The organism is Blautia sp. MCC269 (genome assembly GCF_018785655.1).
GTDB lineage: Bacteria > Bacillota > Clostridia > Lachnospirales > Lachnospiraceae > Blautia_A.
Genome location: NZ_WQQE01000008.1, coordinates 115,344 through 206,300, shown reverse-complemented (window position 1 = coordinate 206,300; position 90,957 = coordinate 115,344). Strand labels below are relative to the sequence as shown.

Annotated in this window: 86 protein-coding genes, 1 pseudogene and 1 other annotated feature (1 of these 88 cut by a window edge); of the genes and pseudogenes, 66 read left to right on the top strand and 21 right to left on the bottom strand. The window is 45.0% G+C overall.

The window, feature by feature from the left end; all coding sequences use genetic code 11:
* From GPK88_RS03045 to GPK88_RS03025, 5 genes are all read left to right on the top strand, one after another.
* A partial coding sequence (locus tag GPK88_RS03045) for an HNH endonuclease family protein (RefSeq protein ID WP_215707511.1) occupies positions 1-1,797 on the top strand: 1,797 nt, incomplete at its 5' end.
* A 145-nt stretch (positions 1,798-1,942) separates the two neighbouring features.
* On the top strand, positions 1,943-2,200 hold the full coding sequence (locus GPK88_RS03040; protein WP_055054195.1) for a type II toxin-antitoxin system HicA family toxin: 258 nt from the start codon (positions 1,943-1,945) through the stop codon (positions 2,198-2,200).
* The gene (locus GPK88_RS03035) at positions 2,184-2,546 is read left to right on the top strand and encodes a type II toxin-antitoxin system HicB family antitoxin (RefSeq protein WP_118595533.1); all 363 of its coding nucleotides are present in this window, start codon (positions 2,184-2,186) and stop codon (positions 2,544-2,546) included. The genes GPK88_RS03040 and GPK88_RS03035 overlap by 17 nt, the downstream gene beginning before the upstream one ends.
* Before the next feature lie 211 nt (positions 2,547-2,757).
* Positions 2,758-3,528: a DUF4393 domain-containing protein gene (locus tag GPK88_RS03030; RefSeq protein WP_158578868.1), complete on the top strand. Its 771-nt coding sequence runs from the start codon at positions 2,758-2,760 to the stop codon at positions 3,526-3,528.
* 546 nt (positions 3,529-4,074) lie between these two features.
* A complete protein-coding gene (locus tag GPK88_RS03025; RefSeq protein ID WP_118263272.1) occupies positions 4,075-4,302 on the top strand; it encodes a DNA-binding protein in 228 nt (75 codons plus the stop codon).
* Between the two features lie 113 nt (positions 4,303-4,415).
* On the opposite strand, the gene GPK88_RS03020 is transcribed toward GPK88_RS03025, so the two are convergent.
* From GPK88_RS03020 to GPK88_RS02990, 7 genes are all read right to left on the bottom strand, one after another.
* The gene (locus tag GPK88_RS03020; RefSeq protein ID WP_118510262.1) at positions 4,416-4,841 is read right to left on the bottom strand and encodes a sigma-70 family RNA polymerase sigma factor; all 426 of its coding nucleotides are present in this window, start codon (positions 4,839-4,841) and stop codon (positions 4,416-4,418) included.
* Between the two features lie 560 nt (positions 4,842-5,401).
* On the bottom strand, positions 5,402-6,766 hold the full coding sequence (locus GPK88_RS03015) for a sensor histidine kinase (protein WP_118071896.1): 1,365 nt from the start codon (positions 6,764-6,766) through the stop codon (positions 5,402-5,404).
* Positions 6,757-7,419, bottom strand: a complete 663-nt coding sequence (locus tag GPK88_RS03010) for a response regulator transcription factor (RefSeq protein WP_055056575.1) — start codon at positions 7,417-7,419, stop codon at positions 6,757-6,759. The genes GPK88_RS03015 and GPK88_RS03010 overlap by 10 nt, the downstream gene beginning before the upstream one ends.
* A gap of 38 nt (positions 7,420-7,457) precedes the next feature.
* Complete coding sequence (locus tag GPK88_RS03005) at positions 7,458-7,835, bottom strand: NisI/SpaI family lantibiotic immunity lipoprotein (RefSeq protein WP_025580194.1); 378 nt, start codon at positions 7,833-7,835, stop codon at positions 7,458-7,460.
* Complete coding sequence (locus GPK88_RS03000) at positions 7,828-8,571, bottom strand: lantibiotic immunity ABC transporter MutG family permease subunit (protein WP_025580193.1); 744 nt, start codon at positions 8,569-8,571, stop codon at positions 7,828-7,830. The genes GPK88_RS03005 and GPK88_RS03000 overlap by 8 nt, the downstream gene beginning before the upstream one ends.
* A 2-nt stretch (positions 8,572-8,573) precedes the next feature.
* A complete protein-coding gene (locus GPK88_RS02995; RefSeq protein WP_008705323.1) occupies positions 8,574-9,320 on the bottom strand; it encodes a lantibiotic immunity ABC transporter MutE/EpiE family permease subunit in 747 nt (248 codons plus the stop codon).
* Complete coding sequence (locus GPK88_RS02990) at positions 9,321-10,025, bottom strand: lantibiotic protection ABC transporter ATP-binding protein (protein WP_173762739.1); 705 nt, start codon at positions 10,023-10,025, stop codon at positions 9,321-9,323.
* Between the two features lie 331 nt (positions 10,026-10,356).
* Here GPK88_RS02990 and GPK88_RS02985 point away from each other — a divergent pair, with 331 nt between their 5' ends.
* The 5 genes from GPK88_RS02985 (at position 10,357) to GPK88_RS19895 (ending at position 14,747) form a co-directional block, all read left to right on the top strand.
* Complete coding sequence (locus tag GPK88_RS02985; protein WP_118064609.1) at positions 10,357-10,593, top strand: helix-turn-helix domain-containing protein; 237 nt, start codon at positions 10,357-10,359, stop codon at positions 10,591-10,593.
* A 263-nt stretch (positions 10,594-10,856) separates the two neighbouring features.
* Positions 10,857-11,078, top strand: a complete 222-nt coding sequence (locus GPK88_RS02980; protein WP_173762716.1) for a helix-turn-helix transcriptional regulator — start codon at positions 10,857-10,859, stop codon at positions 11,076-11,078.
* Positions 11,062-11,856, top strand: a complete 795-nt coding sequence (locus GPK88_RS02975; RefSeq protein WP_173762717.1) for a DUF3169 family protein — start codon at positions 11,062-11,064, stop codon at positions 11,854-11,856. Before GPK88_RS02980 ends, GPK88_RS02975 begins: the two co-directional genes overlap by 17 nt.
* 232 nt (positions 11,857-12,088) lie before the next feature.
* Entirely contained in the window at positions 12,089-13,135 is a 1,047-nt protein-coding gene (locus GPK88_RS02970; RefSeq protein ID WP_021977431.1) for a macro domain-containing protein, read from the top strand.
* Between the two features lie 151 nt (positions 13,136-13,286).
* The gene (locus GPK88_RS19895; protein ID WP_021977432.1) at positions 13,287-14,747 is read left to right on the top strand and encodes an ADP-ribosylglycohydrolase family protein; all 1,461 of its coding nucleotides are present in this window, start codon (positions 13,287-13,289) and stop codon (positions 14,745-14,747) included.
* Positions 14,748-14,829: 82 nt separating this feature from the next.
* Here GPK88_RS19895 and GPK88_RS02960 read toward each other — a convergent pair whose 3' ends face one another.
* The gene (locus GPK88_RS02960) at positions 14,830-15,189 is read right to left on the bottom strand and encodes a helix-turn-helix domain-containing protein (RefSeq protein ID WP_021977433.1); all 360 of its coding nucleotides are present in this window, start codon (positions 15,187-15,189) and stop codon (positions 14,830-14,832) included.
* Between the two features lie 244 nt (positions 15,190-15,433).
* Between GPK88_RS02960 and GPK88_RS02955 the strand changes: the two are divergent.
* The 21 genes and pseudogenes from GPK88_RS02955 to GPK88_RS02855 all read left to right on the top strand — a co-directional run.
* A pseudogene (locus GPK88_RS02955) lies at positions 15,434-15,622 on the top strand (type II toxin-antitoxin system HicB family antitoxin); the annotation flags it as partial.
* 117 nt (positions 15,623-15,739) lie between these two features.
* The gene (locus GPK88_RS02950) at positions 15,740-16,474 is read left to right on the top strand and encodes a class I SAM-dependent methyltransferase (RefSeq protein WP_173762719.1); all 735 of its coding nucleotides are present in this window, start codon (positions 15,740-15,742) and stop codon (positions 16,472-16,474) included.
* Positions 16,455-17,546 (top strand): hypothetical protein, encoded by a 1,092-nt coding sequence (locus GPK88_RS18790; RefSeq protein ID WP_243278931.1) that lies wholly within the window; start codon positions 16,455-16,457, stop codon positions 17,544-17,546. The genes GPK88_RS02950 and GPK88_RS18790 overlap by 20 nt, the downstream gene beginning before the upstream one ends.
* A 4-nt stretch (positions 17,547-17,550) precedes the next feature.
* Positions 17,551-18,492 (top strand): DMT family transporter, encoded by a 942-nt coding sequence (locus GPK88_RS02940; protein WP_173762720.1) that lies wholly within the window; start codon positions 17,551-17,553, stop codon positions 18,490-18,492.
* 131 nt (positions 18,493-18,623) lie between these two features.
* Positions 18,624-19,175 carry an ECF-type riboflavin transporter substrate-binding protein gene (locus GPK88_RS02935; RefSeq protein ID WP_173762721.1) on the top strand — a complete coding sequence of 184 codons (552 nt, stop codon included), beginning with the start codon at positions 18,624-18,626 and terminating at the stop codon, positions 19,173-19,175.
* Positions 19,176-19,277: 102 nt separating this feature from the next.
* The gene (locus GPK88_RS02930) at positions 19,278-21,002 is read left to right on the top strand and encodes an ABC transporter ATP-binding protein (protein WP_173762722.1); all 1,725 of its coding nucleotides are present in this window, start codon (positions 19,278-19,280) and stop codon (positions 21,000-21,002) included.
* On the top strand, positions 20,992-21,822 hold the full coding sequence (locus tag GPK88_RS02925) for an energy-coupling factor transporter transmembrane component T family protein (RefSeq protein ID WP_173762723.1): 831 nt from the start codon (positions 20,992-20,994) through the stop codon (positions 21,820-21,822). The genes GPK88_RS02930 and GPK88_RS02925 overlap by 11 nt, the downstream gene beginning before the upstream one ends.
* Before the next feature lie 22 nt (positions 21,823-21,844).
* Complete coding sequence (locus GPK88_RS02920; protein WP_330384916.1) at positions 21,845-22,528, top strand: pyridoxamine 5'-phosphate oxidase family protein; 684 nt, start codon at positions 21,845-21,847, stop codon at positions 22,526-22,528.
* Between the two features lie 199 nt (positions 22,529-22,727).
* Positions 22,728-23,264 carry a nitroreductase family protein gene (locus GPK88_RS02915; RefSeq protein ID WP_021977439.1) on the top strand — a complete coding sequence of 179 codons (537 nt, stop codon included), beginning with the start codon at positions 22,728-22,730 and terminating at the stop codon, positions 23,262-23,264.
* A 271-nt stretch (positions 23,265-23,535) separates the two neighbouring features.
* Positions 23,536-24,558 (top strand): alpha/beta fold hydrolase, encoded by a 1,023-nt coding sequence (locus tag GPK88_RS02910; RefSeq protein WP_173762724.1) that lies wholly within the window; start codon positions 23,536-23,538, stop codon positions 24,556-24,558.
* A 202-nt stretch (positions 24,559-24,760) separates the two neighbouring features.
* Entirely contained in the window at positions 24,761-26,158 is a 1,398-nt protein-coding gene (locus tag GPK88_RS02905; RefSeq protein WP_148446141.1) for an alanine/glycine:cation symporter family protein, read from the top strand.
* A gap of 86 nt (positions 26,159-26,244) precedes the next feature.
* Positions 26,245-26,491 (top strand) — a binding site (T-box leader).
* An 85-nt stretch (positions 26,492-26,576) separates the two neighbouring features.
* Positions 26,577-27,080, top strand: a complete 504-nt coding sequence (locus tag GPK88_RS02900; RefSeq protein ID WP_015525504.1) for a TRAP transporter small permease — start codon at positions 26,577-26,579, stop codon at positions 27,078-27,080.
* Positions 27,081-30,413 carry a TRAP transporter large permease subunit gene (locus GPK88_RS02895; protein WP_173762726.1) on the top strand — a complete coding sequence of 1,111 codons (3,333 nt, stop codon included), beginning with the start codon at positions 27,081-27,083 and terminating at the stop codon, positions 30,411-30,413. It abuts the gene before it with no gap.
* Between the two features lie 162 nt (positions 30,414-30,575).
* Positions 30,576-31,508 carry a GTP-binding protein gene (locus GPK88_RS02890; RefSeq protein WP_173762727.1) on the top strand — a complete coding sequence of 311 codons (933 nt, stop codon included), beginning with the start codon at positions 30,576-30,578 and terminating at the stop codon, positions 31,506-31,508.
* The gene (locus tag GPK88_RS02885) at positions 31,492-32,526 is read left to right on the top strand and encodes a DUF3878 family protein (RefSeq protein WP_173762728.1); all 1,035 of its coding nucleotides are present in this window, start codon (positions 31,492-31,494) and stop codon (positions 32,524-32,526) included. The genes GPK88_RS02890 and GPK88_RS02885 overlap by 17 nt, the downstream gene beginning before the upstream one ends.
* A 137-nt stretch (positions 32,527-32,663) precedes the next feature.
* On the top strand, positions 32,664-32,897 hold the full coding sequence (locus GPK88_RS02880) for a polya polymerase (protein WP_118169595.1): 234 nt from the start codon (positions 32,664-32,666) through the stop codon (positions 32,895-32,897).
* Between the two features lie 211 nt (positions 32,898-33,108).
* Positions 33,109-34,302, top strand: coding sequence for a CobW family GTP-binding protein (locus GPK88_RS02875; protein WP_174095581.1), 1,194 nt, complete (start codon positions 33,109-33,111; stop codon positions 34,300-34,302).
* Positions 34,303-34,396: 94 nt separating this feature from the next.
* Positions 34,397-35,347, top strand: coding sequence for a TIGR03943 family putative permease subunit (locus GPK88_RS02870; RefSeq protein WP_021977126.1), 951 nt, complete (start codon positions 34,397-34,399; stop codon positions 35,345-35,347).
* A 13-nt stretch (positions 35,348-35,360) separates the two neighbouring features.
* A complete protein-coding gene (gene pth / locus GPK88_RS02865) occupies positions 35,361-35,939 on the top strand; it encodes an aminoacyl-tRNA hydrolase (RefSeq protein WP_021977127.1) in 579 nt (192 codons plus the stop codon).
* A 7-nt stretch (positions 35,940-35,946) separates the two neighbouring features.
* Entirely contained in the window at positions 35,947-39,273 is a 3,327-nt protein-coding gene (gene mfd, locus GPK88_RS02860; RefSeq protein WP_173762730.1) for a transcription-repair coupling factor, read from the top strand.
* A 213-nt stretch (positions 39,274-39,486) separates the two neighbouring features.
* A complete protein-coding gene (locus GPK88_RS02855) occupies positions 39,487-40,653 on the top strand; it encodes an FKBP-type peptidylprolyl isomerase (RefSeq protein ID WP_173762731.1) in 1,167 nt (388 codons plus the stop codon).
* A 76-nt stretch (positions 40,654-40,729) separates the two neighbouring features.
* On the opposite strand, the gene GPK88_RS02850 is transcribed toward GPK88_RS02855, so the two are convergent.
* Both GPK88_RS02850 and GPK88_RS02845 read right to left on the bottom strand, forming a co-directional pair.
* Positions 40,730-41,527, bottom strand: a complete 798-nt coding sequence (locus GPK88_RS02850; protein ID WP_244092622.1) for an HAD family hydrolase — start codon at positions 41,525-41,527, stop codon at positions 40,730-40,732.
* Positions 41,528-41,537: 10 nt separating this feature from the next.
* Positions 41,538-42,752 carry a DUF4317 domain-containing protein gene (locus GPK88_RS02845; protein ID WP_173762733.1) on the bottom strand — a complete coding sequence of 405 codons (1,215 nt, stop codon included), beginning with the start codon at positions 42,750-42,752 and terminating at the stop codon, positions 41,538-41,540.
* A 641-nt stretch (positions 42,753-43,393) separates the two neighbouring features.
* Here GPK88_RS02845 and GPK88_RS02840 point away from each other — a divergent pair.
* The gene (locus GPK88_RS02840) at positions 43,394-44,395 is read left to right on the top strand and encodes a FliH/SctL family protein (RefSeq protein WP_173762734.1); all 1,002 of its coding nucleotides are present in this window, start codon (positions 43,394-43,396) and stop codon (positions 44,393-44,395) included.
* Positions 44,396-44,561: 166 nt separating this feature from the next.
* Here GPK88_RS02840 and GPK88_RS02835 read toward each other — a convergent pair whose 3' ends face one another.
* Positions 44,562-45,206, bottom strand: a complete 645-nt coding sequence (locus tag GPK88_RS02835) for a phosphoribosyltransferase (RefSeq protein WP_148446119.1) — start codon at positions 45,204-45,206, stop codon at positions 44,562-44,564.
* A 307-nt stretch (positions 45,207-45,513) separates the two neighbouring features.
* A complete protein-coding gene (locus GPK88_RS02830) occupies positions 45,514-45,966 on the bottom strand; it encodes an Hsp20/alpha crystallin family protein (protein ID WP_148446117.1) in 453 nt (150 codons plus the stop codon).
* Positions 45,967-46,642: 676 nt separating this feature from the next.
* On the opposite strand from GPK88_RS02830, the gene GPK88_RS02825 reads away from it, so the two are divergent.
* Positions 46,643-48,274: a glycoside hydrolase family 36 protein gene (locus GPK88_RS02825; RefSeq protein WP_173762946.1), complete on the top strand. Its 1,632-nt coding sequence runs from the start codon at positions 46,643-46,645 to the stop codon at positions 48,272-48,274.
* A 15-nt stretch (positions 48,275-48,289) separates the two neighbouring features.
* Here GPK88_RS02825 and GPK88_RS02820 read toward each other — a convergent pair whose 3' ends face one another.
* A complete protein-coding gene (locus tag GPK88_RS02820) occupies positions 48,290-49,135 on the bottom strand; it encodes an AraC family transcriptional regulator (protein ID WP_148446113.1) in 846 nt (281 codons plus the stop codon).
* Between the two features lie 78 nt (positions 49,136-49,213).
* On the opposite strand from GPK88_RS02820, the gene GPK88_RS02815 reads away from it, so the two are divergent.
* From GPK88_RS02815 to GPK88_RS02805, 3 genes are all read left to right on the top strand, one after another.
* A complete protein-coding gene (locus GPK88_RS02815) occupies positions 49,214-49,849 on the top strand; it encodes a YczE/YyaS/YitT family protein (RefSeq protein ID WP_173762945.1) in 636 nt (211 codons plus the stop codon).
* A 270-nt stretch (positions 49,850-50,119) separates the two neighbouring features.
* The gene (locus tag GPK88_RS02810; RefSeq protein ID WP_173762944.1) at positions 50,120-51,244 is read left to right on the top strand and encodes an aldo/keto reductase; all 1,125 of its coding nucleotides are present in this window, start codon (positions 50,120-50,122) and stop codon (positions 51,242-51,244) included.
* 47 nt (positions 51,245-51,291) lie between these two features.
* Positions 51,292-52,383, top strand: a complete 1,092-nt coding sequence (locus tag GPK88_RS02805; protein ID WP_173762943.1) for a PTS sugar transporter subunit IIC — start codon at positions 51,292-51,294, stop codon at positions 52,381-52,383.
* A gap of 152 nt (positions 52,384-52,535) precedes the next feature.
* On the opposite strand, the gene GPK88_RS02800 is transcribed toward GPK88_RS02805, so the two are convergent.
* Complete coding sequence (locus tag GPK88_RS02800; RefSeq protein ID WP_173762942.1) at positions 52,536-53,573, bottom strand: DnaJ C-terminal domain-containing protein; 1,038 nt, start codon at positions 53,571-53,573, stop codon at positions 52,536-52,538.
* A 303-nt stretch (positions 53,574-53,876) separates the two neighbouring features.
* Between GPK88_RS02800 and GPK88_RS02795 the strand changes: the two genes are divergently transcribed.
* Together GPK88_RS02795 and GPK88_RS02790 are read left to right on the top strand one after the other, a co-directional pair.
* On the top strand, positions 53,877-54,827 hold the full coding sequence (locus GPK88_RS02795; protein ID WP_252197664.1) for an SH3 domain-containing protein: 951 nt from the start codon (positions 53,877-53,879) through the stop codon (positions 54,825-54,827).
* Positions 54,828-54,893: 66 nt separating this feature from the next.
* On the top strand, positions 54,894-55,805 hold the full coding sequence (locus GPK88_RS02790; protein WP_173762941.1) for a LysR family transcriptional regulator: 912 nt from the start codon (positions 54,894-54,896) through the stop codon (positions 55,803-55,805).
* Between the two features lie 88 nt (positions 55,806-55,893).
* Here the strand turns inward: GPK88_RS02790 and GPK88_RS02785 are convergent, their stop codons facing one another.
* Positions 55,894-56,412, bottom strand: a complete 519-nt coding sequence (locus GPK88_RS02785; protein ID WP_148446103.1) for a nitroreductase family protein — start codon at positions 56,410-56,412, stop codon at positions 55,894-55,896.
* A 183-nt stretch (positions 56,413-56,595) separates the two neighbouring features.
* On the opposite strand from GPK88_RS02785, the gene GPK88_RS02780 reads away from it, so the two are divergent.
* Positions 56,596-56,934 carry an acylphosphatase gene (locus tag GPK88_RS02780; protein ID WP_334300481.1) on the top strand — a complete coding sequence of 113 codons (339 nt, stop codon included), beginning with the start codon at positions 56,596-56,598 and terminating at the stop codon, positions 56,932-56,934.
* Positions 56,935-56,938: 4 nt separating this feature from the next.
* Positions 56,939-57,634 carry a YjjG family noncanonical pyrimidine nucleotidase gene (locus GPK88_RS02775; protein WP_173762940.1) on the top strand — a complete coding sequence of 232 codons (696 nt, stop codon included), beginning with the start codon at positions 56,939-56,941 and terminating at the stop codon, positions 57,632-57,634.
* A 12-nt stretch (positions 57,635-57,646) separates the two neighbouring features.
* On the opposite strand, the gene GPK88_RS02770 is transcribed toward GPK88_RS02775, so the two are convergent.
* Positions 57,647-58,774 (bottom strand): CdaR family transcriptional regulator, encoded by a 1,128-nt coding sequence (locus GPK88_RS02770; RefSeq protein ID WP_148446097.1) that lies wholly within the window; start codon positions 58,772-58,774, stop codon positions 57,647-57,649.
* 242 nt (positions 58,775-59,016) lie between these two features.
* Here GPK88_RS02770 and GPK88_RS02765 point away from each other — a divergent pair, with 242 nt between their 5' ends.
* On the top strand, positions 59,017-60,147 hold the full coding sequence (locus GPK88_RS02765; RefSeq protein ID WP_148446095.1) for a glycerate kinase family protein: 1,131 nt from the start codon (positions 59,017-59,019) through the stop codon (positions 60,145-60,147).
* Between the two features lie 119 nt (positions 60,148-60,266).
* Here the strand turns inward: GPK88_RS02765 and GPK88_RS02760 are convergent, their stop codons facing one another.
* Entirely contained in the window at positions 60,267-62,060 is a 1,794-nt protein-coding gene (locus GPK88_RS02760; RefSeq protein WP_148446093.1) for a flavin reductase, read from the bottom strand.
* A gap of 213 nt (positions 62,061-62,273) precedes the next feature.
* On the opposite strand from GPK88_RS02760, the gene GPK88_RS02755 reads away from it, so the two are divergent.
* From GPK88_RS02755 to GPK88_RS02740, 4 genes are read left to right on the top strand one after another with little or no spacing between them, the layout of a single operon-like run.
* Entirely contained in the window at positions 62,274-62,912 is a 639-nt protein-coding gene (locus GPK88_RS02755; RefSeq protein ID WP_148446091.1) for a Crp/Fnr family transcriptional regulator, read from the top strand.
* Between the two features lie 14 nt (positions 62,913-62,926).
* Positions 62,927-63,418 (top strand): GNAT family N-acetyltransferase, encoded by a 492-nt coding sequence (locus GPK88_RS02750; protein WP_173762938.1) that lies wholly within the window; start codon positions 62,927-62,929, stop codon positions 63,416-63,418.
* Positions 63,415-63,978 (top strand): tRNA 5-(aminomethyl)-2-thiouridylate-methyltransferase MnmM, encoded by a 564-nt coding sequence (gene mnmM, locus GPK88_RS02745; RefSeq protein ID WP_173762937.1) that lies wholly within the window; start codon positions 63,415-63,417, stop codon positions 63,976-63,978. Before GPK88_RS02750 ends, mnmM begins: the two co-directional genes overlap by 4 nt.
* A gap of 37 nt (positions 63,979-64,015) precedes the next feature.
* The gene (locus GPK88_RS02740) at positions 64,016-64,288 is read left to right on the top strand and encodes a DUF1294 domain-containing protein (protein WP_173762936.1); all 273 of its coding nucleotides are present in this window, start codon (positions 64,016-64,018) and stop codon (positions 64,286-64,288) included.
* Here GPK88_RS02740 and GPK88_RS02735 read toward each other — a convergent pair.
* Entirely contained in the window at positions 64,172-64,969 is a 798-nt protein-coding gene (locus GPK88_RS02735) for a YczE/YyaS/YitT family protein (protein ID WP_243278936.1), read from the bottom strand. The genes GPK88_RS02740 and GPK88_RS02735 overlap by 117 nt on opposite strands.
* A 213-nt stretch (positions 64,970-65,182) precedes the next feature.
* Between GPK88_RS02735 and GPK88_RS02730 the strand changes: the two genes are divergently transcribed.
* The 10 genes from GPK88_RS02730 (at position 65,183) to GPK88_RS02685 (ending at position 74,763) form a co-directional block, all read left to right on the top strand.
* A complete protein-coding gene (locus tag GPK88_RS02730) occupies positions 65,183-66,148 on the top strand; it encodes a beta-ketoacyl-ACP synthase III (RefSeq protein WP_173762935.1) in 966 nt (321 codons plus the stop codon).
* A gap of 103 nt (positions 66,149-66,251) precedes the next feature.
* The gene (gene fabK, locus GPK88_RS02725) at positions 66,252-67,196 is read left to right on the top strand and encodes an enoyl-[acyl-carrier-protein] reductase FabK (protein WP_148446080.1); all 945 of its coding nucleotides are present in this window, start codon (positions 66,252-66,254) and stop codon (positions 67,194-67,196) included.
* Between the two features lie 3 nt (positions 67,197-67,199).
* Complete coding sequence (fabD, locus tag GPK88_RS02720; RefSeq protein WP_148446078.1) at positions 67,200-68,120, top strand: ACP S-malonyltransferase; 921 nt, start codon at positions 67,200-67,202, stop codon at positions 68,118-68,120.
* Positions 68,121-68,136: 16 nt separating this feature from the next.
* Positions 68,137-68,877 (top strand): 3-oxoacyl-[acyl-carrier-protein] reductase, encoded by a 741-nt coding sequence (gene fabG, locus GPK88_RS02715; RefSeq protein WP_148446076.1) that lies wholly within the window; start codon positions 68,137-68,139, stop codon positions 68,875-68,877.
* 25 nt (positions 68,878-68,902) lie between these two features.
* On the top strand, positions 68,903-70,144 hold the full coding sequence (gene fabF / locus GPK88_RS02710; protein WP_173762934.1) for a beta-ketoacyl-ACP synthase II: 1,242 nt from the start codon (positions 68,903-68,905) through the stop codon (positions 70,142-70,144).
* A 4-nt stretch (positions 70,145-70,148) separates the two neighbouring features.
* Positions 70,149-70,652 (top strand): acetyl-CoA carboxylase biotin carboxyl carrier protein, encoded by a 504-nt coding sequence (gene accB, locus GPK88_RS02705; RefSeq protein ID WP_148446073.1) that lies wholly within the window; start codon positions 70,149-70,151, stop codon positions 70,650-70,652.
* 32 nt (positions 70,653-70,684) lie between these two features.
* The gene (gene fabZ, locus GPK88_RS02700) at positions 70,685-71,113 is read left to right on the top strand and encodes a 3-hydroxyacyl-ACP dehydratase FabZ (protein ID WP_021977160.1); all 429 of its coding nucleotides are present in this window, start codon (positions 70,685-70,687) and stop codon (positions 71,111-71,113) included.
* A 9-nt stretch (positions 71,114-71,122) separates the two neighbouring features.
* Positions 71,123-72,487: an acetyl-CoA carboxylase biotin carboxylase subunit gene (gene accC / locus GPK88_RS02695; protein WP_148446071.1), complete on the top strand. Its 1,365-nt coding sequence runs from the start codon at positions 71,123-71,125 to the stop codon at positions 72,485-72,487.
* Entirely contained in the window at positions 72,477-74,186 is a 1,710-nt protein-coding gene (locus tag GPK88_RS02690) for an acetyl-CoA carboxylase carboxyltransferase subunit alpha (RefSeq protein ID WP_173762933.1), read from the top strand. The genes accC and GPK88_RS02690 overlap by 11 nt, the downstream gene beginning before the upstream one ends.
* A 136-nt stretch (positions 74,187-74,322) precedes the next feature.
* Complete coding sequence (locus tag GPK88_RS02685; protein WP_148446068.1) at positions 74,323-74,763, top strand: MarR family winged helix-turn-helix transcriptional regulator; 441 nt, start codon at positions 74,323-74,325, stop codon at positions 74,761-74,763.
* 100 nt (positions 74,764-74,863) lie between these two features.
* Here GPK88_RS02685 and GPK88_RS02680 read toward each other — a convergent pair whose 3' ends face one another.
* Positions 74,864-75,142 carry a type II toxin-antitoxin system HicB family antitoxin gene (locus GPK88_RS02680; protein ID WP_148446066.1) on the bottom strand — a complete coding sequence of 93 codons (279 nt, stop codon included), beginning with the start codon at positions 75,140-75,142 and terminating at the stop codon, positions 74,864-74,866.
* A 238-nt stretch (positions 75,143-75,380) separates the two neighbouring features.
* On the opposite strand from GPK88_RS02680, the gene GPK88_RS02675 reads away from it, so the two are divergent.
* From GPK88_RS02675 to GPK88_RS02655, 5 genes are all read left to right on the top strand, one after another.
* Positions 75,381-75,824, top strand: a complete 444-nt coding sequence (locus tag GPK88_RS02675; protein ID WP_148446064.1) for an HD domain-containing protein — start codon at positions 75,381-75,383, stop codon at positions 75,822-75,824.
* Between the two features lie 298 nt (positions 75,825-76,122).
* Complete coding sequence (locus GPK88_RS02670; RefSeq protein ID WP_173762932.1) at positions 76,123-76,944, top strand: AraC family transcriptional regulator; 822 nt, start codon at positions 76,123-76,125, stop codon at positions 76,942-76,944.
* The gene (locus GPK88_RS02665; protein WP_173762931.1) at positions 76,941-77,747 is read left to right on the top strand and encodes a DNA-3-methyladenine glycosylase family protein; all 807 of its coding nucleotides are present in this window, start codon (positions 76,941-76,943) and stop codon (positions 77,745-77,747) included. Before GPK88_RS02670 ends, GPK88_RS02665 begins: the two co-directional genes overlap by 4 nt.
* Positions 77,748-78,071: 324 nt before the next feature.
* Positions 78,072-79,007, top strand: coding sequence for an alpha/beta hydrolase (locus GPK88_RS02660; RefSeq protein ID WP_173762930.1), 936 nt, complete (start codon positions 78,072-78,074; stop codon positions 79,005-79,007).
* Between the two features lie 17 nt (positions 79,008-79,024).
* On the top strand, positions 79,025-80,836 hold the full coding sequence (locus GPK88_RS02655; protein WP_173762929.1) for a DUF6320 domain-containing protein: 1,812 nt from the start codon (positions 79,025-79,027) through the stop codon (positions 80,834-80,836).
* 85 nt (positions 80,837-80,921) lie between these two features.
* Here GPK88_RS02655 and GPK88_RS02650 read toward each other — a convergent pair whose 3' ends face one another.
* Both GPK88_RS02650 and GPK88_RS02645 read right to left on the bottom strand, forming a co-directional pair.
* Positions 80,922-81,455 (bottom strand): DUF3877 family protein, encoded by a 534-nt coding sequence (locus GPK88_RS02650; RefSeq protein WP_173762928.1) that lies wholly within the window; start codon positions 81,453-81,455, stop codon positions 80,922-80,924.
* Between the two features lie 57 nt (positions 81,456-81,512).
* Complete coding sequence (locus GPK88_RS02645) at positions 81,513-82,148, bottom strand: endonuclease III domain-containing protein (RefSeq protein WP_148446056.1); 636 nt, start codon at positions 82,146-82,148, stop codon at positions 81,513-81,515.
* A 290-nt stretch (positions 82,149-82,438) separates the two neighbouring features.
* Here GPK88_RS02645 and GPK88_RS02640 point away from each other — a divergent pair, with 290 nt between their 5' ends.
* From GPK88_RS02640 to GPK88_RS19240, 6 genes are all read left to right on the top strand, one after another.
* The gene (locus GPK88_RS02640) at positions 82,439-84,880 is read left to right on the top strand and encodes a methyltransferase domain-containing protein (RefSeq protein WP_173762927.1); all 2,442 of its coding nucleotides are present in this window, start codon (positions 82,439-82,441) and stop codon (positions 84,878-84,880) included.
* 4 nt (positions 84,881-84,884) lie between these two features.
* Positions 84,885-85,802, top strand: coding sequence for a LysR family transcriptional regulator (locus tag GPK88_RS02635; protein WP_129975116.1), 918 nt, complete (start codon positions 84,885-84,887; stop codon positions 85,800-85,802).
* A 428-nt stretch (positions 85,803-86,230) separates the two neighbouring features.
* Positions 86,231-87,223 (top strand): ABC transporter permease, encoded by a 993-nt coding sequence (locus GPK88_RS02630; RefSeq protein ID WP_173762926.1) that lies wholly within the window; start codon positions 86,231-86,233, stop codon positions 87,221-87,223.
* Positions 87,217-88,134: an ABC transporter permease gene (locus GPK88_RS02625; RefSeq protein ID WP_173762925.1), complete on the top strand. Its 918-nt coding sequence runs from the start codon at positions 87,217-87,219 to the stop codon at positions 88,132-88,134. The genes GPK88_RS02630 and GPK88_RS02625 overlap by 7 nt, the downstream gene beginning before the upstream one ends.
* Positions 88,135-88,230: 96 nt before the next feature.
* A complete protein-coding gene (locus GPK88_RS02620; protein WP_173762924.1) occupies positions 88,231-89,817 on the top strand; it encodes an ABC transporter substrate-binding protein in 1,587 nt (528 codons plus the stop codon).
* 25 nt (positions 89,818-89,842) lie between these two features.
* Positions 89,843-90,957: the 5' portion of a dipeptide ABC transporter ATP-binding protein gene (locus GPK88_RS19240; protein ID WP_274602769.1), read on the top strand. It continues 835 nt past the right edge of the window; only the first 1,115 of its 1,950 coding nucleotides appear in the window; its start codon is at positions 89,843-89,845; its stop codon lies beyond the right edge, outside the window.

Genomic DNA, 90,957 nt, shown 5'->3' with positions numbered 1-90,957 from the left:
TTTGTTGGTACTTCAATTATACATCCTTCTACAGAGGGTGTCTTTCTTTTGTGCAATATTTTGGATTTGCTCATTTATAGATTATATTTAATTTTAATGGCAATGGGTGATTTGTATAAAGAAAGTGGACAAATAGAAAAATATGAAGAAATTAAGAATATATATTTGGTAAATCCATATAAAAAGGGAAATGATTATTATAAAATTTTACCAACGCAAATTGACCGAGACGTTTTTAAAAGCATTAGTTCAAATCCGGAAGTGAAAATTGAACATGAAATGTGGAATGCATATAATTTTTTTAGAAAAAAATTGGCATTAAATATTGATTTGGATCGTATGAAAAATATAATTACAACAAAGCTATCTATAGTAAGTATTGTATTAGACTCATCAGACAATCCATATCTTGTTTTTGAGAGTTTGAATCATAAAGGAAAACCTTTATCGGTTGCGGATTTAATTCGAAATTATGTTTTTATGAGCATACATATAGAAAAGCAAGAGGAAGTATACAGAGAAAAATGGAAACCTATGCAAGATCGATTAGGTGAGTCAATTCCTGAATTTGTACGGCATTATTTAATGATGGGAGGTGAGTATATTAATACGGGTGACGTCTATAATGTTTTAAAAGAACAGATTGATAATGAAGGTGCAGAAGAATATCTGGAAAGGCTATGCATATATTCAGAAATGTATGATATTTTTTTACATCCAGAAAAAGAAGATAATATAGAAATAAGAAATGAATTGATAGTTTTAAAGGAATTAGATATTTCAACATCGTATCCATTATTGCTGAATTTATATAGTCTGTATAAACAAAAGATAATTGAAGCGAAAGAACTGGTACAGATGTTATTTGTTATTGAAAATTACATTATAAGAAGATTTGTATGTGGCGTTCCATCTAATCAATTGAATAAAATATTCCCACCGATTTTTTCCCAAATGCAAAAAATTGAAGAGGATTCATATTTATTAAAATTAAAAAAAGCATTACAGGCGAAAAATTATCCTAAGGACTATGATTTTAGGGAATGTTTAAAGACTGCAAAACTTTATGGGAATGGTGATCGAGTAAAGAAAACTAAAATTATATTAGAACGGATAGAACAATCTTTTAAACATAAAGAAATAAGCAGCTTAGATAATATGACAATAGAGCATGTTATGCCACAAACACTTTCTGACGAATGGAAAATACATTTAGGTGATGATTGTGAACAAACCCATGAATTATACTTAAACACGCTGGGAAATTTAACGCTTACGGCGTATAATTCAGAATTGTCAAATGATAGTTTTAAAAGAAAGCGTGAAATATACAATGAATCTCATTTAGAGATGAATAAGTATTTTTCAACGGTTGAAAAATGGAGCGATATAGAAATAAAACAAAGAGCAGGTATTCTTGCAAGTAAATTGATGAAAATATATCCATATTTTGGTGAAACAATCAATAGTAGCGATCTGTCAAGTGTAACTGGAACAAAACCTTATTCGTTAGTAGTTCTTGGACAAGAATTTAATGTAAAGACATGGGCAGATGTTTTAATGTATACATTGAAAGTTGTATCTGATTTAGCCCCGGATAAGCTTGAAAACATAGAAACGGATTATCCATCGCTCGTTGGAAAAAATGCAAAAATTTTTAGAAGACCTAAAGAGTTGTGCAATGAATATTATTATGAATCAAATTTAAGTGCAAGTCATATATATAATTTCTGCAAACAGTTGGTCAATGTAATGGAGTTGTCAGAAGATGAGTGGAAAACAGAAGTAACAAATTAGAACAGAATGTTGATAGCTCAAAGAAACATTGACATAGGTATGTTTTATATTATTTTATGCGAGCAAATGAAATATTTTGGAATAGACAATAAAATATTGACACCATATACGACACCACATATAATATAGATAGGAGGTATAACAAATGTCAAAATGGGATAAACTGATAACACGTATATGCAATTTATCGAAAGACCTCCGGTTTGATGAGTTACGGAAGGTATTGGAAAGCTACGGATATGAAATGAATGCACCAAGAAGTGGAAGCAGTCATTACACTTTCAGAAAGCAAGGGTGTATGCCAATTACAATACCAAAGCATGAACCAATCAAGAAAGTATATGTAGAAATGGTAAGGCAGATTGTAGAAAGTGAGGCGAAGAATGATGAAGACGCTGAATGATTATATGGCAATGTCCTATCGTATGGAAATCGTGGAAGATAAAGATGAAGGCGGATTTGTAGTTTCTTATCCGGATTTGCCTGGTTGTATTACTTGTGGTGAGACAGTGGAGAGTGCGGTAGCAAATGCATTGGATGCAAAAAAAGCATGGATTGAAGCTGCATTGGAAGACGGTGTAGAGATTCATAAACCAGACAGTTTGGAAGATTATTCCGGACAGTTTAAATTGAGAATTCCACGAAGCTTGCACAGATCACTGGCAGAACATTCTCAGAGAGAAGGAATCAGCATGAATCAATACTGTGTGTATCTTCTTTCCAGAAATGATGCAGTGTATTCAAAATAATGATTGTGAAAGTTTTTAATGCAGTTATAATGGAGTGTCAATGTATGAAAATAAAAATCGGTATGTCAGGACAACATATATGAAAAGTGAATAGCATAAATTGATTTTATGTGATAGATATTCATAGGTGACTGAATGATTTTTTATAGTACAATTTTATAGATGTATTGTTACCATGACTGTAATTGATAAAGAAGGAGAAATCTGCGATATGGATAAAAAAGAAACATTTGGTGGAGAAATAGCAAAGCAATTACCAGTTAAGGATATATATAATGATTTGGCACATCCTGCGTTAAGTACAGTAGGACAGGGATTGCAAGGGGTAACTAAATTAGCGTTAGCACCAATATCTGCATTAGTATGGGGGTATGATAAAATCGCAGATTACTTAGATGTTGCGATACCTGAATATTTTGAAAAAAGAAAAATAGAAAAAGAAAAGATTATTTCTCCAGATCCTATGATTGCAGTTCCAGTAGTTGAGGCAATGAGATATACTTCGCATAAAGAAGAATTAAGAGAGATGTTTACTAACTTATTAGGGGCAGCTATGAATGCGGATTCTATTGATGCCCATCCAGCGTTTGTAGACATAATAAAACAATTATCCCCAGATGAAGGGAAAATGATTAAGTACTTATACCAGGACGATAAACAACCGATGATAAAGATTAGAGTCAAATTGGATAATGGTGCTGGTGAGAGTGATATATTGCCATATTTTAGTGATATATGTTATAAAGCTGATTGCCAATATCCACAAAAGTTTCCGGAATATTTAGATAATTTACATAGGTTGGGAATTGTTGAGGTATATTACGAGCGATTTTTGGTAGATGAAAAGTATTATGAAGAATTGAAACATCAGCCATATTTTCCGCATATAGAAGAAAATGAGAAAATCAATATTGTGGAAAAGAAAAGTATGTATGAACTAAGTGAATTTGGAAAAGAATTTTGTAAAGTGTGTTTGTATTAAAGGATGTGATTTATTAACATATAGCTGGCAACAAATTGGCAACAGAAAATCAGTGAGCCAAAATAATATATGCAACAGAAATAAAATACCGGCGAAAAAGATACAAAACTTAAACAAATATATTTAAGAACATCTTTGGATTTGCCGAGTTTGAGTAGCGGACTAAATTGCGAAAAAGCCCATAAATAAAGGTTTTGCGGGCTGTCTGGATGTTCCGGTGGAGTGCAAATGGAGTTAAAAAATCTTTTTTTTCTTTGTTTTCTTTCCGGAGTTATCTGAGATTTTCGCAAAAGTAACTATGCTCAGAAAATATAATTAGTGTGAATATGAAGAACAGTTTGTTTTGATGGAAATATTTTCCGTCAGGGCAGACTGTTTTTTTATACCCTTTTTCAATGATATTAACTCCATGGTTCAGCGATAACACATATGGAAACTGTAAAATTAAAATAATTTGCTAAATTTCGGAAAATGATGTCCGATTTTGCATCGGCCAGTACAGAGTATATGAAGAGATAAATATTCAAAATACAGGAGGTACTGATTATGCAGAACAAATTATTTTTAAAGGCAGCTGATATATGTGAACTTCTGGAGGTGAAACAGACATCGGCTTATGAGATCATTGGCAATCTGAATAAGGAGCTGGAAGAACAGGGATATTTGACGCTTAGAGGAAAAGTTCCGACAAAGTATTTTGTGAGGCGTTTCTACGGGGTAGAAGATACCTGTGAGATTCCACAGGAAGAGGGAAAGGAATGGTTTCATGCGTAAGAGAAAAATGTATTTATCAGTAGAAGACATTGCAGAACTCTTTGGATTATCAGTTTCGTTTGCTTACCGGGTGTTGGAAAGAATGAATGCCGATCTGGAAAGCAAGAACTGCTTCATTCTGCAATACCTCCCGTCAGTCTTGTTCTCATGGTTTCCAGCGTCTTAGTCCTGTGCCGCTGGACGGCGCTGCGGGACATTCCCACCACCGCGCCGATCTCGCCGTCCGTCAGTTCCAGGACACAATGCAGTATCAAGATGCTTTGTCCCGGCTGGGGCAAGCTGGCAAAGGCAGCGGCCACCAGCCCGTCGCTGATCTGAAGCTCACAGCCATAGGCCGGAAATATAAAACTGTCGCTGGGGTACTGATCTATCGTGCATAGCGTGTCCAGTTCCGAAAGCGGCAGCGTTTCAAAGGATGTTTCCCAGCCACGCTGACGCTTCCTTTCCCGGAAGTAGTCAACGGCTTCATGGTACAGTACCAGCTTGCAAAAATGGTCAAACTGGCAGCGCCTCCCGTAATCATCAGGGGTAACTTTCATCTTCTCACCCCCTTTCCGTGGGGAGTGAGCAGGATGATCCTGTCCGTTGTCAGGGGCCTATGCTGGCCCTGGTCTGCTGACCGCCTCCTTTTCCATCTGATTTTTTGCCGGAAATGAGAATCCGCGAAAATCGACAAAAATCGCCCGGCAGGTCGTAAACCTACCGGGCGACGATTTGAAGCGTTTTGTTGTTTTCTTACATGGTATAGTTCATACTCATAGCCGGAATATTCCCGTGGCGGGGCAAGGCTTTTTTTAAGCGGTAGAAGTGGATTAGATTATAATGATAGTAAAACAGCATGGCGGCGTCCTCCCGTGGGCCGCCATGCCTTTAACTGCTGGGAATGACAGAAAGAAAGCAGCGGCCTTGATTTCTCAAAACCGCCACCAGTGAATATAAATTAAGCGTGAAAATGGGTCTGCCCAGCAGCGGTTTTTTTCTTTTCTGCCGCTGGGCAGATGTTTTTTCTTTAGATACATGATAAGAGGAATTTTTGAAGATTCCATAAAGATTTGAAAAATGGACGGACATAAAAGACGTCCATTACACTATCGGAAAATCAGCAAGGAAGTTTCATAGTAACCTTTGCGCCGCCGGTTTCTTTTGAATTTTCTAAAATAAGCTGACCATTATGTTGTTCCATAATCGAATTTGTAATATATAGACCCATACCAAAGTGTAACTTTGAATTGCGGCTTTGATCGCCCATATAGAACCGTTCCTGTGCGTGGCATAATGCCTCTTTAGAAAATCCCGTTCCCTCGTCTGTGACTGAAATTTCCACGAAACCGTTGTTACTCTGAACATCCACATAAAGCGTTCCGCCTTGCGGGGAGTAGTCCAGCCCATTACTGATAACATTCATAATAGCACGTTCTATCAGCACCCTATCAAATTTCAGCATTTGAGGGAGTGAAACAGTATTCATTTGCAGCCGGATTTCTTTTGTCCGGCATAGTGATTCCATATAACCGAACAAGTGCTGCATGAACGCTGGCAAGTCTATACTTTCAATATGGAGCTGATAACCAACCGCCGCCCGTGATATATCAATCAGGGTTTGAATATATGACTGCATCTGGCCGGAGCTTTCCACGACGTAACCAGCGTATAATCGTTGCTCATCATCAAGATTTGTTTCTGTGAGTAAATCAGCATTTCCTTGAATAACCGTCAGAGGCGTTTTCAAATCATGGGCAAGCGCGGCGATTTGCTCTTTCTGTGTCTGTTCGGTTTTCCATTGCCGTTCTAACGAAATTTTCAGATTATCTTTCATATCTGAAAAAGATGCAAGGACATCTTCAAACTCTTTGATTTTGGCGTGTCCTACTTCAAAATCAAGGTTTTGCTTTGAAACCTCCGCAGTTGCTTCAAAAAGCGGGGTCAGTTGTGTACGCAGGTTCTTAGCAAATCTGGCGGTCAGTATGATAATGACCAGCAGCGAATTTACAGCCATCAGGATAAACACAAGCGTGTCAGGAGATGGAAAATATTCCGGTAGCCATGACACTGTAAATTGAGAACCAATATAATACCTTAAAACGCAAAATTCGTTTTCCCGGACAACAAGTGCAAACTGCCTCCCCGTAGCATATTCAATATATTCTCCCTTTGCGTACAGCAGGGCAATTTCTTTTTCATCATCGTCCATATTGCTGTAAAGCTCATTAAAGTTCTTGTCCAGAATTAAGTAGCCGCATCCCTGTGGAATCACAACCTTTGTAATATCCGGGGCAATCGTCAGCGTTGGAATGATCTCTTTTACCTGCAATTCACTTAGATTTGCTCTTGTAGCTAATCCAGCATTTACAGCAAGTCCCTCCAAACCAGAAGGGACAATAATTGCCGCTACCAGCATGACAATGAGGGAGATAGCAAACTGGCGAAACAATATTTTCAATGTAGGTTTCTTTTTCACTCCCATTTATATCCTATCCCCCATACGGTGCTGATCGGACTTATTTTGAAATGCTCCAATTTCGCACGAATATTTTTTATATGCGTTGAGATCGTAGAGTTATCGCCTATTCCATCAAACCCGAAAACGGCTTCATAGATTTGTTCTTTTGTAAAAACCTGTCCCCGGTTTTTCGCAAGGTATTCACAGATTGAATACTCGCTTTTGGTAAGGGGAACCGGCTGTTCTGAAACATACAGTACCTTTGCGGAAAGGTCAAATCTTATATCAGGCTCAAATGAAAGTGTGCTGTGATGCTCCCTTTTTTCTCTGCGTAAATGTGCCGCGACACGGGCGCGAAGCTCCTGAATACGAAAAGGTTTCGTAATATAATCATCCGCACCGATGCCCAATCCAAACAATATATCTTCCTCTAATGTCTTTGCGGTCAGAAAGAGAATCGGGCAGTCTACCATATTCCTGATCTGTTTGCAAAACTCAAACCCGTCTGTGCCAGGCATCATCACATCCAAAAGAATGAGGTCATAGAAATGCAGCTTTTTGATGTCTACATCATCCGCATTTTGACAGACTGTTATCAAATATCCATCTTTCCCCAAACTGTTCTTAATCAATTCCAAGATAGAAACTTCATCGTCAACTACAAGTAAGTGGGTCAAAAAATCGCCTCCCGCCCCATTATACCACATTGTCGAGGTTACTCATCATTATTTTTAATGTCAGCTTTCCGATATTCATTGTTGATATTTACAGCTACGGCATTGCTTATATCCACATCCACAATACTGTAAACGTAGCCGAAACTGAAATCTTCCCCCGCCACATTTTTGAAGCGTTTCGATACCTGCCCGATTTCTTCTTGCAGTTCTGACATTTCAAGACATTCATCCGTTATGGTATATGTCAGGCCGTTATATGAAATTTCATCATAGTTTGCGGCGTTCAGCTCATAATACGGCAGAGATTCATTTAACGCCTTATTTTTATCGGCGGTATCGCGGAGCGCACCGCAGGCCGATAAGCATATAAGACTTACAAGCACAATTACCACGGCAAACAGGCACTTTTTATTCACTGTTTTTACCTCCCTCCCAACCATGAAACCAAACCAAACTGGCAATCAGCAGACAAACAGTGCAGCATACAGAAATAATCATACCGCTGAAAAAATCGGTTTTTACCTGTGCATACAGTTGGGGGCTATCCCATGCAAGCACAGTGTAATCCATAGCACGAACGCCCCAGGCCCAGGGAATATATTTCCATGTAGCGTCACCAAGCCCTGTTATCATAAGGGCAGCTATTAAACTCCCTGCAATTCCCAATCCCATAGATGCACCTTTTCCGAAGCTCATTCCCACAAACAAATGAATCAGATAAATGGGAAGCATGGTAATCAACAATAGAATCCCTGCTTTCAGGTAAAGGCTTGCCGGAGCATCCCTATATAGTGCAGCGAATGTTCCTAACGCTAAAAATGTTGCGCCAAAAGCACAGATCATCAGAAAACCAAGTTTACCAATATACGTTGCCATGCGAGATGGGATTGTTCCCAACAAAAGCTGATAATGCCCGGCCTGATTTTCGATCTGAACAACCAGGCCCACAATAATGCCGATCAGAAACGGGAACGCAACGGCCAGCACTTCCAGATAGGCACTGATTTTGGTTGCCAGTTCCCATCTGGATATATGATAGTAACCCGCAAAAATCGCCGCACATATAATCGGAATCATGCTGTGCATATAGAGCAAAATGCTATGTTTACACTTCTGATATTCTGCTTTCCAGCAGCGAACCACAGATACCATAGTTACCCCACCTCCTTTTTCTCAAACCATCTTGCAGTTAAAAATGACAGCGCCGCAAACCAGGCCAGCGAAATGACCAATACAAGTATAATCATCCAAAATGCCATTGCCGTACTCTGATCTGCAACCGGCTCACCATTAGGCAAAATACCTAACACGGAAATCATAAGATGCGGCACCCAGCTATACGGGCAGATCATCCACAAAGAGGTTGTAGCCGTGAAAATCCCTAAAACGCTTCCAAGTCCGGCATTAAGAATAACCGTGACAAAGATACCAACTTTTTTTGATAACCATAAGCACAGCGGAACTTCCCATAGGCTTGCAATGACAATACAAGCTGTTCCGGCCGCAGCCTGCCAAATTCCGATTGTCAGGGGAATTTCGTTGATAACTAATATTGCAAAACCGCCCAACAGATTTAGCGCCAGGAAAATGAAATTCCCCACACAGGAGTAAATACCGGCCACTCCAATTTTTGCTTTCCAGACTTTGTTCTGCGAAACAGGCAATGAAGCAACGGCACGATATTTTAGTTTGCCATTATCCCGCTGTTCAATCAAGGCACAGGTGAGCGTAAGGAATCCAGGATAAAGCAGGATATACCACCAATTATAAGAATTGAGCTGGAACCAAAGAGGGGCAAAAAAGTTCATAAGCGCAGTTACAAACGGGGCCAGAACGATCAGCGTTTTTGTGAAAGTTCTCTTATGCTTTAGGTTCTCTGCCTGAATATATGCCATCTCCATTTAATATCCCTCCTTACCATTTCTGCGAATAACATTCATAAAGAGTTGTTCCAAATCTTCACCGGCGCGAAGCTCTCCCTCATATCCAAGGACGCCGCCAGCAATGATACCCACATGATCTGCAATCTGCTGGACTTCTGACAGAATATGGCTGGACAAAATAACTGTAATCCCTTTGCAGGGAAAAGAGCGAATTAACTCTCGAAGTTCCTCAATCCCTAAAGGGTCAAGGCCGTTAGTCGGTTCATCCAGAATCAAAAGCTGGGGACTGTTCAGCAATGCAATAGCAATACCAAGCCGCTGCTTCATACCAAGAGAAAACTGCCCGGCCCGTTTCTTGCCGGTATTCGTGAGCTGGACAATTTGCAATACCTCGTTAATTCGTGCATCGTCCAGGCCGAGCAATGTAGTTCTGACTTTGAGATTTTCGTATGCAGTCAGATTTTCGTAAAGCGGGGGCATCTCAATCAAAGCACCGATATGCTCCAGATCATTCCGCTTCCACGGGTGGCCGTCAAACTCGATGCTTCCCGATGTGGGGCGCAAAATGCCGGTGAGCATTTTTAAGATCGTGGATTTGCCAGCCCCATTCGGCCCCAGCAGACCATAAACCGAGTTGCGCCGGATGTTCAGTGACACATTGTTTACCGCCATTTGCCCCTTGAAATTTTTGCAGAGGTCAGTCGTTTTCAAAATCATATCCATATAATCAAGTCCTTTCTTTGATTTTACGGATAGCATACCGGGCAATTTTGAAGATTTCATAAAGATTCCCGAAAACAGAATATGAACAATACACCGTAACCGTGGAGCATATCGCAACAAAGCACCAACCTACGCATTTAGGGCCTTAAAAAGCCCTATATTTCAAGGTTTTTCCCGCATAGTCGGCGGGGTATGTGAGTGTTTTATCCTATCCCCGCCATAGTGCCGCTCTAAATGCGTAGAATTTACCAGCAGAAAATCGCCGGTTTCTTTGGCTCCATACTCCCAGATATGGTATCATGGAAAAAATCAATCTGACGGGGGTATCAGGATGGACGGACAAGAAAAGCTGCTGGACTATGAAACAATCAAAGCCGCCGTTGCCGGTGAGAAGTGGGCCACAGAAAAGGTGCTGGCCCACTATGCGGACTACATCGACGAGCTTTCCACGGTGGAGATCAGGCAGCCGGGCGGCAAAGTGAAAAAAGTCATTGACGAGGATATGCGGCAGCACATTTCCTTAAAGCTGCTGGAAGCGTTGCCGAGCTTCCCGCTGGAACAAGAATAACGATCAAGAGATCCTCATAATAATTGTCACCATAGCCACTACATGTCAGCCTCCTTGTGAGGCTGTGAGTTGAAATAGCCTGTATTTCAGCCGGCTACCTTCTCGTGAAATTGTGAATTAAATGTATAAAACTATTTTCGTTCTCAAAAAATGACAACAATATTTGTCAAAAACATATTGACAAGTAAAGTTGTCAATGCTAAGATAAAACCATGAAATGACAAGAAAACTTGTCAAAATAAACAGCAAAAGGAGGGCCTGAATTGCCACTGTTAAATCGTCTAAAAGAATATCGTTCCAGCAAGGGGATTAATCAGACTGAGCTGGGGAAGTTGGCCGGGGTGTCCAGGCAGACGATCAGCCTGATTGAGAGAGGCGATTATTCACCGTCTGTAACACTGGCGCTTAAGATCGCCAGGATCTTTCAGGTAAGTGTAGAGGACATTTTCATGTATGAGGAGGATGAAGATGAAACAGGAGAATAAGACAAAAAGTGTTAAAAAATTCAGTGTGAAAATGCTTCTGGCAATGGTGTTTGGAGGTGTGCTTGGAGGCTTTTTCGGTGTTTTTATGTATTATTTTCATGGAGATCTGGAAGCATTTCTGACAACGTGGACTAAGATGGTTCAGAGTATATTGGTTCCGGGTTTGCTGATAGTAAATATTGTTTCCATTCTGGCTGGAGAATTTTGCCTGTGGAAACTGAAAACGGTTTGTGACAGAATAGCTACAGCGGAAGATGAGGAAGCAGATCTTGTCAGCTATCAGGAGGAAAAATATGGAGCCATTCTGCAGTGTGTCAATGCTGTTTCACAGGTACTCTGCATTTTTCTTCTTGCAAATGGATACCAGATAGGATATATCGAATCCAGTAATAAAAATGCGATTAATATTCTCATTGCCTGTGGGCTGTTTGTAGCTTGTTTCTTTTATAATGGAATCATGCAGGCCAGATATATCAAGCTGCTTCAGACAGTGCATCCGGAAAAAAGAGGAGATGTTTCCTCCAGAAAATTCCATCAGCAGTGGGTGGAGAGCTGCGATGAGGCGGAGAAGGAAGTTATCTATCAGAGTTCTTACAAGACTTATATTTTTATGAGCAAAGCCATCGGGCTGTTGCTGATCGTTACAATGTTATCCCATCTGTTTTTCAAAACAGGTATCATGGCAATCCTGGTGGTTGGCGTGATGTACCTGATTCTGGTTGGGAAGTACAGTTGTTCCTGTGTGAGTCTGCGTAAGGACCGGATTTTGAGATCGTGAAATATATAGAATTATTATGGCTGGATCAGATGTAAAATCTGGTTCAGCTTTTTGGTTATGGGAAATTTCTTCATAATATTCCAGTGACATAAAAAAGCTCTTGGGGCAGGAGCACACTACGGAAGAAAAATAGATATCGCTGAAATATCGGTTTATGGTATGATAAGAAAAGAGATAATTAGTCCAGGAAATATTATATTCATAAACGTGAATAACAGAAAGAAGGTATGCTATGCCATTTAAGATCATACAGAATGACATCACAAAAATTACAGCGGATATCATTGTAAATACGGCGAATCCCAATCCAGTTTACGGCAGTGGCACGGATTATGCGATTTATAAGGCGGCAGGAAAATCACAGTTACTTCGGGCAAGGTGGAAGATTGGAAAAATCCGTCGGGGAGAGATTGCGGTAACGGATGCGTATAATCTTTCCGCAAAGTATATCATCCATACCGTTGGGCCTGTATGGAAGGGGGGGAAATCTCATGAATTTGAAATACTGGAAAGTTGTTACTGGAAATCTCTGAAAAAAGCAGCAGAGCTGAATTGTGAAAGTATCGCGTTTCCGCTGATCGCAACGGGTGTGTATGGATTTCCGAAAGATATGGCTCTTGAGATCGCAGTTTCTACATTCAGTAAATTTCTTGCTGAGCATGAGATGAATATCATTCTTGCGGTATTTGACAAAGAATCATTTCAGCTTTCCAGTCAGATTGTAGATGTTGTAGATTCTTACATTGATGAAAATTATGTGAATCAAAATTATGCGGCAGAATATTCTCAACCATTTCGCCGGGACAGAAGATCAGAGTATGAGAATCGAAACGGTTATCCTGCGGATCGATTTCCAGAAGAAAATTTTTATGAGGCATCTTTTTCCAATGAAGCATTGGGATGGGGAGCGATGTCCCTGGAGGAGCAGTTGAATCAGATCGGACCGAGTTTTCATGAAAAACTGTTCGAGCTGATAGAAAGATCGGGAATGGATAATAAGGATGTGTGGAAAGCGGCCAATCTTGACAGGAAGCATTTTTCAAAAATCCAGTGTGACAGCCATTATCATCCGAAGAAAAAAACAGTTATGGCATTGTGTATTGCGCTGAAATTAAATCTGGAACAGGCAAAAGATCTTCTGGCGAGAGCAGACTGGGCATTCAGCCCAAGCAGTAAGGTGGATCTGATCGTGCAGAAAGCGCTTATAGACAGACAGTATGATATCATGCAGTTGAATACGGTTTTGTTTAAATACACAAATGAAATACTGGGAGTCTGAATGCAGCAAAGTGGAGTGCAAATGGATATTTTATTCCTATCTTATAAAAATGTCGCCGGTTCAGCGACCATACTGGTATAAAACCCGTGTATTATAAAATCACAATAAAAAAACAAGATTACCGGATTGGTTCCGGGGACAGGAGGCATATATGTACGGTGCGATTTTAGGAGATATTATTGGAAGTCCATTTGAATTTGACAGAGGCGATAAGACAAAAGATTTTGAACTGTTTTCATGGGGATGTCGTTTTACAGATGATTCTGTAATGACAATCGCGGTGGCAGAAGCTTTAATGGAAACCGGAATAAATGCGGATGAAGAAACAATTGAAAATGCTGTTCAGAATCAGATGCGTAAATGGGGAAGACGATATCCAAGAGCAGGGTATGGCGGAAGATTTCGTCAGTGGCTTATGGCGGATCATCCGGAACCTTATGGAAGCTATGGAAATGGTTCTGCGATGCGTGTGTCGGCAGCAGGATGGTTATATCCGGATCTGGAACAGACCCGGGCAGCAGCAAGGGCAACAGCAAAGGTGACACATAATCATCCGGAAGGAATTAAAGGTGCTGAGGCAACGGCCAGCTGTATTTTTCTTGCCCGAAATGGAAAGTCAAAGGAAGAGATCCGGGAATATGTAACAGGAGAATTTCATTACAATCTGAACAGAACGTTGGATGAGATCAGGCCATTTTATCATCATGTGGAAAGTTGTCAGGAAACAGTACCGGAAGCGATCATTGCTTTTCTGGAAGCAGGGGATTTCGAAGATACTGTGAGAAATGCAGTTTCTATTGGTGGTGATACAGATACTCTGGCGGCTATTGCGGGTAGTATTGCAGAAGCTTTTTATGGAGTGCCGGAGGAGCTGCGGGAAGAATGCAGGAAGAGAATTCCGGGCAATATGAGAAAAGTCCTTAACCAGTTTGATAGGGAACTTGGCAGGGAGTGCGAGAGGGAAGAGACGACAGAAATTGTATTTATCCTTGACAGAAGCGGTTCTATGGCAGGACTTGAGAGAGATACGGTTGGGGGATTTAATTCCATGATCGAAAAGCAGAAAAAAGAAAAAGGTTCTGTGTTGGTTTCTACGGTGCTTTTTGATAATACGGCAGAAGTTCTTCATGACAGGGTAGATTTAGAGAAGATCAGGCCCTTAACAGAAAAAGAGTATTTTGTGGGAGGATGTACTGCACTTCTGGATGCTGTCGGAGGGGCAATCCATCATATTGGAAATGTACATAAATATGCCAGAATGGAGGATGTGCCGGAGCGTACATTATTTGTTATCATAACAGACGGGGAAGAAAATGCCAGTCGTTATTACAGTGCCAAAAAGGTGAAAGGAATGATCGAGCGTCAGAAATCCAGATATGGCTGGGAGTTCCTTTTTCTGGGAGCAAACATAGATGCGGTACAAACGGCAGGAAGATTTGGCATCAGTGAAGACAGAGCGGTAAATTATAATTGTGACAGCAGAGGAACTATGCTGAATTACCAGGTGATCGGAGAAGCGATTTCTGTATTCAGAAATGATGCGCGTATTGATGAAAGCTGGAAAAGGCAGATTGATGAGGACTACAAAAAACGGAGAAGTGACTGGGAATAAATCAGGCAGAAGAAGGGAGTTATTTTCTATATTTATAATGGATATTTTCCCTATATAAGAAAAATATATCAGAGGAACCGTTCTATTTACAGGACAGTTCCTCAGTTTTTTTGTATGAAAGTTCCCTGACATAAGTAAAAATCCTGCTTCTCAGTTCCTGGTCTGTCTGCATCGTCTGTACCAGTTCATACAGTTCCGGTGATTCGGAACGGGAGATGATGATCTGATCGGCTTCCATCTGGTCAGATATTCCATATAAAAAATCTACATTACAATGAAAAGTCTGTGCGATAAAACATGCAGATTGGTAGGAGGGCTCACGCTCTCCACGTTCGTAACGGCCGTATGCCATAGCCGAAATATTCAGCTGGCGTGCGGCTTCTGCTTTATTGATATTCAGGGACGTTCGAAGCTGGATCAGCCTTTCCGGACAAAAATTCATAAAATTCACCTCTTGATATTAACCAACGGTTATGATAATATATAGAACAATACTAACCAATGGTTATTATAAACGAAAAGATCAGATATTACAAGAGTGAAAAAAGAAAACGTTGTATATAGGATTTTTACTTTCTTTTTATGTCAGCTTCCTTGAGAGGCTGTGAGTTGAAATGGCCGAAAAGACGGAATAGCGATCTACCAGCTGGTAAGACAAATAGTCGAAAGTGAGACCGAGAATAAAAATGAAAACGATGAATGATTATATGGAAATGCCCTATCGTATGGAAATTATAGAAGATAAGGAAGAGGGAGGATTTGTGGCTTTTTATCCTGATTTGCCAGGGTGCATTACCTGCGGTGAAACTGTTGAAATTGCGGTAGCAAATGCATTGGATGCAAAAAAGGCATGGATTGAAGCAATGATGGAAGAGGAACATTAAGAAATGATGTGACATTCTCAAAAAAATGATACGATGTTTTGGTAATACTATGTTATACTTATATCTTCAGGATTACCACAAACAACCATGGAAGTGAGAACAACAAAAATGAACAATAAAATCGTAGTCTGCCTTGGAAAGGGTGGACAAAGGGATCAGGCAGAGTCTTTTGCCAGGAGGACGGATGCGCCGATTCAGGATAAGCCGGGGGATTATCTTACTGTCCGGTTTGATTCTAAAGGGGTATCTCTGTCGGGATTTGGTTTGACCTATCAGGGTAATTTCGTAGAGTCTATGCTGCACAGAGTGACCAATGGACGGCTGCAGCATGAGATGCTGGTGAAAGCTGCCAAGTCTGATAAAGAGGGCAGGAAGGCCATTGATGCCACAGCCGGAATGGGAGAAGATGCTTTTCTTCTGGCAGCTCAGGGATATGAGGTGACTTTGTATGAGCAGAATCCGGTGATTGCAGCTCTTCTGAAAGATGCCATTCGCCGTGCGAAGAAAAATATAGATCTGAAAGACATTGCCAGTCGTATGAAAGTGATCGAAGGAAACAGTGTGGAATGTATGTCAAAACTTCTTGATCCGGTGGACGTGATCTATCTGGACCCTATGTTCCCGGCAAGGCAGAAATCCAGCCTGATCAATAAGAAACTTCAGCTGATCCAGAAACTGGAACCACCTTGCTCTGAGGAAACGGATCTTTTTGATGCAGCGATCAAGGCGAATCCAGATAAGATCATCGTCAAACGTCCGCTGAAAAGTGAATGCCTTGCCGGCCGGGAACCATCTTATACATTGAAGGGGAAAGCAATACGATATGACTGCTATGTGTTATAAAGTTACACATTATCAATACAAAGACCGCATCGGAAACCTTAAAGCGGAAGCCGTAGGTGTGGTAAGCGGGGAAAAGCATTTCCCCATATTTCCAGGGAATATGATCTTTAAACCACTGACGAAATCCAAGCCATTTTCCACACCACTATATGCTTATGCAGAGGTATTCTGGTCAACGGTCATTAATGAATATTTCATGCCTGCGCCACAGTATGAGCTGGCGATCTGTGAGGGTTATGAGGCGGTAAATGAGAAATATCTCGATTATGGAACCGCAGTTCCTGTGGCATATAAGGAGGGAGAGTCCCTTCTGAATCTTCTGGAGTTTTTCCGGAAATATCCGGATAAAAAAGTTGACATAGATAATTATGTAAACTACTGCCAGATGTTTTACGATTATCGGGACATCTTTGAATCGGAATTTTTCCAGAAACACGAAGATCTGGCAGAACAGCTTGCTATGCAGGTACTGATCTCTGTTCTGAAGGGAGACCAGAATTATCATTATGAGAATGTAGCTTTTCTCTGTGATAAAGAGGGAGAGATTATCAGCCTTGCGCCGATGATCGATCATGAATTTTCTACCTATTTCATGTTCCCGGAAGATGTTTCACGACATGTGTACTGGCTGATGGAACTGAGTAAGTCTATCCGTGGCTGGGAAGTGAAGCCAGGGGAATATGATAATTTTAAGAATCCGGAAGAACGGAAACTGATGGAAAAAAGTGCCACCTGTATTCACAAAAATCTCTTCTATATAAAAGAACATTATCCACAGGTAACCGAAGAATTTCTGAATAAAGCAGAAAAACTGAAAACAGCACTGACAGAAACTTCGAAGGATTTTCTGATCCAGGGAAATACGGAATATCCGGACCATGCGGATTCCAGTGCCTGGCTGATCGGAAAAGCCAGATATAAGGATAAAGATGAAGAGAAAGCCAGAACTTATGAAGCGAAATTTCGTGGAAAAGAGAAAAAGATTGATTTCCGTGACGTCAGTATCAGTGCAATAAATGAAATAAAATCCATCTTAAGTCAGATGGAAGAAGTTTTGGGAAAGAGAGAATAAACAAATGAAACAAACAAAAACAACGTTGACAAAAACCTGGGTGGTGGCGGCACTTGCCTGTGTCTGCTGTCTTCTCTGGGGAAGTGCGATCCCGCTGATCAAGACAGGATATCGTCTGATGCAGGTGGATTCTGCAGATACCGCAAGCCAGATCGTTTTTGCGGGAGTGCGTTTTGCACTGGCAGGGATTCTGGTACTGATCTTTGCGTCCATCAGTGAACGGAAAGTGATGATCCCGGACCGGACGATCCTGAAATATGCAGTACCGGTTTGCCTGGCGCAGACGGTGTGTCAGTATTTCTTCTTTTATATCGGAGTGGCGCATACTTCCGGAGTAAAAGGTGCGATCATCACAGGCCTTGGAAACTTTATCGCGATTCTGTTATCCTGTTTTATTTTCCGTAAGGAGCGTATGACAGGAAGAAAGATGATCGGATGTATCCTGGGTTTTGCAGGCGTTGTTGTGATCAACCTGATGGGAAATTCCCTGGATGCAGGATTTAAACTCACGGGAGAAGGATTTATCCTGATCGCGCAGTTTTCTTATGGAATGTCTACAGTACTGATCAATATTTTTTCCAGAAAAGTGTCACCGGTAATACTCAGCGGAACACAGTTTACTATGGGTGGAATTGTTCTGTTTCTTATCGGAAAAATAATGGGCGGACATCTGGGAGTGGTAAATGCTGCCGGGATTGGAATTATTTTTTATCTTGCAATGGTTTCTGCCGTGGCTTATACACTGTGGTCAGTGCTGCTTGCATGGAATGATGTATCCAGGGTTGCAATCTTTGGCTTTGTAAATCCTCTGTTCAGCGTAATTTTGTCTGCACTGGTCCTGGGAGAAGTACGCCAGGCATTTAATCTGGGAAGCCTGATCGCACTGTTCCTTGTCTGTGTGGGAATTTATGTGGTAAATCGTAAAGACAAAGCGTCTGTCCATTGACAACTTCTTCAGAAAAGTCGTATACTATGCGTGTTTCATAAATGAAGCAGAAATTCTCATGTGTCTGCACGGCGAGTCCGCACTGTGGCTTGTGATGAAGACAGTGTGAGAAACTGAGGGAGGAAGAGACTATGAACAACAATAACGGCATTAAAAATGTTGTAGCCATCGGTATTGGTGCGGCTCTGTTTTTCGTGCTCGGACGTTTTGTGGCAATCCCAAGTCCGGTACCGAATACGAACATCAGCCTTCAGTATGCAGTACTGGCTCTGCTGGCAGCAATGTACGGACCGGTTGCAGGTGGACTGATCGGATTCATCGGTCACACACTGGTAGATCTGTCCTGGGGCGGAAGCCCGTGGTGGAGCTGGGTTATCACTTCTGCGTTTGTAGGTGTGGTAATCGGTGTTTTTGCGAAGAAGCTGAATGTTCAGGAAGGTGAGTTCGGTAAAGGAAAAGTAACGATTTTTGTAATCGCAAATGTGGTTGCACATGTGATCGGATGGGTCGTTGTGGCTCCTGTACTTGACATTCTGATCTATGCAGAACCTGCAAATAAAGTATTTGCACAGGGTGCGTTTGCAGCAGTTTCCAACACAATTACCGGAGCTGTAGTAGGTGGACTTCTGATCCTGGCTTATACGAAGACCATTGCAAAGAAAGGTTCTCTGGACCAGGAGTAAAACTTTGACAAAAAGCCTTTTCATTGTGCTTATAAGGCATATGAAAAGGCTTTTCTTCTCTTAATATATGAAAGTTTTATTGATTTATTGAGGTAATAATACATGACTGAGAAAAAATCTCCTGTTATTTCTTTTAAAAATTTTACGTTTCAGTACCGTGCCCAGAAACGTCCTACACTGATGGGGATCAATCTGGACATTTATCCAGGTGAGAGAGTTCTCATTGCCGGACCTTCCGGTTGTGGAAAAAGCACTCTTGCCGGCTGCATCAACGGACTGAATCCATTTTCCAATCCGGGTGAATGTACCGGAGAGCTGACTGTAGACGGCGTCGATGCGCCAAAAAGCAGCATTTTCGAGCTGTCTGCCCATGTTGGTACTGTATTACAGGACCCGGACGGACAGTTTATCGGCCTGACAGTGGGGGAAGACATTGCTTTTGCCCTGGAAAACAGCTGCACGCCCCAGAATGAGATGCATGAGATCACCCGCCATGCGGCAGAACTGGTAGGGATTGAGAACCACATGGACTATGCACCTCATGAGCTTTCCGGTGGTCAGAAGCAGAGAGTAAGTCTTGCAGGCGTTATGGTGGATCAGGTAAAGATCCTTCTCTTTGATGAGCCGCTGGCGAACCTTGATCCTGCCACTGGCAAGCAGACCATTGAGCTGATCGATGAGATCCAGGAAAAAACGGATACTACTGTAGTGATCATCGAGCATCGTCTCGAGGATGTTCTGTGGCGAAATGTAGACCGCATCATTCTTATGAAAGACGGAGGAATCCTTGCAGATCTTCATCCGGATGAACTGCTTTCCACAGGGCTTCTGGGAGAAAACGGAATCCGCGAGCCATTGTATCTGACAGCTATGCGCTACGCAGGAGTGGATATCCTTCCAGAGAAAAAACCTTCCCATGTGGATTCCGTGATCATAAATGAATCAGACAGAACAAAGATCCACAACTGGTTCCATGCTCAGCCGACAGCAGAAAAAGAAGCAGAAAAAACACCTCTTCTGGAAGTAAAGAATTTAAGTTTTGGTTACACAAAAGATCATCAGACACTTCGCAATGTAAGTCTTTCTATCGGGAAAGGCGAGATGGTCAGCATCGTCGGAAAAAACGGTGCCGGAAAATCCACATTTTCCAAGCTTGTGTGCGGCTTTGAAACGCCGGATTCCGGTGAGATTCTTTTTGACGGCAGAGATCTTCTTCAGGAAAATATTCGTCACAGAGCAAAGTATATCGGGTATGTTATGCAGAACCCCAACCAGATGATCTCCAAGACCATGATCTTCGATGAGGTTGCATTAAGCCTTAAAAATATGGGAAAAAGTGATGCAGAGATTCGGGAAAAAGTGGAGGAAACCTTAAAGATCTGCGGCCTTTACCCCTTCCGTAACTGGCCGGTATCTGCTTTAAGTTTCGGGCAGAAAAAACGTGTGACAATTGCAAGTGTTCTTGTGCAGAATCCGGAACTGATCATTTTGGATGAGCCCACCGCGGGCCAGGATTTCCACCATTATACAGAGATCATGGAATTTCTCCGTGGTTTAAATGAGCAGGGAGTTACGGTTGTAATGATCACTCATGACATGCACCTGATGCTGGAATATACACCACGTGCACTGGTATTTGCAGACGGACAGCTGATTGCAGATAGAAGTGCGGCAGCCGTTCTCTGTGATCCGGAGCTGATACAGAAGGCGGCCTTGAAGGAGACCAGTCTGTTCACACTGGCCAACCATATGGATATCACACCGGCGGAAGCGTTTGTGGAACGTTTCATAAAGGAAGACAGGGAGGTGCGTAGCCATGGCTGCTAAAACAGTACTGAATTATCTGCCGCGGGAGAGTGTGGTGCATAAGCTGACCGGTACAACCAAGCTTGCTTTTTTCCTGCTGTTTACCTTTGCCAGCATGATCACCTACAATACCTGGGTACTTTTGGGGCTGTTTGCGGTGAGTATTGCCGCATTTAAACTCAGCAGGATCAAATTTAAAGAAGTCCGCTTTATGATGATTTTTATGCTGGTATTTCTGCTTCTGAACAATCTGTTTATTTTTCTGTTTGACCCGAATCAGGGTACGACTTTGTATGGGACAAAACATATCATCTGTCATCTGTTCTGGAGATATGATGTGACACAGGAGCAGCTGTTTTATATGCTGAATATTTCCCTGAAATATTTTGTGGCGCTGCCGGTAGCGATCCTTTTCATTTCTGCTACCAATCCAAGTGAATTTGCGGCCAGTCTGAACAGCATTGGCATTTCCTATAAAGTTGGATATTCTGTTGCGATCGCATTGCGCTACATTCCGGATATCCAGAGGGATTATCACAGCATCAGTCAGGCGCAGCAGGCCAGAGGAGTGGAGCTTGGAAAAAATGAGCACTTTTTTGCCCGGCTGAAAAATTCTGTAAATATTCTTCTGCCGCTGATTCTTACCAGCCTGAACCGGATCGATGTGATCTCCAACGCCATGGAGCTTCGCGGATTCGGAAAGAATAAGAAGCGAAGCTGGTATATGAAGAGACCTTTTGTAAAAAGAGATTTCATTACTTTGGGGCTGGGTGTTGTGCTGCTTATTATCAGCCTTACAGTGACCATCCGTTTTGGAAGATTTTATAATCCGTTTGTATAGAAAGATCAGGAGGCGCAAAAAAATGGCAAAGATCAAAGTAATCAAAAAAAATGACGAGTATTCTTCTGACTATAAAGTAGGAGATATCCTGGAGGTAACAGGAACCTGGTACGGCGGGTTTAACGTAAACAGTGTAACTGGAATTCCGTTGTGCCTGGATAAAGATGAATGTGAGGAGATTCTGGAAAAAACAGATCTTTCCCATGAAGAATATGAAGAGGCTGCATCCTACTGGAAGAAAAAAGACGCAGAAAGTGTAAAGCTGGATGAAGCGAAGCTGAAGAAAGCAGTGGAAGAGTATATTCTGGCAAATAAAACCTGTGCACTGGCAACGGGTGCGGGAGAGTTTGTGCGCTGCACACCTATCGAGTATACGTATCATCATGGTGCATTCTGGATGTTTTCCGAAGGCGGCGAGAAGTTTGCCGCACTGGAAAAGAATAAGAATGTGTGTCTGGCCATTTTTGATAAATATGAGGGCTTTGGCAAACTGAAGGGAATGCAGGTGACAGGAGAGGCAGAGCTTGTGGCACCGTTTTCTGATGAGTATAATGCAGCGGCAGAGTTTCGGAAGATCCCGCTGGATGCGCTGAAAAAAATGCCGCATACCATGAACCTGATCAAGGTGCAGCCGAAGAAGATTGAGTTTCTGAATTCTGATTTTAAGAAAGATGGTGCAGATTCCAGACAGATGCTGGAATTCTGAGAAGAAAGCTTGTGATTTTGCGAACAGCAGTGTTCAATGTTTACAGTACATATGTTGTTCGCAGTACAAATTGATTTCAACACAGTATTGTGCTAAAATTATTTCATGAAAAATATGAACATATAAATCAGCATACCAATAACCGCAGAACTTAATAATGATTACACAAATTCTGCATCACCAGACGAGGAGGATCAATATGGAATTTCAGAAACTGATCGAAGAGAGAAGAACCATCCGTAAATACAGCCCGGAGGGAAAGATCACAAAAGATGAGCTGCTTACCATAATCAGGGCGGCACAGGAAGCACCAAGCTGGAAGAACTCCCAGACAGGAAGATATTACTGTGTGACATCTGAAGATATGGTAGAGAAGATCAGCAAAGAATGCCTTCCGGAAATGAACCAGCCCAAGGCAGAGAATGCGGCTCTGATCATTACTACTTTTGTACAGAACCGTTCCGGTTTCCAGAAAGACGGTACACCGGATAATGAACTTGGAAATGGCTGGGGCTGCTATGATCTGGGACTTCAGAATGAGAACCTGGTTCTTAAAGCATGGGAGCTTGGTTATGGAACTGTGATCATGGGACTCCGTACAGGAGATAAGCTCCGTGAGATCCTTTCCATTCCGGAAACAGAGACCGTAGTTGCAGTGATTGCAATCGGAAAAGCAGCAGAGGAGCCTGCACGCCCGAAACGTAAAGATGTGGAAGACATTGTGAAATTCTTTTAACCGAATCAGGGAAGTCCTTTTCGGGATTGCGAATATCCGCTTGACACAACAGAAATCATAACAGAAATGCCCGGTACATGCGAAAATGTCCGGGTATTTTTTAACAGAAATTAAAGAGCAAAATGGACTAAAAAACATTGCCGGAAGAAGTGAATTCTGTTATCCTGTAAGAAGACAGAAATCAACGATCATTCAAAAATCTTACAAAGGATAAACATAAATCGCAGAGAAAAAAGCAATACACCAAAAGTAAGGGAGGTTTTTAATCAATATGCAGATCATACATGAGAACGAATACGAAGAAACCATGAAAAATACCGTAGAGCCATATCTGTCAGCCCGGAAAAGGGAACTATATGTACCGGGAGCAGACTATCCATTTCGCAATGAAAACAAACGGATCACAGGTAAGATCCACATGCTGCAGTATCTGTCTGATGCGCCAAAAGGTGTGGTGGTCATCAGTCACGGTTTTACAGAATCCGCAGCGAAATACGATGAAGTGGCTTACTATTTTCTGAAAGAAGGCTACCACGTGTATATTCCGGAACACTGTGGTCACGGCCGGAGTTACCGCCTTACTGCAGATCCGTTCCTGGTACACATCGATACCTGGAGACGTTATGTCCGTGATTTCCTGAAAGCATGCCGCTACATAAAAAAAGCTCACCCGGATCTGCCAATGGATCTTTTTGCCCATTCCATGGGAGGCGCTATTGGCGGTATTGCGGCAGTCTGGGAGCCGGACTGGTTTCACAAAGTAATTCTTTCCTCCCCGATGATCCGGCCTCTTACCGGAAATGTTCCGTGGCCTGCAGCCACCGGAATCGCTCTGGAGAAGTGCATTCTGGGAAAAGATGAAGAATACGTAGCAGGCAAAAAACCATACGATGGCGGCGGTTCTTTTGAGACAAGTTCCGCAACATCAAAACCAAGATATGAGCGTTACAAAAATCTCCGCGCAGAGCACAAAGAACTCCAGACCTGGTCTCCGTCCTACGGCTGGCTCTGGGCTTCCGCAGAGATGAGCTGGTATCTGCGTCTTTACGGCTGGAAAAAGTATACGGCACCAATGCTGCTCATCCAGGCCCAGACCGAAGATCTAGTGTCTGTCCGTGCCCTGAAGAATTTTGCCGGAAAGATCAACCGTCAGGGAAAAACCACCTGCGATTATATCCATATGATCGGAACAAAGCATGAGATCTATGGAAGCAGAGGCAAGATCCTGGAGAAATACTGGGGATATATATTTACATTCCTGGACGATACGGAAAATGATACTGACCACAGATAAGTATTTTTACTACAGGTGTATCACATATTTGACAACAGGATTGGCAGCTTTTATTCACTTCCTTTCTTTATCATAGTAAAATTATAAAGCTTTTCTCTTATACATTCGACAGAAAATGTGCTATAATTTGGAGAATCGTCTTTTTTGTACAAACAAACGTACTGACCGAAAAGACAAAATTAAATAAGGGAAGGGTTATAGAATGTTATCTGTTATTGAATCAGTGAATGCTGCCATAAACAATTTCATCTGGGGCGTTCCTGCAATGATTTGTATTATTGGTGTGGGTCTTTATTTAAGTATCCGCACGAATTTTCTCCAGATCCGGAAATTTCCTTATGCCATCAAGGTAACCATCGGACGTATGCTTCGTAAACGTGAGGCTTCTGATGGAAGTCTGACACCGTTTCAGGCTGTCTGTACCGCCTTGGCTGCTACCGTGGGAACCGGAAATATTGCAGGTGTCGCAGGTGCCATCGCTATCGGAGGACCGGGAGCTGTGTTCTGGATGTGGGTTTCCGCACTTCTTGGAATGTGTACGAAGTTTTCCGAAGTAACACTTGCGGTACATTTCCGTGAAACAAATGCCAACGGAGATCTGGTTGGCGGACCAATGTATTACATCAAGAACGGCCTTAAGAAACACTGGCACTGGCTGGCGTATCTGTTTTCCGCTTTCGGTGTGCTGACTGTTTTCGGAACCGGAAATGCAACCCAGGTTAATACCATTACAACAGCTATTGATTCTGCACTGATCAATTACAATGTGATCGCTGCAGACAATACTTCTACGGTAAACCTTGTTATGGGGATCATCCTTGCGATTCTTGTGGCAATGATCCTGCTTGGCGGAATCAAAAGGATCGGCCAGGTTACAGAAAAGCTGGTACCGTTTATGGCATTGTTTTATATTATTCTTGCCGTCGGTGTAGTTATCATCAACTGGAAAAATGTTCCGGGGGTTTTCAGCGCTATCATCAGAGGGGCATTTAATCCGGCATCTGTGACAGGCGGCGTAGTAGGAAGCTTTTTCATGAGTATGAAAAAAGGTGTTTCCAGAGGTATTTTTTCCAATGAGGCAGGTCTTGGTACCGGTTCCATTGCACATGCCTGTGCAGACACCAGAAAACCTGTAAAACAGGGATTTTTCGGGATCTTTGAGGTATTCACGGACACGATCGTGATCTGTACGCTGACAGCGCTTGTCATCCTCTGCAGCGGGGTGCCGGTTGGTTATGGCGCAGCAGCAGGAGCGGAGCTTACCATCAGCGGTTTTACCAGTACATACGGAAACTGGGTTTCCATCTTTACAGCAGTTGCCATGTGCTGCTTCGCATTTTCCACTATCATTGGATGGGGACTTTACGGAGCCAGATGTGCGGAGTTCCTTTTTAAGGAAAAAGCTATCAGACCTTTTATGGTACTGTACTCTCTGGTAGCAATCATCGGTGCAACTGTTGACCTTGGACTTCTCTGGAGTATCGCAGAGACCTTCAACGGTCTGATGGCGATCCCTAACCTTATCGCAGTATTCCTGCTTTCCGGTGTGGTTGTAAAGCTTGTGAAGGAGTACTTCGCCGGAGAAGGAAAGAACGCCTGAAGGAGTTTTTGAAAAAAAAACTTGACTATCAAAACAAACAGAGTTAGAATTGATTTAACTCATTAAAGAGTTAACACATAACAGAAGTAAATTCCATGAAGGGAATCAGTAAAGACAGAGGAACCGTCTTCAGAGAGCTGTGACTGGTGTGATGCAGCGTCGGAACTGCCTTGAATATCATCCCTGAGAAGGAAAGCCGAAAGTTTCAGACAAGTAAGTAGGTTTTCACGGGTACTTCCCGTTACAGAAGTCGCGTATGCCGGTACGTTGCAGAATCGTGCTTGTTTCAATGGAGAAACAGGGTGGTTGCGGAAGTTTATATCCGTCCCTGAGAGGGGACGGATTTTTTTTATCCAAAACATTTTAAACCACGCGGTAAGGATCTGAAACCGGAAAAATATACAAAAGGGGAAAGAGTATGAAAGTGTACAAAAAACTCATGAACGCACTTGCAGCAGTAGAAAAAATCGTACTGGTCATTTCCACACTGCTGATCCTTGTGCTGACTGTGGGAAATGTATTTTCCCGTAAGGTCATCCACCGCTCATGGTCTTTTACAGAAGAGCTTGTTGTAGCGGTGTTTGTTCTCATCACACTTCTGGCAGCAGCACTTGCCTGCCGTGAAAAAGGAGGACTGGTAAGTCTGACACTGGTTACGGACCGTCTTCCGAAAAAACTGGAAAAACCATCTGTGATCCTGATCACGGTCCTGAGCATTGTTTTTTCCGCAATTTTATTTAAATATGGAATGGACAAAGTTCTTACACAGCTGGCAAACGGCAAGAGAACTTTCGTATTGAACTGGCCGGAGTGGATCTTCTGGTCCTTCGTGCCGATCGGAGCAGGCTGTATGATCCTTCATTTTATTGAGTACTGCCTGGACTTCTGCCTGAAAAAAGATGATGAAAAGGAGGACAAATAAATGATCAGTGCAATCTTATTTATCTCCTTCTTTATTTTCCTGATCCTGGGACTTCCCATTGCGATCTGCTTAGGTCTGTCATCTGTATGTGCCATCCTTTATTCCGGCACATCTCTGACGATCGTAGCTACAAATATGTACTCCGGAATCAGTAAATTCCTGCTTCTTGCCATCCCGTTCTTCGTTCTGTCCGGAAACATCATGGCAAAAGCCGGTATTTCCAAACGACTGATCAACTTCGTAGATACCTGCGTAGGACATAAAAAGGGCGGTATTGCCATTGTATGTGTTATCGTAGCCTGCTTCTTCGGAGCGATCTCCGGTTCCGGTCCTGCAACTGTTGCGGCACTTGGAGCAGTTCTGATCCCGGCTATGGTTGAGCAGGGCGGTTTCTCCGCACCGTTTTCCACAGCACTGATGGCAACCTCCAGTTCTATCGCCATTGTCATACCACCGAGTATCGCATTCGTTGTATACGCTTCCATCACAGGTGTATCTATTGCAGATATGTTCATGGCTGGTATCGTTCCGGGACTTCTGATGGGTGTTGCTCTTGTGATCATCGTTATGATCGAGGCAAAGAAACATAACATTCAGCCATCCCGTGAAAAAGCTTCCGCAAAAGAGCGCTGGGATACATTTAAAGATGCATTCTGGGGATTCCTGATGCCGGTTATCATCCTCGGAGGAATTTACGGTGGTATCTTTACACCAACTGAGGCTGCAGCAGTATCTGTTGTTTACGGTCTGTTTGTTGGTATGGTGATCTACCGTGAGGTTAAGCTCAAAGATCTGTTTGACATTCTTGTGGATTCTGCAAAGACAACAGGCGGAATCATGCTGATCGTAGCGAGTGCTTCCCTGTTCTCTTTTGTATGTACCAAGTTTGGTATTGCAAATGCGGCATCGGAGCTTCTTGCCAGCATTGCACATAATCAGTTTACTTTCCTTCTGATCGTAAACATCATTTTCCTGATCGCAGGATGCTTCATTGATGCAAACTCTGCAATGTATATTTTTGTACCGATCATGCTTCCGGTATGTAAGGCTCTGGGCTATGATGTGGTAGCATTCGGTGTTATGGCAACAGTTAACCTTGCGATCGGACAGGTAACACCTCCTGTAGGTGTAAACCTTTTCGTTGCCATCAGTATCAAGATCAAAAAAGGTCTGGAGGTTACTCTTCAGCAGATCTCCAGAGCAGTTATGCCGATGATCGCTGCATCCGTTGCAGTTCTTCTGATCATCACTTATATTCCGGCTGTTTCCACAGCTCTTCCGAAGGCGCTTGCAAAAGAGGGCTCCTATACAGGAGACCAGTCTTCTGACACAGGAAGCCAGAGCTCCAAGGATGCCGGAGACGGAAGTGATTCCTTTAATACCATCGCAGATTACAGTGATCTTGACTGGCCGGAGATGACATGGAACTTCGCATGCTCTACAACGGAGACAAGTACCTGGGCTGACGGCGGACGTAAATTCGGTGAGCTTATGGAAAAAGCAACCGGCGGAAAAGTCAAGGTTAATATTTATGCAGCAGACCAGCTGACAAACGGAAATCAGTCCGAGGGAATCCAGGCACTGATGAACGGAGACCCGGTACAGATCTCCATGCATTCCAATCTGATCTACTCTGCATTTGACCCGAGATTCAATGTAGTATCCCTGCCGTTTATCTATGATTCTTACGATGACGCAGATGCAAAATTTGATGGTGAGGCCGGAGAAAAGCTGAAAGAAATCCTTGGTGAGTACGGACTTCACTGTATGGGAATCGCAGAGAACGGTTTCCGTGAGCTGACAAACAGCAAGCATGAAGTAAAAACAGTAGACGACATGAAGAACCTGAAGGTTCGTGTGGCCGGTTCCAACCTTCTTATGGAATGCTATAAGAGATGGGGGGCAGATGCCACAAATATGAACTGGTCTGAGACCTACACAGCACTTCAGCAGAATACGGTAGAGGGTGAGGAGAACCCGTTGCCTGCGATCGACGCAGCCAGTGTACAGGAGGTACAGCCGTACTGCTCCATGTGGGATGCAATCTATGATTGTCTGTTCTTCTGTATCAACCAGGATATCTATGACAGCCTGACACCGGAACAGCAGCAGGTTGTTGATGAGGCAGGTCAGAAGGCTGTTGAGTATGAGCGTTATATCAACCGTTCCGGCGACGAGGAGATCATGAGCCGCTGGGAGAAGAGCAACGGTGTGACTTTTACAAAGAAAGAGGATATGGATATCGATTCTTTCAAGAAAGCAGTAGACGGAATCGACGACTGGTTTGTAAAGGAGCTTAAGAGTGCAGGCTATGACGATGCACAGGATCTTGTAGATCTGTTTACAGAGGATTCGGTAGATACCGTGGAGGATTACAGTGATCTGAACTGGCCTGAGACAACCTGGAACTTTGCATGCTCCACAACGGAGACAAGTACCTGGGCTGATGGAGGACGTAAGTTCGGTGAACTCATGGAAAAGGCTACCGGAGGAAAGGTCAAGGTTAACATTTACGCAGCGGATCAGCTGACAAACGGAAATCAGTCCGAGGGAATCCAGGCATTGATGAACGGAGACCCGGTACAGATCTCCATGCATTCCAATCTGATCTATTCTGCATTTGATCCACGCTTCAATGTGGTATCCCTGCCGTTCATCTATGATTCCTACGATGATGCAGATGCGAAGTTTGACGGAGAGGCCGGAGACAAGCTGAAGGAGATCCTTAACGGCTACGGACTTCACTGCATGGGTATTGCAGAGAACGGATTTCGTGAGTTGACAAACAGCAAGCATGAGGTAAAATCTGTAGATGATATGAAGAATCTGAAGGTTCGTGTGGCTGGTTCCAACCTTCTTATGGAATGCTATAAGAGATGGGGCGCAGATGCCACAAACATGAACTGGTCTGAGACTTACACAGCTCTTCAGCAGAACACCGTAGAGGGCGAGGAGAACCCGTTACCTGCAATCGATGCAGCCAGCGTACAGGAAGTACAGCCATACTGCTCCATGTGGGATGCCATTTATGACTGTCTGTTCTTCTGCATCAACCAGGATGTTTACGATGCACTGACACCGGAGCAGCAGGCAGTTGTTGATGAGTGTGGTCAGAAAGCTGTTGAGTATGAGCGTTACATCAACCGTTCCAGCGATGATGAGATCAAAACACGCTGGGCAGACAAAAACGGTGTAACTTTCACAGAGAAAGAGGACATGGATATCGATTCCTTCAAGGAAGCAGTAGACGGCGTAGACGAGTGGTTCGTTCAGGAGCTGAAAGCTCAGGGTTATGATGACGGCCAGGATCTGGTAGATCTGTTTACAAAGTAATCTTCATACATAATCATAAAAGGGTAAAATAGCCGGAAAGAGGCAGTTCTGAGAAGATTTTTCAGGGCCGCCTCTTTTCTTTGTGGGCAAAAGATTATATACTGGTAACAGTCCGGTGTCTGCCGGACAGGAGTATTATTGAGATAAAGTAAAGGAAGAAATATGATAAAAATTGATCTGATAACCGGATTTCTCGGATCCGGGAAGACAACATTTATAAAAAAATATGCCTCCTATCTTCTGAAAAAAGGCATGAACATCGGTATCCTGGAAAATGATTTCGGGGCAGTAAATGTGGATATGATGCTGCTTCAGGATCTGATGGGAGACAACTGTGAGCTGGAGATGGTTTCTGGTGGATGTGACGCGGACTGTCACAGACGTCGATTTAAGACAAAACTGATCGCCATGGGAATGTGCGGTTATGACCGTGTGATCGTGGAACCATCCGGAATCTTTGATGTGGATGAGTTTTTTGACGCCCTCCATGAGGAACCACTGGATAAGTGGTATGAGATCGGAAATGTGATCGCTATTGTGGATGCCAAGCTTGCGGAGGATTTTTCTGCGGAAGCGGATTATCTGCTGGCTTCTGAGGTGGCAGATGCAGGTTGCGTACTTCTGAGCAGGAGTCAGGAAGCCACAGAGGAAGAGATCCACAGCACAAAGGAACATCTCAACCGTGCACTTGGTCAGATCCAGTGTAAGCGCCGTCTGGACAGCGAAATCATGGATAAAAACTGGGATGATTTTACAGACGAAGATTTGGAAAAGATCTTGAACTGCAGGTATGTGGCAGAAGATTATGTGAAAGAATCCTATGCAGAAGGCGGTGGATTTGATTCCCTGTTTTTTATGAATGTTCATAAGAGCGAAGAGGAACTTCGGGAAACAGCAGAAAAGATCTTGAACGACCCGTCCTGCGGAGATGTTTTCCGCGTAAAAGGTTTTCTTAAGAAAGAAGACGGACAGTGGCTGGAGCTGAATGCCACCCGCCATGAGATCTGTATCCAGCCAACGAAACTTGGCCAGGAGATCATGATCGTCATCGGAGAAAAACTGAACAAAGAGGTAATTGATGAATACTGGAAATAATACTGCGGGAAAAACAGCGCCGGAGAGATACGTTTCCGAGAAGGCTTTTGAAGAGTTGCCAGATGCTTTTCAGAAGCTTGCAGAGCTGCTTGGTGAAGATCAGTTTGAGCTGGTTGCAGTAAATGAAAAAGATTCTCAGGATATTTATGTACGGAACGGAGAGATACGTCTTGTGTATCTTATGAATGACGCTGTAGAAAGTTTTCTCATCTTCGGAAATGCCCGTATGACTGGTGTATACAAGCCGGACTATGAGGGGGAGATCCTGGCAGATCTAAGCCGTCAGGGAAGGGAATACATTCTGGTTGTGCATCAGGACGATTCGGTAGTGACGCTGTTTTTTGAAACCCTGACTCTGGAAAAACATCTCTACGATTACAGTCAGATCGGACATTTCTGGGTGGAAGGATATGAATATCTGCGGCAGCTGGAGTACCGTCTGGCGATCCTGCGTGACAAATATGATTATATTGGCGGGGACAGCTGCAATGCTCTGGAGGAGAAGCTTTCCGCACTGGTGGAGTTCCCACCTCTGAACTACTGCTGTTATCCGGCTGTTCCGGAGAAATATATTGTGCCCAGGGAAGAGCCGTGGATCCCTTCAGAAAGAGCTGTTTCGGTAATGAAAGAGATTGCACGTGAGGCGGGAGACTGCACTTTTGTCAGATGGCTGGGGATCTATCGGAGATTTCCGTTTAAATGGATAGCACGGAAGCTGGCAGGAATGCTTCACCGCACGAAACACATCCAGGTGACAATGTGCCTTTCCGGGAAACTGCAGGAAGCTTCTGCCGGATACGGAGATCGTTCTTTTGGAAAAGAAGCGGATGAACAGTTGAAAGTTCTGGTGGAAAAAGCCCGGGGAAAACAGGCAGAACTGAAAAAACAGGGAACAGAGTCGGAAGTGCTCAGGGAGGAACCTTTTACCATTGCCAGAGATTCTCTTGGATTTAAAGTTTATCTTATGAAATGGAACAAAGGAAGAAAAGACTGTACCGTTGAGATTGAAGAAATGTGACAAAGGAATTTGTTATTTACAGGAAATATCTGTGAAGTGTTTTTGCCCGGCGGGGATTGCTTTTTTAAAAACACTGGGGTATAATCTAACGGAAAGAGTTAAGAACAGCCCTTTAATTAAGAAAGGAGATTTTGAAAATGAAAGTAACACATATTACAGATATCGATAAATTTTTTGAGGTAATTGACAGCTGTAAAGGCAGAGTAGAGCTTGTAACAGGAGAGGGAGACAGACTGAACCTGAAATCCAAACTTTCTCAGTATGTATCTCTTGCAAACATCTTCTCCGGCGGTGAGATCCCGGAACTTGAGATCGTTGCAGCAGAGAAAGAGGACATCGACAAACTTATGAGCTTTATGATCAACGGCTGATAAGAGGAACGATTTTCAGGGATGTGAGCTTTTCACATCCCTGTCTTAATCTGGATGCAAAACAGAACACGAATGTCTGTTTTACAAAATGGATATAATGATAACAGAGAGAGAAACAAGAATTTTTCTCTTCCATCATGATCATAACAGGATACAACCAGGGGGTATAAACACTTCCTGGTCAAACTACGTTAAAAGGAGTGTATACAAAATGGTAAAAATTGATATTATCTCCGGTTTCCTTGGTGCCGGAAAAACAACTCTGATCAAAAAACTTCTGAAAGACGGATTTCAGGGTGAGCAGGTCGTGCTGATCGAGAACGAGTTTGGTGAGATCGGTATTGACGGTGGTTTCCTGAAAGAGGCCGGAATCCAGATCCGTGAGATGAATTCCGGATGTATCTGCTGCTCACTGGTTGGAGATTTCGGTACTTCCCTGAAAGAAGTTGTTACCAAATACAACCCGGACAGAATCCTCATCGAGCCATCCGGAGTTGGTAAACTTTCTGACGTTATCAAAGCTGTACAGGGTGTTCAGGATGAGGTTGACATCAAACTGAACAGCTATACAACTGTTGTTGATGCCAAGAAATGCAAGATGTACATGAAGAACTTCGGTGAGTTCTTTGACAATCAGATCCAGTATGCAGGCGCCATCATCATGAGCCGTACAGATATCGCAACTGAGAAGAAAGTTCAGGAGTCCCTGGAGCTTCTTCGCAGCCTGAATAAAGATGCAGCCATCATCACAACTCCGATTGAGAACCTTGACGGAAAGAAACTGGTAGAGGTTATGGAGCATCCGGTATCTCTGGAGCAGGAAATGCTTGAGGAAGAGCATGAGCATCATCACCATCATCATGATGACGAGTGTGGCTGCGGCCATGATCACGAAGAGCATGAGCATCACCATCACTACGACCATGATGAGGAGTGCGGCTGTGGACATGACCATGATCACGAAGAGCATGAGCACCATCATCACCATGACGAGGAGTGCGGCTGCGGCCATGACCACGACCATGACGGCGCGTGTGGCTGCGGCCATGATCACGAAGAGCATGAGCACCATCATCACCACGACGGTGAGTGCGGCTGTGGACATGACCATCATCACCATCATGCAGATGAGGTCTTCACAAGTTGGGGCCGTGAGACAATTAAAAAATTCACACGTGAGGGACTTGAGAAGATCCTTGAGGCACTTTCCGAGTCTGACAAATATGGTATCATCCTCCGTGCAAAAGGAATGCTTCCGGCAGAGGACGGAACATGGATCTATTTTGATATGGTTCCGGAAGAAACCGAGATCCGTGAGGGCGCACCGGAATATACAGGCCGTCTGTGCGTGATCGGTTCCAAACTTGATGAGCATGCTCTGGAAGAGCTTTTTGGAATCGCATAAAAACAGAACATAAGAGAAATTTTTCAGATTTTATATTACAGAAAGGAAATGGATACTGTCCGGATTAACGGATAGTATCTTACAGGATAAATTTATGGAAGAGATCAAAGTTCCCATTTATCTGATCACAGGTTTTCTGGAAAGTGGCAAGACCTCTTTCCTGAGCTTTACCCTGCAGCAGGATTATTTTCAGGTTGAGGGAAAAACACTTCTTATCCTCTGCGAAGAAGGAGAAGAGGAGTATGATGAGGAAGCCCTGAAAAAGAGCAACACCGTTGTGGAGGTTATCGACAGCGAGGAAGAACTGACACCGGAGAGACTTGCGGCAATGGATATCCTGCATCAGCCGGAACGTGTGATTATTGAGTACAATGGCATGTGGCTGGTAAGCAAGTTTGAAGAGATGGAAAAACCGGCGGGCTGGGGTGTGGAACAGCACATTACCTGTGTGGATGCCAGCACATTCCAGGTTTATATGGCCAACATGAAGTCCCTTTTTATGGACATGGTCCGTAATGCAGATATGGTTATCTTTAACCGCTGTCAGGAAGAGGATCCGCTTCCTTCCTACAGAAGAAGCATCAAGGTGGTAAACCAGCGTGCAGAGATCATCTTTGAGGATGAAGAAGGCGAGCTTGGTGATCTTTTTGAAGATGAGATGCCGTTTGATATTGATGCACCGGTGATCGATATCCTTCCGGAGGATTACGGCATCTGGTTTGTAGATTCCATGGATCATCCGGACCGTTACGTCGGAAAAACTGTCCATTTCAAGGCACGTGCCCTGAAACCGCGTGGAATGGGAAGCAAATTCTTTGTTCCAGGAAGAACAGCCATGACATGTTGTGCAGATGATACCACATTCCTGGGATATATCTGCAAAAGCGCTTTTGCCCCGAAGATTGCAGAAGGACAGTGGGTGGAAGTTACCGCGAAGGTTGCTTTTGAAAAGAGAATGGAATATCAGGGAGAGGGTATTGTACTTTATGCAGAGCATGTGGAAGTGTGCGAGCCTCTTGCTGATGAGATGGTATATTTCAACTAATTGAGGAGTTTTTATGTATTTAATTGCAGGTTTGGGAAATCCGGGAAAGCAGTATGAGGCTACCCGCCATAACATGGGATTTGACACCATCGACTGCCTTGTGGAGAAGCATAATATCCCACAGGGCGGCGTAAAATTTAATGCCATGTATGGAAAAAGCATCATCGGCGGTGAAAAAGCCATTCTGATGAAACCGCTTTCCTATATGAATTTAAGCGGCGGTCCGATTCAGGAGATGTCCAGCTATTTCAAGATCGATCCGGAGACAGAGCTGATCGTGATCTACGATGATATCGATCTGGAACCGGGACAGCTTCGTATCCGCAAAAAAGGCAGTGCAGGCGGACATAACGGGATCAAGGATATTATCCGTCGTCTTGGAACTGAGAAGTTTATCCGTATCCGTGTTGGTGTTGGTGCGAAACCGAAAGACTGGGATCTGGCAGATTTTGTGCTGGGTCATTTTTCGGACAGCGACCGCAAGCTTGTGGACGAGGGAATTAATGATGCGGCAGAGGCCGTAGAAATGATCCTGTCCGAGGGCGTGGATGCGGCGATGAATAAGTATAACAGGAAAAAGCCTAAGAATTGAGGTTTGTATGGAAGCATTTTTGCAGCCTCTGCAGGGCCTTGCAGAGTTTGAAGAAATAAAAAAGCGCTGTGGCGCAAACCGCGGAATTCTTAATGTTTCCGGATGTATGGAGTCCCAGAAAGTCCATCTGATGTATGGACTTTCCGGGCTTTTTCCATGTCATCTGATCCTTGCGGATGATGAACGTAACGCAAAGGAAATTTATGAGGATTACCGCTTCTATGACAAAAATGTATATTTTTATCCGGCAAAAGATCTTCTGTTTTTTCAGGCAGACATTCATGGAAATCTTCTGATCCGGCAGCGGATGCGTGTGATCCGGGCACTTCTGGAGCAGGAAGAAGTGACGGTGGTTACCAGCATAGACGGATGCATGGATTTTTTGATGCCTCTGGAAAAGATCAAAAGCAGCCTTCTTCATTTTAAAAGTGACAGTGTGATCGATCTGGATCAGCTGAAAGCAGATCTGGTGGATCTGGGATATGAGCGGGTTGGCCAGGTGGAGCTTCCGGGACAGTTTTCCGTGCGGGGAGGGATCATTGATATCTATCCGCTGACGGAGGAGAATCCATGGCGTATTGAACTCTGGAATGATGAGATCGATTCCATCCGGAGTTTTGATGCAGAAAGCCAGAGATCTCTGGAAAATATAGATGAGATCACCATTTATCCGGCTACAGAAAAGATGGACTGCGAGGATATGGTATCTTTCCTGGATTATTTTCCGGAAGAAAAAACACTGCTGTTTCTGGAGGAGCTGAACCATCTGGCAGAAAACGGCGAAGGTGTGGAGGAAGAGTACCGTCAGAGCCGCATGCACAGGGAGGAAAAAGGCGAGGCAAATCTTCCGGAACAGTGGCTCTGTGGTTTTCAGGAAGTGCAGAAGAAACTGAACAGACGGAACTGCGTGGCTGTGTCCGCACTTTCTCCGAGACGTTCCGGCTGGAAGATCAATGAGGAATTTGATCTCACGGTGAAATCTGTGGATTCTTACAACAGCAGTTTTGAACTTCTGGTAAAAGATCTTCTCCAGTATAAAAGCCAGGGGTACCGGATCGCCCTGCTTTCCGGTTCCAGGACAAGGGCAGAGCGTCTGGCAAAGGATCTCTCAGAGGAAGGCCTGAATGCTTTTTACAGCCAGGATACAGACCGTATCATAAGCCCCGGCGAGATCATGGTTGTTTATGGCCATGCGCGCCGTGGTTTCCAGTATCCGCTGATCAAATTTGCGGTGATGACGGAAACAGACATTTTCGGCAAAGAGCAGAAGAAGCGCAAAAAGAAGAAAAAGTACAGTGGAAACCGTATCCAGGATTTTGCGGAGCTTTCCATCGGGGATCTTGTTGTCCACGAAAAACATGGACTTGGAATTTATCGTGGAATCGAAAAAGTGGAAGTGGACCGAGTTGTAAAAGATTACATCAAGATTGAGTACCGTGGTGGCAGCAATCTCTACATCCTGGCAACCCAGTTGGATGCTTTGCAGAAATATTCCGGATCTTCCGAAAATGCAAAAACACCCAAGCTGAATAAACTTGGCGGACAGGAGTGGAACAAGACCAAGAGCCGTGTCCGGGGTGCGGTTAAAAATATCGCAAAAGAGTTGGTGGAGCTTTATGCGGTCCGCCAGGAAAAAGAGGGCTATGTCTGTGGCCCGGATACGGTCTGGCAGAAGGAATTTGAAGAAATGTTTCCTTATGAGGAGACAGAGGATCAGCTGGCAGCCATCGAGGATACCAAGAAGGACATGGAAAGTACCAAGATCATGGATCGTCTTGTGTGTGGTGACGTTGGTTACGGTAAGACGGAGGTTGCTTTAAGAGCTGCGTTTAAGGCAGTTCAGGAAAGCCGCCAGGTCGTTTATCTGGTGCCCACTACCATTCTTGCCCAACAGCATTACAACACCTTTGTGCAGCGTATGAAGGAATTTCCGGTGAAAGTGGATCTTCTCTGCCGGTTCCGTACTTCTGCCCAGCAGAAAAAGACCATCGAGGGGATCAAAAAAGGCCAGGTGGACATTGTGATCGGTACTCACAGGGTTCTTTCCAAAGATGTGGAATTTAAGAATCTGGGACTTCTGATCATTGATGAGGAACAGCGTTTCGGTGTCACTCATAAAGAAAAGATCAAGCAGATGAAAAAAGATGTGGATGTGCTGACACTGACTGCAACTCCGATTCCCCGAACTCTTCATATGAGTCTCATTGGTATCCGTGACATGAGTGTTCTGGAAGAGCCGCCTATGGACCGTGTGCCGATCCAGACGTATGTTATGGAATATGATGAGGAGACTGTCCGGGAGGCTATCCGCAGGGAACTTCGACGTGGCGGCCAGGTTTATTATGTATACAATCGGGTTAATGATATTGCGGAGGTAGCTCTTCGCATATCGAAGCTGGTGCCGGAAGCCAGGGTGGATTTTGCCCATGGTCAGATGAGCCAGAGGGAACTGGAGCAGGTGATGTATGATTTTATCAACGGAGATGTGGATGTACTGGTTTCCACTACCATTATTGAGACGGGACTGGATATCTCCAATGTAAATACCATGATCATCCATGATTCCGATCGATATGGTCTTTCTCAGCTGTATCAGCTTCGCGGACGTGTAGGACGTTCTAACCGTACTGCCTATGCGTTTCTGATGTATACGAAGAATAAGATGCTTCAGGAGACAGCGGAAAAGCGACTCAGCGCCATGCGGGAATATTCGGATCTTGGAAGCGGCTTTAAGATCGCCATGAAGGATCTGGAGCTCCGTGGAGCAGGAAATCTTCTTGGAGCTCAGCAGCATGGCCATATGAACGCGGTGGGCTATGACCTTTACTGCAAGATGCTCAGTGAGGCTGTCAAGGAGGCTAAGGGAATCCAGACTATGGATGATTTTGAGACGACCATTGATCTTAATATCGATGCATTTATTCCGGATTCCTACATCAGCAACGAATTTCAGAAACTGGATATTTACAAGCGAATTGCCGGTATTGAGAGTCAGCAGGAGTATGACGATATGCTGGAAGAGCTGATCGACCGTTTTGGTGAGCCGACGAAAGCAGTACTGAATCTTCTTGCCATTGCAAGACTGAAGGCCCTTGCTCATCAGGGATATGTGACGGAGATCAAGCAGCTTGGAAAAGATGTCCGGATCACGCTCTATGAAAAGGCTAAGCTGGATCCCGCAGGTATCCCGGCTATTATGGCGCAGTACCGGAGAGGTTTGCAGTTTAAGGCTGATCATGAGCCGAAATTTATCCTGACACCACAGGGAAGGCTGATCGAAGAGTTGATGAAGTTTGCGGGGGAGTTGGCAAAACTGGCAGAGCCACTGGAGTAAAGGGAAGAATCAGCTAAGCTTAGGGTTATCCACGGGAAAAAACATCCGGTCTGTGGATACCGGATATTTTCCCGGAAAGACTTGTGGATAATTTGTGAAATGTCGTGTAAGTTCGTGAAATTCCTTGCTCTTAAAGAGGAAAACGTTTATAATTAAGCATTATGGAATAAGAGCCGGACCGTGATTTTTATGGACGGATAGATGGAGGATGAAATGAAAAATTCAGTAAAAAAAGCGGCAGTTACCGCTCTTGTCTGCGTTACAGCAGCAGGAATGATGGCAGGCTGCGGAAATAAAAAACTCGACGGCACAAAGACTGCAGTGACAGTGAATAAGCAGGAGATCCCGCTTGGTGTTGTAAGTCTTGCGGCACGTATGCAGCAGGCACAGGCTGAGGCTATGTACAGGATGTATCTTGGCGGCGGAAGCGACATGTCTATCTGGAGTACCAAGATGGGTGATGATTCCGATGAGACTTACGGTGAGAATGCGGTAACAACATCCGTTGAGACTGTTGAGAAAATGTGCCTGGAGAAGGAGCACGCTTCCGAGTATAATGTGGAGATCTCCGAGGATGAGCAGAAGGCTCTTGAGGAAGCTGCCAAGAACTTTATTGCAGCAAACTCTGATGAGACAATTGCAGAGCTTGCAGTTGATGAAGATATGGTGAAAACTTTCCTGGAGCTTGAGACTTACGATGTGAAAATGAAAGACGCCATTGAGGCCAAGGCAGACGTGAAGCTGGATGAGAAAGAATATCAGCAGATGTCTTTCAGCTATGCAAGCGCGAAGGTCAGCGGAGATGATCTTTCTGATGATGATATCAAGACAAATAAAGAGAATCTCCAGAAATTCTTTGACAAGGTTAAAGAAGATCCTACTGCAGACTTCAATACTCTTGGAGATGAGATTTCTAAAGATATGACAGCAACAACCGGTACCTGTCCGACTTATGAGGAAGGCGATGACAGTGCGGCTAACGGAACTACTTATCCGGATGAGGTCCGTACCGCATTAAGAAAACTGGATGAAGGTGCACTGAACGAGGAGATTATCAAGACAGATTCCGTATGGTATGTGGTAAGACTGGATTCCAAGAATGATGAAACAGCAACAGAGAGTAAGAAAGAGTCTCTGACAAATACCAAGAAGGATGATTTTTATAACGATACTACAGATGGCTGGAAAAAGAAAGCGGATATCAAAGAAGAGACAAAACTGATCAAGAAGATCAAGATCACAGATAATCACAGCTTTACGATCCAGACTCCAACTCCGACACCGGATTCGGATGTGACTGAGACTCCGGCGGCTGAGGATTCTACTGCAGCAGATTCTACAGAGGTTGAGGCAACTGCTACACCGGAAGCTGAGAAATAAATAAAAAAGTTATATTAAGAGTATAAAAAACGGGCAATGTACCATTTATCGTACATTGCCCGTTTTTTTTATCAAATCAGATCAGTTTGAAATGTTCCAGTGCGTTGCAGATTCCATCTTTATCAACAGCGCTTGTCTGATATGTGCAGTCCTTTTCGATATCGCCATAGGAGTTGCCCATGGCCACGCTGATTCCGGCTGCTTTCAGCATGGGGAGATCGTTGGGACTGTCTCCGAATGCGTAACTGTTTTCTTTCGGAATGGAAAGACGGTCCAGGAGAAATTTCATGCCTGTGGCTTTGCTGGTGCCTTTCTGTGTGACTTCCCAGATTCCGTCTCCGTGTTCAAAATAGGTGTAATGGTCATTGCAGAAACTGCGAAATTTTTCTACATTGGAGTCTGGCAGCATGTGTACCAGGAACTTGTCGTAGGAGTAGGTGCAGGCGTCTTCACGGTTAAATTTCGTGATGTCTACCATTGGGATTTCTTTCCGCATTCTGGCTCCGAATTCGGACTGTGCCGGGGATGCGCCATCGTACAGAATCTCGGTGTTGGATTCAAAGAGTGCTTCGATCTTGCATTTGCGGAGAAGATTCACGGTTTCTTTGCACAGAAGGTTGGGTACTGTGCGGAAGAAGAGCAGTTTGTTATCCATGTAAATGTGGGTTCCACAGCCGTATATATAGCCATCGAAATGGAGGTCTGAGAGTTCAGAGGGCATCATGGCTTTGGTGCGGCCGGTGTTGATGAAGAGGAGATGGCCGTTTTCGTGGGCTTTTTTGAGGGCGAGGCTGGTGCTTTCCGGAACCTTGAATGGGTGTGGGGTGAGCAGTGTGCCGTCTATGTCGAAGAATAAGATTTTTTTATTGTTCATAAGGTCTCCTTTAAAATGGGATTTCTTCTTCGGTGTCAGTGTTATTAATATTGTTAGTATCATTAACAGGAATGGATTCTGCTGTTGTATTTTCAGCAGAGTTCAGTGCGCTGACACGGATGCCATTGAGCTCTACTTCGCTTTCCATGGGGATCACCAGGCATTTGCGGCCATCGATGATCCGGGTTTCTACCAGGTCTGCGCGGTCTGGTGCTACATGGATCACCACGTCCGGAGTCTTGATCTCAAATTTTCTGGTGTTGGTGATATTGGATGCTACCAGGGAAGATTTTTCGCCTGCGGCAAGTTCGTATTGTTCATCAAAGTTCTGGAGTTTTTCGTCTTCTACGCCGCATTCTTCGAAGAGGCGTTTTACCTCGGATTTGGTGAGGACTACTGGTTCCGGTTCGTCTTTCTGGGATTCGATGAGGTCGTTAAGTTTTTCGTGGATCTCAAGGACGGTATCGTAGGCGCAGTCATCGCCGAGGGTTTCTTCAACCAGAGCGTTGAATGAGTCGCGCTGGGTTGCTGCGGACAGTGGTGTGGTACAGCCGAAGACTTCTTCCATCATGGTGGAGCGGAGGTTTTCGGCGTTTTTTGTGTAGTAGAGGAGGCCATGGATATCGGTGCTGCGGTCATTGAACTGTGGGAAGAGGAAGCCCCAGTCGGGCATTTCTACCAGCCAGTCGCGGATGCGGTCTTCGATGTTGTTGGTCTCTACGTTGTAGTGCAGGCCTGCCTTGGAGAGTTTGACGGGGCAGATGCTGCAGAGGATGTGGTCGTAGATCTCATCGGAGGCGTCGAACATTTCGGCTCCGTCTGAGGATTTTCCGGGGATGTCGTAGACTGCGTGGATGAGGATGATGTAGTAGTTTTCGCCGTAGTCGTAGTTTTCGATAATTTTGTCGTAGAAGGCTTCGGTGAGGGTGTCGTCGGTGAGTTTGCTTTCACGAAGCTTCATAAGGAAGTTCTGGGTTCCGCCTTCCGCTTCCTGGTCCAGAGGAAATTCCATGTTGATGAGGTTTTTTCCGATGGTGCCGGTGAGGGTTTTTCGGAAGATGTCGAAGTATTTGAAAGTTTCTTCTTCTGATAAGGATAAAAAGGCTTCTTTGAGTTCGGTTTTTTTGTTTTTTTCGCCGTCTACGTAACAGCCGCAGATGCGGGTGATGGAACATCGGTCGGGGGTGAACTGTTTTTTTATTTCTGCGATTTCTTTTTTATTCATGTGTGGTTTACCTCGGTTTTTTGATTAGTTTGATTATAGCACAGGTGTTTGGTGGGGGCAAGGTTGTGAAAGGGACGCCCGGGAGGTGTGTGCGGTCTGTCGCTGGGGCTTCGTCGGGGACTGGCTTCTAGGCTGCCGGGAATCTGCTAAAAGCGTTTTCCAAAAGTCCGAACTCGCTTCGCTCAAACAGCGAACTTTTGAAAAACAACGCAGATTTCCACCAGCCAAGAATCAGCTCCCCTCCTGCAGAGCCAGTGACAGACCGCACACACCTCCCGGGCTGATCTTTCAGAGTGGTAGGTAGAGTGGTCTGACGGGAGTTGGATGAGCCATCAGCGCTGCGCTGGATGGCTGGGAGGAAAGGCTGAGATTGTTTGTGGTTTGGCGGGAGGGTTGTGAGTGTCGGCGTGTTGCTGGACGCGTAGAAGTTGAGTAGTGTCGAATTTTTGGGATGGATTTTTGTGGTGTTGTGATGGGATGTGTGGTATGATTTGTATATCTTATAAGATCTGGCCATTTATTTGGTTTCTTTTGGCTTCAATGTCTGAAGCGTTTTTTCAAAAACATTTATAAAAACTGTATACAAGGTTTCTGTAGTGTTTGTTTGATGGTATAATTATGGATACCAGAAGGAGTATTGTTTGAGTGATAATACGATTTTTGATGATGTTTTTCGTACTATGATGGAGAAGATGACATTTCTGGTCGTGCCTTTGATCAATGATGTTTTTCATACATCGTATCCGGCTGATGTGGAGATTGTGCAGCTGCGTAATGAGTATCAGCGGGTGGATGGTGAGATTATTACGGATTCGCGGTTGTTGATCGGAAATAAGATTTATCACATAGAATGTCAGAGTACGGATGACACGACGATGGCTGTACGGATGATCGAGTATGATTTTGCAACTGCTGTTGAGTTTGCCAGGAAGCAGGGACGGAGGTATCGGATGGAGTTTCCTCGTTCTTGTGTGTTGTATCTGAGAAGCGGTAGCAATACGCCGGATTTTCTGGAAGTGGATGTGGTTTTTCCGGATGGAAAATGTCATTTGTACAGAGTGCCCACGATTAAAGTTGATAATTATACAAAAGATAAGATATTTGAGAAAAGTCTTCTTATGCTGCTTCCTTTTTATATCATGAGATATGAGAAAAGAGGGCATGAGATGAGTGAGGATCCACAACTTTTTCAGGAATTGTTGAATGAATATGAAGTGATCCGGAGTAAGCTGAAAGTGGAGATTACTGAGGTTGGAAGGTCTGAACTGTTCAGTGATCTGATTGGACTGATCACTCGGATATCTGATTATATTTTCAGAAACGAGGAGAAAGTCCGGAAAGGAATAGGTGAGGTTATGGGCGGACATGTTCTGGAACTGGAATCTGAGAAAAGGGCAAGACTGCTTAAGGAAGCTAAAGAACAGGCTGAAGCATTAGGGCTAGAACGAGGGATGGCGCAAGGAATGGCGCAAGGAATGGCGCAAGGAATGGCACAAGGAATGGCGCAGGGAATGGCCCAAGGTGAGGAGCGTCTTAGCGTTCTGATCAACAGGCTTATCCTTGATGGCCGGGGTGATGAGATTCAGAAGGTTGTTACGGATAAAGAAATGCGTGAAGCCATGTATAGAGAATATCAATTATAAGCAGAAATTATAAAGAGGAAGTCATAGGGATATCAATGTCATTTATGAAGCATTGGTTGATATATGGCTTCTTCTTTGTTTGCAGATTTAGTGTGATATGAGTAAGTCCCCCGCGGGTTGTTGTTTTTTTGCAACCCAGGGAGGACTTCATTGATCTGGTTAAAATTTACAATACAGAATATCCATAGCTGCTGACAATGGCATCGATCTTCTGGCGGTTTTTGCACAGTGGGCAGTTGTCGGAGCGGTAAGAGTGATAGTCAGGGATGTCTCTGGCCTGGAAAATAGAGTGGACAGGGAGGGTAGCTACGCTGTCTACGCTACTGTAGATGGCTGCGACTCCGCGGATCTTGCCACCGTAATAGAGAACACTTTCGATGGCACGGTTCAGTGTGGAACCGGTGGTAATGGAACCGTTGAGGATGAGGATGTTTTTACCATTGATCATCGGCTCATAGTTGTCGCGGAAGATCATCTGTCCGGTGCTGTTGAATTCCGGTGTGATGACGTAAATGGTCTGATGAGCGTTCATGGAAAGTACACCGGCCTTGGTCAGTTCTTCGGCGAGATAGGCACCGATCACTTCAAGTCCATCCATGCAGACGATGGTGTCTACCGGAATGGATGCTTCATAATTTGCTGCGAGAGTGGCTGCGATACGCTGCGCTTCGGAGGATCTGGATTTCATGGTGGTGAGGTCCAGATAATGTGTGATATGAGACTGGGAAGTTACGAAATGTCCCGGAATCATTTTCAGCTGAATGCGGCTGTCACTACGTGCATAGATTTTAATCATTTTGTCCTGATCCATAATAAAAACCTCCTGTCATGATCGTGTTTTACGTGGCTGTTCAGGAGTATTGTCCTGAAAGATTGCGAAACAGATTTATTTAATGTGCATATTATACCATTAATTTCAAAAAAATGGAATAATGTACTGCAAAATATACAAAAAATATTCTGAAATACCAATAACTTTGTTAAAAAATACCCGATATTATGAATTCTTTGACAATGAGAATGCAGCGAAGTGGAATGCGAATGGCTGGTGTCAGGTATAAAAAGAGGAGGAGGGGAATCCCTGTGGATTCCCCTCCTCCTGTGAAAGTGAGTCATCGTTATCCTTCGATAGAAATGTATTTATCAGCTTCGATTTCCTGTGCTGCTTTCTTTGGAATAGAAAGTTTCAGGACGCCGTTTTCAAATTTGGCATGAACTTCATCGTTCTTTACACCATCCCCAACATAAAAGCTTCTGCTTGTACTGCCGGCGTAACGTTCACGGCGGATGTAGTTGCCCCTCTTATCCTGTTCGTCTTTGTCAAGGCCTTTGGCAGCGGAAATAGTAAGATATCCGTCTTTCAGCTGTACCTGTACTTCATCTTTCTTAAATCCAGGAAGATCTACATCCAGTTCATATCCTTTATCTGTTTCACGTACATCGGTTTTCATGATATTTTTGGCATGTTTGCCATAAAGAGGATTCTTACCACTAAAGAAGTTGTCTCTGAATCCAAAATCATCCATCCAGTCATCAAATAAGTTTTCTCCAAATACACTCGGGAACATCATAAGTCATTTCTCCTTTCAAATTGAAACGCCGTTCCGGTGGATCAAGAGATCCAACTGTTGTCGGTATATCGTTACCACTTTGGGTTATTCCGCAGTGGTGATTGTTTGGTTATTCTGAACATCCGGAAGCTCTTTTTTTATCTCTTCCTTTGTTCTATATGTAATATAACACTTGATGTTAGCAAAGTCAATAGGTGAGTGCTAAAATCACAATTTCTTCACATTTTCCCTTAAATGAAATAGTAATTTCCACAATTAGTCCTTTACGTTCTTATATTGAAATTAAGGGTGGAACTTAGTCCTGCAATAAGGTATCAAAAACAGGAGTGAGGCCTGACATATTTACAAATGTCTAATATACGAGTCACGGGTTGGATGAAAAATAGCAGAGACGAGTTTTACAAAGTGAACATTCTGCAATGTTATAAAAACTTTAAAGCATAGAAAAAAAACAAAAAATCAATATAATAAAGCATATAGATAAGTAGTATGAAAGAAAGCTTCCCATATGTTGTTTGGGTTTGTACAGATAATAGAAGGAAAGCGCTAAATAACAAGAACAGAAAGTGTGAAATGCTTATATCTAACAGAAGCAAGGAAGTCCCCTGCAGGGTTGTGAAAAGCAATCAACAATAAGCAGCGGGCAGGGACTTGCTCATATCAGGAGGAGAGAATAATGCAGAAAACATATGCAGATTTTAAACTTGGTGTACCGGATTATGTAACGGTGGAAACAGAAGATGAGAGACTGGTATGCCAGGGTGGGCAGCCGATCGTAACTGCCGGTGCAACTACCGTAGAATTTCAGGATGCGGGTGAACATGAGGATATATTTGTCACCTCAGAAGATGCAGTAAGATGTGTAAAACTGAGATGGAATTACAAGATCCCGAAATCCGCCAGATTCCTGGGAGATGCCTGGGAACGTACCTATGGTGATGTGGAATGGCATGGAATGAGCGGCAACCGTTATCTGCCATGGTATTTTTTGGCGAAGCTTTCTGAGAAAGTCCTCTGCTTTGGTGTAAAGGTCCGCCCTTCCGCTATGTGCTGCTGGCAGGCAGATACCAAGGGAATCACATTATTTCTGGATGTTCGCTGCGGTAATACAGGCGTACAGCTGAAAGGAAGAAAACTGCGTGCCGCACAGATCGTCTGCATGGAATCAGAAGGAGCAGATACTTTTGAGACTGCACAGGAATTCTGTAAAAAAATGTGTACAGATCCGATCTTCCCGGAATTTCCGGTATATGGAAGCAACAACTGGTACTATGCTTACGGCGACAGTTCCGAAGAGGAGATCTTAAGTGATACCGATTACATCCTGAAACTGACCGAAGGGGCGAAAAATCCTCCGTTCATGGTTATTGATGACTGCTGGCAGGAGCACCACCGCCTGGATGAATACAATGGTGGCCCATGGACAAAAGGTAATGCCAAGTTCCCGGATATGAAAGGTCTTGCAGACAAGCTGAAAGAAAAAGGTGTCCGCCCGGGTATTTGGGTACGTCTGCTTCTTAATGAGGATGAGAACATTCCGGACGAGTGGCGGATTTCCTATAATGACTGTCTCGATCCGTCCCATCCGGACGCACTGGCATATATCCGAGGAGATATCGAGCGTATCTGCGACTGGGGATACACTCTGATCAAACATGATTTTTCAACTTTTGATCTCTTTGGGAAATGGGGATTTGAGGCGAATTTAAGAGACAATTCCATGGAAAAATGGCATTTCTACGACCAGACCAAAACCAGCGCAGAAATTGTAAAAATGCTTTATCAGGAAGTTTATGATGCTTCCCGCAGCAACGACGCAGTGATCATCGGATGCAACACCATCGGACACCTGGGCGCAGGCCTGATGCACCTGAACCGGACCGGTGATGATACCAGTGGACGTATCTGGGAGCGTACCAGAAGAATGGGAGTAAATACACTGGCATTCCGTCTTCCACAGCACAATGCTTTTTATCATATTGATGCAGACTGCGTCGGCATTTTCGGAATGATCCCGTGGGATAAAAACCGCCAGTGGGCAGATGTTCTTGCAAAGAGCGGTACACCATTGTTTGTGTCCGCAAAACCCGGAGTCTTGAATCCGGAAGAATTTGAGGAGCTGCATCAGATCATGCTGCGGGCATCAGAACAGAAAGAGCATTTTGTTCCACTTGACTGGGAAGAGATCGACTGCCCGGAAGTATGGGGAGAAAATGGCGAGACCATCACTTACGACTGGTATGACAATGAAGGTCCGACCATGGATGCAACCGTGGAATACTACAATGCAAAGGTAGTTGTTCCGTAAATCCGAAGAAGGGATTCAGCAATCCAGAAGATCCTCGGCATGATGATATTTTTCCCGGTATTCCCGGGGCGTCATGCCGGTTTCTTTTTTGAAGGCACGGGAGAATGCAAAAGGATTCTGATATCCACAGGAGATCGCCACGCTGGATACAGGGATATCCGTGATCGTCAGAAGTTCCCTGGCATTGATGATCTTGGCGGAAGTCAGGAAAGCCTGGGGCGTGGTTCCAAGATGTTTTTTGAAAAGTCCGTAAAGGTGACTGCGGCTGATATGCAGATAGTCGGCAACATCGGTAACAGTAATATCCTGAAGCGGACTTTTTTTGATGTAATCAACAGCCTGTGTGATATAAAAATTCTCGTTGGATTCCATGGTCGTGTAGGAAGCATGAAATTCTTCCTCCAGCATGGCGATGATCCGGTAAAGACCACTCTGGATATAGGCTTCATTGGAGGGCGTCAGCTGCGGGTGAGTCATCATTTCAAGAATGGTTTCCTGATAGGGAAGAACCGAATCCAGCTGTTGGACCGGAGTTTCCTCAGTAAGATGGCAGTGTTCACAGAGGATGGGAGCGTTTTCTCCATTGAAACAGATCCAGATATAAGTCCAGGGATCAGAAGGTTCTGCTTTGTAGAGAGAGCTGGTCACAGGAGGAATGAAAAAGCACTGGCCGGCTTTCAGAGCATATTTTCGGTTATTCATATAGAAATATCCCTGTCCGTTCAGCACAAAGTGGATGGTGTAATATCGCCGGACACCAGGGCCGTAGGATTGTTCCGGCGTACATTTTTCCCATCCGCAGGAAATAAGATGAAGTTCTTTTGATGAAGTCTGGCGGTTCAGGACCTGTTTGTTTTCCATGGGAATTTCCTGCCTTTCGATGCATGATTATAGATAATATCAGTTTAAAATATTTGATCAGAGGTGTAAAGAAGAAAGATGAATTCATTAACAGTAAAAAGAATCCTCATGACATTTGCCGGAATCTTTCTGGCTGGTGTCAGTGTGGCCATTTTCAAGGCATCTGATTTTGGGACAGATCCCAACTCCTGTTTTGTCATGGGTGTGTGGAATCTTGCAGGAATAAAATACAGTTATGTTTATATTGCCATCAATGCACTGATGCTGCTGGGAGTATTCTTTCTGGACAGACATTTTATCGGACTTGGAACTGTGCTGAACCTGTTTTTTATGGGAATTATCGTGGAAAAAGGAATGCAGCTTTTTGACAGGTATCTGCCGGAGAGAACATTTGGAGTAAGAGTGATTCTGATGTGTATCGCTGTTGTAATGATGTGTTTTGCGTCGGCACTGTATTTTACAGCAGATATGGGAGTTTCCGCCTATGATGCCTATGCACTGATTCTGGATAAACGAACCCGGATCCCTTTCCGCATGTGCAGGATCGGAACGGATGTGATCACAACAGCGGCCGGATTTTTCATGGGCGCGGTTGTAGGAGCCGGAACCCTTGTCACCGCATTTTTTATGGGACCGTTGATTGAGTTTTTCAACCGGACAGTGGCAAGGCCATTTCTTTATGGAAAAGAGAATAAACAGATGCAGAAGAAGTAGAACAAAAGGCAGTTGTCGTGCTGTAAAAGTGCGACAGCTGCTTTTTGTTTGCAGATACAAGATTTCCACTGTCTTGACACTTGTAAAAGAAAAAGGTTTACTGCTGGAGTAAATACCGTTATAATAGGAGAAACGCAGTTTTTTTCCTGCAGTAAAAATATAACAGTCCGGGAGATATCAGTGTCTGGAATATTGTTTATCAGACGATATAACAGATGATATAATGATGTGGAAAATTTTCCGGAATGGAATAAGAAGGGAGAAAAAAATATGGCATATTTAGGCGAAGAAATCAAAAAACTTGGTTTTGGTCTCATGAGACTTCCGCAGAAATCCGAAGGTGTGATCGATGTGGAGCAGACCAAAGTCATGGTAGACAAATTTATGGAAGCTGGATTTACTTACTTTGATACAGCGTGGGCTTATGCAGGAAGTGAAGACGCTATCCGTGAGGCACTGGTAGAGCGTTACCCGAGAGAAAAATATCAGCTTGCCACCAAGATGGCAGCCTGGATCAACTGCAAGACAAGAGATGAAGCTCTTGCACAGTTTAAAACATCTCTGGAGAGAACAAAGGCAGGATATTTCGACTTCTATCTTCTCCACAATCTTGGAGAGCACAGAACAAAATATTTTGATGAGTACGGTTTATGGGACTGGATTCGTGAACAGAAGGAAGCCGGTCTGATCAGACATGCAGGATTTTCGTTCCATTCCACACCGGAGGAACTGGATGCACTTCTCACTGCACATCCGGAAATGGAATTTGTACAGCTGCAGATCAATTACGCAGACTGGGAAAATCCGGCGATCCAGTCAAGAGCCTGCTACGAGGTAGCCAGAAAACATGGAAAACCGGTCATTATCATGGAACCTGTAAAAGGCGGCATGCTTGCAACTCCGCCGGAATCAGTGGAAAAGCTTCTGAAGGAAGCAGAGCCGGAAGCATCTACAGCATCCTGGGCGATCCGTTTTGCGGCAAATCTGGAAGGCGTGATCACCGTACTTTCCGGAATGAGCAATGTTGCACAGATGGAGGATAACCTTTCTTTTATGAAGGATTTCAACGGCCTCACTGACAGTGAGAAAGAGACTCTTGATAAGGCAAGAGAGGCTATGAGCAAAATTCCTCTGATCCCATGCACAACCTGTAACTACTGCGCAAAGGTCTGTCCGATGGAGATTGGAATTTCCGGTTCCTTTACAGCAATGAATTATCTGACATTGTACGGAAATAAAGCCGCTGCAGCCCATCAGGAAGACTGGCTGGTAGTCAGTCACGGCAGAAAGCGTGCAGATGAATGTGTAAAATGCGGACAGTGTGAGGAAGTATGTCCGCAGCATATTTCCATCCGCGAGGAACTTGAGAAAGTAAGCGAGACCTTTTGCAAATAAGAACTGATCTGACGGGAAAAGGATCAGGGTAAGGAGAGAGTTTTAAAATGGAAAAATTCAAAGCATTTCTGAAACGGAAGGATATTGAGATCTCCCTGAAGAGATACGGTATCGATGCACTGGGAGCCATGGCACAGGGACTTTTCTGTTCCCTGCTGATCGGTACGATCATCAACACCCTTGGCACACAGTTCCACATTCCGTTTCTGACTATGGCAGTTGCCACAGTCAATGACACCCAGTACACGGTAGGTTCTCTGGCCTCTGCCATGAGCGGACCTGCCATGGCAGTAGCTATCGGTTACGCATTGCATTGCCCGCCGTTGGTACTGTTTTCACTGATCACTGTTGGTTTTGCCTCCAATGCACTTGGCGGAGCAGGTGGCCCTCTGGCTGTACTGTTTGTTGCAATTGTTGCGGCTGAGATCGGTAAGGCAGTTTCCAAGGAGACAAAGATCGATATCCTTGTAACTCCTCTTGTAACCATTGGTGTGGGCGTAGGTCTTTCCGCATGGTGGGCACCTGCCCTTGGAAAAGCTGCCATGAAAGTGGGAAGCGTAATTATGTGGGCAACGGACCTGCAGCCGTTCTTTATGGGAATCCTGGTTTCCGTATTTGTGGGAATCGCACTGACACTGCCGATTTCTTCTGCTGCGATCTGTGCGGCTCTGGGACTTACCGGACTGGCAGGTGGCGCCGCAGTAGCAGGTTGCTGTGCACAGATGGTAGGTTTTGCGGTTATGTCCTTTAAGGAAAACAAATGGGGCGGATTGGTTTCTCAGGGAATCGGAACCTCCATGCTCCAGATGGGAAATATCGTCAGAAATCCAAGGATCTGGATTGCACCAATCCTCACATCCGCCATCACAGGACCTATCGCGACCTGTCTCTTTAAATTGCAGATGAATGGAACAGCTGTATCCTCAGGAATGGGTACCTGTGGTTTTGTAGGACAGATCGGTGTGTATACAGGATGGATGAATGATATTGCAGAAGGAACCAAGACAGCAGTCACAGCCATGGACTGGGCAGGACTTTTCCTGATCTCCTTCATCCTCCCGGCAGTCCTCTGCCCGCTCATCAATATGTTTGTACGTAAACTTGGATGGGTGAAAGATGGAGATATGACATTGTCATAAATAAGAAGTATTGAATGGGGATGGCAAATATCCCTTTGACGATCAAAAAAAGAGTATCACAGAAACTCATGGATAAAGATGAGATCTGTGATACTCTTTTTATTTAACCGAATGCGGATTGCGAATATCCGCTTGACCCTGGTACTAACTATTTACGCCACATGCGATCCATTGGCATTACTCCGTTCCAGTCCACATGCCCTTGCATACTCATGAAGTTTCTCTTTGGCGGTGTAATTCAGATTCTGTGGAACCTGGATCTGGATGGTTACGTACTGGTCACCGCGGATGGACGGGTTCTTCATGGAAACGATGCCTTTTCCTCTTAGACGGATCTTAGAACCGGACTGCATGCCTTCCCGGATCTTGCAGATTACATTTCCATAAAGGGTAGGAACGGTAGCTTCACCGCCAAAAACAGCTGTTGTGTACGGAATGGAGATGGTGGTGTAAACATCCGATCCTTTCCGCTCATATCCAGGACGGGTTCCTACGGTAACTTTCAGAAGCAGGTCACCAGGTTCTCCGCCGCCGGTTCCAGGCATTCCTTTTCCTTTCAGACGGATACTCTTGCCGGTATCGATACCTGCCGGAATGTGGACCTGCAATGTCTGTGGGGCACCGGAGCTTCCGTCCGGGCTGGACAGGGAGATCCTTTTATCTGCACCAAAAGCGGCCTCATCGAAGGTAACGTTGATGCTGGCCTTCACATTGGAGCCTTTCTGTGGAAAATCCTGCTGATGGAATCCGCCGAAACCGCTGCCACTGTGGAAACCGCTTCCGCCAAAACCACTGTGGAAACCGCCGCCGTGACTGCCGTGGAACATATTTCCGAAGATATCGCCGAAAATATCGTCCATATTTTCACCATTGAAGTGAAATTCCTGATAGCTGCCATTGCCACCGCTCTGGAATCCGCCGAATCCACCGGCACCTGCGTCGGCTCCCGGATCAGCGCCTGCCTCAAATGCAGCGTGGCCAAACTGGTCGTACATTTTTTTCTTCTTCGGGTCACTTAAGATATCGTAGGCTTCGTTTACTTCCTTGAATTTATCTGCGGCATCCGGATTACCGGCGTTGGTATCCGGGTGATATTTTTTTGCCAGTTTACGATATGCTTTTTTTATTGTTTTCTCATCTGCGTTCCGGTCAATGCCCAGAACATCGTAATAATCTCTTTTTACTGCCATGGTATTCACCTTCCCTTATATAATCTTATTTACCTACAAAATGCCCCGGGAAAACAGCCCCGGGGATCGTTGGTTTCTTGTTCTATCTGTAATATAACACTACAAATTTAATAAGTCAAGACCTGTAAAAAAAGAAAGCCCGATTTGGACTTGACCAGACACATGGTTCTTACAGAGAAAAGGAAAAAATATGATATAATATTAATATAAAATCCTGCAGCTGCCTGTGCAGGGATAATCGATGAAACATAAAACAAGCGGATTACAAATATCCGGTTAACAAAAGGAAAGGGAGGCGGAATTATGGAGAAAAGAAACTTACTGTCAGAAAAAAAGACAGTGAAATGGCTGGCACTTTTTATTTTTACACTTACAATGGCATTCCTGTTTACAACACAGAATGCAAAAGCAGCAGGCACAACATTTAAAGTGCAGGTTACCAGCGGTTATCTGGCATTGAGAAGTGAGAAAGCTTTTGACAGAAATAATGAAATCGGTCAGCTGAATACCGGAGATCTGGTAGAGGTTATGGACAAAAAAGACAGTACTTACTGGTACGCATATTCGCCAAAGCTGAATAAATCCGGATATGTGGACAAAAATTACCTCCAGGTTGTGGAAAATACAACAGCCACGAATGACTCCTGGACGGTAAAAGTAAAAAGTGGTTATCTGGCACTTCGAAATACCGCGGCATATAATGACAGCAATGAGATCGGCCGCCTGAATACCGGAGACACCGTTCTTGTAAAAGACAGCAGCGATTCCACCTACTGGTATGTATATGGCCCGAAACTGGATAAATCCGGATATGTGGATAACCGTTATATCTACAACAGTGGTCTGTGGACAGTAAAGGTAGAGAAAGGTTACCTGGCACTCAGAAATCAGGCAGCATATAATGACAGCAATGAAATAGGCCGCCTGAATACCGGAGATATGGTGCAGGTAAAGGATACCAGTGACAGTAACTACTGGTATGTATACGTCCCGCAACTTGACAAAACGGGATATGTAGATAAAGATTATCTGACAGGTGGATCGGAAGTTACGTATCCGACCATGACAGTTCAGGTAGAAAAAGGATTTCTGGCACTTAGAAGTGCAAAAGCTTACGATAAAAACAATGAGATCGCCCAGCTTAACACAGGAGATACGGTTGAGATCATTGAAAAAGAAGACAGCACCTACTGGTATGTATATGTTCCGAAACTTGGAAAAGAAGGATATGTAGATAAAAATTATCTTAAATAAATGTTTTGCACCAGGCGGATCAGAAATGTCCGCCTGATATAAAATACAGGGAGGTAATACAGACAGATGACTCTGGCACAGCTCAGATATACCATAGCAATTGCAAAAGCCGGATCTATGAACGAGGCAGCCAAAAGCCTTTATATTTCTCAGCCAAGTCTTTCCACGGCGATCCGGGAACTGGAGGCGGAGACAGGGGTTGAGATCTTCAGAAGAACAAACCGTGGAATCGCCGTAACGCCTGCAGGGGAAGAATTCCTAGGGTACGCGAGGCAGGTAGTAGAGCAGTACGAACTGATGGAAGCCAAATATATTTCCAAAGAGCAGTCCCGCAAAAAGTTCAGTGTTTCCATGCAGCATTATACTTTCGCAGTCAATGCCTTTGTGGAGCTGGTAAAACAGTTCGGCATGGACGAGTACGAATTTGCGGTCCATGAGACCAAAACACATCAGGTGATCGAGGATGTGCGGAATTTTAAAAGTGAAATCGGGATCCTCTATGTGAATGATTTTAACCGAAAAGTACTCACAAAAATGTTTCACGAATATGGCCTGGAGTTTCACGAACTTCTCAACTGTCGGATCTATGTTTACATGTGGAAAGGCCATCCTCTGGCGAAACGTGAGAAGATCACTCTGGAAGAACTGAAGGAATATCCTTGCCTGTCTTTTGAGCAGGGGGGAAATAACTCCTTTTATTTTGCAGAGGAGGTTTTGAGCACCTATGAATACAAACGGCTGATCAAAGCTGATGACAGGGCCACCATGCTGAACCTGATGGTAGGACTTAACGGATATACCTTATGTTCCGGTATTATCTGTGAGGATCTGAACGGTTCCGATTACTGTGCGGTGAAGCTGGATTCCGATGAGATCATGACCATCGGCTATATTGCCAGAAAAGGTGTTAATATCAGTGCCCTTGGAAAAAAATATCTGGAGGAGATTTCCAGATATAAGGATAAGGCACTGAAATAAGAGAAAATAAAATCTGACAGATTTCTGCATAATACACGGCGATGTGTAAAATGCAGATCTGTCAGATTTTTTGTACATATTCAGACGATCAAACGCGGATCACAAAGCCTTCTTTACGAGGTTTTGCTGTCGGATATTCGCAGTCACGGTATCCCAGAACACAGTGGCCGATACCAATATATTCATCCGGAACACCCCACTGTTTCTTCAGTTCTTTTCCTTCTTCGGAATCAAAAACTTCTCTTGCACGGTGGATCCAGCAAGAATCGACGCCAAGAGCATGAGCGGCGTTCATGAGATTTCCCATCACAAGGCTTCCGTTTTCCACGCAGGTGCCCATTTTGCTGTCGGAAAAGACAATGATTACAGTTGGGGCGCCGTAGAACGGATCTGCTTTACTGCCCATAACATCTGCGTTCATTTTGGAAAGTTTTGCAACCAGTTCCGGATTCTGTGTTACTACCATAAGAGTACTCTGCTGTCCCATGCCGCTTGGTGAATATTCTCCGGCTTCCAGGATCACATCCAGAGCTTCCTGTGGAACAAGGTCTTTTTTGTAGGCGCGGATGCTTCTGCGCTCCAGCATGTTTTTGATGCTTTCGTTCATAATGATTACCTCCTGATGACGAATTTTGTTGAAAATATTTTCTGTAAAAGAAAGCAGTTTTCTTTTTATTCTGGTAAAAACTATTATACCGCAGATGTTTATAGTTTCCAATAGACAGGCGGTTATAACTTTACAACTTGTAAAGAATTATTATATAATCTGGATAAGGCATTCCTGCGGCGGATGCAGGAGAATTTTGGGTGGAGATACAGAGACGGAATAGTTGAGACAGAAAATATGAGGTGCCAGATGGAAAAGATTCGAAAACATTTTTATTTTTCAGGAAGAGTACAGGGAGTGGGATTTCGTTACCGCTCTTATTATATTGCACAGTCCATGGGGCTGACCGGCTGGGTAAAAAATCTCTGGGATGACCGTGTGGAGATGGAAGTGCAGGGAACCAGAGAAGAAATCCGGGAAATGGTAGAACGCCTTTCTCAGCAGAATTTTGTGGAGATTGAGGGAATTGAAGCAAAAGAGATTCCTCTGGAGGATGAGTTTGGATTTCATGTGAAAGGATAGTGAAATGATCAGAGCTGTTTTTATGGATATTGATAATACGCTGCTGGATTTTGACGCGGCGGCACAGGAAGGTATGGAGCATTGTTTTGAGGATGCAGGTCTTACATATAAGCCGGAAATGTTTACAGTTTTCAAGGAGGAGAATGACCAGATCTGGAAAAAGATCGAACAGGGGATCCTGACGATGGATGATCTCCCCTACGTGCGCTGGCAGGCGATCCTTAAGAAACTGGGGCTTGAGGCAGATGGCGTGGCCATGGAGATGCTGTTTCGGAAGTGCCTGTTTTACAGTGCAGTACCTGTGGAGGGAGCAAAGGAAATCCTCGATTATTTACAGGGAAAATATATCCTCTGCACGGCCAGCAACGGTCCTTATGAGCAGCAGATCTGCAGGCTGAAAAAAGCGGATATGTTGAAGGATTTTGACCATTGTTTTGTGTCTGAGAAGATTGGTGTAGATAAGCCGGATGTACGTTTTTTCCAGCGTTGTCTGGAACAGCTTCCAGGGATTAGAGCGGAAGAATGCATGATCGTGGGAGATTCCCTGACTGCTGATATTGCAGGTGGACAGGCAGCCGGGATGGAGACCTGCTGGTTCTGCCGGGAGAAGATGGAAGAAGCACAACTGGAGAATGTGAAACGGACACATAAGGCGGATCACGTGATAAGGCGTCTGGATGAACTGAAAGATCTTTTGTAAAAATGGGCCTATTTATTCCATTTCCAGCGCCAGATACAACAGAACAGCATCCCGGAATTTTCGGGGATTGAGACCACATTTTTTATAAATGTGGTTTAATTTATATTGGAGAGTATTTTTGTGGAGAAAAAGTTTCTCTGCGGTATCGGCCAGGGACATTTCCAGGGAAAAATAAGTTCGCAGAAGTTCCTTTTCATCCGAAGATAACTGACGAATGGTTTTTCCGGAAAATTCTTCACGGTCTTCCGGAGATACGGAAGAGAGAACAATTTCCAGAGTGAGATCATCGAAAACTGCGTAATTTTCTGCACAGATGTTGTCAGTAGAAGGCTGGTGAAAACTAAGGCTTCGCAGGGCAGTTTCAGCAGTAGTAAGGGAAAGTCCCAGCTGATACAGCGATACGGACCGGCCAACGGCAATGGCCAGAGTGTCAGCATGTTTCTTTGCGAAATTATGAAGCGTTCCGGAAAGCGCAGAAAAACCGGAATTGTCTGCGACAGCGAGATAATCTCCGGGATAGCGGAAGGTGTACAGGGTGATCCCGGCAGTTTTGAAAAAATTCTGGATCTGGTGTTCTGAAAGAACAGAACCGCTGACAGAATCGGTATAATTTTGTCCAGAAGCAGCCGGATATGTATGGATCAGGATCAGTCGCTTGGGTGTATCCGGATCGATCTGAAATTCTTTCAGGCATTTCAGAAGATATTCCGGGTTCTGGGTGTCTCCGTGGAGCAGGGAACTGATGACAAACTGCTTTTTGTCCGCCTGATGTCGGCTGTACTGGCCAAGTTCCTGTTCCCGGATCAGGAGGCTGGTGATGCGCTGTGCCAGAAAGGCGTATTTGCGTACTTTTTCCGGGGAACCGGTGATGCCGATTACAGCCAAAAGACGGTCTTCATGGTAAAGAGGCATGTTGATACCCTGGCGGGTTCCTGTAAAATTATCGGATTCTGCCACTTCGATGGTAGTACCGGTTACAGCAGCTTTCCGGCCGATTTCATGAAAAGCTCCGATCCGGGCAGAGTTGGTGCTGGCAATAATGGTGCCGGATGAGTTGATGAAATTGATATCATAACTGCAGACGTCCTTGATGGTATTGACGATCTGCTGGGCGAGAGTGTGGCTGATGTGTGTGATCATGAATCCTCCTGGAAAAGTTGATGTGCTTTCTTTCGGTCAGTATATCATATATATTTCAGAGGTTCAAATTGGATATGTTACTTATAACAATAGAAAACAGAAATTATTGAAAAATATAGTATATATAATATATACATCCAAGCTCGATTTTATTAAGATTAAAAACAGAATAGTAGACAGCGAATGCGGATTGCGAATATCCGCTTGACTTTATATAAAAAATTTCACAGGAGGAAAATACAATGAAAGTAGTAACAGCAATCGATTCTTTTAAAGGCAGCATGACATCCATGGAGGCAGGTTTTGCAGCTGCAGAAGGGATTCATCGTGTGTACGCAGACGCGGAGGTTCAGGTAAGACCGCTGGCAGATGGCGGAGAGGGAACGGTGGAAGCTCTTGTTGCAGGAATGAACGGAAAAACAGAGCATGTAAAAGTCACCGGTCCTCTGGGCGAGCCGGTGATCTGTGAGTACGGCATCATCGAAAGCACAAAGACCGCAGTGATCGAGATGGCCGGTGCAGCAGGAATCACACAGGTTCCGGACGAAAAAAGAAATCCTCTTTACACGACAACTTACGGTGTCGGTGAAGTGATCAAGGATGCTATCGAAAAAGGCTGCCGCAGATTTATTGTGGGCATCGGCGGAAGTGCTACCAATGACGGCGGTGTGGGAATGCTGCAGGCACTTGGCTATGCATTTCTTGACAAAGATGGAAAACAGGTTCTTCCGGGAGCAAGAGGCCTGAAAGATATCGCGGAGATCACCGATGCCTATGTGATCCCGGAACTTGCAGAATGTAAATTCCGTGTTGCCTGCGATGTAACAAATCCTCTTTGCGGAGAGCTTGGATGCAGTGCCATCTACGGACCGCAGAAAGGTGCTACACCGGAGATGATCAAAGATATGGACCAGTGGCTTGGTGCTTACGCAGAGCTTGCAAAAGAGCGTTTTCCAAAAGCAGATCCAGTGTATCCGGGAACAGGAGCAGCCGGCGGAATGGGATTTGCATTCCTGACATTTACTAATGCAGTTCTGGAATCCGGAATCAATATCGTACTGGACGAGACAAAACTTGAGGATTACATTAAGGACGCAGATCTTGTAATTACAGGCGAGGGCCGTATGGATGGCCAGACAGCCATGGGAAAAGCGCCGGTAGGTGTGGCAAAGCTTGCAAAGAAATATGGCAAAAAAGTGATTGCTTTTGCAGGTGCCGTACAGCGTGACGCAAGAGCCTGCAACGATGCAGGAATTGATGCATTCTTCCCGATCCTCCGCGGAGTGGTAACTTTGGAAGAGGCCATGAAAAATGAGAACGCAAAATTGAATCTGGCAGATACCGCAGAGCAGGTTATCAGACTGATGAAATAAGAATCATGTGAATGCAAAAAAGACAGGCCGCTAAGGAGCCTGTCTTTTTTGGATGGTTTATAATTTGTAAAAACAAGGGAGTTGTAACCGGATAAAATTCGTTTATCGGGATTTTCGTTTTATCCTTCGATTGGTTCAAAATCCACAGCGCCATGTTTGCACAGAGGGCAGATGATATCTTCCGGAAGTTCATCGCCTTCATAGATATATCCGCAGACTTTGCATACCCAGCCTTTTTTGCCTTCAGTCTGTGGCTGCGGTTTTACGTGTTTCTGGTAGTAGGTGTAAGTCATGGTATCCTGATCGCTCATAACACGGGCCTCTGTGACGCTGCAGATGAACATTCCGTGAGTGCCAAGATCTACGTAGTTTTCCACTTTCAGGGACATGAAAGCATTGATATATTTGTCCAGGAATACCAGTCCATTGTCAGAGTGGTTCACTTTCTGGCCTGCAAATTTATCGGTGCTTCTGCCGGACTGGAATCCGAACTGTTCAAAAACAGAGAACGGAGCTTCTGTAGACAGACAGTTTACGTTCATGATACCGGTCTGCTGGATTACGTGGTGAGAGTAGTTGGCCTTGTTGATGTTGACAGCTACGCGGTATGGATTGTCAGTAAGCTGTGTAACGGTGTTGACGATCAGGCCGTTGTCCTTTTTGCCATCGTTGGAAGTTACCACATAGAGGCCGTAACCGATGCGGAACAGAGCGGTCATATCACTCTTGTTGGCAAGATCATCGCTTTTGGCAATGTATTCCTGGCAGAGTTCATCAGCCATGGCTTCCATCTGTTTGCGGTTTTCTTCGTTTACTGCGGACATGATCTTAACGTTGGTATTCAGCCAGTTGATTTTTTTGCACTTGGAAAGCATCTCTTTCATGACTTTCGCTGCCAGCGGTGCCCAGGTACCGTTTTCAATCAGTCCAACGGTACGGTTCTGGAAGTTATGCTCTACCAGACGGGTGATAAAGTCGTTCATAAACGGATAGATGCTTGCGTTGTATGTGGTGGTTGCCAGAACCAGTTTGGAGTAGCGGAAAGCGTCGCTCAGTGCCTGAGACATGTCATCTCTTGCAAGGTCATAGACAACAACGTTTGGACATCCTTTGCTGCGGAATTTGTCAGCAAGCTGCTGGACTGCCATTTTTGTGTGGCCGTATACGGAAGTGTAGGCGATTACGATTCCGTCATCTTCCGGTGTGTAGGAAGACCAGGTATCATAGAGGCTGATGTAATGTCCAAGATCTTCGGTGAGAACCGGTCCGTGAAGCGGACAGATGGTCTGGATATCCAGAGTTGCGGCTACTTTCAGAAGGTTCTGTACCTGTACGCCATATTTTCCAACGATACCGATAAAGTATCTTCTTGCCTCATCATCCCATGGCTCTTCCACATCCAGGGCACCGAATTTTCCGAAGCCGTCTGCGGAGAAAAGGACTTTTTCTGTGCTGTCATAAGTAACCATAACTTCCGGCCAGTGAACCATCGGTGCAAATACAAAAGTCAGGTTATGTTTTCCAAGGGAGAGGGTTCCGCCGTTATCTACAGTGATCTGCTGGCCTTCCAGATCCAGGTCAAAGAAATTCTGCATCATGCCGAAGGCTTTTTTGTTGGAAACAACGGTGGTGTCCGGATAAACTTTCATGAAGTTGGCGATATTGGCTGCGTGGTCCGGTTCCATATGCTGTACGATCAGATAATCCGGTTTCCGGTCACCCAGAACCTGCTGAATGTTATCCAGCCATTCGTGGGTAAAATTTGCATCTACGGTATCCATAACCGCAACTTTTTCGTCCAGGATCACATAGGAGTTGTAGGACATGCCGTTTGGCACTTTGTACTGGCCTTCAAAAAGGTCAACCTGATGATCATTAACGCCTACATATTTGATGGTATCTGTGATTTTCATGAGCAATTCCTCTTTTCTTTCTATGGTGGATTTATTTATGTGACTGTGTTTTGTTTGTTTCTTAACTTTGATAAAAATATAACAGATTATGCGGATAAAAACTGTTGCAAATACAACAAAACAGGAAAATTTTCCAGACTTTACATTTTTTCTGTGCTGTTATAAAATCAGAAACATGTACGGTTCATCTGGCTGGTGCGAGGGAGGAAAAACATGGAGCACATTACTTTATTTACGGATATTTTGCCCGAAGAACAGGAAAGAATGCGTGTCTGTTTCAAAGTCCGGGAGGCTGTTTTTCAGAATGGAGAAACCATTATGGAATATTCCAGCTCCATGAAAAAGATCGGGCTGATCCAGGAGGGACGGGCGGTGCTTTACTGCTGTGATGAAGATGGAAATGAGTATGTCATTGATGAACTGAATAAGGACAGTGTATTTGGCGAACCGTTTTTGCTTCCGTCGGATTCTCAGCATTATTATGTGTGCGCCACCACTGTGACGAAGGTGATGTTTATTGATTATGAGCATGTGATCAAGCGCTGCGAAAATGCCTGTCATCATCACAGCCAGATGGTCAGCAATCTTCTGCAGATGACGGCGCTTCGCTCCAGACAGCAGACGGACCGGATCTATATGCTTTCCAGATCTTCCACCAGGAAGAAACTGATGGCCTATCTGCATTCTCTGGCTGCAGAGAAAAACACCGGAAAATTTAAACTGCCCATGTCCTACACCGCACTGGCCCAGTACTTAAGTGTGGATCGAAGTGCCATGATGCGTGAGATCAAAAATCTTTCGGATGAAGGCGTGCTTAAAAGAGACGGGCGGAATGTGGAATTACTTAAATAGAGGAGACAATCATTATGAATATTACAGTAAGAAAATATGAAGAAAAAGATCTTCCGGATCTGATCCGGATCTGGAATGAAGTGGTGGAAGATGGTGTGGCTTTTCCACAGGAAGAATGTCTGAATGAAGAAACCGGAAAAGCTTTTTTTGCGGAGCAGACTTATACAGCGGCAGCCGTGGATGAGGAGAGCGAAAACGTTTACGGCCTTTACATCCTTCATCCAAATAACATCGGAAGATGCGGTCACATCTGCAATGCCAGCTATGCGGTAAGCCGGGATTCCAGAGGCCTTCATATTGGAGGAAAGCTGGTATCTGACTGCCTGGTACAGGGAAAAGAGCACGGTTTTGGCGTACTTCAGTTTAATGCGGTTGTGGCTTGCAATGTCCACGCAAGACATCTTTATGAGAGACTTGGATTTACACAGCTTGGGGTGATCCCGAAGGGTTTCCGTATGAAGGACGGACATTATGAAGATATCTGCCCGTATTATCATGAATTATGAAAAATCTTCAGATCACCGCATACACGCAAAGCTTTATCCGGCAGCAGGTCATGCCGGGAGATATCTGTATTGATGCAACCATGGGGAACGGAAATGATACTGCACTGTTAAGTAGACTTGCGGGAGAAAAGGGACATGTTCTTGCGTTTGATATTCAGAAACAGGCACTGGAACACACGGAAGAGCGCCTGAAAAAAGACAACTGCCCGGAGAATTATCGGCTGATCCTGGATTCCCATGAGAATATGGCTGCCTATGCAGAAATGGAAACCGTATCCTGTATCACCTTTAATCTGGGATATCTTCCAGGAGGAGACCATTCGGTGGCAACCAGAGCGGACAGTAGCAAACGGGCAGTGGAAAGCGGCCTTACACTTCTGAAAAAAGGCGGTCTTATGACACTTTGCATTTACAGTGGAGGGGATACCGGATTTCAGGAGAGGGATGAGATGCTTGCATTTGTCCGTCAGCTGGACCCGCATAAATATCTGGTGATCCGGTCGGAATATGCAAACCGGCCCAATAATCCGCCGATACCGGTACTGATCATAAAATTATAAAGTCCAAAATACAGGACACTGAATCAGGAGAAAAAACATGAACAATTACATATATTATTATCTGCTTGCGGTCAATATCCTGGCTTTTGTGCTTTTCGGTATCGACAAGCAGAATGCCCGCCGCAATATGTGGAGAATTCCGGAGAAGACTCTGATCTTAAGCGCTGTCATCGGTGGCAGTGCCGGAGCTATCTTAGGTATGAGATTTTTTCACCACAAAACACGCAAGGCCAAATTTGCGGTCGGCGTACCGGTGATACTGCTTGTGCAGATCGGTGCGGTGTGTCTGGCGCAGTGGGCGATGAAGTAGAAAGAAAAAATGATGATTAAATACTGCGATCACGCGTCCTACGCCAAGTACGGCGATGACAGTTCCAAGTCCGATACCGATCAGCTTATGAGCGAAGATCAGACCAATGAAAGTAGTAAGGCAGATATTAAAGAGGTCAAAGCAGTTCTTGGTGAAGCCAACAGATTTTCCAACACAGTCGGAAATAGCCTGTACAATCCCGTCTCCCGGATTGGGGATGATACGCATGTTCAGAGACATTGCGGCACCGATACCGGTAAGGATGATTCCGGCGGCAAGGATCAGAAGCCTGGATAACATATTGTCGGACGGAGCTGGCAGCAGAGCGGAAAAAAGGTTCATAAAACGTGTGAATACAAGGCTTAAGGGCAGCTGCAGAAGATCCATCAAAAGTACCAGTTTCAAATCCCGGTGTGCTGCCGGAGCAATGGCACCATCCGCTTCTCTGGAATATCTCTGATTCCGGAAGATATGTAAAACAATCTCAACCACAACAAATGCGGAATACAAAAGAAAAGTAATATTACCAAAGTTAAATCCGCCAATGGTGGCAATACTGTAGGCCACAGAAATAATCGGGGAGACACCAAGACCCGATTTGGTGTTAAGGATGATCCCCAGCGCCAGGATCAGAAGGCCGGCGGCATAGAAGACAATCCGGAGGAATATATCTTTTTTCATTTCTTATCACACTCTCTTTCTATACAACATTCTTATCATAGCACAAAATTTCATTAATACCAGATCGGAATTCTGTTAGAAATTTCCTTCTTGACAAATACTTTTATGATGATATAATTTGATAATCAAAATATTTTAAGATAAAAGATAATTCAGAGAACAGCAGTACAGATTTATACAGACTGCTTGACGACAGATATCATGGAGAAAAATATGACAGGTAAAATATGTGGAACTGGTTCCTGGGCACCGGACAGAGTGTGGGATAACAACGATCTGGCAAAAATGGTGGAAACCAGTGATGAATGGATCAGGGAAAGAACCGGTGTGGTACAGAGACATATTGCAAAAGAAGAGGAAGACACTGTGACAATGGCAGCGCAGGCGGCATTGCGGGCAGTGGAAGATGCAGGAATGGATGTGGAAGAGATCGACCTGATTCTTGTGGCCACCATTTCTCCCACAGAGATCATGCCCTGTGTGGCATGTGGTGTACAGGAGCGGATTGGCGCGGAAAATGCCACCTGCTTTGATCTGAACGGAGCCTGTACAGGATCTCTTCTGGCCTTAAACACCGCACAGGCATACCTGGCTCAGGGGATTTACCGGAATGCCCTTGTGATCGGTGCGGAAAAACTGTCCGGTTTAACGGACTGGACAGACCGTGGCACCTGTATTCTTTTCGGAGATGGCGCAGGAGCAGTTGTACTGAGAGCAGAAGAGGGCGGCAGATATGCACAGGTAACCCATTCCATTGGAAAAAAAGGCGGCGCACTTACTTTACAGAGTAGAAATCAGATCCGCTACGAAAATGACCCGAAAGCAAGAGAAACCTACATACAGATGAATGGAAAAGAAGTGTTTACTTTTGCAGTATCCAAAGTACCGGAAGCTATAAAAACCCTTCTTTACAGAGAAAAGATTTCTTATGGGGACATCCGGTATTATCTTCTCCACCAGGCAAATGAGCGGATCATCCGCTCCGCGGCAAGACGGCTGGGCGAAGACATTTCCAAGTTTCCCATGAACATGGACAGATACGGCAATACGTCTTCCGCAAGCCTTCTCATTCTTCTGGATGAGGTAAAAAAAAGCGGAAAACTGCAAAAGGGCGACAAACTGGTCCTTGCGGGATTCGGTGGCGGGCTGACATATGGCGCGAGCCTGATCGAGTATTAGACGCAAACAAAGTAAAGTCCCGATTAACGGACTGTTGAAACTATGAGCAAGAAGAAAAGCGGGTTGCAAATATCCGCCTGACTCAATTTCCCGGAGGTAAAAAATGAAAACAAGAGTGACAGAATTACTTGGTATCGAATATCCAATTATCCAGGGCGGTATGGCCTGGGTGGCAGACCATCACATTGCGGCAGCAGTATCCGAGGCAGGCGGCCTGGGACTGATCGCAGCAGCAAACGCACCGGCGGAATGGGTACGTGAGCAGATCCGCGAAGCAAAAAAACTGACAGATAAGCCTTTCGGTGTAAACATCATGCTGATGAGCCCAAGCGCCGATGAGGTTGCGAAGATCGTCGTGGAAGAAGGCATCAAAGTGGTAACAACCGGCGCCGGAAGCCCGGAGAAATATATGGAAGAATGGAAAGCTGCAGGAGTAAAAGTGATCCCGGTCGTTGCATCTGTAGCTCTTGCAAGAAGAATGGAGCGCTGCGGTGCAGATGCGGTGGTTGCTGAGGGAACTGAGTCCGGCGGACATATCGGTGAGACAACTACTATGGCGCTGGTACCACAGGTTGTGGATGCAGTAAAGATCCCGGTGATCGCGGCAGGCGGAATTGCAGACGGCCGTGGAATCGCGGCAGCCTTTATGCTGGGTGCGGAAGCCGTACAGATGGGAACTCGTTTTGTGGCAACAGAGGAATGTAATGTACATGAAAATTACAAACAGTTCCTTCTGAAAGCCAGAGATATCGATACAAGAGTAACTGGCCGAACCACAGGACATCCGGTCCGTACCTTAAGAAATCCCATGACAAAGGAATATCTGGAAAAAGAAGCAGCAGGAGCATCTTTTGAAGAACTGGAAATGCTGACCCTTGGAGGTCTCCGAAAAGCAGTTGTAGACGGCGATGTAAAAACAGGAAGCGTCATGTCCGGCCAGATCGCAGGAATGGTAAAAGATGTACCGGCCTGCAAGGACCTGATGGCAAGACTGATGGCAGAGACAAAAGAAGCTGTAAAGAAGAACAGTTTTCTTGTGGAGGAATAAAAAATGGGAAAAACAGCATTCATCTTCCCAGGCCAGGGCGCACAGAAAGCCGGAATGGGAAAAGATTTTTATGAGAAATACGATACTGCAAAAGAAGTTTTTGATTCGGCCAGTAAGTGGCTGGATCTGGATATGAAAGCACTCTGCTTTGAAGAAAACGACCAGCTTGATCTTACTGAGTACACACAGGCTGCGCTGGTCACCACCTGCCTTGCCATGGAAAAAGTGGTGGAGGAAATGGGACTTCATCCAGATGTAACCGCAGGGTTAAGCCTTGGTGAGTACTGTGCCATTGAGGCTGCCGGGGGCATGGATCTTAAGGACGCCATTACAACCGTCAGAAAAAGAGGAATCCTTATGGAACAGGCAGTTCCGGCAGGACAGGGAAGCATGGCGGCAGTTATGGGAATGGAAACAGAGAAGATCGAAGAAGTGCTTGCAGACATTGCAGACGTAAGTATTGCCAACTACAACTGTCCCGGCCAGATCGTGATCACAGGGCTTAGCGAAGCGGTTTCTGAAGCTTCCGAAAAGCTGAAAGCAGCCGGTGGAAGAAGGGTGATCACGTTAAATGTCAGCGGTCCGTTCCACTCTGCAATGCTTGCCACAGCAGGAAAAGAACTGGGAAAAGTTCTGGATGATATCACACTCCATGAACTTCAGATCCCCTATGTCACCAATGTGACTGCAGAATATGTGGAACATTCATCTGAAACAAAAGCACTTCTGGAAAAACAGATCTCTTCCTCTGTGCGCTGGCAGCAGAGCGTGGAAAACATGATCCGCCAGGGCGTGGATACATTCGTGGAGATCGGACCAGGAAGAACACTGGCCGGATTTATGAGAAAGATCGACAGAAATGTAAAAGTATATAACATTCAGACCGTAGAAGACGCAGAAAAAGTCTGCCAGGAACTGGTATAGATAGAAAGGAATTCATATGTCAGAGAAAAAAATCGCAGTGGTAACAGGCGGTGCACGTGGAATCGGAAAAGCCATCGCCCTGGAACTTGCAAAAGCAGGAAACCTTGTAGTGATCAATTATAACGGCTCAGAAGAAAAGGCCAGAGAAACAAAGGCAGAGATCGAGGCAGCCGGTGGTGAAGCAGATATCATGCAGTGCAATGTGGCAGATTTTGATGCATGCGAAGTTTTTTTCAAAGCCATTGCAGAAAAATATGGACGTGTTGATATTCTGGTAAACAATGCCGGGGTTACAAAAGACGGACTTCTCATGAAGATGAGCGAAGAAGATTTTTCCAGAGTTGTTGACACCAATCTGAAAGGAACGTTCAACTGCATCCGCCATGTGTCCAGAATGATGCTGAAACAGAGAAGCGGCCAGATCATCAGCCTTTCATCGGTGGTAGGCCTTCGGGGAAATGCAGGACAGGCCAACTATGCGGCATCCAAAGCAGGAATCATCGGCCTTACAAAATCCGCCGCAAAAGAGCTGGCATCCAGAGGAATCACAGTCAACGCCATTGCACCGGGATTTATCAAAACAGACATGACGGACGTGCTTTCTGACAAAGTAAAAGAAAATATTGCGGCATCCATCCCCATGGGAAGTATGGGAACTACAGAAGATGTGGCAAAAGCAGCTGCATTTCTGGCATCGGACGGTGCACGTTACATCACAGGACAGGTACTTCGCGTAGACGGCGGAATGGCAATGTAGGGAAAGTTTCCAGGAGGACAGATGGATGAAAAGACGAGTAGTAGTAACAGGACTTGGAGCAGTAACACCGATCGGAAATGATGTGGAAAGTTTCTGGAGCGGAGTAAAAGAAGGAAAAGTGGGAATCGGGCCGATCACCCGTTTTGATACAACCGGATATAAGGCAACACTGGCAGCGGAGCTGAAGGATTTTGTGGCAAAAGACCGCATGGACCCAAGAACCGCAAGAAGAATGGAGCCTTTTTCCCAGTATGCCGTAGCGGCTGCCCTGGAAGCTGTGGAACATGCAGGGCTTAAGATGGAAGAGGAAGATCCGTATATGGTAGGCGTGATCATCGGTTCCGGTGTGGGAAGCCTTCAGGCTACTGAGACAAATGAGAAGAAGCTTGTGGAAAAAGGTCCTTCAAGGGTTGATCCCCTTCTTGTTCCGAAGATGATCACAAACATGGCAGCCGGAAATGTTTCCATTGCCACTGGTGCAAAAGGAAAATGTACCAACGTGGTAACTGCATGTGCAACAGGAACACACTGTATCGGAGATGCGTTCCGCGCCATCCAGTACGGCGATGCGGACGTGATGCTTGCAGGCGGTACAGAAGGAGCCATCTGCCCCATCGGAATCGCAGGATTTGCAAGCCTTACTGCACTGAGCACAAGTGAGGACCCGCTGCGCGCTTCTATTCCTTTTGACAAAGACAGAGGCGGTTTTGTTATGGGTGAGGGCGCAGGTGTGGTTGTTCTGGAAGAGCTGGAACATGCGAAAAAGAGAAACGCCCATATCCTGGCAGAAGTTGTGGGATACGGCGCAACTGCAGATGCTTTTCATATCACATCTCCGGCTGAGGACGGAAGCGGCGCTGCCCGTGCCATGGAAAATGCCATGAAAGAAGCTGGTGTTTCCCCAGAAGAAGTGGACTACATCAACGCCCATGGAACCGGAACCCATCACAATGACTTGTTTGAGACAAGAGCCATCAAACTTGCATTTCAGGATGCGGCAAAAAAAGTGAAGATCAACTCCACAAAATCCATGGTAGGACATCTTCTGGGAGCAGCAGGAGCTGTTGAATTTATCGTATGCGTGAAATCCATTCTGGACGGCTTTATCCACCAGACAGTGGGAACAAAAGAGACAGAGGAAGAGCTGGATCTCAACTATATGATCGGCGCTCCGGCAGAACAGGAAGTGCGCTATGCAATGAGCAATTCCCTTGGCTTTGGAGGACACAACGGAACATTGCTTGTAAAGAAGTATGAGGAGGAGTGAAATCATGGAATTTAACCAGATCCTTGAACTGATCGATCACGTATCGGCATCAGAACTTACCGCTTTTACTTACGAGACAGCAGATCTGACTTTGAGCATGGAACACGGAAAACCACAGGTTATCCAGGGTGTTATGGGGGAAACTGTGGAAAACATTCCGGCAGCAGGAATGGCCGGTGGAAAAGATGCAACAGAAACACAGGCAGTGAATACTGCATCCGCACAAAGCACTGAGCAGTCAAAACCCGCACCGCAGAAATCAGACGACCAGACCGGCAGCCTGGTAACTTCTCCTCTGGTAGGAACCTTCTACGCAGCACCGTCCCAGGATCTTCCGCCTTACGTTCAGGTAGGAGATAAGGTAAAAAAAGGCCAGGTTCTTGCAATTGTGGAAGCCATGAAACTGATGAATGAGATCGAAAGTGATTTTGACGGCGAGATCGTAGAGATCTATGTGGAAAACGGACAGCCGGTGGAATACGGCCAGAAACTTTTCCGCATCAAATAAAATTTTTCGAAGCCTTTCAGGAGGATAAATAAATGAAACATCTTGATGTAAAACAGATCGAAGAGATCATTCCGCACAGACATCCGTTTCTGCTTGTGGACTATATCGAAGATTATGAACCGGGAGAGTTTGCCGTTGGATATAAATGTGTGACTTTCCGCGAGGACTTTTTCCGTGGACATTTTCCCAAGGAGCCGGTAATGCCAGGTGTCCTTATGGTGGAGGCACTGGCCCAGGTTGGCGCGGTAGCCATCCTTTCCCTGGAGGATATGAAGGGAAAAACTGCTTATTTCGGCGGCATCAACAAGTGCAAATTCCGCAGAAAAGTAGTTCCGGGAGACAAGCTCCGTCTTGAGACAAAAATCATCCGCAGAAAGGGCCCTGTGGGAATCGGTTCCGCAGTGGCATCTGTAGACGGAGAAGTTGCCGTAGAGGCAGAACTTACATTTATGATCGGGTAAGGTGATTGTATGATTCGAAAGTTACTGATTGCCAACAGAGGCGAGATCGCGGTGCGTATTATCCGTGCCTGCAGGGAAATGGGAATTGCAACGGTAGCGGTTTATTCCGAGGCAGATGAGGAAAGTCTTCATACGCAGCTGGCAGACGAAGCAATCTGCATCGGGCCGGGACCTTCCGCACAGAGTTATCTGAATATGGAGCAGATCATCAGCGCAACCATGGTTTCCGGTGCGGATGCGATCCATCCGGGCTTTGGTTTTCTTTCCGAAAACGCCAGATTTGCGGAGCTCTGCGAAAAATGCGGAATTACATTTGTAGGACCACCATCAAAGGTTATCCGCATGCTTGGCAACAAAAAGATTGCAAGAAGCACCATGATCGCGGCGGGTGTTCCGGTAGTTCCAGGCAGTGAAGGGGATGTGGAAGATATTGAAACCGGTCTTAAAGAGGCAGAGCGCATCGGCTATCCGGTGATTATCAAGGCAGCTCTTGGTGGCGGTGGAAAAGGCATGCGCGTGGCAAATACACCGGAGGAATTTCCGGAGGCCTACGCAACAGCCAGAAAAGAGTCCGAGATCGCTTTTGGCGACGGTACCATGTACATTGAACATTTTGTGGTAAATCCGCGACATATTGAATTTCAGATCCTTGCAGACAGTCAGGGAAATGTAATCCATCTGGGAGAACGTGACTGCTCTATCCAGAGAAATCATCAGAAGATGATCGAGGAATCCCCAAGCGCCGCAGTTTCACCAAAACTGAGGGAAAAAATGGGACATGCGGCAGTGACAGCGGCAAAAGCAGCCGGTTATGTAAATGCAGGAACCATCGAATTTCTTCTGGAACCGGATGGAAAATTCTGGTTTATGGAGATGAATACAAGGATCCAGGTAGAGCATCCGGTGACAGAGTGGGTGACGGGGATTGATCTTGTAAAAGAACAGCTGAAAATCGCTTCCGGAATGCCTCTCGAGATCTCGCAGAGCGATGTCCGGATTATGGGACACGCCATCGAGTGCAGGATCAACGCCGAGAATCCTCAGAAAAATTTCCGACCTTCACCGGGAACCATTCAGGGAGCGCATTTTCCGGGAGGAAACGGGATCCGTGTGGATACCTGCGTGTACAACGGATGCAAGATCCCGCCGTATTATGATTCCATGCTTGCCAAACTGATTGTCCATGCGGACAGCCGTAAGGCGGCCATTGCAAAAATGCAGAGTGCCCTTGGTGAGGTGATCATTGACGGAATTGATACAAACATTGATTACCAGTATGAGATTTTGAAAAATGAGGATTATCAGTCCGGAAACTTTGACACTGGCTTTCTGGCAAGCCATACCATTGCGGGAGTGAAGATCAATGAGAATTAAGCATATGTTCAAAAAAACAGTCCGGGATATCCGCGGTGAGGAGCATGAAAACACTCCGGAGGTGCCGGATAACCTGATGCGTAAATGCAATGCCTGCAAAGCAGCGGTTTTTGTAGATGAGGTAAAACAGAATCATTATATCTGTCCACACTGCGGAAATTATTTTCATGTACCTGCCTACCGGCGGATCAAAATGATCGCAGACAGAAAAAGCTTCGTGGAGTGGGACGCCCATATGGAAGAAGGAAATCCCCTTCAGTACAAAGGGTATGAAGAAAAACTTCGTGCTCTCCGCGAAAAGACAGGGCTTGATGAAGCTGTGGTCACCGGCAAGTGTACCATAAAAGGGACACCAGTGGCTCTTGGTGTCTGTGACTGCCGTTTCATGATGTCCAGTATGGGAGAGATCGTAGGGGAAAAGATCACCCGGGTTTTTGAACGTGCCACGGAGGAACAGCTTCCGGTGATCCTTTACATCTGTTCCGGCGGTGCCAGAATGCAGGAAGGTCTGGTATCTTTGATGCAGATGGCAAAAACCAGCATGGCGATCCGGAAACACAGCGATGCAGGCCTTCTCTATGTGCCGGTTCTTACAGACCCGACAACAGGTGGCGTGACGGCAAGCTTTGCCATGCTGGGAGATATTATCCTGGCAGAGCCAAAAGCACTGATCGGATTCGCCGGCCCCAGAGTCATCGAGCAGACCATCGGCCAGAAACTTCCAAAGGGATTCCAGAGAGCGGAGTTTCTTCTGGAGCATGGCTTTGTGGATAAGATCGTGGAGCGTGAGGAACAGAGGATCGTGCTGGCGGATATCCTGAAGTTACATGAAAATAAAGTACGGGATAATGGACAGTCCGATAAAACGGACAGAGATATCGGGAATACAATCTGGCCGGAATTTGTCCCATCAGGAAATTACACCCCCTGGGAACATGTCCAGCTTGCCAGGGGCAAAACACGACCCACAGGAAAAGACTACATCGAAGCAATCTTTGATGATTTTATGGAATTTCACGGAGACCGTCACTGCGGCGATGACCCGGCAGTGATCGGCGGTGTGGCGTTTTTCCATGGACAGCCGGTGACAGTTCTCGCTCAGGAAAAAGGTGAAGGAACAAAGGAAAACATTGCCCGGAATTTCGGAATGGTTTCCCCGGAAGGTTACTGGAAATCCCTGCGTCTGATGCAGCAGGCGGAGAAGTTTCACAGACCGGTGATCTGCCTTGTGGATACGCCGGGTGCATTCTGCGGTCTGGAAGCAGAAGAACGCGGACAGGGAGAAGCCATTGCAAAAAATCTCTACACACTGGCAGGTCTTACAGTTCCGGTACTTTCCATTGTGATCGGAGAAGGCGGAAGTGGCGGTGCCCTCGCCCTTGCAGTGGCAGATGAAGTATGGATGCTGGAGCATTCCGTATATTCCATACTGTCCCCGGAGGGCTTCGCTTCCATTCTCTGGAAAGACAGCAAAAAGGCGAAAGAAGCCGCCGCAGTGATGAAACTTACTGCCGCGGATCTTTACCAGATGGGAATGATCGAGCATGTGATCCCGGAAACAGAGCCTGTAAATCGTGAGAATATAAACGATGCAACGGCTTATCTGGAAAATGGAATTGTAGATTTTCTTGAGAAATATGGACAGAAAAAAACGGAAAAGCTTTTGGAACATCGCTATGAACGTTTCCGTAAAATGTAGAAATTATGAGCGCAGTGATTTTGTATCCGCCAAAGCAAAAATCCAGTGGAAAAAATCCCATATTTATGTTACGATGGCTTCATAAACAGAGAACCGGAGAAGCTTTTTTGCTCCGGAGAAACAGGAGCGGGTTAGAGTGGACAATCGGGAAGTTATAAATGACGTGCTGGTGAATCTGTTCAACGAGATCCTTCGGCTGGAGGAAGAAGCCATCATCACAGATAAATATAAAGATATTTCCAACAATGATATGCACATTATCGAGGCAGTAGGCCTTGGCGGAGGGAATATGTCTTCCATCGCGGCCAAGCTGAAGATCACCGTAGGCTCCCTCACAACATCCATGAACAGCCTTGTAAAGAAGGGCTATGTGAAGAGAGAGCGAAGTGAGAAGGATCGACGTGTGGTATTTATTCAGCTTACCAACAAAGGACGTATGGCATATCACCATCATGCGGAATTCCACAGGCAGATGACAGAAGCAGTGCTTGAGGAGCTCAATGAGGATGAGACAGAAGTACTGGTAAAAGCGCTGGACGGACTGCGTAAGTTTTTCAGACAGTATCATGAACAATAAAGAAGCAGATAATAAAAAGCATCAGGATCAGTAACAAAAAGCAGTTACCGATTCTGATGCTTTTGCATACAAATGATATTTTTTGCCCGAAGAGAGATCTTTATTCGTCCCATCCATCCTGGAAGCGGATATTTACAGAGATATTGCGGACAACATCACCTTCCTGAAGATCCAGATCGCTCTCATCGGAAACAGGAGGAAGTTTTCCCTCAAATTCCATAAGCTCTGTGTAGATCCAGTCATATGCGGCAGCATTGGCATTTTCGATGGCGTCGTCCAGTGTGTCGCCCTGGGCCTCACAACAGGCAAGATCCGGGAAAAAAGCGTTGTATTTTTTGTCCTCTGTAGGACGGAAAACTGCGGGATATATAAATTTCATTGGTAAGATTCCTTTCTGTATTACCACCGGAACAGTGGTGGTTTGCTCATTTAAAAGTAAGTATATACCAATTTCAGAATGAGGGCAAGGGAATACTATAATCAGAAAATTGTCGCATATAAGTAAAAATGATAGATATATAAAACTTTTTGTCCTTGTGTGAAAGACATATAGATGCTATACTGTGTTGTACAGAGTACGGAACGGCGGTTCGAAAGACCCAACGGGAGGCGCGGTTATGATTTATACAGCTTTGACGAAAAAAGCTATGAAGGTGGCATACGAGGCACATCATGGACAGACAGATCGAAGCGGGACACCTTATATTTTTCATCCATTTCATGTAGCGGAGCAGATGGATGATGAACTCAGTGTATGTACAGCACTTCTTCACGATGTGGTAGAAGATACGGCAATCACATTTGAAGATCTTACCGGAGAATTTCCGGAAGAAGTTGTGGAGGCCTTACGTTATCTTACAAGAGATAAGAGTATGAATTATTTCGACTATATCCGGAATCTCCGGAAAAATCCAATTGCAAAAAAAGTGAAGCAGGCTGATCTGCTCCACAATTCTGATGTAACACGTCTTTCTGACTGCGAAAATATATCTGCTGAACAGATATCACGTCTGCATGGAAGATATAAACGGGCATTGGAGATTCTTCATGATGCCAGGTGATATTATTTTCGCACAAGTCATTTATTGACCTTTATTCAGTTTTTTTCATGTGTATGATCCACACAAAATATCCGTGACTTCAGATATTATTGTGGATCTTCTTAGCGGAAGCTGTATGGGTATCTTGCGTAAATGTCCATGTAGCACTCCATTGCATATTTGATAAAGTCTTTGATTTTTCTCATTTTGTTTTCCTCCTCTTTTCTTTAACTTACAAATGCATTATAATAAACTCTCGGAAATATTACGTGCCAAAAACACAGAAAAAGTAGTCAAATCTTGCGGGAGAGAAGAATCCATGTTTCCAGTATACGAAGAAAAAAAGAAGAATCTCCATATTCATCTGCGGACCTCTGCCCATGCTTCGCCTCATCTTCATAATTCCATAGAGTTTATCTATATCACAGAGGGAACCCTGGAACTTGGGATGGGACAGGAGCTTTTTCATATGGAAGAGGGAGATTTTGCGGTGATTTTTCCCGATGTGATCCATCATTATCAGGTATTTTCTCCCGGAGAAAACAGGGCAGTGTATCTCTGGGCGAAACCTGCGCTGACTGGTCAGTTTGCGGATATCATTCAGAACAGCTGCCCGGAAGATCCGGTCATAAAAAAGGAGCAGGTTCACCGGGATATCGTCAATGCAGTGCAATGTCTCCGGGCCAACCGGAAAGAAGAGGGAAAAAACCTTGTGGTGGAGCAGGCTTACGTACAGATCCTTCTGGCAAGAAGTATTTCCTGCTTCCATATGATGGAAAAGAGCAGTGTGGAGAGTAACGATATCATCTATCAGACAGTATCCTATATAGCTAGACATTTCAGGGAGGAAGTGTCCCTGGATCGGATGGCCAGAGATCTTGGAGTCAGCAAGTTTACACTGTCCAGAGTTTTTTCCGGAACTTTTCACCGGAATTTTAATCAGTTTCTCAATGAACAGCGACTGAATTATGTGACGGTACATCTGGAATGCACGGATGAGAGTATTACAGACATCTGTATGAATGCAGGATTTGAAAGCCAGAGAACTTTTAACCGTGTATTCCGGGAAAGGTATCGGATGACTCCGAGAGAATACCGGACATTATATAAAGAAAAATACTTACGAGAGGAACCAACATGATCACAGTAGAGCTGGAACATTTCAGCCTTGACAAAATATGCGATTCCGGGCAGTGTTTCCGGATGAAGAAACTTGGAGATGGACATTTTTCCATGGTTGCGGGAGATCAGTATCTGGAAATGTATCAGAAAGGCGGAGTAGTGGATTTTTACTGCTCCCAGGAGGAATTCATCTGTTACTGGGTGATGTATTTTGACCTGGATACAGACTATGAAACTTATATGAAGGCAGCAAATCCCCGGGATAAATATCTGGGTGCTGCAATCGAAGCAGGAGACGGGATCCGGATATTAAGGCAGGATCTCTGGGAAATGATCGTCACGTTTCTGATCTCCCAGCAGAATAACATCAAACGTATCCGAAAATGTATCGAGACAATCTGCCGGAAATATGGCGAACGGAAGATTTCAGCAACAGGTGTGGAATATTATGCGTTTCCAACCGTAGCGGCATTAAGCCGGGCGACGGAAGAAGAATTACGAGGATGCGGCCTTGGATATCGGGCAAAATATATTGCAGTAACAGCCGGAACCATTGCATCCGGCGAGATCTCTCTGGAAAAAATCTATGATATGCGTTACCCTGCGGCAAAAAAAGAACTGATGAAACTCTGTGGTGTTGGTGAAAAAGTAGCGGAATGCATCTGTCTGTTTGCACTGCATCATATGGATGCTTTTCCCATAGATACCCATATCCGCCAGGTCATGGATGTACATTATAAAAGAGGATTTCCAAACCGCAGATATAAGGGAATGCGTGGAATTATGCAGCAGTATATTTTTTACTACGACTTGTACTCATAAGCTGCGGATGCTATCATAGGTGAAAACAAAGGAAAAATTCGCGGAGGTGAGAAAGCGATCAGAAAGTATTTACTGCGACTGAGACGACCACGTATAAAAAAGAAAGAAAACAGTTATTACATCCGGGGATATAAGGGGACGGAAGTAATTATCCGTACGGATCATGAAATTCTGAAAAGGATTGCCTACAGGCGCACCTGTGTGAAACATGTCTGCATTTCCGGAAAGTATGAAACTGAAACAAAATATATCTATACCAGAAAAGAAAACAGAAGAAGCCGCCAGATCATAATTCCCGGTGTTCCTGCCAGAAGGGATACTGTTATGCCACGTGCTGTGCGGACAGTTCTCCATGCCCTTTCTTATGGTGGAATAGAAGTAGATGCTTCCAGAAAACTGGCAGATATCAAAAAGATGGATCCTATGAGGATTTTTTACAAAACGCTGGATGCGGAGGTTTATAATGGAGACTACAAAGTGCCGATCCGTCTGTTTTTCCCAACGGAAGAAGCCATGGAAAATGGTGCCGCCTCCGGTAAAAAACCTCCGGTGATCCTGTTTTTCCATGGTGGTGGCTGGGTGACAGAAAGTGTGGAAAATTACCAGCGGGTATGTGCCAGAATGGCGCAGTCCACCGGCCAGATCGTGGCTTCGGTAGAGTACAGGCTGGCACCGGAATATCGTTTTCCGGTGGGGCTGATGGACTGCTATGCGGCAGCGAAGGCTTTTTATACCAACTGTTTTCTTCTGAATACCGATTCGGATCGTATCACCATTATGGGAGACAGTGCCGGTGGAAATCTTGCTGCGGCCGTGTGTATGATGGCCAGAGACCGGGGAGAATTTTATCCGAAAAAACAGATTCTGATCTATCCGGCGCTGAACAACTGTTATACAGAAAAGTCGCCTTTTGAATCTGTAAAAACAAACGGGACCGGTTATCTTCTCACAGCAGAGAAGATGGAAGATTATCTGAAGCTTTATGAGAGCTGTCCGGAAGACAGAAACAATCCGTATTTTGCGCCGATTTTGGAGAAAGATCTCCGAAATATGCCGGATACACTGATTCTTACCGCGGAGTTCGATCCTCTCCGTGATGAAGGAGAGGCATTTGGTGAACGCTTAAAAGCAGCAGGGAATCGTGTGGAAGTACACAGAATCGCAGGTGCCTTTCACGGGTATTTTGCACTGGGAATCAAATTTCTGCATGTGCAGGAGAGCTTTGCATATGTAAACCGTTTCCTGGAAGCAGAAGAGTAGGAAGAAGGAAAAAAATCATGAAGAACGAATATGCACAGTGGAGAAAACTGGATAATGCGGCACTGGCGTTCCCGGCGGTGACAGGAAAAAATGACACCAGGGTATTTCGTTTTTACTGTGAACTGAAAGAAGAGATAAATGAAGAAACGTTGCAGAAAGCACTGGACCGTACCCTGGAAAAATATCCTCTTTTCCGGGCGGTTTTAAGAAAGGGACTGTTCTGGTTTTATCTGGAGAGGCGTGATATTCCAGCAATAGTAAAGAAAGAAACAGGTGCTCCCTGCAGCGGACTTTACATTCCGGACAAAAAAACACTTCTTTTTCGGGTGAGTTACCATAAGAACCGGATCAATTTCGAGGTATTTCATGCGCTGACAGATGGAACTGGAGCCATGCATTTCCTGATGGAACTTGTAAAAGATTATCTTCAGGAGGCACATCCGGAGGAAGAACTTCCGGAGCTTTTTCCGGATGAAAACATTACGGGAGGAGATATGGAAGAGGACAGTTTTTCCCAGTATTATTCCTCAGATGCTCCAAGAAAGAGAGAGTCCAAGAAGCCGGCCTTTCAGCTGAAAGGTGAGAAACTCAGACAGGAAGATATGAGCATCACGGAAGTCTGCATTCCGGTGCGTGAGATCCACGCCCGGGCAAAAGCGGCCGGTGTGTCGATCACGGTTTTTCTTACGGCGGCTCTTATCTGGGCGATCCATGAAGAGGTACCCCAGAATCAGGCGAAAAAGCCCATTGGTCTTATGATCCCGGTAAATTTAAGGAACTATTTTCCGTCCCAGTCCATGGCGAATTTTTTCGGGTGGATCGAGATCAGCTGTTATTTTTCTGCGGAGACGACTTTTGAGGATATTCTGGAATCCGTAAAGGAGCAGTTTGCAAAAGAACTGAGTAAAGATGTGATCGAGGCGAAACTGAATGATCTGGTAAGCCTGGAAAAGAATCCGATCCTGCGTCTGGTGCCGCTGGAGATCAAAACGCCGTTCCTTCTTGCAGGGACAACGCTTGGCGGAAGGTCTATTACAGCAATCTATTCCAATGTGGGAATTATCCGGATGCCGGAGGAATACCGGAAATACATTCAGAGATTCGGACTTTTTGCAAGTACGGACAGCCTGCAGCTGTGCTCCTGTTCTTTTGGGGATGAGATGGTTTTAAGTTTTTCGTCCAAGATTCCCAATGGAAATATTGAGCGGAATTTTGTGGAGAAGCTGAAAAAAGAGCAGGTGTCCTGTGAGATCCGGGAGAATGATTTTCCGGGACAGAAAGAGGAGCGGAAAGCTCCGGCGAAGCTTTTTGAGAGTTTTACGTTTCTCTGTATTGTGCTGGCTGTGGTATGTAATCTGATCGATTATCTGGTGGACGGTCATATGGGATGGGCCTGGTTTGTGACTGCCGGAGCGTTCTGTACCTGGCTGATGGTTTCGGTGGCTTATGTGAAGCGGCGTAATCTATTGAAGAATGAAATGTGGCAGCTGGTGATCGTAACGGTGGCAGGTGTGCTGTGGGATGTGTTTACCGGCTGGCGGGGCTGGTCCGTGGATTATCTGCTTCCTTTGGCAGCTCTTGCGGTGATCTGCTCTATGTGGGTGATCACAGCGGCACAGAAGCTGGAAGTTGCAGAATATATGATCTATCTTCTGGAAGCGGGAGCTTTCGGTGTGGTGATCCCATTGATCCTTTTGGCCACCGGTGTGGTGAATGTTCTGTATCCGTCTCTGATCTGTGTCTGCGTCAGCTTCCTGATGCTTGTCTGGCTGTTTCTGTTTAAGCGGAAAGATATGGTCCGGGAGATGCAGAAGAAGTTCCGGGTGTAGAGAATAAAAAGAACCGTCGGTTTACAGAAGATTTTTTTGAAAATCTGTCTGCAGACCGGCGGTTTTTTATAATGCTGTTCGGATATCAGAACCCAAAGTCCTCATAATCCTCCGGTGTGAACTTATGATAGATCATATGTTCACCTTCCAGGGACAGGCAGTACCGGTAGTCGTCCGGGATTCCGTCTTCGAAATATACGAGATAATCAAATCCGGTGCCGGTTGTTTTTTCCATATGCACATGGTCGGAATAAGCATGAAAAACGTCCATCACTTCATCCAGAGTACAGCCGTGACGGGCAACAGTACTTATAAAGCGTACCAGAAATTCACTTGGTTTCCGGTTCTCGTGAACATAATCGGATGCCTGTGGCGGCAGAGTGATGCAGAAACGTTCGTTTTTGGAAGAAGCTTTTACTTTTCCAAGGCGGTCACAGGCATAATCGGAGAATTCTTCCATTGCGTGCTGCATTTCTTCTTCCGTAAGCTCAGTACCGAGAAGACGGTTCAGAGACTGCAGCGGATAATAAAAACGGGTAACTCCGCTCATATATCCGATCTTTACCTGCTGTTCCTGGATCATATCCAGGAGATTATTTTCCAGTTTTTTAAAATTCATAATGTTGTCCTTTCCGGGGTCTGAATGTCCGTTTTATTGTACTTTACATATCGCATATCAGATCCCATTTTTTTCACATATATCATTAAGACAGCAGCGGTCACAGTAAGGCTTTGTCCGTGCTGTACAGACTTCTCTTCCGTGGTTTACAAGGCGGTGGCAGAGATCGTTGCCTTCTTCCGGAGGAATGATCTTCCAGAGTGCCATTTCCACCTTTTTCGGATCTTTTGTGTCATGGACAAGACCGATGCGGTTGGAAAGACGGATGCAGTGGGTATCTGTCACAATGGCAGGCTTGCCAAATACGTCACCCATGATCAGGTTTGCGCTTTTGCGGCCCACACCCGGAAGTTTCAGAAGTGCGTTAAAGTCTTCTGGAACTTTGTCGTGATACTGTTCGTGGAGGATACGCATGCAGGCGCTGATGTCCCGGGCTTTGCTTTTTCCAAGGCCGCAGGGACGTACGATTGCTTCGATATCTTCCGGTTCCGCGGCTGCCAGGGCTGCCACATCCGGGTATTTTGCGTAGAGATCCTGAACCACCACATTGACCCGGGCATCGGTACACTGGGCTGCCAGGCGGACACTTACAAGAAGTTTCCAGGCATCATCATAATCCAGAGTACAGTCTGCGTCCGGATACTCTTTTTTTAAACGGCTGATGACTTCATAAGCCAGTTCCTGTGTTGTCATTTGTATATAAACCATCCTTTCGATTTCGATGTATTGAGATTTTTACTGTTGCCCTGATGCAGCGAATGCAGATCGCCAATATCCGCTTGATTTTCAGGGATCATTACTGAATTACTACAGGTAGGATGATACCACAGCATCTGGAGAATTACAACGGCAATCCCCCCCAGGGGCTTGTTAAAACCCTGACAATTTGGTACATTAAACATAACCTATGGGGGTATGAAAAAGTTAGGAAAACCTTACCAGATCAGGCCCCCACATAAATAAAAAAGCGCGGAGGAATCAACGTGGAAAAACTTCTCGACGAAATCGAATCTTACTGGAGCACCCGTACAGAAGGGTACTCCGAAGTGAATCATAAAGAGCTTGCGGGAACCCAGAAAAACGCATGGCTTAAGGTGCTGACCAGCCAGTTTCCGGACAAACCCAAGGAAGAGATCCGTATCCTGGATATCGGAACAGGCCCCGGATTTTTTCCTGTGATCCTGGCAGAAGCCGGATATCACGTGGATGCAGTGGATTACACCGAAGGAATGCTGGAAAAGGCAAAGGAAAATGCGGGAGAACTTTGCCAGAACATTCGTTTCCAGCGGATGGATGCACAGAAACTGGAATTTGCGGATAATACCTTTGACGTGGTCATTTCCCGAAATCTCACCTGGAATCTGGAGCATCCGGATGTTGCCTACAGGGAATGGGTCCGTGTGCTGAAAGCAGGCGGAAAACTTCTGAATTTTGACGCTAACTGGTACGGCTATCTCTATGAGGAAGAGCAGCGGAAAGCCTACGAAAACGACCGGAAAAATGTGGAAAACAACAGCCTGGATGATCACTATCTCTGTACGGATATTGAGCGCATGGAGCGGATCGCCCTCCAGGTACCGCTGTCAAAGATCAGTCGTCCCCAGTGGGATGTAAAAACTCTCAGAGAAGCAGGACTTCTGGGGATCCATACCGATACGGAAATCTGGAAAACAGTCTGGAGTGAGGAGGAGAGACTGAATTATCAGTCCACACCAATGTTTATGGTAACCGGCGTAAAACCGGATCATTTCCTGAATCTTCCGGTTGCGGCAGGAGAAAAAACAGAAGGCTTTCTTGAGCTCGGAGATGGAGAATTTGTCCTTCCTGCAACCATCATCCGTGGAAAAGATCCTGGAAAAACCGTTCTCGTCACAGCAGGACTTCATGCAGGAGAATATGTAGGAATCCAGACCCTGATCGAGCTGTCCAAAAAACTGAATCCGGAAAAAGTCAACGGACAGCTTATTCTGGTAAAAGTACTGAACAGGGAAGACTTTGAGAAACGAGCAGGCAGCATCAGCTGGGAAGACGGAAAAAATCTGAACCGCGTTTTCCCAGGCAAAAAAGACGGCACAAGAATGGAGCGTCTGGCAGCTGCCATCACAGAATCCCTGATCAAAAAAGCAGATTATTATATCGATCTCCACGGTGGTGACGATTATGAGGAACTGACTCCGTATGTATATTTTGCAGGCGTTGCAAAACCGGAGATCATGGAAGCATCCCGAAAAATGGCAGAGCAGGTAGATGTCCCATATATGGTACAGTCAAATGTAAGCACAGGCGGCGCCTACAATTACGCGGCAAGTACCTGTGACATTCCGGCAGTCCTTCTGGAACGTGGCTGCATGGGAACCTGGGAGCGTGAAGAAGTGGATTCCATGCGTCGCGATGTGCGAAACATTCTCTGCAGCATCGGAGCTTACAACGGAATCCGTTCTCACAGTACCTACTATCCGCTGAAAATGGATGATGTCCGCTATCAGTGTGCCAGCGTCAACGGCCTCTGGTACCCGGTGAAAAAACCAGGAGATATCATTCACAGGGACGAGTATCTTGGCGAGATCCGTGATTATGAGGGAAATGTTCAGGAAATCTGCCGTGCGGATATGGACGGTGTGATTCTTTATCAGGTATCCAGTCTTCAGGTTGTGGAAGGCGGCCCTGTGATCACCTACGGAAATATCGTAAGAGAAAAAGATGAGCGTAAAACAAGGATCGCCCAGTACTGGACCAGGCGCAGCGACAGCTTTCTGGAACAGAGAAGAGCGGAACTTCACAGCGCCCTTGCAGGCAGATGGATGACCGAGCTTAAGAAGCACCTGCCGGAGAAAAAGAATCTCAGGATCCTGGATGTGGGATGCGGAACCGGATTTTTCACCATTCTTCTTGCAAAAGAAGGCCATCAGGTAACCGGAATCGACCTGACACCGGATATGATCACTCATGCAAAGGAGCTGGCTGAGGAAGAAAAAGCAGACTGTCAGTTTGCAGTCATGGATGCGGAAAACCCGGATTTCCCGGATGAGGAATTTGACGTGATCGTATCACGAAACCTTACCTGGACACTTCCGGACGCGGAGCATGCTTATCAGGAATGGTTCCGTGTACTGAAACCGGGCGGAGTGATGATAAATCTGGATGCAAACTACGGAGCAGCAGACTTTGCGGACACTGCGGATCTTCCGGAGAATCATGCCCATCATCAGATCCAGGATGAGCTAATGCAGGAATGCGAGGATATCAAACGCCAGCTTCCGATCAGTTCTTTCCTGCGCCCGGCATGGGATCTGGAAACACTGGGACGTATGGGTGTGGAAGAATTTTCCTTTGATCTTGGCATCAGTAAGCGTATTTATATCGAAAAAGACGAGTTTTACAATCCGACCCCGATGTTTCTGATCTTTGCAAAGAAACAGGGGTAGGATTATGCTGAATATCAAACAGATCCAGTACTTTGCGGCCTGTGCCAAAACAGGCTCCTTCAGCCAGGCAGCAGAACTGCTTTTTACCACGCAGTCAAATGTAAGCAAGGTGATCCGTTCCATGGAAGACGATATGCGTACCCAGCTGTTTGTCCGTCATGCAAAGGGCATAGAGCTGACACTGGAAGGAGAGCGTGCATATATCCATGTGCAGAGGATCCTGGAAAATATAGATGAACTGGAAATGCAGGCACAGCCACTTGCAAAAAGCAGCCTGTGTGTATGCTTTCATCCCAGCTCCTGGTTTGCGGATATCTTCGTAACGTATTATGAAGCACATAAGTGCGATGATCTTCATTATCAGGTTTACGCAGCAGATACCCATGAGATCATAAAACGTGTGAAAGGCAGACAGGATGATATGGGATTCGCCTATGTGATGCAGAATCAGCTGGCAGCATTCCAGTATTTTCTTTCCCGAAATTACCTGGAATTTGAGCTGCTGACGGAAACCGAGGTAAATATTTATACCGGGAAAGGGAAAGCAGATACAGCAGATGAGGGAGATTTTAATATGTCCCAGCTCAGGCTGATCCAGAGATTTCCCGATGAATTTTCCCCGGATAATTACCGGAACCTTGTAGAGGAAAACGGTCATTCCGCAGTGGAGGCGGAGACAGTAGTCGTAACAAACAGTGATTATATCGTGGAACGTCTTCTTGGTTCCGGAGAGCTGTGTAATATCAGCGGTGCGGATCTTTCCGGCCGTGATCCGGGATATTCCTCCGTGAAATATACATTTCCGGGAGAAGGCCAGAAACTTGTTTACGGGTGCATCTGCCGGAGAGGTGAAGAGCTCAGTGAACAGGGAAAGGATTTTCTGGGATTCGTGAAGGAAAGACTTCAGATTTCCGGGAAGTGATAAAAGAATAAAGCAAAAGACCAGACGGGATTTTTCTGCACGGGACACAGGTTCCTGATACAGAAAAGTCTCGTTTTTTATATGGAATATACATCCATGCCAAACCCGACTGTCCAATATCCCCGTACCGGGGTTGTCCGAAAGCTGTTAAATGATAAAATAATATCAGCAGCACACTCCGCGTGCTGAACATAAAAACACTGTGATGCACATAACCTCCGCGCACTCCTATTTGTGCATACAAATGTTTTGTCGAATAATAACACGACCCTTTCAAAAGCAGTTATGGCTTTGGATGCCATAACTGCTTTTGAAATATGAACACAAATCGTTTCACGATTTGTGTTCATGAGCATGCAGCAGAGCGGAATGCGAATGTCTGCCTTACTGTCTTACATGTAAGTAAAGGGAAATGGGAAAGGAAAATTATGAACAAAGAAAATAAACTGGTCATCCGGATCCTGAAACGGATCCTTCTGCTTGTAGTGGTTATGTTTCTGCTGTCTGTGATGGTGTTCTGGCTGGCGAGACTGGCGCCGGGAGATCCCCTGCAGTCCTTTTACGGAGATTCTCTGGAAATGATGACCAGCGAGGAAGTGGCTGCGGCCAGAACAAGACTGGGACTGGATCAGGGGATCGGGGTACAGTATGTAAGGTGGTTTGCCAATGCAGTCCATGGTGATTTCGGATTGTCGCTGAAATACAGGCAGCCGGTTATGAATGTGATCAAACCGCTGATCGGAAATACTCTGGTGCTGGGAGGAATCGCTTATATTGTGATCTTTATACTGGCAGTTCTGATCGCCATATTCTGTACGCTCCATGAGGATCAGTGGATCGACCGGCTGATCTGCAAGATCGGAACAGCAGCCTATTATGTGCCGGCTTTCTGGCTTGGTGTGGTACTGATCCTGATCTTCAGTGTAAATCTTGGATGGTTCCCAAGCAGCGGTGCCTATGATGTGGGAATGGCAGATAGTATCGGCAATCGTATGAAGCATATGATCCTTCCGCTGGTAGTAATGATCTTCAGCCATCTCTGGTATTACGCATATATGATACGTAACAAATTCCTGGATGAGGTGCGGAAGGATTATGTACTTCTTGCCAGATCCAAGGGACTTTCCAAAAGAAAGATCCTGTGGAAGCATTGTCTTCGAAATGTAATGCCGACGATCGTGAGTATCATGGCAGTTTCGGTACCCCATGTAACCGGTGGGACTGTAACTGTGGAAGCTGTTTTCAATTATGCGGGAATTGGAAACCTTGCAGTGGAATCTGCAAAATATCATGATTATAATCTGCTGATGATCGATGTGCTGATCACGGGATTTATCGTATTTTTAAGCAGCTTTGTTGCACAGACTGTCAATGAAGAGATCGATCCAAGAATGAAGGATTCGGAGGTGAGGGTATGGTAGTTGACCGGAAGCTTTCAGAAGCTGAGCTTTTTCAGGTAGTTGGTGCCGGGTGGAAGCAGCAAGAATCTGAAAAACGGAAAAAAACATTTCAGGAAAAGCTGAAGGGGAAACCGGTATTTTCTGCGTTCCTGCTTTTTCTGATCGTTTTGGGCTGTGTATTTGCAAATGTTGTGGCAAATCATGATCCCTCAGGTTTTTATCTCCAGAATCTGAATACACCGCCGGGAAAGGAATTTATCTTTGGAACGGATTCGCTTGGAAGAGATATTTATTCACTGATTTGGTATGGCGGAAGGGTTTCTCTGGTGATCGGGCTTCTGGGAGCTGCGATCATTACTGTGATCGGTGTTACCTACGGATGCATCAGCGGAACAGCAGGTCCAAAGGTGGATTCAGTTCTGATGCGGTTTACGGAAATGTGCGGAAGTATTCCGACCCTTCTGCTGATCCTGATCCTGTCTGCGGTCCTTCAGGCCAATGATGTGATCAGCATATCTGTGATCATCGGTATTACCGGGTGGTTTGCACTGGCACGTATTGTAAGAAGTGAAGTGCGGCAGATAAGGAACAGTGATTATGTGATGTATGCAAGACTTTGCGGAGGAAGTTTTGGATATGTGATGTATCACCATCTGATCCCGAATTTTGTTTCGGCGATCATGTTTGTGGTGATCTCTTCGATAAGCAGCTGTATTACCATGGAATCTACATTAAGCTTTCTTGGCCTCGGGCTTCCGGCTGATGTAGTCTCCTGGGGAAGTATGCTCTCGCTGGCAAATAAAGCACTGATCATGAATACCTGGTGGGTGATCGTGATCCCAGGAGTTTTTCTGGTCATTACTTTAATGTGCATTACCAGTATGGGAAGCTTTGTGAGAAGTGAGGTAAATAACCATTACAGCAATCTCTGATGCAGTCAGAAAAAAAATATTTGGACGCAAACCGTGATAAAACATTCCGAAGTGTGGATAACCGGTTTGAAAATAAGGAAAGATGAGGAAAACAAAATGAAAAAGAGAACAGGAATCAACTATGGAAGAAAATATGCGGCGATAACACTGGCAGCAGTGACCGCAGCATGCACAGGAGCATCGGCAGGCAGTGCGGTAACCGTAGCTGCAGCAGAAGAAAACAAAACCCTGGTATATGCGGGTGAGTCAGAAAGTACGATCAATCCCCTTCTGAATAACCATGATGAACTTCCGGATCTTATTTTTTCAGGACTGATGAAATATGATGCCAATGGAAAGCCGGTAGAGGATCTTGCAGAGAGCTATACCTTTGACAGGGATACCAATACCTATACTTTTAAGCTTCGAGATGGTGTTAAGTGGCATGATGGAGAAGATTTCAATGCAGAGGATGTTGTATACACCTATAAGGAGCTTACAGAGGATGAAACCCTGGGAGCCAGTATCACCAGCAACTATCAGGACATTACAAGCATTGAGGCACCGGATGATCAGACGGTGATCTTTACACTGGATCAGTATGATGCTGCCATGCTGGATTACTTTACCATGGGAATCCTTCCTGAGCATCTTCTGGAAGGAGAGGACGTGAATACCACATCCTTTAACCAGAATCCGGTGGGAACAGGCCGTTATAAATTTGAAGACTGGGATGCTACCGGTGGAATGATCACACTGAAACGAAATGAAGATTATTACGGAAAGGTTCCGAATATTGAAACCGTTGTATATCGTACAGTATCGGATGAGACTACAAAGGCAACCATGCTCCAGTCCGGTGAGGCGGATCTTGCATGGCTGAATTCCAACTACGCTTCTCAGTTCAAGGATAAGGACGGATATAATTACTGGGAGTTCACCACAGCAGATTACCGTGGAGCAGCCATGGATATGAGCACAGATTTCTGGAAGGAAAACGGAGATTCTATCGGCGTTCTGAATTATGCGCTGGATAAGGATTCCATTATTGCAGGTGTTCTTGCAGGACAGGGAGAGCCGGCATACAGCCCGATCCAGAGAAACCCTCTCGGAACAGATAAGGAAGCCAATATCTACTCCTATGATCTGGATACCTTTGCAAAGAAGATGGAAGAGCTGGGATGGAAAAAAGGTGATGATGGGATCTATGAGAGAAACGGACAGAAATTCCACTTTACCATCCAGGTACGTGATTACGAAGAAGAGCGTGTGGATATTGCCAATGTCATGTCTGATATGCTGAAGCAGGCTGGTGTGGAAATGGAAGTAAAGCTTGTTACCAAATTTGACTGGGATGCAGGATACAATGGATTTCTTGCCGGCTATGCAACACAGTTTGACCCGGATATGGCATATGTAAACTTTGTAACCGATGCAAGTGGAAACAACATGCATTATTCCAATGCAGATGTGGATAAATATCTTGAGGAAGGCCGTCACGGTGAGACTGAGGAAGCCAGAAAAGAAGCATATAGTGAATTCGAAAAGGCATACGCCGAGGCACCTGGAATCCTTCTGGTTGCTTATCTTCAGGGAGATTATGTAGGCGTTTCCGGACTTGACGGACTGGATACCACACGTGTTCTGGGGCATCATTCCGTAGGTGTTATGTGGAATATTGAAGACTGGACCATTACAAAATAAGGAAAAGATCATGCAGGAAACCGTTTTGGAATTAAAAAACTATTCGGTAAGCTTTGACACACCGGACGGCGAGGTACAGGCCGTCCGGAATGTTGATCTCACGGTAAAAAAAGGAGAGATACTTTGTATCGTAGGTGAGTCCGGATGTGGAAAAACCGTTATGTGCCGTAGCGTGATGAAGCTTCTGCCACCGAATGCACATGTAAAAAGCGGAGAGATCAGTCTCTGCGGAGAGAATATCACAGCCTATAAAAGAAAAAAAATGGAAAAGCTGTGCGGAAGTAAGGTAAGTATGGTGTTCCAGGACCCTATGCTGACGCTGAATCCGACGATCCCGGTTGGCAAACAGATCACAGAGGCTATTATCAAAAATCAGAAAGTATCCAGGGATGAGGCGAAAAAAAGAGCTGTGGAAATGCTGAAGCTGGTAGGGATTCCGGATGCAGAACAGCGCTATGGACTGCAGCCTCATTTTTTTTCCGGAGGAATGCGTCAGCGTTGTGTGCTGGCTATTGCACTGGCCTGTGATCCGGAAATATTATTTGCCGATGAGGCGACTACAGCACTGGATGCAACCGTGGAAGCAAAGATTCTGGATTTGCTTCTTGAGCTGAGAGAAAAAACAGGGATCAGTATTGTGTTCATATCTCATGATCTGGGAGCTGTTGCAAGGATCGCAGACAGAGTTGCAGTTATGTATGCAGGAAAGATCATTGAGATCGGGACAGCAGAAGAGGTTTATTATGATCCCCGGCATCCTTATACCTGGGGACTTCTGTCTTCTCTGCCTGTATTTGCAGGTGAAAAAGGGGAGCTGAATCCGATCCCCGGAATGCCGCCCTCTCTTTTGAATCCTCCGCCGGGAGATGCGTTTGCCGTTCGAAATCCCCAGGCGCTGGCAATCGATTATGAACAGACTCCTCCGATGTTTAAAGTCAGTGATACGCATTATGCAGCCACATGGCTTCTGGATGAAAGAGCTCCGAAAATAGAAAAGCCCTCCATTTTGAAGGACAGATTACAGGAAAACAGCGGCCGTAAACAGAAACCGGATAAAAAGGAAGCGTCATTTTTACAGAAAACAGAACAGAAACAGGCGCCTGTACTGATCGAAGCCAGAAATCTGAAGCAGCATTTCCG

Bases quoted from the DNA above. Each gene is read 5' to 3' on its own strand.
- GPK88_RS02665 (WP_173762931.1), top strand. From the start codon at position 76,941: ATGATCACAGTAGAGCTGGAACATTTCAGCCTTGACAAAATATGCGAT.
- GPK88_RS02660 (WP_173762930.1), top strand. From the start codon at position 78,072: ATGCCACGTGCTGTGCGGACAGTTCTCCATGCCCTTTCTTATGGTGGA.
- GPK88_RS02780 (WP_334300481.1), top strand. From the start codon at position 56,596: ATGCAGGAGAATTTTGGGTGGAGATACAGAGACGGAATAGTTGAGACA.
- GPK88_RS02995 (WP_008705323.1), bottom strand. From the start codon at position 9,320: ATGGAGATGGCATATATTCAGGCAGAGAACCTAAAGCATAAGAGAACT.
- GPK88_RS02740 (WP_173762936.1), top strand. From the start codon at position 64,016: ATGAACAATTACATATATTATTATCTGCTTGCGGTCAATATCCTGGCT.
- GPK88_RS02800 (WP_173762942.1), bottom strand. From the start codon at position 53,573: ATGGCAGTAAAAAGAGATTATTACGATGTTCTGGGCATTGACCGGAAC.
- pth (WP_021977127.1), top strand. From the start codon at position 35,361: ATGTATTTAATTGCAGGTTTGGGAAATCCGGGAAAGCAGTATGAGGCT.
- fabK (WP_148446080.1), top strand. From the start codon at position 66,252: ATGAAAACAAGAGTGACAGAATTACTTGGTATCGAATATCCAATTATC.
- GPK88_RS02795 (WP_252197664.1), top strand. From the start codon at position 53,877: ATGGAGAAAAGAAACTTACTGTCAGAAAAAAAGACAGTGAAATGGCTG.
- GPK88_RS02635 (WP_129975116.1), top strand. From the start codon at position 84,885: ATGCTGAATATCAAACAGATCCAGTACTTTGCGGCCTGTGCCAAAACA.
- GPK88_RS02880 (WP_118169595.1), top strand. From the start codon at position 32,664: ATGAAAGTAACACATATTACAGATATCGATAAATTTTTTGAGGTAATT.
- accC (WP_148446071.1), top strand. From the start codon at position 71,123: ATGATTCGAAAGTTACTGATTGCCAACAGAGGCGAGATCGCGGTGCGT.
- GPK88_RS02750 (WP_173762938.1), top strand. From the start codon at position 62,927: ATGAATATTACAGTAAGAAAATATGAAGAAAAAGATCTTCCGGATCTG.
- GPK88_RS02680 (WP_148446066.1), bottom strand. From the start codon at position 75,142: ATGAAATTTATATATCCCGCAGTTTTCCGTCCTACAGAGGACAAAAAA.
- GPK88_RS03025 (WP_118263272.1), top strand. From the start codon at position 4,075: ATGCAGAACAAATTATTTTTAAAGGCAGCTGATATATGTGAACTTCTG.
- GPK88_RS02675 (WP_148446064.1), top strand. From the start codon at position 75,381: ATGATTTATACAGCTTTGACGAAAAAAGCTATGAAGGTGGCATACGAG.
- GPK88_RS03015 (WP_118071896.1), bottom strand. From the start codon at position 6,766: ATGGGAGTGAAAAAGAAACCTACATTGAAAATATTGTTTCGCCAGTTT.
- GPK88_RS02910 (WP_173762724.1), top strand. From the start codon at position 23,536: ATGCAGATCATACATGAGAACGAATACGAAGAAACCATGAAAAATACC.
- GPK88_RS02765 (WP_148446095.1), top strand. From the start codon at position 59,017: ATGAAAGTAGTAACAGCAATCGATTCTTTTAAAGGCAGCATGACATCC.
- GPK88_RS02985 (WP_118064609.1), top strand. From the start codon at position 10,357: ATGGACGGACAAGAAAAGCTGCTGGACTATGAAACAATCAAAGCCGCC.
- GPK88_RS02870 (WP_021977126.1), top strand. From the start codon at position 34,397: ATGGAAGAGATCAAAGTTCCCATTTATCTGATCACAGGTTTTCTGGAA.
- GPK88_RS03040 (WP_055054195.1), top strand. From the start codon at position 1,943: ATGTCAAAATGGGATAAACTGATAACACGTATATGCAATTTATCGAAA.
- GPK88_RS02790 (WP_173762941.1), top strand. From the start codon at position 54,894: ATGACTCTGGCACAGCTCAGATATACCATAGCAATTGCAAAAGCCGGA.
- GPK88_RS02845 (WP_173762733.1), bottom strand. From the start codon at position 42,752: ATGAATAAAAAAGAAATCGCAGAAATAAAAAAACAGTTCACCCCCGAC.
- GPK88_RS02775 (WP_173762940.1), top strand. From the start codon at position 56,939: ATGATCAGAGCTGTTTTTATGGATATTGATAATACGCTGCTGGATTTT.
- GPK88_RS03035 (WP_118595533.1), top strand. From the start codon at position 2,184: ATGAAGACGCTGAATGATTATATGGCAATGTCCTATCGTATGGAAATC.
- GPK88_RS02940 (WP_173762720.1), top strand. From the start codon at position 17,551: ATGAAACAAACAAAAACAACGTTGACAAAAACCTGGGTGGTGGCGGCA.
- GPK88_RS02875 (WP_174095581.1), top strand. From the start codon at position 33,109: ATGGTAAAAATTGATATTATCTCCGGTTTCCTTGGTGCCGGAAAAACA.
- GPK88_RS02905 (WP_148446141.1), top strand. From the start codon at position 24,761: ATGTTATCTGTTATTGAATCAGTGAATGCTGCCATAAACAATTTCATC.
- GPK88_RS02645 (WP_148446056.1), bottom strand. From the start codon at position 82,148: ATGACAACACAGGAACTGGCTTATGAAGTCATCAGCCGTTTAAAAAAA.
- mnmM (WP_173762937.1), top strand. From the start codon at position 63,415: ATGAAAAATCTTCAGATCACCGCATACACGCAAAGCTTTATCCGGCAG.
- GPK88_RS02770 (WP_148446097.1), bottom strand. From the start codon at position 58,774: ATGATCACACACATCAGCCACACTCTCGCCCAGCAGATCGTCAATACC.
- GPK88_RS02760 (WP_148446093.1), bottom strand. From the start codon at position 62,060: ATGAAAATCACAGATACCATCAAATATGTAGGCGTTAATGATCATCAG.
- GPK88_RS19895 (WP_021977432.1), top strand. From the start codon at position 13,287: ATGTACGGTGCGATTTTAGGAGATATTATTGGAAGTCCATTTGAATTT.
- GPK88_RS02655 (WP_173762929.1), top strand. From the start codon at position 79,025: ATGAAGAACGAATATGCACAGTGGAGAAAACTGGATAATGCGGCACTG.
- GPK88_RS02730 (WP_173762935.1), top strand. From the start codon at position 65,183: ATGACAGGTAAAATATGTGGAACTGGTTCCTGGGCACCGGACAGAGTG.
- GPK88_RS02925 (WP_173762723.1), top strand. From the start codon at position 20,992: ATGGCTGCTAAAACAGTACTGAATTATCTGCCGCGGGAGAGTGTGGTG.
- GPK88_RS02650 (WP_173762928.1), bottom strand. From the start codon at position 81,455: ATGAATTTTAAAAAACTGGAAAATAATCTCCTGGATATGATCCAGGAA.
- GPK88_RS02975 (WP_173762717.1), top strand. From the start codon at position 11,062: ATGAAACAGGAGAATAAGACAAAAAGTGTTAAAAAATTCAGTGTGAAA.
- GPK88_RS02950 (WP_173762719.1), top strand. From the start codon at position 15,740: ATGAACAATAAAATCGTAGTCTGCCTTGGAAAGGGTGGACAAAGGGAT.
- GPK88_RS02670 (WP_173762932.1), top strand. From the start codon at position 76,123: ATGTTTCCAGTATACGAAGAAAAAAAGAAGAATCTCCATATTCATCTG.
- GPK88_RS02990 (WP_173762739.1), bottom strand. From the start codon at position 10,025: ATGGATATGATTTTGAAAACGACTGACCTCTGCAAAAATTTCAAGGGG.
- GPK88_RS02825 (WP_173762946.1), top strand. From the start codon at position 46,643: ATGCAGAAAACATATGCAGATTTTAAACTTGGTGTACCGGATTATGTA.
- GPK88_RS02820 (WP_148446113.1), bottom strand. From the start codon at position 49,135: ATGGAAAACAAACAGGTCCTGAACCGCCAGACTTCATCAAAAGAACTT.
- mfd (WP_173762730.1), top strand. From the start codon at position 35,947: ATGGAAGCATTTTTGCAGCCTCTGCAGGGCCTTGCAGAGTTTGAAGAA.
- GPK88_RS02630 (WP_173762926.1), top strand. From the start codon at position 86,231: ATGAACAAAGAAAATAAACTGGTCATCCGGATCCTGAAACGGATCCTT.
- GPK88_RS02810 (WP_173762944.1), top strand. From the start codon at position 50,120: ATGGCATATTTAGGCGAAGAAATCAAAAAACTTGGTTTTGGTCTCATG.
- GPK88_RS18790 (WP_243278931.1), top strand. From the start codon at position 16,455: ATGACTGCTATGTGTTATAAAGTTACACATTATCAATACAAAGACCGC.
- GPK88_RS02735 (WP_243278936.1), bottom strand. From the start codon at position 64,969: ATGAAAAAAGATATATTCCTCCGGATTGTCTTCTATGCCGCCGGCCTT.
- GPK88_RS02930 (WP_173762722.1), top strand. From the start codon at position 19,278: ATGACTGAGAAAAAATCTCCTGTTATTTCTTTTAAAAATTTTACGTTT.
- GPK88_RS02850 (WP_244092622.1), bottom strand. From the start codon at position 41,527: ATGAACAATAAAAAAATCTTATTCTTCGACATAGACGGCACACTGCTC.
- fabZ (WP_021977160.1), top strand. From the start codon at position 70,685: ATGAAACATCTTGATGTAAAACAGATCGAAGAGATCATTCCGCACAGA.
- GPK88_RS02885 (WP_173762728.1), top strand. From the start codon at position 31,492: ATGAATACTGGAAATAATACTGCGGGAAAAACAGCGCCGGAGAGATAC.
- GPK88_RS02805 (WP_173762943.1), top strand. From the start codon at position 51,292: ATGGAAAAATTCAAAGCATTTCTGAAACGGAAGGATATTGAGATCTCC.
- GPK88_RS02855 (WP_173762731.1), top strand. From the start codon at position 39,487: ATGAAAAATTCAGTAAAAAAAGCGGCAGTTACCGCTCTTGTCTGCGTT.
- accB (WP_148446073.1), top strand. From the start codon at position 70,149: ATGGAATTTAACCAGATCCTTGAACTGATCGATCACGTATCGGCATCA.
- GPK88_RS03030 (WP_158578868.1), top strand. From the start codon at position 2,758: ATGGATAAAAAAGAAACATTTGGTGGAGAAATAGCAAAGCAATTACCA.
- GPK88_RS02915 (WP_021977439.1), top strand. From the start codon at position 22,728: ATGGAATTTCAGAAACTGATCGAAGAGAGAAGAACCATCCGTAAATAC.
- GPK88_RS03020 (WP_118510262.1), bottom strand. From the start codon at position 4,841: ATGAAAGTTACCCCTGATGATTACGGGAGGCGCTGCCAGTTTGACCAT.
- GPK88_RS02625 (WP_173762925.1), top strand. From the start codon at position 87,217: ATGGTAGTTGACCGGAAGCTTTCAGAAGCTGAGCTTTTTCAGGTAGTT.
- GPK88_RS02835 (WP_148446119.1), bottom strand. From the start codon at position 45,206: ATGGATCAGGACAAAATGATTAAAATCTATGCACGTAGTGACAGCCGC.
- GPK88_RS02620 (WP_173762924.1), top strand. From the start codon at position 88,231: ATGAAAAAGAGAACAGGAATCAACTATGGAAGAAAATATGCGGCGATA.
- fabG (WP_148446076.1), top strand. From the start codon at position 68,137: ATGTCAGAGAAAAAAATCGCAGTGGTAACAGGCGGTGCACGTGGAATC.
- GPK88_RS02815 (WP_173762945.1), top strand. From the start codon at position 49,214: ATGAATTCATTAACAGTAAAAAGAATCCTCATGACATTTGCCGGAATC.
- fabD (WP_148446078.1), top strand. From the start codon at position 67,200: ATGGGAAAAACAGCATTCATCTTCCCAGGCCAGGGCGCACAGAAAGCC.
- GPK88_RS02830 (WP_148446117.1), bottom strand. From the start codon at position 45,966: ATGATGTTCCCGAGTGTATTTGGAGAAAACTTATTTGATGACTGGATG.
- GPK88_RS02935 (WP_173762721.1), top strand. From the start codon at position 18,624: ATGAACAACAATAACGGCATTAAAAATGTTGTAGCCATCGGTATTGGT.
- GPK88_RS02920 (WP_330384916.1), top strand. From the start codon at position 21,845: ATGGCAAAGATCAAAGTAATCAAAAAAAATGACGAGTATTCTTCTGAC.
- GPK88_RS02970 (WP_021977431.1), top strand. From the start codon at position 12,089: ATGCCATTTAAGATCATACAGAATGACATCACAAAAATTACAGCGGAT.
- GPK88_RS02785 (WP_148446103.1), bottom strand. From the start codon at position 56,412: ATGAACGAAAGCATCAAAAACATGCTGGAGCGCAGAAGCATCCGCGCC.
- GPK88_RS02755 (WP_148446091.1), top strand. From the start codon at position 62,274: ATGGAGCACATTACTTTATTTACGGATATTTTGCCCGAAGAACAGGAA.
- GPK88_RS02960 (WP_021977433.1), bottom strand. From the start codon at position 15,189: ATGAATTTTTGTCCGGAAAGGCTGATCCAGCTTCGAACGTCCCTGAAT.
- GPK88_RS02895 (WP_173762726.1), top strand. From the start codon at position 27,081: ATGATCAGTGCAATCTTATTTATCTCCTTCTTTATTTTCCTGATCCTG.
- GPK88_RS02900 (WP_015525504.1), top strand. From the start codon at position 26,577: ATGAAAGTGTACAAAAAACTCATGAACGCACTTGCAGCAGTAGAAAAA.
- GPK88_RS02890 (WP_173762727.1), top strand. From the start codon at position 30,576: ATGATAAAAATTGATCTGATAACCGGATTTCTCGGATCCGGGAAGACA.
- GPK88_RS03000 (WP_025580193.1), bottom strand. From the start codon at position 8,571: ATGGTATCTGTGGTTCGCTGCTGGAAAGCAGAATATCAGAAGTGTAAA.
- GPK88_RS02690 (WP_173762933.1), top strand. From the start codon at position 72,477: ATGAGAATTAAGCATATGTTCAAAAAAACAGTCCGGGATATCCGCGGT.
- fabF (WP_173762934.1), top strand. From the start codon at position 68,903: ATGAAAAGACGAGTAGTAGTAACAGGACTTGGAGCAGTAACACCGATC.